This window comes from Myxococcales bacterium (genome assembly GCA_016706225.1).
GTDB lineage: Bacteria > Myxococcota_A > Polyangia > Polyangiales > Polyangiaceae > JADJKB01.
The window spans coordinates 114,786-229,480 of sequence record JADJKB010000024.1 but is presented as its reverse complement, the minus strand read 5'-3'; the positions used below and the strand labels follow the sequence as shown (position 1 = coordinate 229,480).

General features: G+C 66.6%; 99 protein-coding genes and 1 pseudogene (1 of these 100 only partly in view). 38 read left to right on the top strand and 62 right to left on the bottom strand.

Annotated elements, in window-relative coordinates:
* Positions 1–208, bottom strand: the start of a protein-coding gene (locus tag IPI67_36855; GenBank protein MBK7585745.1) for a 5-formyltetrahydrofolate cyclo-ligase. 431 nt of this gene lie to the left of the window's left edge; 208 of the gene's 639 nt are visible here — the first part of the coding sequence; the start codon lies at positions 206–208; its stop codon lies off the left edge, out of view.
* A 74-nt stretch (positions 209–282) separates the two neighbouring features.
* Between IPI67_36855 and IPI67_36850 the strand changes: the two genes are divergently transcribed.
* Complete coding sequence (locus tag IPI67_36850) at positions 283–978, top strand: glycosyltransferase family 2 protein (protein ID MBK7585744.1); 696 nt, start codon at positions 283–285, stop codon at positions 976–978.
* The gene (locus IPI67_36845; GenBank protein ID MBK7585743.1) at positions 975–2,360 is read left to right on the top strand and encodes a hypothetical protein; all 1,386 of its coding nucleotides are present in this window, start codon (positions 975–977) and stop codon (positions 2,358–2,360) included. The genes IPI67_36850 and IPI67_36845 overlap by 4 nt, the downstream gene beginning before the upstream one ends.
* 20 nt (positions 2,361–2,380) lie before the next feature.
* Here IPI67_36845 and IPI67_36840 read toward each other — a convergent pair whose 3' ends face one another.
* The gene (locus IPI67_36840; protein MBK7585742.1) at positions 2,381–4,222 is read right to left on the bottom strand and encodes an acyl-CoA dehydrogenase; all 1,842 of its coding nucleotides are present in this window, start codon (positions 4,220–4,222) and stop codon (positions 2,381–2,383) included.
* Between the two features lie 116 nt (positions 4,223–4,338).
* Positions 4,339–5,661 carry a DUF4349 domain-containing protein gene (locus IPI67_36835; GenBank protein ID MBK7585741.1) on the bottom strand — a complete coding sequence of 441 codons (1,323 nt, stop codon included), beginning with the start codon at positions 5,659–5,661 and terminating at the stop codon, positions 4,339–4,341.
* A 44-nt stretch (positions 5,662–5,705) separates the two neighbouring features.
* Here IPI67_36835 and IPI67_36830 point away from each other — a divergent pair, with 44 nt between their 5' ends.
* The 3 genes from IPI67_36830 (at position 5,706) to IPI67_36820 (ending at position 8,686) form a co-directional block, all read left to right on the top strand.
* Complete coding sequence (locus tag IPI67_36830; protein ID MBK7585740.1) at positions 5,706–6,704, top strand: AraC family transcriptional regulator; 999 nt, start codon at positions 5,706–5,708, stop codon at positions 6,702–6,704.
* Positions 6,705–6,758: 54 nt separating this feature from the next.
* Entirely contained in the window at positions 6,759–7,592 is an 834-nt protein-coding gene (locus IPI67_36825) for an SDR family NAD(P)-dependent oxidoreductase (GenBank protein MBK7585739.1), read from the top strand.
* A 65-nt stretch (positions 7,593–7,657) separates the two neighbouring features.
* Positions 7,658–8,686: a hypothetical protein gene (locus tag IPI67_36820; protein MBK7585738.1), complete on the top strand. Its 1,029-nt coding sequence runs from the start codon at positions 7,658–7,660 to the stop codon at positions 8,684–8,686.
* A gap of 7 nt (positions 8,687–8,693) precedes the next feature.
* On the opposite strand, the gene IPI67_36815 is transcribed toward IPI67_36820, so the two are convergent.
* From IPI67_36815 to IPI67_36795, 5 genes and pseudogenes are all read right to left on the bottom strand, one after another.
* The gene (locus IPI67_36815; protein ID MBK7585737.1) at positions 8,694–10,043 is read right to left on the bottom strand and encodes an alkaline phosphatase family protein; all 1,350 of its coding nucleotides are present in this window, start codon (positions 10,041–10,043) and stop codon (positions 8,694–8,696) included.
* Between the two features lie 100 nt (positions 10,044–10,143).
* A complete protein-coding gene (locus tag IPI67_36810; GenBank protein MBK7585736.1) occupies positions 10,144–10,896 on the bottom strand; it encodes a hypothetical protein in 753 nt (250 codons plus the stop codon).
* Positions 10,897–11,017: 121 nt separating this feature from the next.
* Positions 11,018–12,157, bottom strand: a complete 1,140-nt coding sequence (locus IPI67_36805; protein ID MBK7585735.1) for a PrsW family intramembrane metalloprotease — start codon at positions 12,155–12,157, stop codon at positions 11,018–11,020.
* A gap of 36 nt (positions 12,158–12,193) precedes the next feature.
* Entirely contained in the window at positions 12,194–13,045 is an 852-nt protein-coding gene (locus IPI67_36800; GenBank protein MBK7585734.1) for a hypothetical protein, read from the bottom strand.
* Positions 13,046–13,070: 25 nt separating this feature from the next.
* A pseudogene (locus tag IPI67_36795) lies at positions 13,071–13,945 on the bottom strand (flap endonuclease).
* A 140-nt stretch (positions 13,946–14,085) separates the two neighbouring features.
* On the opposite strand from IPI67_36795, the gene IPI67_36790 reads away from it, so the two are divergent.
* Complete coding sequence (locus IPI67_36790; GenBank protein ID MBK7585733.1) at positions 14,086–14,754, top strand: hypothetical protein; 669 nt, start codon at positions 14,086–14,088, stop codon at positions 14,752–14,754.
* Positions 14,755–14,820: 66 nt separating this feature from the next.
* Positions 14,821–15,393, top strand: coding sequence for a hypothetical protein (locus tag IPI67_36785; GenBank protein MBK7585732.1), 573 nt, complete (start codon positions 14,821–14,823; stop codon positions 15,391–15,393).
* Positions 15,394–15,436: 43 nt separating this feature from the next.
* Here the strand turns inward: IPI67_36785 and IPI67_36780 are convergent, their stop codons facing one another.
* Positions 15,437–15,982 (bottom strand): YceI family protein, encoded by a 546-nt coding sequence (locus IPI67_36780; GenBank protein MBK7585731.1) that lies wholly within the window; start codon positions 15,980–15,982, stop codon positions 15,437–15,439.
* Between the two features lie 171 nt (positions 15,983–16,153).
* Positions 16,154–16,786: a class I SAM-dependent methyltransferase gene (locus IPI67_36775; GenBank protein ID MBK7585730.1), complete on the bottom strand. Its 633-nt coding sequence runs from the start codon at positions 16,784–16,786 to the stop codon at positions 16,154–16,156.
* A gap of 49 nt (positions 16,787–16,835) precedes the next feature.
* Between IPI67_36775 and IPI67_36770 the strand changes: the two genes are divergently transcribed.
* The gene (locus IPI67_36770) at positions 16,836–17,906 is read left to right on the top strand and encodes a phosphotransferase (GenBank protein MBK7585729.1); all 1,071 of its coding nucleotides are present in this window, start codon (positions 16,836–16,838) and stop codon (positions 17,904–17,906) included.
* Between the two features lie 3 nt (positions 17,907–17,909).
* On the opposite strand, the gene IPI67_36765 is transcribed toward IPI67_36770, so the two are convergent.
* Positions 17,910–19,079 carry a hypothetical protein gene (locus IPI67_36765; protein ID MBK7585728.1) on the bottom strand — a complete coding sequence of 390 codons (1,170 nt, stop codon included), beginning with the start codon at positions 19,077–19,079 and terminating at the stop codon, positions 17,910–17,912.
* Positions 19,080–19,179: 100 nt separating this feature from the next.
* The gene (locus tag IPI67_36760) at positions 19,180–21,204 is read right to left on the bottom strand and encodes a hypothetical protein (protein ID MBK7585727.1); all 2,025 of its coding nucleotides are present in this window, start codon (positions 21,202–21,204) and stop codon (positions 19,180–19,182) included.
* Positions 21,205–21,442: 238 nt separating this feature from the next.
* Between IPI67_36760 and IPI67_36755 the strand changes: the two genes are divergently transcribed.
* From IPI67_36755 to IPI67_36745, 3 genes are all read left to right on the top strand, one after another.
* Positions 21,443–23,491, top strand: coding sequence for an elongation factor G (locus IPI67_36755; protein MBK7585726.1), 2,049 nt, complete (start codon positions 21,443–21,445; stop codon positions 23,489–23,491).
* 35 nt (positions 23,492–23,526) lie between these two features.
* A complete protein-coding gene (locus IPI67_36750) occupies positions 23,527–23,778 on the top strand; it encodes a DUF465 domain-containing protein (GenBank protein ID MBK7585725.1) in 252 nt (83 codons plus the stop codon).
* A 151-nt stretch (positions 23,779–23,929) separates the two neighbouring features.
* The gene (locus IPI67_36745) at positions 23,930–24,913 is read left to right on the top strand and encodes a hypothetical protein (protein MBK7585724.1); all 984 of its coding nucleotides are present in this window, start codon (positions 23,930–23,932) and stop codon (positions 24,911–24,913) included.
* A 3-nt stretch (positions 24,914–24,916) separates the two neighbouring features.
* Here IPI67_36745 and IPI67_36740 read toward each other — a convergent pair whose 3' ends face one another.
* Together IPI67_36740 and IPI67_36735 are read right to left on the bottom strand one after the other, a co-directional pair.
* Positions 24,917–27,394, bottom strand: a complete 2,478-nt coding sequence (locus IPI67_36740) for an oligopeptide transporter, OPT family (GenBank protein ID MBK7585723.1) — start codon at positions 27,392–27,394, stop codon at positions 24,917–24,919.
* 52 nt (positions 27,395–27,446) lie between these two features.
* Positions 27,447–27,893, bottom strand: a complete 447-nt coding sequence (locus IPI67_36735) for a septal ring lytic transglycosylase RlpA family protein (protein MBK7585722.1) — start codon at positions 27,891–27,893, stop codon at positions 27,447–27,449.
* Positions 27,894–28,397: 504 nt separating this feature from the next.
* Between IPI67_36735 and IPI67_36730 the strand changes: the two genes are divergently transcribed.
* Positions 28,398–28,706, top strand: a complete 309-nt coding sequence (locus IPI67_36730) for a hypothetical protein (GenBank protein ID MBK7585721.1) — start codon at positions 28,398–28,400, stop codon at positions 28,704–28,706.
* Between the two features lie 68 nt (positions 28,707–28,774).
* On the opposite strand, the gene IPI67_36725 is transcribed toward IPI67_36730, so the two are convergent.
* The 3 genes from IPI67_36725 to IPI67_36715 are packed head-to-tail and all read right to left on the bottom strand — an operon-like array spanning position 28,775 to position 32,958.
* Positions 28,775–29,818 carry a DUF1287 domain-containing protein gene (locus IPI67_36725; protein ID MBK7585720.1) on the bottom strand — a complete coding sequence of 348 codons (1,044 nt, stop codon included), beginning with the start codon at positions 29,816–29,818 and terminating at the stop codon, positions 28,775–28,777.
* Positions 29,815–31,989 (bottom strand): serine/threonine protein kinase, encoded by a 2,175-nt coding sequence (locus tag IPI67_36720; GenBank protein ID MBK7585719.1) that lies wholly within the window; start codon positions 31,987–31,989, stop codon positions 29,815–29,817. Before IPI67_36720 ends, IPI67_36725 begins: the two co-directional genes overlap by 4 nt.
* Positions 31,990–32,037: 48 nt before the next feature.
* The gene (locus IPI67_36715; GenBank protein ID MBK7585718.1) at positions 32,038–32,958 is read right to left on the bottom strand and encodes a DNA-3-methyladenine glycosylase 2 family protein; all 921 of its coding nucleotides are present in this window, start codon (positions 32,956–32,958) and stop codon (positions 32,038–32,040) included.
* A 232-nt stretch (positions 32,959–33,190) separates the two neighbouring features.
* Here IPI67_36715 and IPI67_36710 point away from each other — a divergent pair, with 232 nt between their 5' ends.
* Positions 33,191–33,709 (top strand): FKBP-type peptidyl-prolyl cis-trans isomerase, encoded by a 519-nt coding sequence (locus tag IPI67_36710; protein ID MBK7585717.1) that lies wholly within the window; start codon positions 33,191–33,193, stop codon positions 33,707–33,709.
* Positions 33,710–33,743: 34 nt separating this feature from the next.
* On the opposite strand, the gene ftcD is transcribed toward IPI67_36710, so the two are convergent.
* The 3 genes from ftcD to IPI67_36695 form a co-directional block, all read right to left on the bottom strand.
* A complete protein-coding gene (ftcD, locus tag IPI67_36705; GenBank protein ID MBK7585716.1) occupies positions 33,744–35,429 on the bottom strand; it encodes a glutamate formimidoyltransferase in 1,686 nt (561 codons plus the stop codon).
* Between the two features lie 63 nt (positions 35,430–35,492).
* Positions 35,493–37,061: a mechanosensitive ion channel gene (locus tag IPI67_36700; protein ID MBK7585715.1), complete on the bottom strand. Its 1,569-nt coding sequence runs from the start codon at positions 37,059–37,061 to the stop codon at positions 35,493–35,495.
* A 41-nt stretch (positions 37,062–37,102) separates the two neighbouring features.
* Positions 37,103–37,477 (bottom strand): hypothetical protein, encoded by a 375-nt coding sequence (locus IPI67_36695; protein ID MBK7585714.1) that lies wholly within the window; start codon positions 37,475–37,477, stop codon positions 37,103–37,105.
* Between the two features lie 300 nt (positions 37,478–37,777).
* On the opposite strand from IPI67_36695, the gene IPI67_36690 reads away from it, so the two are divergent.
* Positions 37,778–38,095 (top strand): hypothetical protein, encoded by a 318-nt coding sequence (locus IPI67_36690; protein ID MBK7585713.1) that lies wholly within the window; start codon positions 37,778–37,780, stop codon positions 38,093–38,095.
* A 5-nt stretch (positions 38,096–38,100) separates the two neighbouring features.
* Here IPI67_36690 and IPI67_36685 read toward each other — a convergent pair whose 3' ends face one another.
* The 3 genes from IPI67_36685 to IPI67_36675 form a co-directional block, all read right to left on the bottom strand.
* Positions 38,101–40,026 carry a sulfatase-like hydrolase/transferase gene (locus IPI67_36685; GenBank protein MBK7585712.1) on the bottom strand — a complete coding sequence of 642 codons (1,926 nt, stop codon included), beginning with the start codon at positions 40,024–40,026 and terminating at the stop codon, positions 38,101–38,103.
* A 79-nt stretch (positions 40,027–40,105) separates the two neighbouring features.
* Positions 40,106–41,707: a CehA/McbA family metallohydrolase gene (locus IPI67_36680; protein ID MBK7585711.1), complete on the bottom strand. Its 1,602-nt coding sequence runs from the start codon at positions 41,705–41,707 to the stop codon at positions 40,106–40,108.
* A gap of 27 nt (positions 41,708–41,734) precedes the next feature.
* Positions 41,735–42,595 (bottom strand): hypothetical protein, encoded by an 861-nt coding sequence (locus tag IPI67_36675; protein MBK7585710.1) that lies wholly within the window; start codon positions 42,593–42,595, stop codon positions 41,735–41,737.
* A 125-nt stretch (positions 42,596–42,720) separates the two neighbouring features.
* Here IPI67_36675 and IPI67_36670 point away from each other — a divergent pair, with 125 nt between their 5' ends.
* Both IPI67_36670 and IPI67_36665 read left to right on the top strand, forming a co-directional pair.
* Entirely contained in the window at positions 42,721–42,927 is a 207-nt protein-coding gene (locus IPI67_36670; protein ID MBK7585709.1) for a hypothetical protein, read from the top strand.
* A 50-nt stretch (positions 42,928–42,977) separates the two neighbouring features.
* Entirely contained in the window at positions 42,978–44,798 is a 1,821-nt protein-coding gene (locus IPI67_36665; GenBank protein ID MBK7585708.1) for an alkaline phosphatase D family protein, read from the top strand.
* 103 nt (positions 44,799–44,901) lie between these two features.
* On the opposite strand, the gene IPI67_36660 is transcribed toward IPI67_36665, so the two are convergent.
* The gene (locus IPI67_36660) at positions 44,902–45,189 is read right to left on the bottom strand and encodes a hypothetical protein (GenBank protein ID MBK7585707.1); all 288 of its coding nucleotides are present in this window, start codon (positions 45,187–45,189) and stop codon (positions 44,902–44,904) included.
* 749 nt (positions 45,190–45,938) lie between these two features.
* Positions 45,939–46,838, bottom strand: a complete 900-nt coding sequence (locus tag IPI67_36655; GenBank protein ID MBK7585706.1) for a hypothetical protein — start codon at positions 46,836–46,838, stop codon at positions 45,939–45,941.
* Positions 46,839–47,377: 539 nt separating this feature from the next.
* Here IPI67_36655 and IPI67_36650 point away from each other — a divergent pair.
* From IPI67_36650 to IPI67_36635, 4 genes are all read left to right on the top strand, one after another.
* Entirely contained in the window at positions 47,378–48,364 is a 987-nt protein-coding gene (locus IPI67_36650; GenBank protein MBK7585705.1) for a hypothetical protein, read from the top strand.
* Between the two features lie 91 nt (positions 48,365–48,455).
* The gene (locus IPI67_36645) at positions 48,456–50,510 is read left to right on the top strand and encodes a beta-galactosidase (protein MBK7585704.1); all 2,055 of its coding nucleotides are present in this window, start codon (positions 48,456–48,458) and stop codon (positions 50,508–50,510) included.
* 57 nt (positions 50,511–50,567) lie between these two features.
* Entirely contained in the window at positions 50,568–51,176 is a 609-nt protein-coding gene (locus IPI67_36640; protein MBK7585703.1) for a threonylcarbamoyl-AMP synthase, read from the top strand.
* A gap of 390 nt (positions 51,177–51,566) precedes the next feature.
* Positions 51,567–51,872, top strand: a complete 306-nt coding sequence (locus IPI67_36635; GenBank protein MBK7585702.1) for a ferredoxin family protein — start codon at positions 51,567–51,569, stop codon at positions 51,870–51,872.
* A gap of 12 nt (positions 51,873–51,884) precedes the next feature.
* Here the strand turns inward: IPI67_36635 and IPI67_36630 are convergent, their stop codons facing one another.
* Positions 51,885–52,991: a hypothetical protein gene (locus IPI67_36630; protein ID MBK7585701.1), complete on the bottom strand. Its 1,107-nt coding sequence runs from the start codon at positions 52,989–52,991 to the stop codon at positions 51,885–51,887.
* A 91-nt stretch (positions 52,992–53,082) separates the two neighbouring features.
* Between IPI67_36630 and IPI67_36625 the strand changes: the two genes are divergently transcribed.
* On the top strand, positions 53,083–55,980 hold the full coding sequence (locus tag IPI67_36625; protein ID MBK7585700.1) for a hypothetical protein: 2,898 nt from the start codon (positions 53,083–53,085) through the stop codon (positions 55,978–55,980).
* Between the two features lie 8 nt (positions 55,981–55,988).
* On the opposite strand, the gene IPI67_36620 is transcribed toward IPI67_36625, so the two are convergent.
* Together IPI67_36620 and IPI67_36615 are read right to left on the bottom strand one after the other, a co-directional pair.
* A complete protein-coding gene (locus IPI67_36620) occupies positions 55,989–58,385 on the bottom strand; it encodes a transglycosylase domain-containing protein (protein MBK7585699.1) in 2,397 nt (798 codons plus the stop codon).
* A gap of 76 nt (positions 58,386–58,461) precedes the next feature.
* Positions 58,462–59,547: a serine/threonine protein kinase gene (locus tag IPI67_36615; GenBank protein MBK7585698.1), complete on the bottom strand. Its 1,086-nt coding sequence runs from the start codon at positions 59,545–59,547 to the stop codon at positions 58,462–58,464.
* 68 nt (positions 59,548–59,615) lie between these two features.
* Here IPI67_36615 and pgeF point away from each other — a divergent pair, with 68 nt between their 5' ends.
* From pgeF to IPI67_36600, 3 genes are read left to right on the top strand one after another with little or no spacing between them, the layout of a single operon-like run.
* The gene (gene pgeF / locus IPI67_36610; protein ID MBK7585697.1) at positions 59,616–60,395 is read left to right on the top strand and encodes a peptidoglycan editing factor PgeF; all 780 of its coding nucleotides are present in this window, start codon (positions 59,616–59,618) and stop codon (positions 60,393–60,395) included.
* A 54-nt stretch (positions 60,396–60,449) separates the two neighbouring features.
* Positions 60,450–62,327, top strand: a complete 1,878-nt coding sequence (locus IPI67_36605) for a DUF4339 domain-containing protein (protein MBK7585696.1) — start codon at positions 60,450–60,452, stop codon at positions 62,325–62,327.
* On the top strand, positions 62,324–62,812 hold the full coding sequence (locus IPI67_36600) for a GNAT family N-acetyltransferase (GenBank protein ID MBK7585695.1): 489 nt from the start codon (positions 62,324–62,326) through the stop codon (positions 62,810–62,812). Before IPI67_36605 ends, IPI67_36600 begins: the two co-directional genes overlap by 4 nt.
* A gap of 2 nt (positions 62,813–62,814) precedes the next feature.
* On the opposite strand, the gene IPI67_36595 is transcribed toward IPI67_36600, so the two are convergent.
* Positions 62,815–63,507 (bottom strand): SGNH/GDSL hydrolase family protein, encoded by a 693-nt coding sequence (locus IPI67_36595; GenBank protein ID MBK7585694.1) that lies wholly within the window; start codon positions 63,505–63,507, stop codon positions 62,815–62,817.
* Between the two features lie 114 nt (positions 63,508–63,621).
* On the opposite strand from IPI67_36595, the gene IPI67_36590 reads away from it, so the two are divergent.
* Positions 63,622–64,854, top strand: coding sequence for an acetyl-CoA C-acetyltransferase (locus tag IPI67_36590; GenBank protein ID MBK7585693.1), 1,233 nt, complete (start codon positions 63,622–63,624; stop codon positions 64,852–64,854).
* A gap of 320 nt (positions 64,855–65,174) precedes the next feature.
* On the opposite strand, the gene IPI67_36585 is transcribed toward IPI67_36590, so the two are convergent.
* The 3 genes from IPI67_36585 to IPI67_36575 all read right to left on the bottom strand — a co-directional run bounded on the left by IPI67_36585 (position 65,175) and on the right by IPI67_36575 (position 71,685).
* Positions 65,175–68,243, bottom strand: a complete 3,069-nt coding sequence (locus IPI67_36585) for a PD40 domain-containing protein (protein MBK7585692.1) — start codon at positions 68,241–68,243, stop codon at positions 65,175–65,177.
* Positions 68,244–68,371: 128 nt separating this feature from the next.
* On the bottom strand, positions 68,372–69,301 hold the full coding sequence (locus IPI67_36580) for a HEAT repeat domain-containing protein (protein MBK7585691.1): 930 nt from the start codon (positions 69,299–69,301) through the stop codon (positions 68,372–68,374).
* 23 nt (positions 69,302–69,324) lie between these two features.
* Entirely contained in the window at positions 69,325–71,685 is a 2,361-nt protein-coding gene (locus tag IPI67_36575) for a hypothetical protein (GenBank protein MBK7585690.1), read from the bottom strand.
* Between the two features lie 226 nt (positions 71,686–71,911).
* Between IPI67_36575 and IPI67_36570 the strand changes: the two genes are divergently transcribed.
* The gene (locus tag IPI67_36570) at positions 71,912–72,577 is read left to right on the top strand and encodes a bifunctional phosphoribosyl-AMP cyclohydrolase/phosphoribosyl-ATP diphosphatase HisIE (GenBank protein ID MBK7585689.1); all 666 of its coding nucleotides are present in this window, start codon (positions 71,912–71,914) and stop codon (positions 72,575–72,577) included.
* A gap of 90 nt (positions 72,578–72,667) precedes the next feature.
* Entirely contained in the window at positions 72,668–74,755 is a 2,088-nt protein-coding gene (locus IPI67_36565; GenBank protein MBK7585688.1) for a response regulator, read from the top strand.
* Between the two features lie 76 nt (positions 74,756–74,831).
* On the opposite strand, the gene IPI67_36560 is transcribed toward IPI67_36565, so the two are convergent.
* Positions 74,832–75,692 carry a hypothetical protein gene (locus IPI67_36560; GenBank protein ID MBK7585687.1) on the bottom strand — a complete coding sequence of 287 codons (861 nt, stop codon included), beginning with the start codon at positions 75,690–75,692 and terminating at the stop codon, positions 74,832–74,834.
* A 346-nt stretch (positions 75,693–76,038) separates the two neighbouring features.
* Here IPI67_36560 and IPI67_36555 point away from each other — a divergent pair, with 346 nt between their 5' ends.
* Positions 76,039–77,238, top strand: coding sequence for an MFS transporter (locus IPI67_36555; GenBank protein MBK7585686.1), 1,200 nt, complete (start codon positions 76,039–76,041; stop codon positions 77,236–77,238).
* A 38-nt stretch (positions 77,239–77,276) separates the two neighbouring features.
* Here the strand turns inward: IPI67_36555 and IPI67_36550 are convergent, their stop codons facing one another.
* From IPI67_36550 to IPI67_36535, 4 genes are read right to left on the bottom strand one after another with little or no spacing between them, the layout of a single operon-like run.
* Entirely contained in the window at positions 77,277–78,002 is a 726-nt protein-coding gene (locus tag IPI67_36550; protein ID MBK7585685.1) for an arginyltransferase, read from the bottom strand.
* The gene (locus IPI67_36545; protein MBK7585684.1) at positions 77,999–79,330 is read right to left on the bottom strand and encodes an amidohydrolase family protein; all 1,332 of its coding nucleotides are present in this window, start codon (positions 79,328–79,330) and stop codon (positions 77,999–78,001) included. The genes IPI67_36550 and IPI67_36545 overlap by 4 nt, the downstream gene beginning before the upstream one ends.
* On the bottom strand, positions 79,327–79,719 hold the full coding sequence (locus IPI67_36540) for a cytidine deaminase (protein ID MBK7585683.1): 393 nt from the start codon (positions 79,717–79,719) through the stop codon (positions 79,327–79,329). Before IPI67_36540 ends, IPI67_36545 begins: the two co-directional genes overlap by 4 nt.
* Positions 79,716–80,567 carry a purine-nucleoside phosphorylase gene (locus tag IPI67_36535; GenBank protein MBK7585682.1) on the bottom strand — a complete coding sequence of 284 codons (852 nt, stop codon included), beginning with the start codon at positions 80,565–80,567 and terminating at the stop codon, positions 79,716–79,718. The genes IPI67_36540 and IPI67_36535 overlap by 4 nt, the downstream gene beginning before the upstream one ends.
* Positions 80,568–80,667: 100 nt before the next feature.
* On the opposite strand from IPI67_36535, the gene IPI67_36530 reads away from it, so the two are divergent.
* The 3 genes from IPI67_36530 to IPI67_36520 all read left to right on the top strand — a co-directional run bounded on the left by IPI67_36530 (position 80,668) and on the right by IPI67_36520 (position 82,892).
* The gene (locus tag IPI67_36530; protein MBK7585681.1) at positions 80,668–81,030 is read left to right on the top strand and encodes a hypothetical protein; all 363 of its coding nucleotides are present in this window, start codon (positions 80,668–80,670) and stop codon (positions 81,028–81,030) included.
* A gap of 84 nt (positions 81,031–81,114) precedes the next feature.
* Positions 81,115–81,837 (top strand): sigma-70 family RNA polymerase sigma factor, encoded by a 723-nt coding sequence (locus tag IPI67_36525; protein MBK7585680.1) that lies wholly within the window; start codon positions 81,115–81,117, stop codon positions 81,835–81,837.
* Positions 81,834–82,892, top strand: a complete 1,059-nt coding sequence (locus IPI67_36520) for a FecR domain-containing protein (GenBank protein ID MBK7585679.1) — start codon at positions 81,834–81,836, stop codon at positions 82,890–82,892. Before IPI67_36525 ends, IPI67_36520 begins: the two co-directional genes overlap by 4 nt.
* A gap of 9 nt (positions 82,893–82,901) precedes the next feature.
* Here IPI67_36520 and IPI67_36515 read toward each other — a convergent pair whose 3' ends face one another.
* Positions 82,902–83,300: a hypothetical protein gene (locus IPI67_36515; GenBank protein MBK7585678.1), complete on the bottom strand. Its 399-nt coding sequence runs from the start codon at positions 83,298–83,300 to the stop codon at positions 82,902–82,904.
* A gap of 147 nt (positions 83,301–83,447) precedes the next feature.
* Here IPI67_36515 and IPI67_36510 point away from each other — a divergent pair, with 147 nt between their 5' ends.
* Entirely contained in the window at positions 83,448–84,095 is a 648-nt protein-coding gene (locus IPI67_36510) for a hypothetical protein (protein MBK7585677.1), read from the top strand.
* Positions 84,096–84,104: 9 nt separating this feature from the next.
* Here the strand turns inward: IPI67_36510 and IPI67_36505 are convergent, their stop codons facing one another.
* Both IPI67_36505 and infA read right to left on the bottom strand, forming a co-directional pair.
* Complete coding sequence (locus IPI67_36505) at positions 84,105–85,088, bottom strand: SUMF1/EgtB/PvdO family nonheme iron enzyme (GenBank protein ID MBK7585676.1); 984 nt, start codon at positions 85,086–85,088, stop codon at positions 84,105–84,107.
* Between the two features lie 10 nt (positions 85,089–85,098).
* On the bottom strand, positions 85,099–85,320 hold the full coding sequence (gene infA, locus IPI67_36500) for a translation initiation factor IF-1 (GenBank protein ID MBK7585675.1): 222 nt from the start codon (positions 85,318–85,320) through the stop codon (positions 85,099–85,101).
* 206 nt (positions 85,321–85,526) lie between these two features.
* Between infA and IPI67_36495 the strand changes: the two genes are divergently transcribed.
* Both IPI67_36495 and IPI67_36490 read left to right on the top strand, forming a co-directional pair.
* Positions 85,527–86,207, top strand: coding sequence for an HAD family phosphatase (locus tag IPI67_36495; protein MBK7585674.1), 681 nt, complete (start codon positions 85,527–85,529; stop codon positions 86,205–86,207).
* 139 nt (positions 86,208–86,346) lie between these two features.
* Positions 86,347–87,387 (top strand): hypothetical protein, encoded by a 1,041-nt coding sequence (locus IPI67_36490; protein MBK7585673.1) that lies wholly within the window; start codon positions 86,347–86,349, stop codon positions 87,385–87,387.
* A gap of 9 nt (positions 87,388–87,396) precedes the next feature.
* Here the strand turns inward: IPI67_36490 and IPI67_36485 are convergent, their stop codons facing one another.
* The 6 genes from IPI67_36485 to IPI67_36460 form a co-directional block, all read right to left on the bottom strand.
* Positions 87,397–88,104: a hypothetical protein gene (locus IPI67_36485; protein ID MBK7585672.1), complete on the bottom strand. Its 708-nt coding sequence runs from the start codon at positions 88,102–88,104 to the stop codon at positions 87,397–87,399.
* Positions 88,105–88,265: 161 nt separating this feature from the next.
* Positions 88,266–90,545, bottom strand: coding sequence for a transglycosylase SLT domain-containing protein (locus tag IPI67_36480; GenBank protein MBK7585671.1), 2,280 nt, complete (start codon positions 90,543–90,545; stop codon positions 88,266–88,268).
* A gap of 159 nt (positions 90,546–90,704) precedes the next feature.
* Complete coding sequence (locus tag IPI67_36475) at positions 90,705–91,244, bottom strand: outer membrane beta-barrel protein (GenBank protein ID MBK7585670.1); 540 nt, start codon at positions 91,242–91,244, stop codon at positions 90,705–90,707.
* 31 nt (positions 91,245–91,275) lie between these two features.
* Positions 91,276–93,495 carry a primosomal protein N' gene (gene priA / locus IPI67_36470; GenBank protein MBK7585669.1) on the bottom strand — a complete coding sequence of 740 codons (2,220 nt, stop codon included), beginning with the start codon at positions 93,493–93,495 and terminating at the stop codon, positions 91,276–91,278.
* Positions 93,496–93,505: 10 nt separating this feature from the next.
* On the bottom strand, positions 93,506–94,780 hold the full coding sequence (locus tag IPI67_36465; protein ID MBK7585668.1) for a serine/threonine protein kinase: 1,275 nt from the start codon (positions 94,778–94,780) through the stop codon (positions 93,506–93,508).
* 68 nt (positions 94,781–94,848) lie between these two features.
* Positions 94,849–95,457, bottom strand: coding sequence for a TetR/AcrR family transcriptional regulator (locus IPI67_36460; protein ID MBK7585667.1), 609 nt, complete (start codon positions 95,455–95,457; stop codon positions 94,849–94,851).
* A gap of 102 nt (positions 95,458–95,559) precedes the next feature.
* Between IPI67_36460 and IPI67_36455 the strand changes: the two genes are divergently transcribed.
* Positions 95,560–96,306: a VOC family protein gene (locus IPI67_36455; GenBank protein MBK7585666.1), complete on the top strand. Its 747-nt coding sequence runs from the start codon at positions 95,560–95,562 to the stop codon at positions 96,304–96,306.
* Positions 96,307–96,376: 70 nt separating this feature from the next.
* On the opposite strand, the gene IPI67_36450 is transcribed toward IPI67_36455, so the two are convergent.
* The 10 genes from IPI67_36450 to IPI67_36405 form a co-directional block, all read right to left on the bottom strand.
* Positions 96,377–97,618, bottom strand: coding sequence for a hypothetical protein (locus tag IPI67_36450; GenBank protein MBK7585665.1), 1,242 nt, complete (start codon positions 97,616–97,618; stop codon positions 96,377–96,379).
* Positions 97,619–97,751: 133 nt separating this feature from the next.
* A complete protein-coding gene (locus IPI67_36445) occupies positions 97,752–98,558 on the bottom strand; it encodes a radical SAM protein (protein MBK7585664.1) in 807 nt (268 codons plus the stop codon).
* On the bottom strand, positions 98,551–100,011 hold the full coding sequence (locus IPI67_36440) for a radical SAM protein (protein MBK7585663.1): 1,461 nt from the start codon (positions 100,009–100,011) through the stop codon (positions 98,551–98,553). Before IPI67_36440 ends, IPI67_36445 begins: the two co-directional genes overlap by 8 nt.
* The gene (locus IPI67_36435; protein MBK7585662.1) at positions 100,008–101,633 is read right to left on the bottom strand and encodes an FAD-dependent oxidoreductase; all 1,626 of its coding nucleotides are present in this window, start codon (positions 101,631–101,633) and stop codon (positions 100,008–100,010) included. Before IPI67_36435 ends, IPI67_36440 begins: the two co-directional genes overlap by 4 nt.
* A 250-nt stretch (positions 101,634–101,883) precedes the next feature.
* Positions 101,884–103,125, bottom strand: coding sequence for an aspartate kinase (locus tag IPI67_36430; GenBank protein MBK7585661.1), 1,242 nt, complete (start codon positions 103,123–103,125; stop codon positions 101,884–101,886).
* Between the two features lie 57 nt (positions 103,126–103,182).
* A complete protein-coding gene (locus IPI67_36425) occupies positions 103,183–103,803 on the bottom strand; it encodes a nucleotidyltransferase family protein (GenBank protein MBK7585660.1) in 621 nt (206 codons plus the stop codon).
* Between the two features lie 26 nt (positions 103,804–103,829).
* Positions 103,830–104,237 (bottom strand): PilZ domain-containing protein, encoded by a 408-nt coding sequence (locus tag IPI67_36420; protein ID MBK7585659.1) that lies wholly within the window; start codon positions 104,235–104,237, stop codon positions 103,830–103,832.
* A gap of 58 nt (positions 104,238–104,295) precedes the next feature.
* The gene (locus tag IPI67_36415; protein MBK7585658.1) at positions 104,296–105,012 is read right to left on the bottom strand and encodes a hypothetical protein; all 717 of its coding nucleotides are present in this window, start codon (positions 105,010–105,012) and stop codon (positions 104,296–104,298) included.
* A gap of 49 nt (positions 105,013–105,061) precedes the next feature.
* Complete coding sequence (locus tag IPI67_36410; GenBank protein MBK7585657.1) at positions 105,062–105,820, bottom strand: DUF922 domain-containing Zn-dependent protease; 759 nt, start codon at positions 105,818–105,820, stop codon at positions 105,062–105,064.
* Complete coding sequence (locus tag IPI67_36405) at positions 105,817–106,254, bottom strand: hypothetical protein (GenBank protein MBK7585656.1); 438 nt, start codon at positions 106,252–106,254, stop codon at positions 105,817–105,819. Before IPI67_36405 ends, IPI67_36410 begins: the two co-directional genes overlap by 4 nt.
* Positions 106,255–106,374: 120 nt before the next feature.
* On the opposite strand from IPI67_36405, the gene IPI67_36400 reads away from it, so the two are divergent.
* Entirely contained in the window at positions 106,375–106,878 is a 504-nt protein-coding gene (locus IPI67_36400) for a hypothetical protein (protein MBK7585655.1), read from the top strand.
* 55 nt (positions 106,879–106,933) lie between these two features.
* Positions 106,934–107,482, top strand: coding sequence for a hypothetical protein (locus tag IPI67_36395; protein ID MBK7585654.1), 549 nt, complete (start codon positions 106,934–106,936; stop codon positions 107,480–107,482).
* Between the two features lie 68 nt (positions 107,483–107,550).
* Here the strand turns inward: IPI67_36395 and IPI67_36390 are convergent, their stop codons facing one another.
* The 6 genes from IPI67_36390 to IPI67_36365 form a co-directional block, all read right to left on the bottom strand.
* Positions 107,551–108,618, bottom strand: coding sequence for a hypothetical protein (locus IPI67_36390; GenBank protein ID MBK7585653.1), 1,068 nt, complete (start codon positions 108,616–108,618; stop codon positions 107,551–107,553).
* Positions 108,619–108,710: 92 nt separating this feature from the next.
* A complete protein-coding gene (locus tag IPI67_36385; protein MBK7585652.1) occupies positions 108,711–109,109 on the bottom strand; it encodes a hypothetical protein in 399 nt (132 codons plus the stop codon).
* Entirely contained in the window at positions 109,109–110,125 is a 1,017-nt protein-coding gene (locus IPI67_36380) for an FAD binding domain-containing protein (protein MBK7585651.1), read from the bottom strand. Before IPI67_36380 ends, IPI67_36385 begins: the two co-directional genes overlap by 1 nt.
* Before the next feature lie 4 nt (positions 110,126–110,129).
* Positions 110,130–112,490, bottom strand: a complete 2,361-nt coding sequence (locus IPI67_36375) for a molybdopterin-dependent oxidoreductase (protein MBK7585650.1) — start codon at positions 112,488–112,490, stop codon at positions 110,130–110,132.
* An 82-nt stretch (positions 112,491–112,572) separates the two neighbouring features.
* On the bottom strand, positions 112,573–113,283 hold the full coding sequence (locus IPI67_36370; GenBank protein MBK7585649.1) for a class I SAM-dependent methyltransferase: 711 nt from the start codon (positions 113,281–113,283) through the stop codon (positions 112,573–112,575).
* 25 nt (positions 113,284–113,308) lie between these two features.
* Complete coding sequence (locus tag IPI67_36365) at positions 113,309–113,938, bottom strand: class I SAM-dependent methyltransferase (protein MBK7585648.1); 630 nt, start codon at positions 113,936–113,938, stop codon at positions 113,309–113,311.
* A 422-nt stretch (positions 113,939–114,360) separates the two neighbouring features.
* On the opposite strand from IPI67_36365, the gene IPI67_36360 reads away from it, so the two are divergent.
* Positions 114,361–114,666: a hypothetical protein gene (locus tag IPI67_36360; protein ID MBK7585647.1), complete on the top strand. Its 306-nt coding sequence runs from the start codon at positions 114,361–114,363 to the stop codon at positions 114,664–114,666.
* The last annotated feature ends 29 nt before the right edge of the window (positions 114,667–114,695 follow it).

Genomic DNA, 114,695 nt, shown 5'->3' with positions numbered 1-114,695 from the left:
CGTGTTTCTCCGGCATGGGCCAGAAACTGGCAACGCTCTTGGCCGCGCGGATTTCCGGCAGGTCGACCAGGTGAGCAACGATTCGAGCGCTGCGCCCGGCGATGGCGGCTTCCGGCAGCGCCTTCCTCAAGCCCAGCATGCGCGTGCGGATCTGGCCTTTGGCCTGCGCGATCAGCGCTTCGACCTCGATCTTTGCGAGCTCGGCCACACGGCCCTCATATCACGGATCACGAGTCATCCCGCTTCTTGGTCCGACACGACTCGTGGCAGATTCCCGGCGAGATGCGCGTCGTCGCCGTCGTCCCAGCTTATTTCGCGCGTCGCACGGTGGGCGACGTGGTCAGCGAGCTCGTGCGTGAATGGCCGGAGACCGCAGGTCCTCCGCAGGTGATCGTCGTCGACGACGGCTCGCGCGACGGCACCGCTGACGCGGCACGGAGCGCCGGAGCGTACGTGGTTCGCCACCCGCGAAATCGAGGCAAGGGCGCCGCGCTGCGCACCGGCTTCGAGCGCGCCCTGGGTCTGGGCGCGGAATTGGCGGTCAGCGTCGATGCTGACGGGCAACACCCCGCCGCCGAGGCCGTTCGACTGGCCACACATCGGGCACCGAGCGACGCCTTGGTGCTGGGAGTGCGAGACTTGATCGCCGCCGGAGCACCCGTGGCCAACCAGCGCTCGAACGCAATTTCCAACTTCTTCTTGTCGCGATTCACCGGGCTCGCGCTGGCAGATACTCAATGCGGCCTGAGGCGTTATCCTCTCGCCCGCACTCTCGCGCTCGGCTCGCGCTCCGACGGTTACGCCTTCGAGGCCGAGGTGGTCTTGCGCGCCGCCCGGGCCGGCTGGCTCATCGTGCAAGAACCCGTGCGGGTGTTGTACCCGGCCGATCGCAGCACGCATTTCCATTCGGTGCGTGATCCTGCCCGCATCGTCCTCCGGGTCGTCGCCACGTTGCTCACACGCAGCGAGGGAACGTGACGCGCGCCCGACGTGCGCTCCGCGTCGCCGGGTATGGACTCCTGGGCTGCGTGCTGGGGCTCACGCTCGCGCATTTCGCCATTCAACGCGCCGCCCGCCTGGAACCACCGGCGGTGGTGATCGACGAGCAACCGATCCGTGAGCTGGCTCCGGGAGTCACGGCCCTCGGCAACTCGAGCGTACGCCGCGAGGGCAAACTCTGGATCGTGCACTTGGCCGGCTCTCCGGAACAGATCGGCTTTTCCCAGGCACGATTGCTACGGGACAGCATGCGGGCCAACGAGGGGGTGTTGCTCGACGAGTTTCGCCGCACCGTGCGCCCGGCGCCGGCGCGCTGGTTGCTGCTCGATCTCGCACAGCTGCGCTACCGCCACGTGGATCAGGGTTTTGCACCAGAGCGACGGCGGGAGCTCGCGGCAGGCGCCCTAGGATTTGCGCCGGACCCGTTCAGCGATCTCTTCCCGACCTATCAACGTTTCGTCTACCTCAACGCGCTCTACGACATGGCGCTGTCGTTCGAGCATTCTCCTCTCATCGGCTGCACCACGTTCACGTTCACGGGCGCAGCGGCCAGCGAGGGTCACGCCCTGCTCGGACGCGCCTTCGACTTCGACGTCAACGACGTGTTCGACGACGACAAGGCGGTGTTCTTCGTGCGGGAGAACGGCGCGCTGCCGTTTGCGTCGGTAGCCTGGCCCGGACTGCCGGGGGTCGTCAGCGGAATGAACAGCGAGGGGCTAGCACTGGTGGTGCATGGCGGACGTGCGGGTGAGCCGCAGGCCATTGGTGAGCCGGTGGTTCATGCGTTGCGCCGCGTGCTCTCCAGCGCGCGAACGGTGGACGAAGCCCGCGCAGCCTTCGCCGCGCGAGAACCCATGGTGAGCCACCTCGTGATCGCGACGGATGCGAGCGGGCGTGCCGTGGTCATCGAGCGGGTGCCCGGCATGCCGCCGCATCTGCGTGACCTGCCGGCGCGCGCAGCAGTGACCAACCACTTCGAGGGACCCGCGGCGAACGACCCGAAGAACCAGACCGTGCGGTCGGCGACCTCGACCCTCGTGCGCGCCGCGCGGGGCGCGGAGCTGGTCGCCGAGCTGGATCACCCGGCGACGGCGGAGGACACGGTGCGACTGCTGCGCGACAAACGTGCGGTCGGGGGTCAGCCGCTGCCGGCGGGGGATCGCCGAGCCATCGACGCGCACATCGCCACCCACGGGGTGGTCTTCGACTCAGGACGCCGTCGGCTGTGGGTGAGTGAGGCCCCGCATCTCTCCGGGCGCTTCGTCGCCTTTGATCTTGGCGACGAGTTTGCCGAGCCGCCTCGCCCCCCGGTTGGTGCCCGCCCATCGATCCCCGCGGAAGCCGGGGGCCAAGAGCGCTGAAAAGAGCCCTGCAGCTTGTTTCAGACCGTGGCGAACGCGGCGTCCGGGATGTCGAGCGCGCTCGTATCACCGGACGCGAGCATCTTCGCCGAGGCGATGATGCCGGGCAGAATCTGGTGGGCGAAGAAGATCGCCGCGTGCTTCTTGCCCTCGTAGAAGGCGTGGTCGGGGTCCGACTCGGCGAGCGCCTTCTGAGCGTCCACCGCCACCACCGCTCCGTCGAGCAAGAGCCAACCGATCGTCAGCTCGCTCATCATGGCCAGGAAGCGATTCGCGACCAGCGGCACGCGCTCGGCCGCGCCGCCCTGGAACCAGGCAAGGAGCTGCATGACGGAGCCGGCAACGGCTTCTTGAGCGAGCGCCAGGTGCGCGACGCTGGGGCCGAGAACCGGGTGTTCACGATTCTTCTCCACGAAGGCCGAGACGTCGCCCAAGAAACGTTGGGTGTTCTGGCCGCCCGCCTGGCCCAGCTTGCGCGCGACCAAGTCGAGCGCCTGAATGCCGTTCGTCCCTTCGTAGATGCTGAAGATCTTCGCGTCGCGACAGTGCTGCTCGACCGGATAGTCTTCAGTGTAGCCGACCCCACCCATGACCTGAATCGCCATCTCTGCCACGCGGAACGCGATGTCGGACGAGTAGGCCTTGACCAGCGGCGTGAGCAGCTCGGTCTGCCCCTGGTGGTAGAGCGCCGCTTCGTCGTCCTTGCCGGCCAACACCGCAGCCTGGTCGAGGTGTGCGGTCGCCTTCACGATCAGCGCCCGCACACCCTCCACGTGGGCCTTCATCCAGAGCAACATGCGTCGCACGTTCGAGTGCTCGATGATGGCCACGCGCGGTGCGTCGGGGTCCTTCCAGTTCTTGGCGCTCGCGCCTTGTTTGCGCTCTTTGGCGTAGTCCAGAGCGGACAAATACGCCGCCGACGCGATGCCGAGGCCCTGCAGACCGACACCGATGCGAGCATAGTTCATCATCTTGAACATCTGGCGGATGCCCTGTTGCTCCACCGTGCCGCAGAGCTCCCCGATGCACTGGCCATCATCACCGAACTGCAAGAGCGCGGTCGATGAGCCCTTGATGCCCATCTTGTGCTCGATCGAGAGGCACTTGACGTCGTTCGAATCACCCGAAGCCCCATCGGCTTCGACGCGACGTTTGGGAACGATGAACAGAGAGAGGCCCTTCGTGCCTTTGGCCGCACCCTCGGTGCGCGCAAGCACCATGTGGACGATGTTCTCCGTCAGATCTTGATCACCACCGCTGATGAAGATCTTCGACCCGTTGAGGCTGTAGGTGCCATCGGCGTTCTTCTTGGCGAAGGTGGCCGCCGCGCCGACGTCCGAGCCGGCCTGCGGCTCCGTGAGACACATCGTGCCGGCCCACTCGCCGCTGAACATCTTCTGGCAGTAACGTTCACGCTGCTCCGGCGTCCCGAACGCTTCGATGAGATCCGCCGCGCCGATGGTCAGGCCTGGGTACATCTCGAAGGCGGTGTTCGAGCCGCTGGTGAGCTCGGTCGTGAGCGCGGCCAGCACTCGCGGCGCCCCTTGACCGCCAAATTCGGGAGGGACCGCCAGGCTCTTGAAGCCGCTCTCGTAGGTCTTCTGCCAGGCCTGCTTGAAACCCGTGGGTGTCACCACCTGGCCGTCTTCGATGCGACAACCCTCCTGGTCGCCCACGGCGTTCAGCGGCCCGGTCACCTCGGTGACGAAGCGGTAGACCTCCGAGAGCGTCAGCCGAACCTCTTCTTCACCCCAGTCTTGGTAGGGTTCGCGACCGAGCAGCTCGCCGAGACGAAACTGTTCGAACATCACGAAGTTCAGCTCGCGGAGGTCAGCCTTGTATCGGTTCTGGGGAAGGGACATTGCTCATCACTCCTCCCCCCAAAACACGTAGACACAGGGAAAATGGCCTCGGCGGGGCTTGCCGCACCGCGTTGATGTTCACTTTGACGCAAAGTGTCGAGACCCGCAAGGGGGGCTCAGTATCCGCCGGAAAAGTCCGACTGGATGCCAGCCCAGCCCAAGCGCAGCTCGAACATCTGCGTGCCCATCAGCTCGCGGTAACCAGCGCCGACCACCCAGCCGTTGCGACGCGACGAGTAGGTGCCGCCCGAGTCGCGTGCGGCCAGAACCAACGCCAGGCCCGCGCTCAGCTCGTCGCCGAAGAGCGTGTTTGGAGAACCGGCTTGGCGTGCGTCGGAAGCGACGACCCAGGCGTTGTGGGCCCACACGCTGACCGACATCCACTCCGCCATGTCCCACCCGACATACAGCTCGACCGGGAAGAGCAGACCGAACGGAACGACCGTGGTGATGCCGTCGATGCCGGGACCCGAGCTGACACCGATGACCAACCTCTGCCCGATGGGCACACCCGCCCCGATCAGCGATTGAACGTTGTAGACGAATCCTTGGCTGGCACCGAGACCGAGATCCAGGCCGCCGAAGATCCCGACCGGATTCGCCTCTCCGAGCACACGCATGTCGAAGGCCAGCGCCGTGGCGAAGTGTGTGCCGCCGAGGGGCTCTGCGTCGTGCACGTAGTCGGTCTTCAGGTTCAGCTGAAAGTCGTTCATCGCCCGCAGCTCGAGCGAGCGATCGGAGCGCTCGGCCGGCGGATTTGCCAGCCGCGCCGCGCCGAGCTCGTCGAGCCAGCCGAAGGGCAGGGTCGCCGGCTCGATGGTCTCTACGCCCTCAGTGCGCAGTGAGATCTCGACCTTGACGATCTCGGACCTGCTCTCGATGTCGTGCACGCGGCGCTGGGCCTGCACGATGGCGTTCGCCGTCCGCGCGTTCACCCCCTCCAGCGTGAGCTTCTCGTTGACGCTCCTCGCGATGGCGCCGAGTCGTGCCCTTCGCTCGCGAGCGACCAGCAGCGAACGGACGAGCGACTGCGCGTCGGAAAGGCGACCCGACTCGTCGGACGTGGTGACGGTTTCCCGCGAGAGCTTCCCCAGCCGGCGCAACGCTGCAATGAACGCGGCGTAACGCGCAGTCGGCACCTCCACGCTCGCGTACTGTTCGCTCGAGTTTGCGATTTGCCCGCCGAGCGATTTCGCAAGCTCTCCGATGCGCAGTTGGGCGTGGAGTCCGCGCTCGACGTGGAGCTGGACACGGCTGGTGCGCCACAAGCTCGGCTGCACGGCCAGCGTGGGGATCGCGGCCTGCTGGTCGGCACGGGCGGGCTCCGGACTACCGCCAAAGACCGCCAGGGCCAGGAGCAGGGACGCGCGGATCCTCGGTGCGACGGGCAACGTGCTGATTCCGGTGAGCAGTCTTTCAGAGCCGTAGCGGGAGCGCAATCACGACACCGCTAGGGTCGAGGTTGCTATCATTGGACTCACCGATGAGCGGCACCTTGTCGACCGTGGTGGTGCGTGCGCTGCTCGACGCGCTCGAGCAAGCGGGGGCTGATCGCGCCGCTTTGCTGGAGAGCGCCGGACTCAGCGCCGAAGTGCTCGCAGACGCGGAGGCTCGCGTCGATGCCGCGCTCGCCTTTCGGCTCATGGACCGCGCGCCGGAGCTCACCCACAACGAGTTGTTCTGCCTCGAAGCTGCGGCCGCCATTCCGCTCGGCGCCCTCGAAGTCCTCGACTTCACCATCCGTTCGTCCGCCACGCTGCGCGAGGCCATCGAGCGCACCATCCGTTATTATCCGCTGGTCGACGACCGCACCTCCCTGATGCTCGAGCGCCATGCTGAGGCGGCGGTCTTGATTGGAAAGAACTGCAGCCTGCCCGCGGCACCCCGCCCGGCGACCGAGCTCTTGTTCGGGCTGGTGCTGGCGCGGGGCAAGCAGCTGACCGGAGTGAGCTGCCCGCTCCGCCACGTCCGCTTCCTTCAGGGGCCTCCGCTCGACGTGTCCGGGCACGAGCGCTTCTTCGGCGTCGAGGTGTCGTTCTCGCAAGCTCGAGACGAGCTGGAGTTCGACGCGGCCTGGCTCGATGCAGCTTGCCTCGCCGCCGACCCGGCGCTGTCGCGGTTCTTCGAGCGTTACGCCAGCGACTTCCTGGAGCGCCTGCGTGGGCCCGCGACGTTCGTCGACGAAGTGCGGGGCACCATCGCCCGCGAGCTCTCCGGCATGGAACCGACTCTCGACTCGACGGCGGCATCCCTGGGCATGAGTGACCGCACGCTGCAGCGGCGTTTGTCCGAAGCGAGCACGTCGTACAAGGAGCTGCTCGACGACGTGCGGCGGAGCGCGGCGCTGTCACTCCTGAAGAACCCCGGGGTCTCGATCGGCGAGGTCGGTTATCTGCTCGGTTTCGCTGACACCAGCACTTTTTACCGGGCTTTCAAGCGCTGGACCGGCAGCACGCCCGCCGAGCACCGACGCTCGAACTGAGCAGAGCGGCGTCTCTCGCTAGCCGCCTGCCCCGAGCTGCCGTAGCTCGGTCGCATGAAACGTATCGAGGGACGGATCGCACTCGTGACCGGCGCTGCCGGTGGCATCGGCCGTGCGACGGCAGTCCGCCTGGCAGAAAAAGGTGCACACGTCGCGCTCGCCGACGTGAACGAGAGTGGGCTCGACGAGACTCGCTCGCGGGTCGAGCGCCTCGGCGTGCGGGCGACGACGCACCTCGTGGACGTCGCCGATCGCGCTGCCATGGAAGATCTGGTTCGGCAGATCGAGAGCGCACACGGCGGCTTGCACGTGCTGGTGAACAACGCAGGGGTCGCCGTATCCGCCACCTTCGAAGATCACACACTCGAGGACTTCCAGTGGTTGATCGGGATCAACTTCTGGGGCGTGGTCCACGGTTGCAAGCTCTTCATGCCGCTCTTGCGCCAAGCAGACGAGGCTCACATCGTCAACGTCTCCAGCGTCTTCGGCCTGATTGGCATGCCGATGAACTCGGCCTACTGCGCCAGCAAGTTCGCCGTCTACGGGCTGAGCGAGAGCCTGCGCGTCGAGCTGTCGGACACACACATCGGTGTCACTTGTGTTCAGCCCGGTGGCGTGGCCACCGACATCGTCAAGTCCGCCCGCTGGACCGACGACCCGGCCGCCGCCGCACTGAGACCCCGCACCGAGCGCGCCTTCGCACGCATGATGCCGCCCGAGCGCGCCGCCAAGGCCATCGTGCGCGGGATCGAAAGGAACTCACACCGGGTGCTGATCACCCGCGAGGCCCACATGATCGACGCCGCGAAACGTGCGTTTCCTTCGTTGACGTCGGCTCTCGTGGCGCGAGGTTGGCGCAGGGCTTGGACAGGCATCGTCGGGCGTTGAAGGCTCCTGGGGCGGGCGGGCTCGCCACCGCCACGATTCAACCCGGAACGGGATAGACTGGTCCGATGTCCTACCTCGTTCGACTCGGTCCGGCCGTCGTCTTGACACACATGGTCGTCGCGTGTGGCGGTGACGACGGGAGCGCCTCCAACAAGAACCCTGGCACCGGTGGCTCCGGTGTCGACGGCGGCGGCGGGTGGCCAGGCGGAGGCAGCGGAGGTGCGGCGACCGGAGGCGCGGCGGGTTCGACCAGCGGGGGCGCGGCGGGCTCGACCAGCGGAGGCGCAGCCGGCGGCGGTGGTGCACCCGGCGGCGGCGGTGCACCCAGTGGCGGCGGTGCACCCAGCGGCGGCGGTGCACCCAGTGGCGGTGGGCCGGGGCTCGGCGTTCCACCGGGCGGCGCCGAAGATCCCAACTGCACCGGCCCCGGCGGCGAGGCGGGCACCAAGTGTGGAGGCATTGCGGACGCGCACGTCGCGAACGGCGTCAACGTCGGCTACTACCCGTACAAGATCACCACCGCGACGTCGCTCTTCACCTGCGACAACCGAGCCATCGAGACCCTGGCGCCCGGACAGGGTTTCGCGGTTCAGTCCAGCCGCAACCCATCTTGCTCCGACAACCCGCCGGTGCGGCCCGCGTTGAACGGTTACGTGTTCGGTTACGCGCGGGGCTCGGGCACGAGCGGTTGGGTTCCGACGAGCGCGCTCGAGTTCAACGGATACGCCGGGGGCAACTGCGCAGACGGACCTGCCAGCGCGGACTTCCAGGTGAAGAGCAACCCCCACGACGGCTGCAAGGCCATGACGTGCACGGGGAACGCGAGCTGTACTGCCACGAACAAGTCGACCGACGGTCAGGACGACTGCGGCGGCAAGACGATGAACGTGACCAAGACCGTGCTGCCGAACGACATGTATCTGCGGTATGCGCCGCTCTCGACCGCGATTCGTTACGTCCACAAGGGCGACAAGCTGAAGGTGCTGTACGAAAACCCGAAGGGCTGGTCCTTCGTCGAGGTATCAGCGACGACCTGCGTGACCCTCACGCCAAACGGGTCGCGGGGCTGGGTGATGACCAAAGAGCTGCAGTGACTGGGGCTCAGGGCGGAAACTCGAGCTTGCAGGCTTCGAGCTTCGCCTGATCAATCGGAGCTTCGTCGAGCTCGGGAGGCGTCAGAAACGGGGGGTTTTCGAAGTCGAACAGGTCCAGGAGGGCGGTCGCGTTGGCGTCCCGCCGCGTGAGGGCCGGCAGCTCGAAGAGCGTCTCGACGAAGCGCAGGATGCTGCTGTGGTCGTTCACCTGGTGCGAGACGTGGTGGGGCTTGGTGTAAGCAGAGACCGAGAACAGCGGGACGCGGAAGCCGAGCTGATCGAAGCCGCCCAGCTCGGCACCTTTCTTCGGAGCAATCTCGTCCGGCGCACAGGCCTTGGGCGGGGGCACGTGATCGTAGAGCCCACCGTGCTCGTCATAGGTGATGAAGATGGCGGTCTTCTTCCAGTACTGACTGCCCATCATGAGCTTCACGTTGTCGTGGATCCACCTCTGGCCCACCTGCATGTCACCCGGCGGGTGCTCGCTCGACTCGAGGGCGCCACCGGCTGAAAATAGCGGGTCGACCCAGGCCACCTGCGGGAGGGTGCCGTTCTCGACGTCCTTCGCGAACTCGGAGACGTCGACGACCTTGTCGAGGTTCTGGAGGATATCCGTGACGAACATCGCGCTGGTCGCCAGGTTGGTGCGGTACTGCTTCCAGGTGATGCCCGCGTCGTTCAACCGATCGAAGATCGTGTCGACCTCACCGCCCACCGGAACGTTATCGGTGTTGCCGAAAGAGGTGGCCGCGAAGTAATACATCCGGTTCGGCCAGGTCGGGCCCATCACCGAGCAGAAGTAGCGATCCGAGATGGCAAAGGTGCTCGCGAGCTGGTGGTAGAACGGCAGGTCGCTGGCATCGTAAAAACCCATGGCCCGGGCGCCCGTCGGGTCACTCGACTTGGCGTTGGCCTTTGCGAAGCCGTCGTTCTTGCCGTCGTTGAATGACTCGTGGCTCCCGTCCCACTCGTGGTTGGTGTCCGAGAAGCAGTACTTCTGCTGGTGCACGAACGGCACCGCGCTCCCGTCCGGCGCCGGGTTGCTGGTTCCCTCGGGCGCCACCTCCACGTCCGGCTGCCCAAACTCCGGCAGCTCCTGGAAGTAGTGATCGAACGAGCGATTTTCCTGCATGAACAGCACCACGTGCTCGAAGGGCAGACGTTTGCCGCGCATGCTGCAGCCGAGGGTCTCCCGGGGCAGCGCCCCCTTGCCGAACTCACACGACGCGCGCGCAGTCGAGCGCGCATCATTCGCGGGGTCGCAGTTCACTCGACCCGGCGGCGAGACGTCATCCGTCGAGGAGCAAGCGACTGAGAGAGCTGCCAAACCAATGAGGGTAGTGAGCCGCAAATTCATCGCAGCGCAGCATAGCAGCCATCGACGCGAGCTCCCGTGTCGGTGTCGTGACTCCTGTGAAAACTCTGCGCGGAAGGTGGCGCGCAGCGGGGAGGGTCGGTTAGAACGCCCCCGCCAACGCGAGCCCATAACCGTCTCGCCCCATCGGCGTCGGAGCGGCAACGACGGCGCGCGCCTCGCGCCGCGGCTTCGGCGTGCCGCCGGAGCTCGCGCCAACCAGCATCATCACGGCTCCGGTCGCCTGCAGGACGCCGTCCAGCACCAGCATGCCGCGCACCATCGGCTCGGCAACACACTTGCCCACGTCGCTGTCGAACTCTTTCTTCTGCTGGCTGTCGGCGCACGGATCCCGTCGTCCCGAGAGCGCCAGCCACGGACCGATAGCCGGCGCGGCCAACCACGCGCTCCCGTTGTCGAAGCCTTCCGACGCGCCGATCCCGAGCCCGGTTGCGTAGGGCAACCCGACCAGGATGGCGCCCACGACCAGGAGCGTCGACGACGCACCGGCGCTCGTTGCACCTTCACCCCCGTCCCTCATGGGCGAGCTTGGCGCAAACGCCGGCGCGAAGGTCGGTTGCGCCGCCGCGTACGGTCCAGCGGCGCTCGGGTAGTAGGCAGGTGCAGGCGGAGGCATGCGCGGAGCGAAGCCTGGCTCCGAGCTGCCATCACGCGCAGACGCCGCCGCGGAGGCGGCATCGGGTGCGGTGGTGCGCTCGACCGGCGGACGGGGTGCTGGCGCAGGGCTCGGCACGGCGGACGCCCGCGCGGGGGTGTCGGGGAACGCGGCGGACGACTGGCCAAAGGCCGGAACGGTCAGGGTCAACAGACCCGCCACGAGGAGAGGAGTGCGCATGAGGCAAGACAAACGCACGTTCCATGCCGCCAGGAGTGAGTCGAAAGGTTTTTGATCTCGTACACCTGCCAGTTGTGCCACTCGCCCGGTGTGCCAGCACCCACGACGGCGGCGACGCAGTTCAACGCACGAGCCCGAACCACGCCCCACCGCAGGCCAGCGCAAAAGCCAGGGGCGCCACTGCCAGACCGAAGACCGCCGTGACGGGAGCTGCAAGGGACACCAGGAGCACTGCCGTGATGATGGCGACTCCGGCTCCCATCGCAGGCTCGAGCACGCTGTGGGCCGAGCTCGCGCGCGCAACTAGGTAACCCGCCAGCGGGAAACCCGCCAACGTCGCGGCGCCGAGCAGCACCAGCGGACCGCTCGAGCGCACGTCGGCCTCGTCGGCGAGCGCGAAGTCGACACCGACCACATGCCCGACGTAGACGGCGCCTGCGAGGGCGACGAGCACGACACCGAGAGTGACCAGCGCGCCGATCGCGATCCAGTGCAGCATCAGCGGGCGATCACGTCGGGTCAACGCGCGGCTCATCGACCCCAAAGAGGGTGGCTCGGGGATGCTCGAGAGCAGCGCGGAGCCACGTGAATCCGGGGACGGCGCCACGTCTCGAATCGCGAGCCCAGCCACGAGCACCATGCAGAGAAACATCGGAATCGCGAGCACGAGCAGACCCGGACCGCGTCCGAAAACGATGTGATCGTACAGACCGTGGAGCAGCACGGCGGCGAACCACGCCACGACGAAGCGACGACCGCGCGTGAGGCGTTGATTACCGAGGGAGTAACCCCAGAGGCCGGCCAGGAACGGGTGCGCCGCCATGCCAACGAGCAAACGCACCGCCAGCACACTCGTGGGCGCTTCGACCCAGCCGATGCCGATGGTCTCCCCGGTAGCGAAGCCGGCACCGGCGCAGGCCGCGTAAGTGAGGCCGAGGCGCGGTGAGGACAGCGCGCGCATGCCAAAGAGCGGCCAGACCACCAGCACCTTGAGGCCCTCTTCGAGTGGGGCGGCGAGCAGGAAGGTCGCCAGGAGCGCGCCCACCGTGCCCACCTTCGTGGCGTCGAAGGACAGCTCGGAGAAAGCGAGGATCAGTCGCTCGACCCAGCCGGCGGTCAGCCCCGCGGCGACGCCACCGACGACCATCATGAGCGTGCGGCGGCGCGGAACGTGGGCGAGTCGGTTTACGCGGCGCCACAACAGCAGCGCGAACGCCAAGGGGACGGCGCCGACCAGAACGACGAGCAAGATGCGAGGCACGCGGGCTCGCGGAGGATATCAGGCCGGACGCTCGGGTCAGAAATGAAGTCCAGCGACCGCGGTCAGCGAGACGCCGGCGCCGATGCTCGAGCCGTCTGCCTCGTACGCCTTGGCGGCCGCTTCCTGACCCGTGCCGGTGGCCTGGAGCTTCGAGGGATCGACGCCGGGTCGCGTGAGAACCAACATCTCACCGGTCAAGTTCGCGCCGATCGAAAACGCGTTGGAGAGGTAGATGTCGAGCCCGAACCCGCCGCGGATGTTGTAACCCTTGATGTCGACGTCGGCGGAACTCAGGCTGCCGCCGAGGTTTCCGCTGTCGAACGCGCCCATCGAGGCGTAGCCGCCGCCGAAGGTGAAGTACGGCTCGACCGAACCGAGGGGGATGTGGATGCCGAGCTCGGCGTTCAGGGTCCAGATGTCCCACTCCGTGAACTGACCCAGGCGGAAGCGGGCACCAAGAGTGATGAACACCAGTCGCAATCCCAAGCCCGCGCCGTACATCAACCCAGTCTGTTTCGTCTTCACCGTGCCGGCATCGACGAGGTTGTTGGCTTTGAAGGTCTGGAGGCCCAGGTACTCGCCGCCGACCTCGGCGTTCAAATAAAAGAACTCGAGGCCTCGTCCCGAGTCTTCCTTGTCAGCTTTGTCGAGCTCGCGTTCCGTCTGCACGTTGGGCGCGTTGGGGTCCGTGGGATTCGAGCTCGGCGGGGCGAGACCGCCCGCGCTCATGCCGCTGTTCGGTTGTTGCGGCTGCTGCGGCTGCTGGGGATTGCTCCACGAATTGGCGGGCGGTTGCTGGGCCGGCGGTCCCCAGTTCTGCGCGGACGCGACCGCGGGGATGGCAAACACGACCAGAGCAGCGGCAGCGGCGGCGGCAGACGACTTCATCGCCGAAGAGCCTAGCCGTAACCCCTCAATCGCGCCAGCGCACCACGCGCGAGGGCAGTGACCGCTCGCCGACCTGTTCGCAGAATTTGGTGAACAGGTCGCGGGGCACGCCCTGCCATTCGAGGTCGTCGACACTCTCGCTGAGCGGGACGTCGAGACGGAGGGTCGCCAGCTTCTTGTACAGACGGGCGTCGTCGAGGTGATTCGAGAGCTCTCGACCGAGGGCGGCGGCTCCTCGCACCGCGACGTCCCACAGCGCGACGTCCGCGGGGATCGCGTCGAGCGTACCGTAGCGGGCGAGCACGACGGAAGCCGAGCGCGCGCCCCAGCGTGGCACTCCCGGAATGCCATCAGCCGCGTCGCCGACCAGCGCCAAGTAGTCGGGGATCGAGCCGGGCGGCACGCCAAAACGCTCGCGCACACCGGCGTCGTCCATCGACCGCCGACGTGCGCGGTCGAGACACACGACCCTCTGGCCGCGGACGCACTGCGCCAGATCTTTGTCGGGTGAGCAGATGACGATCTGCTCTACTCCAGGCGCGTTGGCGTGAAGCTGTGCCGCCGTGGCCAGCGCATCGTCTGCCTCGAACTCGACCATGGGCCAGACGACCAGCCCCAGAGCTCTCGCGGCATTCTCCACCAACTCGAACTGGGCAAACAGCTCCGCATCGATCCCTCTCCCGTCTTATAGCCGGCAAAGAGATCGTTGCGAAACGACTCGACGACGTGGTCGAAGGCACACGCCACGTGGGTGACCTCGGAGTCGCGCAAGAAAGCGTGAATGCTACTGAGGAAGCCCCGCGTGGCGCCTACCTCACGCCCACCCGGGTCGCGCGCGCTGGGAGTCCCGAACCAGGCGCGGAAGAGCTCGTAGGTGCCATCGATCAGGTGGATCTTCACGGTCGCCGAATTCTAGCCCACGACGCGCGAAGAGCGGGCTCCGCTCCCACAAAGACCACTGCGGCTCGGGTGATCAGGGTTGCGCTCGCGGCGCTGGCGGTGGAACAATCGAGAGACCTTCCTCCGAAGAGGCCATCACGATGAATTACGCGCCGCGTTCGATATTGAGCTTGGGGTTGCTCGGAGCCTTGATCGTGACGAGCTGCACGCTTCTCACCGACGTCGATCGCGACAAGATCAAGGAGGGCAGCGCTGGCGCTGCCGGCAGCGCGAGCGGTGGCACATCAGCGACCGGTGGCGCAGGTGGCAGCGGCGGCTCCATCGGTGGTGCGGGTGGCAGCGGCGGCTCCACCGGTGGTGCTGCGGGCAGCGGCGGTGCAGCAGGCAGCGGCGGCGCGGCCGGCAGCGGCGGTGCAGCAGGCAGCGGCGGCGCGGCCGGTAGCGATGGCGGCGGCGGCGCGGCCGGCAGCGATGGCGGTGGCACCGGCGGCAGCGATGGCGGTGGCACTGGCGGCACGGGGGGCTCGACCGGTGGCACCGGCGGGTCAACTGGCGGAACCGGCGGGTCAACCGGCGGTACGGGCGGCTCGACCGGTGGCACCGGCGGTGCAACCGGCGGAACCGGTGGCTCGACTGGCGGGACTGGCGGAGCAACGGGCGGGACCGGCGGCGCAGACGCCGCCGCAGACGCCCCCGATGATTCCAGCCTGGACGGCGGCGGCGGCGACGCCGCGGACGATTCGTCGGCGGATGCCAGCAGCGATGCCTCCACGGACGCCGATCCGGACGCGGGCGACGGCGGCGACTGAGCCGGCCCAACCCCGACAACTCGGCGGTCCTCCAAGCTGCGGGCGGGGTGTGGTAGAACCCGGCCCATGGCTGGTTTGGGTCGTTATGTGGTCTCCGGGGGCGTGGCCTTGGCGCTGATTGGTTGCGCTCTCATCACCGATGTCGATCGCAGCAAGATCGAAGGTTCGACGGGAGGTGCCGCGGGCGGCGGAGGCGCGAGCACTGGCGGAGCTGGCGGCTCGGCCGGCGGTAGCGCAGGCAGCGGCGGCGCGACCGGCGGAACCGGCGGCGCGACCGGCGGAACCGGCGGTGTTGCAGGCAGCGATGGCGGCGGCGCGACCGGTGGTGTCGCGGGCAGCGATGGCGGCGGGGCGACCGGCGGCACAGGGGGCGCGACCGGTGGCACGGGTGGCTCTACCGGCGGCACGGGTGGTGCGACCGGCGGCACGGGCGGCGCGACCGGCGGCACAGGTGGTGCGACCGGCGGCACAGGCGGCGCGACCGGCGGCACAGGCGGCGCGACCGGCGGCACGGGCGGCGCGACCGGCGGCACGGGCGGCGCGACCGGCGGCACGGGTGGCGCGACCGGCGGCACGGGTGGCGCGACCGGCGGCACGGGCGGTGCAGCGGGCAGCGTCAGCGACTCCGGCACCGACTGAGGCGCACCCGCCAGAGCCCCTCGCGCTTCGGCGAGGGCAACGTTCACTTGTCGCGAAGCTTGAACTTGAGCTTGAGCTTTACCTTCGGCTCCACGCACACGCCGAGGTAGCACGGCACCTCGATGTCGTGATCTCGGATGTCGACCGTGGCCAGCGCTTGCACGTGATAGTCGCTACCGGTGCGAAGCGCCTTGTAGTGAAACTTGAGTGGCTTCTTCACACCGTGCAGCGTGAAGCTCCCGGTTGCCGAGGACTTCGCAGTCTGATCGTTCTCCGGAAGCTTGAGCTTGCTGCGCTCGATCTCGAGCGTCGCCTTCGGGAACTGGGAGCCCTCGAGGTACTTCTTCAGATGTTTGTCACGCAGGCCAATGCCGGTCTTCAGGTCGTCGACCGGGACCGTGATGGTCAGCTTTCCGTCCTGTTCCTTGGCCTTCAGATCCGACGCTTCACCGTTGATTTTCAGGCCCGCGGGGCCGTTGGCCAGAAAGCGCACCTCGGTGTCGCCGGCGTCCTCGAAGGCGGCAGACGCGGCCACCGAGACGGTGAGCGCCGCCGAGGCGGCCAGGAAAGTTCGCAGGATCTTCTTCATCGAGGCTGAGCTCCGGCACGGATGGACGCCCCGCCCGCTCTGCCCATTCAACCTGCAGCACGTGGGGCGGCTCGTCGGAGTTACTCAGGTGGTACCCAACTTCTGCCTCACTCCTCCCCGAGGCGGCGAAAAAAGACACCAACTCAGGGGCCCGAGTGACGGCGTGTGGGTTCATGCTGATCGCACATAACGCACTGCGCGACGTGGCACCCGCGTGAGCGGTAGCTCGTACGCCCGGTCGCGATCGATGCGCCAACCCTGCACGCTCGGCGGCTCGGAGCGAGCCAGGAGCAACCACGCCGCAGCGGTCGCAATACGGGTTGCTTCCTCCAGCCACTCGGCCGGCTCGAGCGTCGCTCGTGAGATGGCAACGTCGAAGCTCGCAGCGCTGAGTGCATCCGAGCGCGCGCGCTCGACGCGGACGCGCTCGAGCCCAAGCGCGCCGACTGCCGTTCGCAGGAAGGCCACGCGTTTGGCCTTCGGTTCGACCAGAGTGAACGAGGCGGAAGCAGAGAGCACCGCGAGTGGGATGCCCGGAGCGCCGGCGCCGCTGCCCACATCGACCCAGCGTTGATCGGGCTCCGGGTGTTCGGCCGCTACGACCGCCGCGTCTGCCACGAACAGATCGACCAGCGCGTCAGGCTCGCGCGCGGCGGTCAAATCGACTTTGTCGTTCCACTCGACGACTCGATCGAGGAGCGCGGCGAGCGCACGGACGCTCTCGGGCGCACGCTCTTGCCCGAGGCCCGCGAGACATCGCTCGATTTTTGGGTCCCAGCCCGAGCCGAGTCGCGTGAGCGCCATCGCGCTAGCGTGTACCGCACGCGCGACTTTTGCTACACCAGTGCCGCCCATGCCCACGCTGCCCCCGACGGCCACCCGCGACCCGGCTCCTTCACTCGAGGTCCTCGAGCATCTTGCCAGGGAACACTTCGGGCAGTCCGAACCCACCCGCATCAACCCGATGGAAGGCGGCGCTTCGACGCGGCGTTTTTTTCGTGTCGACGTCGGGTCAGGACCGAGCGCTGTGGCCATGTACGTGCCGGACGCGCGCCGCTCCGACGAGGTTGCGAAGGACGACGTCGGCGAGCGTCGTTGGCCGTTCTTGGAGATCAGAGATCTGCTGGCAGACCGAGGCGTCCGCGTCCCGGCGGTGCTGGGTGAAGCTTGCGACGCGGGTTTCATCCTGGTCGAGGACCTCGGCGACGACACCTTGGCGCGTTACCTGGAACGGAACCCCGAGGCCCGCACGGGCCTGTATCAATCGGCGGTGCTCGATCTGGCCAGGGCACAGCAACGCTTGAGCCCTCTGCCCGAAGGCTCGGTGGTGGCGTCCCGAGCGTTCGACGAGGACCTCCTCACCTGGGAGGTCGACCACTTTCGGGAGTGGGCGCTGGAAGCGCGAGGCATCTCCCTCTCCGACGAGGACCGCGCCGTGTTCTCCGAGGCAGCGCAGTTCCTGGCCAAGACCATCGCCGGCTGGTCGCGGGGTTTTGTGCACCGGGACTATCAGAGTCGCAACCTCATGGTTCGCGAGGTCGACGACCGGCCGCCTCAGCTCTACTGGATCGACTTCCAGGACGCGCTGCTCGGGCCTCGGGTGTACGACCTGGTGGCGTTGCTGAACGACAGCTACCAGACCTTCGATCGCGCCTTCGTCGACGCGCGCCTCGATGAGTACGCGGCTCATCTCGCCCTCGACGCGGCGGGGAGAGCCGCCGTGGGTCGTGAGTTCGACACGGTCACGGTTCAGCGCAAGCTGAAGGATGCGGGGCGCTTCGTCTTCATCGATCGTGTGCGCGGCAACCCCAGCTTCCTCGGCTTCGTCGATCCAACCATCGAAAAAGTGTTCGGCTCGCTCGATCGACTCACCGGAGTCCCCGAGCTCGAGCGTCTGAGCTCGCTCTTGCACCGGCTCTTGTGACGTTCATCGCGTGCCCGGGGGCGGCGGAGAGTCGGGCCACACGCCCAGCCACTCGTTCGACAAGTCCGAGTCGCAGAATTCGATCCAGCTCCGTCGACTGACACCGGCTCGCTGTGCAACGTCACACACGGCATGCAACGCCGGAGTGCCGGGCGCGAGAGCGAGATCGATGTACACGTAGCGCAGGCCCAGCCCGTTGCCGACCACCGCGCCGAGCTTTTGCGTCGAGAGCTGCTGTGCCAATTCGTCTTCGAGCCGGACCCGTTCGTTCACGCGTTGCTCGAACGGCGTTCCGTGGGTGTCGATCTTCAGGTAGGCAATCGAGAGGCCACCCCGCACGAAACGCAGCGAGGAAAACGGCGCACCCTCCAGGAAACAGCGGGCCATCTCGGGCAGAGCGCTGCCGGCGAGGGCAATGTCATCCTGTGCCCGGTAGTCGGCGGCTGCCTCCGGCTCGGCCTCGAACAGCACCCATCCGTCACGGGACGCGCAGAGTTTGGTCAGATCCGGCAGCTCGCCACTGAGGCCCTCGACCGCTGCCGCGACTGCCAGCGGAAGCTCGGCCAGGGAGAAGGACGGTCCGCCGTCACGCTGCAACACCTTGAGCAGCCCGCCGCGCGGCAAGGGTTCGACGTCGACCCGCCCGATCCAGTCGTCGAGCACCCGCTCCCCCAACAAGAGCTCGAGCGCGCGCTCCGCGGCAAACGACGCCGCATCGTCCTTCGTGCCACCGAAACCCGCGCCGTAGACCACGACCTCGAGCAGATGCCCACGGGAAAACCCTGCGCGGGCCTGTGCGTTGTCGAGCTCGTAGCCGTGTCTTCGGACCACCTCCCGCATCTGCCCGAAGCTCTCCGCCGGCCGATGGCTGGCAAATCGGATCCCCTCACCTTCGTTGGCACGCGCCACGACTGCGGCAGCCAGCGGTCGCAAGCCGCGCTCGCCGCGCGGGGTCATGACCAGCAGCGGGCCTTGCGGACGATCGGTGAGGGTCACGGCGTGCAAGTCTGGGTGCAAGCTCGCGGCGAGCTCGGCGACAGCGCGTCCACCCGCGCTGCTGTCGCCGCCCGCACAGGCAGCTCGCATTTCGGCGATGACCGAGTCCGCGCGCGCAAAGAACGCCTCGCGTTCCGCGCGCTCACGCGCGTCGGCACCCGAGTGGAGGAAGCGCATCCCTTCGGCCATGTCCGTGCCGCCGCCCTGCGTCAAGACCGGTCGAGAGCACGGGGGAGTGCGCGGAGTTCGCGCGCGATGTCTCGGACTTAGCCAGGCCTCAAAGATCTACGGAGTACACGAAGCTGTTCTTGGGAAAGCGCAGCACGCGCTCGGCGATGGCGGACTGCGGGACCGACGCGCCGTCGACGTGGCGCTTGGCCAGGGCCTCCGCGCCCGCCTTGTCGTTCCGAGCCTTGATCTGAGCCACTTGTCGCATCAGCTTCTCACACGCCGCCGGGAACTTGTCGAAGTGCAGCTTGAATGCCCCGCCGTCCTTGCCGTTGGCAGCGGTCGCCGACGAGTCCCACTCCACCGCGCCGTCTTCGATCAGCGCACCAAGCTGGATCGCAGCCAGCTGACTGTAAGGTTTCCTGGTGCCGTCCTCGTTGCGCATGCCCTGAGCGACGTGGCCGAACGCCCACACGACGCTGTCCAGGTAGGACTGCCGTCGCAGCTCCTCGGTGATGACACCCTTCTTGACCAGGAGATCGAGGAAATACAGCGCGCCGGTCTGAGCCTTCAGCTCCTCGAGCATCGACGCGAGCCCACCACCAAAGGCCGCGCTATCGGTCTTCTTCTGGAACTTGTACTCGTGCGACGGGCCCAGATTGTGGGTTGCCTCATGCAAGATGGTCCCCAAGAGACCCGGCGTCGCGTCGTCTCGCAGCAGCGCCGCAGCGTCTTTGTCGATCAGCGACTCGGCCTGTGCACGTCGCTGCCGGAGCGAGTCGGCGTCGGTGTAGAGGTTGCTCATCGCCACGGTGCGCCCGCGGCTCTCGTTCGCGACCTTGCCCCAGTTCGGCAGTGACTGCCCGATGGTCGCCCCGAACGCCTGACGGCTGTCGCCCGCGTTGAAGATGATGTCGATGAAGTCCGGCAACTTGAAGCTGACTTTTCGCTCGCGATACGGCCAGGTCACCAGCTTGGCGAGGGCCGCCTCCATCTCTTGCTGGTGCGGGATCAACTTGGTCTGCCACGCGAGCGAGTCCTTGTTGATGCGGGCGAAGCTGACGTGAAACCCGGCCTTCTGGCTGCAGGGCTCCCAGTAGACCTCGTCGGGGCCAATGCGCAGATAGAACTTCGAGCTCTGGGCGCTCATCCTCGACCAGGCCTCGTCGGCGGCCTCCCAGTCGTTGGTGCGAAACGCCTGGGCTGCAGCCCGGAGATAGTCTGCGAAGGCGCGCTCATCCGGTCCGAGGGCTGCTGCTGCTGCGTCCAGGTGGCCGGCGGCCATCTGCATACCTTGCGCATACGCGTCGGAGTACTTGACCGGCGCGAGCTGACCCGCTTGTTCCCGCACGACCACGAACGGAGAGAGCAGGGTCTTGGCGTCCTTGCGCTTCTCGAGCGCTTCGCAGAACTTCGGGTCGTCCTGCAAGCTGGCAGGATAGACGTCGACCTTACGCTTCGGCGCGCCGGGGATGGCGGAGCAAGCGGGGTTCTTCTCGGTCTTCGGCGCCTCGCAGCGAGGCCCCCAGTTGCGCCGAAAGAGGCTCTTGCTCGCTGCTTGATCGGCCGGAACCTTGTCGCGGAGGGTGTTCATGCCGACCTGCTGCGCGAACAGCCGCTCCACCTCCAACGAGGCAGCGAGGATCGACTTGACCGCTGCGCGATCACCCGGAGTAAAACCTCGCAGATCGGTGTAGACCAGGGTCGGGCGTCCCTGGTCCAGCTCCTCGAGCACGAGCGCCCGGCGCGCCGCCTCTTCGGGGCCCACGTCGGAGGGTGGCGCGTGCAGTGACGCAAGCATGCCAGAGTACGCAAGATCGAGCTCCGAGCTCAGCTTCCCGCCTCGCACCCACTCCGATGAGCTCGGGTAGAACAGGAGAGAACGCACCTCGTCCGGGTCGACGCTGCGGTTGCCGTTGGTGTCGGCGGCCCAGTAGACCGGGAGGTTCATGCGCACCGCGAGCTGGTTGAAGGTGCCTCGCTCGAGCGCATCGAAAGTGTGCAGCGCGGGCGGCGCGGGTGGTGTCGCGGCCACCGGCAGCGGAAGCGGCGCGGGCGGCGGCGGGGTGTCCCGCGGGGCGCAGGCGACGCCGGAGAAAATCAGCAAAAATGCGGGAAGAAGCGACCTCGACATGACGCGCGCCTATACGATCATTCCGAGCTGCCTGATAGCCAGCGCGCCTCGAAGCCGCACGTCCTGCGACCTCACTGCGGGCCGCGGGCCGAAGCGCGCAAACCCTTCGCGAATTTCCCGCTGCGACCCACTCCTGACCCCGCAAGAACGCGGGAATTTCGCCTGTCCCCGGTCGGAACGAAGTTGTGCACGAGATGTGCTTTCAGGGGTCGTCTCGCCCAAGAGGAGCCACGACCCGATGAAACCATCTTCCCCTCACGCCCTCCGGAACATCGCCCTCTTGGGACAGGCCGGCTGCGGCAAGACCACCCTGCTCGAGCGCCTGTTGCTCGAGGCCAAGGTCATCAAATCGATGGGCACGATCGCCCGCGGTGACACCGTCAGTGACTTCGACCCGCTGGAGAAGTCGCTGGGCCATTCACTGAACGTGAGCATCGCTCACCTCGAGTGGGCCGACCACTTCGTGAACCTGCTCGACACCCCCGGCACCCCGGACTTCTTGGGCCGAGCGTTCGAAGCCCTCGAAGCCGTGGAGACCGCGGCGATCGTGATCAATGCGGAAGCGGGGGTTGGTGCGGTCACGCGCAGGGCGATGCGGGCATCCGAGGGGCTGTGCCGGATGTTGATCGTCAACAAGATGGACGCGGCCGGAAACTTCGAAGCGCTAATGGGGGAGCTCGTCGAAACGTTCGGCAAGGTGTGCCTGCCACTGAACCTCCCGTCCGCAGACGGCCACAGTGTCATTGACTGCTTTTTCGCGCCGGACACCGACAAGAAGACGGCCTTCTCCAGCGTGGCAGTGGCGCACGAGGCCATCGTCGATCAGGTCGTTGCGCTCGACGACGCGCTGATGGAGCTGTACCTCGGCCAGGGCGAGGAGCTCGCGCCCGAGCAGCTGCACGACGCCTTCGAAGCCGCGCTGCGACAAGGAGCGCTGATCCCGGTCTGTTTCGTGTCGGCCGAGAGCGGCGCCGGTACCCGCGAGCTGCTCGACGTGCTCGCGCGTCTGATGCCGGACCCGACCGAGGGCAACCCGCCGAAGTTCATGAAGGGCGAGGGCGCGAGCGCGACTCGCGTGGAAGTGGTGGCCGACCCGGAGCGACACGTGGTGGCTCACGTGTTCGAGATCATCAACGACCCGTTCCGCGGCAAGCTCTCGATTTTCCGCGTCTACCAGGGGACGGTGGAGCAAAATAGCCAGCTCTACATCGGCGATTCGCGCAAACCATTCAAGGTGTCTCACCTCTTGCGCCTGCAGGGCAAAGAGCAGCTCGAGATCGAGCGCGCCATCCCGGGTGACATCTGTGCCGTCGCGCGTGTCGACACCATCCACCGGGACGCCGTGCTTCACGACTCCCACGACGAGGACGAGTTCCACCTGGTACCTCCACCGTTCCCACAACCGGTGTTCGGGCTCGCGCTGTTGCCAGAGCGGCACGGCGACGAGCAGAAGCTCTCGGACGCGCTGCATCGTTTGCTCGACGAGGACCCGTCACTTTCGGTCGAGCACAACGCCGAGTCCAATGAGACCATCATCCGAGGCCTCGGGGAGCTGCATCTGCGCACCGTCGTGGAACAGCTTCGCACTCGTTACAACGTGCAAGTCAGCACACGCCTGCCCGCAATTCCGTACCGTGAGACCATTGCCGGGCGGTCCGAGTCGCGCTACCGCCACAGAAAACAGACGGGCGGCGCCGGGCAATTCGGCGAGGTCGCGATCCGGGTCGAACCCCTGGAGCGCGGCGCGGGCTTCGAGTTCGTCGACGAGATCAAGGGCGGAGTGATCCCGGGCCAGTTCATCCCCGCGGTGGAGAAGGGCGTGCGCCAGGCCATGGCCGAGGGCGCGGTGGCCGGGTTCCCCATTTCCGACGTGCGCGTCGCGCTGTTCGACGGCAAGACCCACGCGGTGGACTCGAAGGAGGTCGCGTTCATCACTGCGGGGCGCTACGCGATGCTGGAGTGTGTCATGCAGGCAGCGCCCGTGGTGCTCGAGCCGCTGCTCGAGGTCCAGGTCCGCGCGCAGGCCGCGCTGGTCGGGGACCTGAGCGGCGATTTTTCGCACCGCCGCGGCCGCATCACCGGCAACCAGTCGCTGCCGCTCGGTCGCGTGGAGTTGACCGCCATCGTGCCCATGGCCGAAATGGCCGACTTCGAGGGTCGCCTCAAGTCCATGACGGGGGGTGATGGCAGCTACGCGGTTGCACTCAGCCACTACGAACAGGTGCCCGACACGATTCAACAACGACTCGCCGACGAGTACAAGAAGCGCCGCGCCGAGGGCCACTGACGTTCACCCACGGCGCCCCCCAAGAGGAGAGAAACATGTACGTAGAACCGCACGACCTGGCACACGAGTTTCCCGATCACGTACAACTGATCACCGAGCTCCGCGAGCGTGACGCGAAGTTTCGACAGCTGTTCGAAGAATACTCGCGCTGCAATTCGGAGGTCGTGAAGGCTGAGGAAGCCGACGTCCCGATGTCGGACTTCGCGTTCGAGGAGTTGAAGAAGAAGCGTTTGTCGATCAAGGACGAGATCTACGCGCTCCTCCGGGCTCACGCCGGCAAGCTCTGAAGCCCGCACCCTGGCGGGGGGTGCCGGCGACGGCGCCGGCCGGCGGGCGGCGGGAGAGCCCAGAATTCCTGCTGGCCCCCAGCAACCCAGAATTGAGCGCTTTCGTTTCGACCGATTCGTGTAATGTCGCGCCCCTTCAGGGAGGCGCGCGATGCATCCGGCACAGCTTGGTGGCAACATTGGTCCGTTCAACGATCCGACCTCGGGGCAGTCCGTCGGAGGGACCGCTCAAGGAACGTTCAGCTTCGCCGCCCCCGGTGACCCGAACGCCTACCTGCCGCAGGTCCAGGCGGCGCTGCTCGCGGCCATCACCTCGGTGATCGGGCAGAAACTCGCGTCGAACCAGGTCGCGATCCCGACCATCGCGGGCAGCCTTCCGTACTTCGTCAACGACATCATCGCCGCGGCCTCGGCGCAGCTACCCGGCGTGCAGATCGCTGATCTGCAGCTCAGCGTGAACGTCCAGAACCCGTATGCCGCCGGGCCGGGCATGGGCGCACCAATGCCTCCGGATCCGATGACGGCGATGCAGAACGCCTTCGCCCAGCGCGCCCAAGAGAAGCTGGATCCACGCAACTACGAGTACGCGGCCAAGATCAACGTCGGCGGGTTCAAGATCAAGGCCAGCACCGACGGTGGCATCGACACCGACGGCCTGAAGAATCAGGTCAAGGACAAGGTCAAGACCGAGATCATCTGGTACGGCATCGGTTGCGTCATCGTTGGCATCGTCATCGTCGGTCTGCTCGGGCTCGCCTTCTACATCTTCCGTACGGCCACCGGGGGCAATGCACCCACCGGTGCCGGCAAGGCCGCAACCTGGGATGGCAAGAGCAAGTTCTCGTGTTCGGGCAACGACAACGTCAAGCTCGAGGGCGTGACCGCGACGATTGCCAGCGGCGAAGCCATCAGCGCCATCGGCAACTGCAAGCTCGAGCTGTCGAACGTGAACATCACCGCGCCGGACGGCATTTCGGCGATGTCCAACGCAAAGATCACGATGAAGGGCGGCAGCGTCACCGCCAAGAACACGGCCGCTCAGGCCATGGGCAGCGCGCAGATCACCTTCCAGGGCACCAAGGTCACGGGCAAGAAGTCGGCCCTCGGCGCGAACGCCAAGATCATCGGGCCCTGAACTTCAGACGCGCTCGGCCGCGGGCTTCGATGTTCTCACGGCGATGAAGTAGAGAAGCGCCGCCACTCCCAAGAACGGGATCATGCTCAGCACGTCCGCGTAGGGGCCTTCGAACAGCGGGTTGTTGTGCTTCGCCCACTCGTCGATGCGCGTCTGTACGTCGCCCATGACACCGGCAACGAACGCGATCACGATGCCCGCGATCGCACCACCGGCGATGTAACCGCTGGACAGGAGCACGCCAGGACTCTTGTCCGTCTCGGCCGTCAGCTGCTCCTCCGTCAGGTTCTTTCCGGCAAAACGCTTCTGGATCTGGCGATCTGCCAGGTAGCGCACCAGCCCTCCCGCGAGGATTGGTGTCGACGAGGAGATGGGCAGGTACACGCCCACCGCGAATGCCAGTGACGGAATGCCGGAGAGCTCCAGCGCCAGCGAGATCATGACGCCGATGAGCACCAGGCCCCAGGGCAGCTCGCGGTTCAGGATCCCTTTGATGATGTACGACATCAGCGTCGCCTTGGGCGCGTCGAACTTGGTCACCTTGCTGCCGTCGGGCCGCACGTTGTGAGTGCCGTTGATGCCCGGATCGACCAGGTAGACCGCGCGACCCGCGTCGTTCACGAGGTACTTCCCCGAAGGACCGCCCTCCGCGCTCGTCTTCTGCCAGATGCGATAGTTTGCGGAGTCCGATTTGGCCTGCGGCCCGCTGAGCTGCTCGCGACGATCTAGAGCGCTGGGATCGGTGCTGAGCCCGGCCGGAAAGGTCTCCTCGACCTTGTACGTCACTTGCTTCGACGCCGCGTCGACCACGTAGCTGCCCGCGGCGAGCCCCGGCACACGCGGCCCTACCGCGGCGCCGCCCTCCTCCTGCTGCTGCAATTTGCGGAAGCTCTTGCCCGTCTCCGGCGCCTCTCCGCCCCACACCGGCAGTGCCGCGAGCACCTCGTCCGCAACGACGACGGGTGTGACCTTCTCGAAGGTCGCCTGAGGCACATAGACGGTGGCGGCGTCGTTCAACCGCAGCAAGATCGGCCCGAGCGCCAGCGCCGAGGCCAACGCGCCGACGAGGATGGCGTACTGCTGATACTTCGGCGTCGAACCCACCAGAAATCCGGTCTTGAGATCTTGCGACGTCGTGCCGCCGTTGGACGCAGCAATACAGACGATGGCGCCGACGCTGAGGGCGGTCACGTAGTAGGGAGGCGCAGTCCAACCGAGCAGCAGGAACACACCGCACGTGAGCAGCAGTGTTGCCACCGTCATGCCGGAGATGGGGTTGGAAGAAGAGCCGATCTCACCCGTCAGCCGCGAGCTGACCGTCACGAACAGAAAGCCCAGCACGACGATCAACACCGCACCGAGCACGTTCATCTGGAGCGACGGCGCCAGGGTGATGGCGGTGACCAGCACAACGACGCCGATCAGCACGGTCTTCATCGGAAGATCCTGATCGGTCCGCAGTCGCTCACCGACGGCCTGCTTCGAGCCGCGCAGGTCACTCAGTCCACCCTTGATGCCCTGCCAGATCGTCGGAATCGAGCGCAGCAGGCTGACGATTCCGCCCGCGGCCACGGCGCCCGCGCCGATGTAGAGCACGTAGGCGCCGCGGATCTGGTGCGGGCTCATGTCTCGGATCGGGATCGTTCCGGGCGGCAGCGCAGACGTCATGCCCTCACCGAAGAACTTGATCGCCGGGATCAGCACCAGGTAAGCGAGCACGCCGCCAGCGCACATGATGGCCGAGATGCGCGGGCCAATGATGTAGCCGACACCCAAGAGCTCCGGGGAGATCTCCGCCGACACACTGCCGGCCTTGAGCGTCGAGGTGAAGACCTTCTCCGGCACGTCTTTCCACGCACGGAACGCCACCATCGCGGCCTTGTAAGCGAGCCCGATGCCGAACCCGGCGAAGATGGTCTTGCCGCCGCCCGTCTCCACCGGATCTGCGGGCGCGCCTTCGGAGTGCGCCGCCGCACGGGACTCGTCGCTCGCGCCTGCCTTGAGCACCTCGGCGCAGGCCGTGCCCTCCGGGTACTTGAGGGAGCCGTGCTGCTCCACGATCAGCGCGCGCCGCAGTGGGATCATCATCAAGATCCCGAGCAAGCCGCCCAGCACCGCGACCAGCGTGACCCGCGTCACCTCGAGATCGAACCCGAGGATCATGATTGCCGGCATGGTCACACCGACGCCGAACGCGATGGACTCGCCGGCCGAGCCCGCGGTCTGCACCACGTTGTTCTCGAGGATGGTGGCGTTCCGCACCCCGAACTTCGAGAGCAGGCGGAACAAGGTGATCGAGATCACGGCGACCGGGATCGAAGCGCTTACGGTGAGCCCGACCTTCAACACCAGGTAGAGGGAGGAAGCGCCGAACACCATGCCGAGCAGCGTGCCGACGATGAGCGGCAGCGGGGTCAGCTCCGGGAGCTTGGCCTTCGCCGGAATGTACGGTTCGTGCGGCTCGTGTCCACCCTCGCTCATGGCGCCGAAACTTAGCGGGGCCCGGCCGGCGTGGCTACGGTGGAGACGAGTTTCAGGGAGACGCGAGCACTTCGACCCGCACCGCCACGACCCCGGCCCGCAACATGTCGAGCTCCCGAGCCGCGGCCTTCGACACGTCGATGATCCGCTTTTCGTTGCCGAAGGGCCCACGGTCGGTGATGCGCACGACCACACTCCGCCCGGTATCGAGCCGGGTCACGCGGACCATGGTGCCGAAGGCCAGCTTGCGGTGCGCTGCGGTGAGGGCATTGGGATCGTAGCGCTCGCCGCTCGCGGTCTTACGCCCGGCGAGTGCGTCCGAATAATAGGTGGCCTGCCCATCGAAGGCTGCGACGGGCGGCGGCAGGCCGGGATCGCCCGGCTGCGGGGCCTGCGCGTTCGGCTCTGCGCGCCGCTCGGGCACCGGCGCGTTGACGGGCCGCGGCTCGTGCGCACAGGCGAGGAGCGAGAGCGTGGAGAGAAGCAGGATGCGTCGCATGCGTCCTCGCGTCCTACGGCAGGAGTCTCGGTGCACCAAGTCGAACCGTGAGTTTTAGCCAAGCTCCACGCTCGCGCGGGGCGCAAGAGCCGCGAAGCCACCTCCCAACAGGAGCTCCTTTGAACACCGACGTGCTATCCGTTGCTCACACCGCATGAGCTCTGCTGTCTCCAGACGTTGGACCTGGCTGTCAGTCATGTGTACGGCATGCGCTGCAACCGCTCGGGCTCCCGAGCCCGCTGCCAGAGCAGAGTCACCCGAGCCGTCGATCGGGATTTCCCCGCCGCCCGCATCGGAGCTCCGCGTGGCGCCGGTCGCCGGGGATGTGGGTGCCGCCGAGGGTGGAGGCGACGCTGATGCGGGCGGAGATGCGCCGCCCGCCTGGGCGGCCAAGCCTCCTTTAGCCTGGCTCCAAGATCCCTTCGGCGATCTTCCGCCGGCCGCGAAGCAGAAGAAGACCGTCGAGGTCATCTTCGAGGTCGCCAAAGTGTATCGTCCGACGGCGTGTTCGTCACCACCGTCTGCCCGGGAGCCGTGGCCACACCCATGCTCGACGTGCAGCTGCCCCGCAGCGAAGCCGCGCTCACCTTCAGCGGCGCTCGGGCACTGACCGCGGAAGAGGTGTCCACCGTGATCTTGGAGCGGGCGCTCACCGGCCGACCGCTCGAGCTTTTGATCCCAGCACCGGGGTCCGGGCAGCGCATGTTCTCGAAGCTGGTTGGGGCCTTCCCCACCCTCGGCTCGAAGATGCTGCCCTGGATGACTCGCCTCGGCCGGCGGCATCAGCGGCGAATGCAGCGCACCGGCAGTTGATTCGCGTCGCACGCCCCGGCAGCGCGACCCGCATGCGTCTGCAACGCGAGCGCGCAGCGGCGACCGCGTCAACTCGGCGCGCGGCTTGGGAACCGGAAGCGGTGGGTCACCGGCACTGACTCGAGCAAGTCCATCGCTTGCGTCTTGTAGCCGAACGTCCAGAGATTGATCACCAGCGGGTACCCGCTCGAGCCGCTCTCTTGACTCACGATGCCAACGTGGTCGGGACCAGGCCGGCTGGGAAACGTATCGAGGAAGACGACATCCCCAGGCCGGATCGGGTCGTTTACGTCGGCGAGCTCTCGCGAGTGCGGGACCCAATGCCGCTTGAAGTAGGTGATCGCGTTCTTCACTCGCCGGTGATCGATGCTCGGATCGGGGTGCTTCACTCCGTAGAGCTCCGGCACTGCGCGCTCGTCGGAGATCACGCCGGCCTGTAGATCGACGCCGGCGTTGCGCACCGCCCGCACGATCACGTCCACACAGGCCCCGCGGGAGCGAGGCGGATCGCCGTTCGGGTACTTCAACGAGAAATAGCCGTCGTCGTACTCCGCGCCATCCAGCACGGTCTTGTGGGCGCCTATCAGCACGTCGAGCGGGTCAGGGATGCCGTCGCCGTCGAAATCCCCCGGCGGCGCCGCCTCCGAGGAACCCAACCGGCGCAGGCCGAGCTCGGCGCCCACGAGCTCGGCGCGATCACCGGCTCGCATTGCGAGAGAGAACTTTCCAACCGTCAGCTCGGCCTCACCGCCCAGCGGGTAGACCTTGTACGGCCACGCATCGACGTAGACCACGAGCAGCTGGTGGCGTTCGTCGACAATGGCGCTGAGCACCTTGCCGGCTGGCGGGGCGGGCAACTGCACCCGAGCGTCCAGGTCGGGAAACACACCGCGATCCTCGACGCCCAGCGCGGGCTCGGGAGCTGCGGAGCGTATTGCCGCCGTTCTAGCGCTGGGAGCGTTCGCCGCCTTGGAGCCCGTCTGACTCATCCGGGCGGGCGCCGCGGGACGCGAGAACGCCGGTGCCTTGCCGGCGGGCGGTTCACCACCCCGCGCACAGCCAACGCAGACCGAAACCGCGAAGAGCATCAGCCCCCGCGTTCGACCGTTCACGGCTTGGCCCAGGGACGACTGGTGCGGATGTCGTCGACGCTCTGCAGTCTGCCGCTGCCTGCCACGACGTAGTTCGTCGTGACCACGCTGACCTCACCTCCGCGGTGCCGGAGCACCTCACACTCGGCGGACCACGACGAGCTCTCTGGAGGGCGAGGTTTGCGCTTGGTCTTGCTCGGCTTCCTCAACGGGCGAATGACGGCCTTCATGCTGACGCTGCAGGTGTCGATGATTGTCCACTGATCGGGGTACTGCTGGTACGACTCATCCAGCATCTTGCCAATTTCCGTGAGCGTCCGCGGCTCGCCATCGATCGTGGCGCCATCGGTGACCAACCCCAGGAACACCGCGCTGCGACGCGCGTTCAATGCAGCCTCGATCTTCTCGAGCTGCCTCGAGGTCGCCACGACGAAGTTCTTGTTGGGGTTGCTGCTCTCGATCGCGACCGAGCGTTCGCAGCACATTCCGTGGCGATCCGGCGCGCTGCTGGTTCCGCCAGCGACCGCGCGAATCGTACACGCACCGCCCCCTCGAACCACGAAGCCGTGAGACTGGGCGGTCAGCGTCCACGAGGGCTCCCGCGCGAGCTCGGGGTTTTCGGCGCAGACGCGCGCCCACTGCTGCTCCGTGCAGAGCGCGAGGCCAGCGTCCGCGCATTTCGTCTGCGCTTCGAGCACGCCGAGGCCGACATCGTCGGGCAACGACTGGGCGCGGAACTCCTCCACCCAGATGTTACCGCCCGGCACCATTCCCGCGGGCACGACCTTGGCGAGCGGCGCAGGCCGCGGCGCCTGCACCGTTGCCGAGGCGGAGGCCGAAGAAGCTGCGGGCAGTGCCGAGGGAGCCGCGCTGGCAGACTCGGGCGGCGCGCTCACCGCGGCCGTCCGCGCTGGCAGCGGAGCGACTTGGCGAGCGGAGAACAGGTAGGCAGCGCCGCCGATCAGCCCGCCCATGCCAAGGCTGACCGCGGCGACCGCGCCGACCAGCTTGCCACGCCCGCGCGGAGCTCCCTCGAGTGGCAGGCTCGCGCTGCCGATCGGCAGCTGTCTGCTCGACGACAACTGAGTCGACGCCTCGGGAGGCTTTGCACCGTCGAGAGGCGGATCGACGGTCGTGGGGGTCTCCAATCGTGGTGCCTGCGAGACGAGTGCGTCGACCTCGGCAGCCGACGGCGTCTGGGTGGAATAGGCTTCCAGTGGCAACACCGCGTGGACCGACGACATGGGCGCGCGAGGAGCCCACTCTGCGGCCTCGCTCAAAGCGTCCCAGAACTCCCCCATCGTGTGGTACCGCTGACGCGGGTCGACCGAGAGCGCGACCTTGATCACCTCCTCGACGGCGTCGCTGACCTCGACACCGCGCGCCCGGAGCGTCGGTCGGTGCTCACTGTCGGCGGCAGATACGAACAACTCCGCCGCGTCGTCCCCGTCGAGGGCACGCCTGCCTGCGACCAGCTCGATCAGCACCAGCGCGAGCGCGAACACGTCGGTCCAAGGTCCGGTCGCGCCGAAGCGGCGGGCAAACTGCTCCGGCGCACCGTAGTGGGCCGTGAAAGCCTGGAGCGTGCGCCCGGTGACCTCGAACGCGCGACTGACGCTGGCGGTGTCCGTGATCACCTTGGCGATGCCGAAATCGAGCACCTTGATCGTCTGCCGCCCGCCGATCTCGGCCAGGAACAGGTTTGCCGGTTTCACATCCCGGTGGGCAACGCCCTGCTCGTGAGCCAGAGCAAGCGCCCGCGCGACTGGATCGAGCAGCGCGAGGGCTTCGTTCAGCGGCCGCCCGTTCAGGCCAAGCCGATGCCGCTCGTCCATGTCCGTCTCGAGGGTGTGGCCATCGAGCCACTCGAGCACCAGATACGGAGTCCACGTGCCGTTCGGTGACGTGGCGGCGCCAACGTCGAGTGCCTGCACGATGCCGGCGGTCATGCGCGAGAGGCGATGTTGCAGCTTCCCCTCGTGGAGAAAGCTCTCGAAGAACCGGTCCTTGTCTTCGCCCTGAAAGTCCTCGGGGACCCGCAGGCATTTGAACGCAACCTTCTCGCCGAAGCCGAGGTGGTTCGCGCGGTAGACCACGCCAAAACCGCCCTCGCCAACACACTCCTCGATCACGTACTTCGCGTCGGCGGTCGCACCCACCCACCCGAACGGATCACCTGGGGTGCCGGCCATGAGGCCGACAGCATAGCGCCGAAACTCCCCCGGGCCCCGAGGAAATACTCAAATCATCCCCCGCGTTTTTGCCCGTGATGAAAAAGGGCGAAGTGCCATGCGCGGTCCGCGCCGCGGCACACTCGCCCCGCCCAGCATGAAGAGCAAGCAGACGCGCCCGCGGTGACCCGCAAACGGCGCCAACAGCTCGAGCATGCGTGCGTCGTCCGCCTGCGTTTCGCCCAGCAAGTTGTAGGCGACCAGGCGCGGCAAGTTGTAGTCGCCAACCGAGACGGCATCGGCGTCGCCGAGGGCGACCCGCGCGACTTCTGCGCTGGTCCATGCGCCGATCCCACGAATGGCCTGCAGGCGTTGGTGTGCGAGCGCGAGGGGCATGTCCGGTAGCTCGGCCAGGCGGCGCTGCCGTTTGGCTGCGTTCACGAGTGTGTCGGCGCGCTTGCCTTCGATGCCGATGCTGCGGAACTGAAACGACGGCAAGCGGGCAACAACGGCTGGATCCGGAGGCAACGCCAGCGGGCGCGGACCGGGCGCCGGCTCAGCGAGCAACGAGAGCAATGCGGCGTATCCCAACCATGCCTCGCGTCCCGCGACCTTCTGCTCGAGCACCGGCAACACGAGACACTGAAACACGTGGCGCGCTCGCGGGATGCGCAAACCCGGCAGGCGTCGAGATAGCTCCCGCACGACTCCGCTCGGAGCAAACCCCTCCAGCGTGTCGCGCGCGCCGACCAAATCAGGAGCGCCCTCGAGCGCGACGTCCGCGCCGGGGCCCCAAGCCTCGGCCAAGACGGCGTTGCCATCGAGCGACAGGCGCAGAGTCGCCGGCCCCTCGGCGGTGCGCAGTGTCCGCCACCAGACGTTCCGGGCCTCGCGCTGCGTGCAAGGGTCCTTCCGACTGCGCACGAACGCGCCGAACGTCAGGTCGAGGTCCACCGGCAGCGGGGATCGGAAGCGGTGAGAGCCGGGCACGCCGCACCAGCATAGCGCGCGGCTAGATCACCGGCCGGTTCGCGGCTGCACGAGCGAGCTCGCAGGGACCGTGCGGCGCTGGCGTGGGCGCTGAATGCGGGCGTGCCGTGCTACGCTTCGCGTGCGCCATGGAGCTGACGGAGACGGAGTGGGCCGGATCTTGGAGCTCGCCCGGCGGTGCGTACCGCGACTGACTCGGCCACCTTGTTACGGACGTAAGGAGCTCCTGCGTATGCACAAAGCTGCGGTTTGCATGGCGCTGTTTGCGACCCTCTTCGGTTGTGGCCCGAAGCGAGAGGCCGAGGCACAGCCGCCCACCTCCGGCGCAACCCCTTCGACGGTGATCGCCGTACCCTCGCCCGAACCCGAGGCACAAACCGCCGAGGCCACCGCCCCAGCTCGCGGACCGTCGCCGGGGACGACGCGCTCTGGGCTGCGCATCGAGGACCTGCGAGTCGGCGACGGCGCCGAAGCAACGACGCCCTCACGGGTGAGCCTGCACTACGTGGGCACACTCGAGGATGGTTCCGTCTTCGACTCGAGCCGCGCACGAGGCACCCCCTTCGAGGTCGAGCTCGGCAGAGGCTACATGATCCGTGGCTTCGAAGAGGGGGTGCCCGGCATGCGCGTCGGCGGCGTGCGACGCCTCAAGATTCCGCCCGAGCTCGGCTACGGAGAGCGCGGAGTCGGCGCAAAGATCCCGCCCGGCGCAACGCTGATTTTCGAGATCGAGCTGCTCGAGGTCAAGTGAGCGCCCTGCCCCGCTGGCGCGCAGCCGACGCTGCTCAGATCTTCGAGCTCACGACCGCCAAGATCTCTTGCTCTTTGGCGATGGCCTGGCGCTCCAGCTCGGCGGCCGTTGCCTGGAGCCGCTGCACGAACGCTTTGTCCTTCAGCGCGGCGCAGTTGATGCGCACGTTGAGGTGCGCGCCGAGCACCGCCGAGCGGGCGCACAGCGCTCCCACACCGGCGTCCGACACCGAGCTCGGATTCCCTTGCTCGGCCATGGCAAAAATCACGTCCATCGACGCGAGCGCACGCTTCATCACCTCGAGCGGGACCTCCGCCGCGTAACGCGTGGCGGCCTGAATCGCCTGCGTGCGCTCCGCCTTCTCGGCGTCGGTGCCCTTCGGCAGACCAAAGGCCGCCATCACCAGGTTGAACGAGCGTGTGTCTTCGTCGACCAGACGTAGGAGTTCGACGTGGTGCGCCTTGCCTTGCTCCGCCCAGTCGGAGAACTCCTTCCAGCGAGCGTCCCAGCCGCGCTTGTGGGACGAGAGATTGGCCACCATCGTCGCCAGCGCAGCGCCGAGCGCACCCAGGGCCGCGGCCACCGAGCCACCGCCGGGAGCGGCGGACTCGGATGCGGTCTCCTCGACGAACCCCGTGAGCGTGAGGTCCACCAGCTTCTTCTCCGCCTTCGCCGACTTCGCCCGGATGGCATACTCGACGATCTTCTCTTCGGGTTTGAACGGGTAGAGATCATTCAGCCCCAGGGACTTCACCGCGATCTTGATCAGCTCGCTGTCCGCGACACCGGTCGAGCGCTGTTGTTTTTCCAGAAAGTAGCGCCCAGCGTCCAGCATCGCGCCGAGCGGGATCAACCCCACCAGCTCCGAGCCGGTGACCCGCACGCCGCGGTCCTGCGCCGCGCGAGAGCACTCGTCGAACGCCACGTGCACTGGTGTGACGCTGATGTCCGTCAGGTTCACCGAGACCTGTGCGATTCCGTACTCCGCGATGTACCAGCCGATGCCCTTCACACACTTCAGGCTGCCTGGCACCCAGACCGCGTTGCCCTCGGCGTCTTTCACCACCTCGGAGTTCGCATCGAGCTTCTGTCGCCCCTTCTCCCGAACGTCGAAGGCAATTGCGTTGGCTCGACGAGTCGAGGTCGTGTTCAGGTTCACGTTGTAGGCGATCAAGAACTCCCGCGCGCCAACCGCCGTTGCGCCGCTCTTGGGGTTGAAGGTCGCGGGACCGAAGTCGGGCTTCCCCTCGGGTTGTTTCAACCGATCTTTGAGGCCCTCGTACTCACCCTCGCGCACACTGGCCAGGTTCTTCCGCTCTGGCCGCAGCGCCGCGTGTTCGTAACAGAAGACCGAGATGCCCAGCTCGTCGCCGATGCGCCGTGCGAGCCGGCGGGCGAGCTCGACCGTCTCTTGCATGCTGATGTTGGCAACTGGCACCAGCGGGCAGACGTCCGTCGCGCCAAAGCGCGGGTGTTCCCCCTGGTGCTGGCTCATGTCGATGAGCTCTGCGGCCTTCTTCACGGCGCGTACCGCCGCCTCGAGCACGGGTTCGGGCGCGCCCACGAACGTCACGACCGTGCGGTTGGTGGCCTTGCCTGGGTCGACGTCGAGCAAGAGCACGCCCTCGACCCCGGCGATCTCGCGGGTGATCTGCTCTATCACCGCCGGGTCCCGGCCCTCACTGAAGTTGGGAACACACTCGATCAGAGCATCGCTCATCGCGACGCCGCTCATACACCAGCAGTCGTGGCGGGGGTAGAGCAGCGCCACCGCGCCCGGAGCTCACGCTTTGTTCGGAGGCGGCGGTGACGACTCGGCGTCGATGCGGAAGAAGCGCCGGATCTTGTCGACCAGGGCGGTCTTTTCGGCGGCCGCGCGGCGGGCGGCTGCGTCGGCGCTCAGGTTCTCGCGCACACGAACCAGCTCGGTCTGTCGATCAGCCAGCACCCCCGCGACCTCGTCGGCGATCTCTGGCCGGCGATTCAAGAGCTCCTGGAACGCACCCTTGTCCAGCCGCCAACACTGGACGGGGCTAGTGGCGAGAACGGTCGCCGATCGCGGTTCACCGGTGAGCAGTGAGCGCTCGCCGAAGAAGTCGCCAGTCGCCAGGCGTGCGACCTCTTTCTCGCCCTCGCCCTCGATGCGCACTCGTACGCTGCAGTTGCCGCTGGCGATGATGTAGAGCCAGTGGGCCTCCGCACCCTGACGGGTCATGGTTTCACCAGCAGCAAAAGGGGCGTAGCGCAGCGCACCAGCGATGGCCTTCCGCTCCTCGGCCGAGAGCGGGGAGAACATGGCGATCTGCCCCAGCATGGCCACGCGACGCTCTTGCTCGGCCAGCGATTTTTCCTCACGCCGCTCGGAGGTCTCCTCCGTGAGGAAGATGGCGTGGGCGGGGATCGAGAGCGGCAAATCCGCGCGCTTGAGCGCGAAGTACAAGCGTACTCGTACTGCGCTGTCGGTCGGGTCGTCCGCCGCCAGATCCGTCAGCCAGTACCGGACCGCGTAACGCCCATAACTCTCGTGGAAGTCCATCAAGACGCAGTTGGGCGCCGGCTCTCTGGCAACGTTGTCGATCTGAGTCGACCGCAGTGCGTCGGTCACGGTCGAGATCACGTCCGAGGGTGGAAACCGGAAATCGACGTTGAACCAGATCCAGCGCCGCCACTGGACCGGCTGCGCCGTCCGGCGTCCGAGCACGATCACCTGACCTTTGACGAGCTGCGAATTGGGGAAAATGACGGTCTCCCAGTTGCGCGTCTCGATGGCGGTGTAGCGCCAGCGGATTTCCACCACCCGGCCCACGACGTCGCCGACCTTGACCCAGTCACCGAGGTGAACGCTGTCGTCCGTCTGCAGTGCCAAACCGCTCAAGATGTTGCCCAGCGTGTCTTGGAGCGACAGACCGATGACCGCGGTCAGGACGGCGCTGGTCGCGATCAGACCCGAAAGGTTGATCCCCGAGCGAGACGCGACCGTGAAGACGCCGACGATGGCCGCGGCGCCGACCAGGATGTCTTGCAAAATGCGCGGGACGACCAGCTTGACCCGCGGCAGAACGGTGCCGAACAGAACCACACCCGCGGAGGTCACACCGGCCAGCGTGCCGAAGATGAGCAGCGGCAGCCGGCTCTCGACGTAGCCGGGGGAGCCGATGCCACGGCCACGAAAGAACCCAGCCACCGGCAGGAGCAGCAGATGCAGTGCAAACAGGATCACCGGCGCCAGACGCGGGCGTGCGCCATCCTGTTGCGCTTTCTTGCCGAGCATCGCCCCAGCGACCACCAACACGAACAGCCAGAGTGTTCCCGCACTCGCTGCTTCCGCGAGGGTTGCGTTGATGAAGCTCATGCCGGGGGCCGAGCATAGCTCAGAAGACCGGGTGTGGAGCCTCAATACCAGGCGGTGTCGAGCCAGACCTCGGCCCGAGGATCCAGGATGCCCTTGCCGTTTCGCTCGTCGAGCCAACCGAGGATCACGTTGGACCCCACCTCGACCCCGTTCAGCTCACTGGTGCCGGCGATGAACCGTGCGTGTTTGATCACTGTCGGAGCAGCCGTCGTGAGGTCGTAGTTGACCGGCGCCACGTAGAGCTCGATCTTCCCGGTCTGCAGGCTCACGGAGTACGAGCGGTGGTCCAACCAGGCGAGCACACCGAAGCCTCCGGGAGTCGTTACGAAGAACGGCTCGCCACGATCATTCGGCGCGTCGACCATCTTCACACCGACGCCGCGTGAAGAGCGGAGGAACAGAGCGAGAGAGTTCACTGGCAGGCCGACGGGCAGAAAATTCCAATGTTCTCCCCCCTTCCGCCTTCCTGTAGCTCCTCTGACCACGCGCTGAGTCGTGGCCGCATGTGGGCCCTTTCAGCTCATTTACCCCTGACTTTCGGATCCGACCCAAAACCCGATTGCGGCTCGGGAATAAACGGCGACCTGCGCTCCGTTCGGCGAATGCACGGCAAACGTACGGGGACCCCCCAGTCCCAAGGATGGGCCCGGCCGTTGCATCTGACTGCTCGTGTAAGCGGTCCTCGATGAGGCCGTTACTGAAACCGGAGACGCCCCATGATCCGCCAGAGTGACGAAACGGAACGCCCCAGCGAGTGGCTACGCCACTTCGCCGAGGACGCTTCCGCGTATCGCTCGCTGCTGGATGATAGCGAGTGCCTCGCGGTCGCCGCCTACCGACTGGCTCGCGCACGTTGTCGAGTACGCCCCATGAGCGCGCACGTGCCGACACTCGCCGAGCTCCGCAGCTCGGCCGATGAAGTGGCGGAGCGCACGGGCATGGATCGCACCGACCACCTGGGTGTGCTCGTGGCCGACTGTGCCCTCGCCGGCCTGCCGCTGATCCTCCCCGCGTCGTTCAACTCGGCGGCTTGAGCGGCTCAGGGCGTTGGGGGCGCTCGCCCGCCGGCGCGCCCCCAGTCCGGTCGATCGCGCAAGCGGCGCATGTCCTTCGGGAGCATGCCGAAGGTGCGATCGGCGTCCGCGACGAGATCCACGCACTTGTCCGCTCCCAGGTCCACCTTCTCGCCCGGGTCCATCAGCACGTTGAAACACTTGTAGGCGGGGTCCTCGAGCTGCGCGACCAGCTTCACCGGTCCGTACATCATTCCCCAATTGGGTCGGTGGTATTCCCAGACCCAACTCACGTTGGTGAGCGGCAGTGGGCGCCACTTGATGGGCCGTGCCGCCGGCGTTCCCAGCATTCGCGGGCGAAATTCAGCAAAGCCCGGGGCGTCCCAGATCCCCAGCAGATCCAGCAGGGTTGCCGCTTGATCGTACTGCGAGATCAGGGCGTCTCCGTTGCGCTGGTAGCCAGCGATCTCGTCAGCGGAGAGCACGCCATCGGGTGCATCGATCCACTGCGGGATGCGGATCTCTTCCTCATACACCGTCGATGAATGGTCGTTCTCGTTCTTGTGCTCGCCGTACGCCTCGCCGTGATCCGAGGTGTAAAAGAGCACGGTGCGCTTGCCGACGTCGGTCGCACGCAGTTGCTCGATGAAGTGCGCGGCCGCGAGATCCGACAGGTAGACCGAGTTCTTGTAGTGGTTGCGGCGGTGTATGCCACCCGGACCCGTGTCGGAGAGATTGGTGGGCTGAAACGGCGCGCGGGCTTGGTCGACCACCCGCGGTCGGTGGATGTTCGAAAAGTGCACGACCGCGAAGAACGGCTCCGCGAGCTTGGGCAAATCGGCGAGCGCACGCTCGACGAGTTTGTCGTCGTCGGCGCCGGTCAAGATGTCGGCCTGCGGATCGATGTTCGTCCCGACGGCCCGTGCTGTCAGCGGCACGTCTTGCACCATCAGCCGGGCGTTGCCGAACATCAGATTCTGGCTGGTCCAGTAGGCGGTGTCGTAACCCGCCGCCCGGGCGTACTCCCAGATCAGCGGAGCCGAATACATGCGCTCGTAGGTCTCGGTGGGATCGATGCCCGACCAAAGCACAGCCACTGCCACCGCCGTCGACGAGGTGGCCGCGCGGACCTGGAAGAACGGTAGGCGCGTGGGGGTGAGCCGATTCGTGGCGCGAGTCGCCAGCCGACAATCCGACTCGTAGCCGATACAGGTCACGTCTGCTCGCTGTGCCTCTTGCAGCAGCAGGAGGACGTTGCGTTTGCTCGGCGGCCGCGCTTCGAAGGCTGGAACCGGCTCGGGCCGGCGCCGCTGCAATCGGACGATCTGGGGGCGAACCCCGGGTCTGAGCCGGATCAAGCGGTCGTTGCCGAGCACGGCGAGCGCGTGAAAGTACATGACCTCGGGCGCGGCAGCCTGGCGTGGGACCGGTGGGCTGACCGGCGCGGCGAACGCCGCTACCACCGCGGCGGCGGCAAGCAGCGGAGCAAGCTGCCTCAGGCGCCGGCGCGGGCGGAGCGTTCTGCGCGCAGCCCACACGAGCGCAAGCGCGAGCCCGATGCCGAAGGCGAGCCGCGGCAAGACGAGATCGACAGGGAGCACCCCCAAGATCGCCCTCGGGAAGTCGTCACCGAAGACCAGCGGGTCGATGTTGATGTACACGGAGTACAAACCGAAGAACGCCTGCTGGACTGCGAACGAGAAGGCGAACAGCACCACGAACACCACCGCGCCGGCGTGACGCATCGGCCCGCGCCTGCCCGCCGCCACGTAGAGCAGGAGCGCCCAAAGGGCGAACGAACCCAGGACCGTGGCGAGGTACGCAAACCTCTCGCCGCCTGCGAACGAGCTCAGAAGTCGTCCGCGGCGAAACCAATCGGCAGCCGTCGCGCAGAGTCCCGGGAGCAGCAGCACGAACGCGGCGAGCAATCGGCGGGTTCGCAGGCCGTGCACGCGCGGCGCCGATCGGGTGTTGTCTTGGGCTACCTGACCCATACGGCGCGCCCGACTGTGTCCGACGCGGAAGCGCAGCCTATCGCCTGCGACGCCTCGACGCGAGCGTTCCGAAGCCCAACGCAAACAAGCCGAGCCAACCGAACAGCGGACCGCGCGCGACACCGCACCCACACCCTCCGTCGTCGGAGCCGTCCGCCGCACTGCCACCGCCGCCTGCCGTTCCGCCAGCGCCGCCCAAGCCCGCATCGCCAGCCGCTGCGGTCTCCAGCCAGAGGTGACTCGTCACGGTACGGCGTTCACTGCCCTGCAGCACCTCCACCCGGTAGCGGTCTTGCCCCGTCACCGGCGCCACCACGGGCAACTTCATCACGAACGGATCCGAGTCCACGTCCACCTCCGGCTCCGCCGCTCCGTTCTTCACGAAGCGGACGGTGTACCCCACGCCTCCTGTGATCGTGGCTGACAGCTCGGCCTTGTCGGCAGACACAGTGTCCCCGGTGGGTGCAGCGCTCGACACCAGCTCGACCATTGGATCGTCCGGTCCCTTGAGCTTGACCACGGTCCGGCCATTCTTGATGGCATCGATGATCGCCTGAACGCTGAGGGCCTTCGCGTAGACCATCGTCGTCGGGCTCCCGATGGGGCTCTGGGTCGGCGACTCCGCCACACCGGCCTTGTGATCGTCGCTGCCACCGATCGGCGCCAAGTGACGCCCCTTGGCACATAGCGCATCCCAAAATCCAACCGCGGTCCCGGTCAGCAGCCCAAATTTCCCGGTGCCGATCTCGACTGCGTCGATGGCCTCGACCGGCAGGTCGTGGGTCCAAGCACAGCCGATGCACGCCTCGCCCAGATCGAGGGTCGGGTGATTGATGGAAAATAGCGCGCCTTGATCGCGGAAGGCCTTGGCGGCAGCCCCGATGGAATTGCCAGGGAGCTCCGTCTTGTCGTCGACGACGCTGGTCGACCCGATGGCGTTGGCGTGCCCCCAGTAGGTCGTGAACTCGACGCCGGGCATGAACAAGAAGTCCGAATGTTTCTTCTGAGCCTCCGCGTAGAAGTCGAGCTGTGAGTTGGTGTTGTGGTCGCTCACCAAAACGAAGTCGAGCCCACGACTCTTGGCGAAGGTCGCAATGACGTCCAGGGGCGGCTGAGCATCGCCACTCTCGATGGAGTGCACGTGGAAATCGCCGGCGTACCAGCGGGTGTCGGTGACGAGGGGGGCTGGCGCCGCGTAAGGAGCGCGCGCGGTCTGCGCGGCGAGCGTCGGGACGTCACGCAGCGTGACCTTCACGCTGAAGGTCGCCGGCGTGACTTTGATCTTCGCCTTGCCGACCACCACCCGCCATTTGCCGGGTTTGATCGCGCCGGGCACGTACGAGCGCGAAGCCGCGAGCTCTCCGACCACGGCGTTCTCTTCGTTGCCGCCTCCCCAACCGCGAAACGCGCCGGTCTCGTCGACCAGCCCCCAGTCCAGGATGTTCTCCGCGGACAGATCGTCGTGCTCGACTTCGAGCTCCTTGGTGCCCGCTGGCACGTCGAAGTCGAGGAAGAAGTGCCGCAGGCTGTCGTCAGGAACGGTCCCGGAGAGGTCGACGACGGTGTCGGCGGCCCGCGCGGTCGCGGACAGACAGAGCAGAGCCGCGACAAAACCCGAGCTCAGAAGCGAGGCGCGCATGGGTCCGAGTCTAGCTCGATTGCCGGCTCAAGGACACGCGGACGGGCAGCCGTTGCAGGGTTTGACGGCGCAGTCCAGAACCGGGCCATTGAAGTTGTTACACGCAACGGAGCAGGCCTGAGCTCCGCAGAAGAGCTTCGTGTTCTCTCCGCACGCGTGGTCGTGGTCCTCACAACTCAGCGAGCAGGGCGCCTTCCCACACTTGATCGTAGCGTTCTTGCACGCGTGGTCGCCTTTGCACTGAATGCTGCACGAAGTGGCGTCACCGCAGTCGATGATGGCGCCATCACAGGCGCCGTTCCCTATGCACTCGACCTTGCAGGCCTGCCCTGGCGAGCACTTGATGTCCTTCATGCCCTTGCAGGCGTCCGGCTTGTTGCAGGTCGTGATGCACTCCGTGCCGGTGCATTTCACGCTGCACCCCGAGCTACTGCCGCAGTTTGGGCCACACGATGCCGTCGCACCGGGTCCGCACGCTGTCGGGATCGGCGTTGGTGCGCAGGTCGCGCCGCCGGTGCCGGTCGCTCCGCCAGTCGCGCCACCGGTGCCAGTCGCGCCGCCGCTGCCGGTCGTGCCTCCCGTCGGTTGACCCCCAACCCCGCCGCCTCCGGTCCCGGATGCGCCGCCGCTCGGAGCGCCACCACTCGCCGTGCCGCCGGTCGCAGCGGCGCCCGCGGCACCACCAGACGCGCCATCCGTGCTCGCATCCGGAGCTCCCGCACTCCCCCCACCGGAGGTTGGAAACCCACCCGACGACACGATGCCCCCGCTCGCGGCGTCACCACCGACGCCGCCCGCGCCTCCAGACGCCGTCCCTTCGCCGGATTCCTCTACCCCGCACGCCACCGCGACGGTGACGAAACCGAGCAGGATCGAAAAGCGCAACACGACTGGTAAGCTTAGCACGAACGGCAGCCAATTCACGCACCGCGCCCGGCCGGCAGCACTCCAATGGCGCCCGCGATATCCCGCTGAATCCTTTGTGATGCTCGCACGTCGATCTCACCAGCAACGTGAAACGGCCCAAGCTCTTTGTCGGGATCTGGAACGATCTCAACGCCTACTTTCCCCACCTGGACGGGGCGAGTGTGATGACGTTCGAGGCCAAGGACATCAAGGCGATCCGGTTCCGAGGCACCGCCGCCAACGCGCTGGCCTGGACGCTGTTCCTCTCCCGCCACACCGAGCTGGAGAGCACGATCGAGCGCGCCCACAACTGACTTCCTAACCACCGTTGCGAGCGTCGGGGCGAGGAGCTAGCTTCCGCGCCATGGCTTCACGCATCGCACGCCGGGATTTCCTCACTGGGCTCGTCGTCACGGTTGCCGTCACACCGCTCGGCTGCTCGTCGGACGACGGCGGCGGCGCCGATCCCGTCAAGTACAGCTCCGATCCCGCCGATCAGGCTGCGGTGTATCCGCAAGGGATCGCGTCCGGCGATCCCAAACCCGACAGTGTCATTCTCTGGACGCGTGCGCTCCCCAAGTCCGGCGCCGGCAGTGTGCAGGTCATCTACGAGATCGCCAGCGACGAGGCGTTCACCGACATCATCGCCAAGGGCAGCGTCAGCGCGGACGAAGCCATGGACTGGACGGTGCGCATCAAACCCACGGGGCTCTCCGCGTTCACCAGCTACTACTACCGCTTCAAGGCCGAGAAGGTGATCTCGATCACCGGCCGCACCAAGACGGCGCCGGCAGCGGACGCGGACGTCCCGGTGCGCTTTGCCTTTGCCTCGTGCCAGGACTTCGTCGGCCGCTACTACCACTCGTGGACGGCGTTTCTGGACCAGGAGGACCCCGTCGATTTCATCGTCTGGCTCGGCGACTACATCTACGAGACCAATGGCGATCCGGATTTTCAGACCAGCACACCGGACCGTCAGGTCGAGATCCCGGATGGGCTCGAGATCGTGACCGGGGTGAAGGCCGCCACGACCCTCGCAGACTACCGCGCGCTCTACAAACAGTACCGCAGCGACGCCAACCTGCAGCGGGCCCACGCTGCGTTCCCGTTCATCACCATCTGGGACGATCACGAGTTCGCCAACGACGCCTGGCAAGACCACGCGACGGACTTCAACGAGAAGAAGGGCGAGGAGAAGAGCACGGAACGGCGCGAAAACTCCAACCAAGCCTGGTTCGAATATCAGCCCGCCGACGTGACCTTCGATGCGAACAAGGCCTTCCCCGACGACCTCGTGATTTACCGCACGCTCCGCTACGGCAAGCACGTCGAGCTGTTCTTGACCGACCAGCGCAGCTACCGCGACGACCACTGCATTCCGGAGGGCGCCGGCACCACCGACAAACCGGCAGGAGCTCCCGCCGGTGTGCCGACCTATTCCGAGGCGGGAAAGCTCGACAAGAACGCCGCCCTCGGCTCGCGCAACTTCTGCAAGAAGTCAGGCTTCGATGCCATCGAAGCCTTCGTGAAACCCACCATGCTCGGCGCGAAGCAGAAGCAGTGGCTGATCGACGGCATGAAGGGCTCGAACGCAACCTGGAAGATCTGGGGCAACGAGACTCAGCTCTTGCAGATGGCGGTCGACCTGACGCTGCCCGGCGTGCCGATCTTGTTCCAGGGGGTTTGGTACCTGACCGTCGATCAGTGGGACGGTTTTCGGACCGAGCGCGCCGAGGTGCTGCAAGCTCTATCCGGTGTCGAAAACCTCGTGGTGATCACCGGCGACATCCACGCTTTCTATGCGGGCGAGCTGCACGTCGACTTCGATGCCCCCGCTGCCAAGCCGATTGGGGTCGAGTACGTGTGCGCCGGGATCAGCTCGTCGCCGTTCCAGGAGATCGTTGCCAATCAGGTGCTCTCGTTGGACCCGGATGGAAACTTCGGGTTGAAACCCCTGGCCACCGACGTGTCGAAGTTCAACAGCCTGCTCCAGAGCACGAGCCCCCACTACAAACACGCCGATAGTTTCGCGCACGGCATCGCGATCGTGGACGTCGCGACGGACAAGGACATTCAAGTCACGTTCCTGCGCGTCGCCGACGTCAAGACGAAGACCTTCGACGGCACGGTGACCCGCACGCGTTTCAAGACGGCGGCGGGCTCGAACACGGTCGAGAAGCTCTGAACGGGGGCGCGCGCGACGCACGCGAGGCGGCCCCGCCACCGGCTAGAAAGTCAGAAGAACGAGCCAAGCGAGCGGAGCATGATCGGGGTCGAGCGTTTGCTCATCATGGGCCAGCGTTGACTACCGAAGTGTAGCGGATCGCCGAAGGGCCGTCCCCACTCTTCTTCCGGCTCATCGTCAACGAAACGCGGTGACCTTCGTTCCATTGCCAGGTGGCCTCCACGCTGGCCGAACCGTCGTCCATGCACTGAACGAAGCGTTCGCTCTGACATTCGGCGCTCACGGTCTGTTTTTCGACGGTCGGAGGGCCATGTTGTTTGACCAGTGTTTGTTTCATTTCCACGAAGCGATCGTTCCAGCTCTTCCAGGGGTCCGGCCAGGCCGATGGCACGGGGTTTTTTCCCGGGGGGGGGGGGCCCCGCCTGGCCCGCCACCCCCCGGGGTCGGGGGTTTTGCTGCGGGGGTAGGTAGTGCCCTCCCTCCAGGTCTGCGGTGGTGCGTCCTGCCAAAGCCCCCCCCTGGGGGTCGCTTCTTCGGGCGCCCTTCTCCTCTTCCCCGCCGGTGCCGCAAACGCCCCCGGCCCCCCCCCGGGCGGGGGGGCGCCGCCCCCGAGGGCGCCGCAGGTCAATCACCGGCCGTGTGCCGACGCGCCCTGGAAGCCCGCACTTAAACGAAGTCCGCACGCCCTCGAACTCCGGCACGGGACAGCGCCGGCCGCGACAACCGTTCACCACGACGGAGCGGAGCGCCGGCTTTTCCTTCGCCCAGCAACCCTCGGCGCTGGTGTCGAACACCCAGGTCTGCAACTTGTTGCCCGGTTTCGAGGTGCGAAAGTTCTGGCTGGTGATCTGGCGTCCGTCGTCGAGCACGACGCGCGCGCGAAATAGGTAGCTGTTCCGGTTCGCAGAGCGGTCTCTGTACCCAGACTCCGGCGCCGTGAACCACAACTTTGCGGTGACGGAACACTCCGAGCTCTCGAGCGACACCTTGTCGAACTCGTGGCCGTGCACGGTGGTGTGGATCATCGAGTGCTGGGTCCAAGACACCGACCCAAGCACGACCGGAATTGCAAGCCAGCTCCACACGCTGAGACACGCTATCGAGCGGGCGAGCGTGTGTCCAGCGTCCAGGGCTCGCGCTTCACTTGGCGACGCACTGCCCGCTGACACAAGCGGCTGTCTTGAAGCCGCACGGATCGGCAAAGCACTTCACGCCGGGGCCGTCGCAGGCCGGGACGGACTCGTTTTCCGAGAGCGCACGGCAGTCACAACCGTGGCAGTAGTCGGCCTCGAGTCGGCAGTCGGCGTCCGTCTGACACTCGGGTGCGGGAGCCTTGGGCAGGCAGCACATGACACCGACCGGTCCGCCGCACGAGTACTCGGTGGCCGACCCAATCTCCCCGTCTGCACAGTTCCCCGGATAGAGCCCGACACACGAGCCGCCGGCCGCCTCGCAGGCATTCTTCGGAACGCTGCACTCGGAGTACGAACAGCTGTTGCTCTCACACTGCCAGTGACCGGGGCACTTCGGCTGGGGCAGGTTCTGCGCGCCGCAGTCCGCCGGCTCGCCACACCACGCTGTTTGGGCTTTGACCATCTCGAACCACGGCGAGGTGCCCGCGACCCGCAGGCTGAGCTTCCCGCTCGAGGTCAGCTTGTACTCGTAGCGAACCGTGGTCGCTCCGTCGTCGAGCTTGATGTAGCGCTTGCTGGACGTGGTCGACTTGGTGAACTTGAACGTGCCGTCCGTGCCGATCGGGTCACAGGGGTAGGTCACACACATGACCTGCTGCTCGCTGTGAAAGAGTTTGTCGGTCGTGAGCACGAGCAGCGTCAGATCCTTCGAGCCCATCGTGGAGGGCTTCGAGAGCTGGTAGGTGCCCACCGGTTTCGAGACGCCGTCGGCTTTGCCGTCGAGGTCGGCGATGTCGCTGCCCTCACCTCCGGTCGGCGAAGGGTCACCGCTGTCGGCGCTGGAACAGCCCAGGAAAGGGAGCGAGATCAGCGCTGCAAACCCGAGGGAAATGACGCGAGCTTTCATGGGACCTCCGGAAACGGTGATGTAGGCAACTGTGGTTGCCTGACGCACCCCTAACTACCTATCCCCACCCCGCTGGTCAACGGAAAAAATGGGCGCACCGGGGGTCCATCGCTTTCTGTGGGGTCCCGCGCGTCCATCCAGCCCAGCTGCGATGCTCGCAACTCAATCACACGCGCTCGGCGGGAGGCGTTCGCGGGAGCGTGTAACCGCGCGCACGTTTTCGCGGCCAGGCACGCGGCCTGTAGCAGAAATTCCGCGCGTTCACGCGTGGTCCTTGGTTTGCTTGAGCGGAGGCCATGCACCCGCATCGGCCCGCGTCATTCATATCTCTCGTGCTCTCCTGCTTCACGGCCGTTTGTGTCACCGGTGGGTGCGCCTCGACTGCCGCTGAGCGTCCCGGAGCTTCGACAGCTGCGACCGCAGCGCTGACTCGAGCCGATCTCGACGCGGCATCCGCCGACGGAGAGCGCACGCTCGGTACCGAAACAACAAACTCGCGAGCAGCGCTCGTGCGCGCCATCACTCGCTACGAACGCGCGATGAAGCAGCTCAACCTGGACCTGCGCACCGCGGCCATCGGCGGGGCCATGGCCGGTGGCTTGAATCAGCGGTATCTCGACAGCGCCCTCGCTCACGCAGACCGCGCACTGACTCAGGTCGACCACGACCTCGATGTTGCGAGCCGCGACCCGAACATCTCACTCGATTTGTGTGTGGCGTGCTGGGAAAAGGACTGGAACGGCAACGGGCGCGTCGACGCGCGAGATCGGTTGCTGTTCCAGATCGAGCAGGATGCGGAAGGTCACCCAATTCCCGAGGGCGATCCTCGGCGGAAGCCGACCTTCCGGTTCGACGTTGGCGACGTGTCCTGGGCCCGCGCATTCGTGGCTTTCCAGCGCGCCGCCATCAACCTCGTGCGCGCCTACGATTTCAGCGACGTCAACCGGCTGCTCGACGAGCGAGACCGCCGACCCGAGCTACTACGCCTGCGCCTTTCCCATCCGGAGCGCGTCAAACTCGCGCGCTCTCTGATCCTCGACGGGCTCCACCACTCCGACACCAGCCGCAGGGCCTACCTGAAGGAGACCGACGACGAGCGCGAATGGTTGCCGAATCCCCGGCAGAAGAGCCACGCGCTCCCGCTGCCGGTCGACAACGACCTGTACGACACCTGGGCGGAGGTGGTGAGCGATCTGGAGAGGCTGGTGCGCGGTGAGGAGGGGCTCAGCGTCGCCGAGCTCGCCCAGCTCGGTGACCACCGCTGGAAGGCACCGCCCAGCGGCTACATCGATGTCGGCCGTCTCCTGTCCGAGCCGCGCGACCTACTCATCGACCTCGATGGCCTGGAAAGAATGGAGGCGAAGCGCTCCGCCGAGACGCAGCTGTCGAATTTGCTCGGGCCCAGCTACGTGAAACGGATGAGACCGTCCCCGCTGCTCCGCCGGCTCGGCCGCATGAAGGGAGAGGTGGACCGCGGCGAGGAGTCGCTGGAGCGAAAGCTGCGCTACCTGTTCTGGATCAACTGACGCGGGGCGCTCGGCCCGGGTCCCCTGAACAGGGCGGGCCGCAGGCTTTCGTGGCAAGCCCAGGAGGATTCCACTACCGTTCTCTTCCGCCATGCAGAGCCCACGCCCGCGATCGCGCCCGCGCGCCGAAGGTCGTGTGGAGCTGGCGCCTGAAGGCCTGCGCATCGGGGGTGAGGTCGTCCCACTCCACGCGGCGGCTGTTCACTACTGGCGCCTCGATCCCCGAGACTGGCGCGCCGCTCTGGAAGCCACCAAGAGCCTCGGCTTCCGGCTGATCGATGTGTACGTGCCGTGGGGCGTGCACGAGATCGGACCGGGCACCTTCGACTTCGGCAGGCTGGCGGACGAGCGCGACGTCGCCGCGTTCGTCGAGCTGATCGGCGAGCTCGAGCTCTACTGCATCTTGCGCCCCGGCCCGCACATCAACGCCGAGCTGACGGGGTTTGGACTTCCGGAGCGCGTGATCTGGGACGCGGAGTGCCAGGCGCGCTCACCCCACGGCAACCCCGTCGTGCTACCGGTACCGCCGCTGGCGTTTCCGGTCCCGAGCTACGCGAGTGAGACCTTTCACTCGGAAGTGGCGCGCTGGTTTCATGCCGTCGGGGAAGAGCTCGCGCGGTTCGTCTACCCGCACGGATCCATCGTGCTCACGCAGGTCGATAACGAAGGTGCGCTCTACTTTCGCGACGGCGTCTACGATCAGGACTGGCACCCGGACTCTCTGCGCAAGTATCGGCGATTCTTGCAAGCTCGCTACGAGAAGGTCGCTGCCCTGCGCCAGGCTCATCGGGACGAACACGCGACCTTCACCCGCATCGAGCCGCCGAAGCGCTTCGATGCAAAACACGCGGACGAGCTCGCCCCGCACCTCGACTGGGCCGAGTGGCAGGAGCAAATGCTGGCCGACTCGTTTGCGCTCATGAAGGACCATCTGCTGGCGGCGGGGCTCGGTGGGGTGCCCACCTCACACAACCTTCCGCTCAGCGAGGGTGCCACGCCCCTGGACCCCGAGCGCATTGGCAAGGTCGTCGACCTGCTGGGGCTCGACTACTACCACGCGGCTTCCGCGCCCCAGCGCAGCGAGATTGCGCGGCGCACCACTGATCTCGCCGAGCGCTGCCGCGCCCGCGGACACTCAGCCTTTGCCTGTGAGCTGGGCGCGGGCTTCCCGCCATTCTTCCCGCCGCTGACCGAGCGCGACAATGCCTTCTCAGTGCTGACCGCCCTGGCCTACGGCCTGCGCGGCTTCAACGCCTACATGGTCGTGGACCGCGACCGCTGGGTCGGTGCGCCCATCGATAGCCGGGGCAAGCTCCGGCCATCGGCGGAGCTGTGGCGGAAGTTGCTCGCGGCGCTCGACCGCACGCGCTTCTTCGAGCTGTCCCGTCACGCGGCGGTGCACATCGTCGTACCGCGAAGTTTCCGCCGTCTGTCTCGAGTGTGCCACGCGTTCGGTCCGCTCAGCGCCGCGCTGTTCCAGGTGCTCGGCGGAGGCACACAGGAGGCCTGCTTCGAGGACGAGCTCGGGCTCGGTTCGCCAGTCGTGATCGACACCGAGCGCTTCGCGCGCCAGCTCGAACACACGCTCGAGCTCGCGCGCATTCCGTACGCCATCGTGGGCGGTGACCTGCTCGAGCACGCGCTAACCCACGCGCGTTGGAGCGTCGTTGTCTCGACGGGCGCCCTCGACGTGGATCTCTGCCAGGCCATCGAGCAGGCGTGGCAGCGGGGCGCACCGCTCTCGCTCGGGCCCTACCTCCCTACCCGCGACGCCAGCTTTCAAATGCTACGGACCCCCGTCGGGTTGCCCGCTGGCGTGACCCGTGTTCCGTCGCTGCTCGGGCTCGGCGCCGAGGCCCTGGCGGAGACCGTCGCCGATGCCAAGACAAAGCTCGAGCTCCCCGCGCTCACCGCATCCCCGGCCGAGCTCTTGACCACGGTTCATGTCGATCGACAGGGCGTGGCGCGAGTGCTGTTCGTGATCAACCCAACGGAGTGGGCGGTCGAAGCCAAGCTCGGCGCATGCGGCGCAAAAATCGCGGCCGATGCCCTCGATGGGGAGCGCTTCAATGAAAGTGGCGGTGAATTTGCGCTGACGGTGAGCGGGCGCTCGGTGCGCATGCTGGAGCTTTCTCACAGCGATTGAGCGATTCCGTGTCCGGGACTTGGTTCTGTCGGGCAACGCGTGTAAGAGCCCGCGCCCATGATCGTCGAGATCAACGCCGAGCACCCCGAACCGCGAAAGATCCGCCGCGCGGTCGATGCGCTCGAGGCCGGTGAGATCATCGCGTATCCGACCGACACGGTCTACGGACTCGGCTGCGATCTCTTCAACAAGAAGGCCGTCGAGAAGTTGTATCAACTCAAAGGGCTCGCTCGCGATCAGAAGCTCGCCTTCGTGTGCTCGGACATCAGCGACGCCGCGAAGTATGCAGTGCTTCACGATGAGGTGTTTCGCGCCATCAAGCGGCATTTGCCCGGGCCCTACGTGTTCATTCTCGAAGCCACGCGTGAAGTCCCCAAGATCGTGCATTTGCCGCGCAAGACCGTAGGTGTGCGCATCCCGAATCACGCGGTTCCGTTGGCGATCGTGCGAGAGCTCGGGCGGCCCATCATCTCGAGCACCGCCGCGCGACACGGCGCCGAGGGCAGCCCGGATCCTCACGAGATCGACGACGAGTTCCCAGGCCTGGCCCTCGTCTTGGACGCTGGCCCGGGCGGACTCCAACCGACGAGTGTCATCGATCTCACGGGCCCCACGCCGGTGGTCGTCCGCGAGGGCGCCGGCGACGTGTCCGCGTTCCGTGACTGATCACCAACCTCGACTTGCGGCCTTTCGCACCGCGAAATAACCGGGGCGAAGGGGCTTCTTCGGGGTCAACCGCGAAGCGCAACCGGCCAGAAATTCGCGACTCGTCCCATGCACGAGGAGGCATCCGCCGGCCTCGCCGGTAGTTCAAGTGGGTTTTCACCGCCCATGACGATCGCGATCTGATCATCGCAAGACTGCCCAAGTCGACTGCTAGCGCGTTGCGGCGGACGCCCGGCTTTGGCGAGCGCTGGCCGGCACCGCGGCTGGGGCGCGGATTCTGCGGTGGTGCCCAAGAAAAACTGGCCTCTTCCGGCGGTTCGTGGCTTAAATTCGGCCCGAATTCGTCGCGGGCGTAGAAGCGGTCGCGCATAAGCCAGGAGCACACGATTCATGACGTTCGTCGTCACCGATAACTGCAAAGGGTGTCGTTTCACGGACTGCGTTGCGGTCTGTCCGGTGGACTGCTTCCACGGAGACGACGAGATGCTCTACATCGACCCGGACGAGTGCATCGACTGCGGCGCCTGTGTGCCCGAGTGCCCGGTCGAGGCGATCTACGACGAGACGCAGCTGCCCGACGATCAGAAGGGCTGGCAGCAGATCAACGCGGACATCGCCAAGGGTCTCCCGGTGGTGAACGAGAAGGGCGACGCGCTTGCCGGCGCCGAGGACCGCAAGAAGCAACTCGGTTTCTGAGCGCCCGCGGCGTCACTGTTTGCCGAGCGTGAGCGTCACGTCGGCGACGGATTGAACCGCGAGGCGTTGATCGCCACCGCCTGCAGGAATCAGCGCGGCGGCGAAAGTCTGCTTGGTGGTCCCGCTGTTTGCGAGCGGCTGACCTTTGACCAACGTGAGCTTGGCTTCGGTCGTCGACTGAAACTGGTCGAGCTCCGCGCCCGGCGGCAGGCCCGCGACCTGGAGCTTCGTCGAAGCGGAGTAGCGTTTGGTGCTGACGTTCAGCGTCAGTTGATCGCCGTCCACCTTCTCGAGCTTCACCAGCTGATACGAGACGACGTCCGCTCCACCTGCTGCGCCGCGCGTGGTGACCAGCCAGTATCCGCCCGCCCCGACTGGCTCTTTCGGAAAACCAACGGCGCTCGACTCGAGGGCTTCGGACACGGCGCGGAGCACCATCTCGAGATCGGCCGGGGCGCCCTTGACGAGCTCCGTCTTGAAGTCGACCCCGACCCCCACACTCAACACTCGGAAATCGATCCTGCTGCCCTTCATCTTCGAGAGCTGCACCAAGAGCTCCTTGCCCTGGGGACCGACGTCGCTGGTCAGCTTGATGTCCGAGACCTTCGCGCTGAACGGCGCGCCATCGACTGCGGCCGGTTCGGCGGCGGGCGCCGGTGCCGCAAGACCCGCCGCGGGTGCTTTGGGCTTCTGAGCTTCGATGTTGAGTGAGATCGCCAGGCCCGGCAGCTGGGCACGCCCCAAGCGCAACGTCACCTCGAACGTTCCGCTCTGTCTCCATCCCGGGGTCACGCTGCCGCCGAGCACCTGACGCGGCTCCGCGCCTGCTTCGCCCAGCGCAACCTTCGGCGCGTCACCCAGCTTCTGCTGTAGATCCGCCTTGCCTGGCTCGAAGATCCCGTTCGGCGGCGGGCCATCCCCCGCCGATGCGTCGGCTTGGGGCGCCTTCGACCCCGCGGCCGCAACGGCTTCGGCCAGGTTGGGGTCCACCGCAGGGTTCTGCCCCGCACCGGCGTCCGGCGCGGCGGACTTGGTTTCCTTTGGTTTGTCTTCGCAGCCGAAGGCCAAGGCCAGGAGAGCTACCGAAGACAGCACGAGCGCGCGGCTCTTCTGCGTCATGGCGATGCCACGGGTTTACTCGATAGGCGGAGGTTGTCCAGACCCGATCAACCCCGCGGGGCGTCGGGCCAGAACCCCGGTATGATGGCTCATGCGTGCCTGGGCTCCGATCCCCGTCGCTCTGCTCCTCGCGGTCGCTTGCCACTCTTACCGCTCGGATCCCCGAGGGTTACCCAAGCTCCCGCCGGGACTGGGGCAAACTTCCCCACCGCGTGCGCCAGTTCCGGAGTGGATCCCTGCAGCACGGCCCAGCACGCACCTGAAGGGGACCCCCGACGATCCCGACGGGGGGGTTCTCCTCTCGGGACAGCGAGTGAGCGATGGCGCCATCGCGGCGAAGCAGGTCACCATGCCCCCGCTCACCGGCGGCGCGAGGATCCCACGTCGTCTTGGCGGAGGTTTCGTGTTCTGGAACGCCAAGGCGCTCTACCACGCCCGTTCCTTCCTGGCAGATCTCGAACCCGTCACTGCGGTCGAAGTCGCCATCGATGGGATCTCGTTCGGCGCGGGCTTCGCTCTCGTTCACCAGGCGGACGGCGCGCGTTTCGCCCTGGAGTGGCCGGCAAAAAAACGCATCGCGCTCCCGGTCGCCGGATTGATCGACGAGGTCGCGTCGGCCGACGGTCGCGCGGTGATGCTGGTCGAACCCGATCTGGTGCTCACGCTCGGCGCAGGTCAGAAGACCTGGCGTGACATGAGCAGCACGGCGCGCGCCGTCGTCAGCTTGCACGAGTCTGGGGCCGAGCTCTGGCTCAAGCTCGCAAACTCCGCCGCGCTCAGAGTCGAGGCCGATGGCGCGCTGTCCGCACACCGCGCGCTGCCCGACGCACTGACTGCCAGCCCCGACAAGGTGCAGGATCCGCGCTGGCCAAACTCGGTGCGCGAGTTGCCGCTCGAACGTGCGATCCGGCGCGGCGTACCGGTCGATGAGCACAGCGCCGTCGTCGAAGTTGCCGGCGCATTCGCCCGCATCGATCTGGTCGGCGGCGCGATCCTGGGTGTGACGCCGGCAGCGCTCGCAACGAACCGAGACTGCGACCTCTTGCCGGTGGAAGAAGACGTCCTGGCTCTATGCCGCACGAACCAGGGCGCGGCGGTCGTGATCGCCGGGGTGAAGAGCCCCACTCCGAAGGTGGAACGGACGTTCGGCACACGCGGCAGCTTCTTCGCGGGAAGCCTCGGGACCCTGGCTTTCGGCGGTCCTTGCACCGAGCGCCCGGTCGTCGGCCCCGTCGTTTGTGTGCGCCAACGCGACAAGTCGTGGCGCGAGCTGGGTGAAGCACCTCCGCTTGCGGGGGCTGCGCCGGACGCAGGCGTGGCGCCGTCCCCGACCGTGGTCTCACGCTGGATCCCGATCCGGGACGGCGGCGCCGTCGGGGTGGTTGCCGGCGCGAAGGCGGGCCTGTACGACGCAGCCTCGCGAACGTTCGTGCCGTTCGCGCTCGACCAAGCGTCGCGTCAGAGTGCTCTTTTTTCGACACGCGGAGAGTTTCTGTCGGACGACTTCGCCGTCGGGGAGGATGGCCGGATCGTCGGCTACTCCACCAATTCTTCCCTGGTGGTCCACGCCGACGGCAGAGTCGATGAATCGCCACACGCTTTCACCACAAAGGCGAGCTCCGGCGCCCTCGCCCTCGGCCAGGACACGGTGGGCCGATTGTGGCAGTCGAACGATTTCGGGCAACACTGGGTCGAGGTGTCCCGCCCCCCAGGGTCACAGCTGCAATCGGCACGACCGACACGCTGCTCGCGCGTCGGCTGTGAGCTCCCCGGTTGGTATCGCCTAGGGTATCGCTCGAGCTCACCCGCGCCCACCGCGCTCGACATCGCACCGAACCCACCGCTCGTGGCTCGTGCGAAAACACCACGCCTGTCGTGTCAGCGCTCGTCGCCACCCCGCACGCGCTGGGTGACGCGGGCGCTGAACGCCGACGGTGTTTCGACCGAAGAACTCGACTTCGGCGCACGCAAGGTCAGTGCCCGTGAAGACACACTCCTCGCGGCCCCCCTCGAGCTCGAAGCCGCGGAGGGTGGACTGTTGCTCGGGGCCACGCTGCTCGAGCGGGATCTCGAGAGCCGGGAACCGGCACAGTTAGCGGCGCTCCTGCAAAAGGGCCGCGTGCTTCGTTTCGTGGACCTGCTCAACGACCCCAAGATCGCCGAGACGCGCTTCAAATGGCAGGACATCGTGACGCGCTCCGCGCTCACGGCTGAAGGTCCGCCGGAGGTGAACGCCGAGATTCGGGCATCCGTTCCCGTGCTGATGGAGAAGGCGCTGACGGGAGCGGGCCTGCTGGTCCCCCAGCCAAACGGCGTCATTCTCTGGGCTCGCGCGGGCCAACCCGCCCGCGTTCTGTCGCTCGGCCGCGAGAACGCAAGCTTCGCCCCGCAGAGTGCGCTACTCCGGGCCAAGGACGAGCTGGTCGTGCTGGCGGAGGACGATGGCTGCGCGGCCCGCGTTGTCTCGATCACAGCTGCCGGGGCCCGCACACTGTTCGATCTGCCCGCGCGCGCCACTCGGCGCTCGTGCCCCGCAAACCGCGACGCGCTTGCCGTCGCGGAAGATGGCAGCCTCGCCGTTCTGCGAATGCCGTCTGCAGAGCCGCCCTCGGCTGACGATCCAGCCCTGCTGCTCTCACCTGGAAAACATCCGGCAGCGCTGGGCGCATGGTCCACCTTGACCCCCTGCGCACCGGACGCGAAGGGTGCGCGCGCTCTGGTCGTAGTCGCACGCTCCTGGGTGAAGCTCGACGCGCCCGGCTTCGAGCCCGCAGAGAACGAGCTCACGCTCGGAGTCCTACGCTTCGACTCGGCACGGATCTGCGCAGAGACTCTGGCCGTGGCGGCGCCGTCCATCAACATCGCGGACCGAGACTTCGCGACGGTGGTCGTTGCTCGGTTCGGTGCCACCCCCCGGGCGGACCGCCGCGGTTATGCTCTCGGCGCCGAGCACGCAGAAGACCTGAGCTGCCAACTCAGCGCGCCTTGAGCACTCGCTCAGAACGGCGGCAGCTCCGGAGTGGGTCCGGAATCGCCTTGGCCGGCCGGCTCCTTGGGTGTGGGTTCCTTGGGCTCTGGGGGCTCGCCGGGTGCTTGGCCCGCCTGCACTGCCTCCGGGTCCAGGGCAGCGCCTCCGTCATCGTCGGCGACCGCCGAGGCCTCGGGCGCCGCGTCCACACCGGCGTCGAGCTCCGCCACTTCCGAAGGCGCAGTCCCGTCCAGAAAGACTTCGTCCTTCGCGTCCTCCTGTTCGGGGCGCGCCAGGAGGCCCGTCGCGGGATCGACGCGCACCGTGATGATGCCGGTCGGGCGCGGGAATTCGGTCGCCGGCTTCTTGTCGTGCGCGACCTTCATGAAGTCGATGAAGGCCGGCAGCGCGGTCATTGCACCCGACTCACCCCAGCCGAGCGGAATTGCGTCGTCGAAGCCGACCCAGGTCGCACACACGATGTCGGTTGAATATCCGATGAACCAGGCGTCTTTCGCCTCGTTGGTCGTGCCCGTCTTGCCGGCCACGGGTCGCCCCAGCGAGAGAGCGCGCTTGGCCGTGCCGTCCTTGACCACACTGGTGAGCAAACTCGTGACCAAGTACGCCTCATCCTCGTTCATGACGCGGCGTGAGGGCGGAGCAGACGGTAGAGGGATCTTCTTCCCGTCCGGGCCGACGATCTTCGTGACCAGGACCGGAGCCGCGAATTGTCCCCCACTCGCAAACGTAGCGTAGGCGTTTGCGGCCTCCAAAGGTGTGATCTCGTAGGCGCCCAGCGCGAGACTCGGCGTCGGCTCGAGCCGCGATTCGATGCCGGCCGCTCGAGCCCACTCCACCACGTTTGCCGCCCCGACCTCCGACAAGAGGCGTTCGGCGGCGGCGTTGTCGCTCTGCGCGATCGCCGCACGCACACTCTCACTCCGCTCCCCGAGCTTGCCGTCCTTCGACGCCGGTAGCGCGAGCATCGTCGCAACGGTGAAGCGCCGAGAGTGCAGCGCGTATCCATAGACGAACGGTTTGAACGCCGACCCCGGTTGTCGGCGCGCCCGCGTCGCCCGATCGAGTCCACCCGAAATCGCCTCATAGCTACCGATTAGCGCCAGCACCTGGCGAGTCCTCGGCTCGATCGCGACGAGACTGCTCTCGGGTCCGAGCTCGAGCCGGGCCGGCACAGGCTCGGTACCTTCCGGCAGTGCGCCGACGCTGGCTCGCAAGAGCGCGCCTTCGCGGGTGAACTCACTGGGTGGCAGATGTTTCGGATTGAACCGCTCTTCGTGAGTGAGCTGGACCCTGCCAACCACACTGCCGAGCTGAACATCGACGGTGCCCGCCTTGTCATCGAGTCGCGTCACGCGCCCCACGTAGGCGTGAAACGGCCTCGGGCTGCCCTCGAAAGGAGCCCCGAACAGCCGGCGTTTCGTGGCGGTATGCGGCGGCTCGAGCTTCTGGCGTTCGGCGTGACGCTGCAGGTTCTTGCGCACGGCCTGCCGCGCTGCTGCCTGCAGTGTTGGGTCGATGGTCGTGCTCACCGTGTAGCCGCCCCGCCGCGCGCGCTCACCCACCAGGTTCTCGAGCAGCTTCGACACATGCGCGACGACCTCGGGCGCCAGCTCCGACTCACCCTCGGACGCAGGCGCCAACCGAATCGGCGCGGCGGAGGCCTCGGCATGCAGCTCGGCGGTCACAAAACCCTTGGCAAGCATCTGCCCGAGCACGTAGCGGCGCCGCTCCTCGGTGAGAGTCGGATTCTTGCGGGGTGAATAACGTTCCGGAGAGGCGACCAGCCCGGCGAGCAGCGCTGCTTCGGGCAAGTCGAGCTGCGCTGCCTTCTTCCCAAAGTAGAAACGCGCAGCCTCCTCGATGCCGTAGCGGCCATGCCCGAGGTAGATGTGGTTCAAGTAGAGAGCGAAGATCTCGTCCTTGGTCAGCTGCTGCTCCAACCGGCGGGACAGGATCGTCTCGCGGATCTTGCGCCGGTACGTACGCTCGGGTTCTAGCAACAGATTCTTCACGACTTGCTGCGTGATCGTGCTGCCGCCCTGAACCGTGCGGCCCGCCCGCAAGTTTGCCGCGAGCGCGCGCAACATGCCGAAGTAGTCCAGCCCCTTGTGTTCGTAGAAGCTGGCGTCCTCAGCAGCCAAGAATGCAAGCTTCGCCACGTCGGAGACGTCGGCGAGAGCCACCACGGTGCGGCGTTCGGTGAACACACTCGCCAGCGTCGACCCGTCGCGGGCAAGCACGCGGGTGACCTGCGGAGGGGAGTAACTCGACCTCAGCTGCTCGACGCTCGGCAGATCCGCCTCGTGATAGCGGATCACGCCGTACACACTGCCCGCGCCGACCACGGCCAGCACGACGGCGCAGAGCGCCAGTCGTTTCAGCCACTTCGTGATGCGCCGGAGCATGTTCTCCGTCCCTCATGCCAAGGCGCGGCCCATTGCGACAAGAAAACGCCGAGAGACCGCGCGCTCTTCCTTGGGGTCATTTCACGAGGAATTTCATCGCTACGACGGCAATGACAACCCCCAGGACCAGACACGCGGCGGCGACGCCGATCAGCATGCCGGCCCCCGGCCCTGCCTGGGCGGGCGCCCGCAGCGTCTGGGAGTTTGGGTTCGCGGACTGGGCCGGCGCGGAAGGCAGAGGAGCAGCCGCGGCGCTCGAGACCGGGAGCAGGCGCTCGGAGCTCGGATCCGCGTAGGGGGCAAGCGCGGCGGCGAACTCCGACGCGGTCTGGAAGCGATCCTCGGGCTTTTTCGCCAGCGCCCTGGCGATCACGTCTTCTAGCCCCTTGGGGAAGCTGCGGCCGGGAACCCGCTCGTTCAGCGGGATGGGCGGCTCCATGACGTGCTTCTGGATGTACTCCATCGGCGTCTTGGCGTTGAACGGCAGCTTGCCCGTCAGGACTTCGTACAGAATTGCCGCCAGTGAGTAGAGGTCACTGCGCGCGTCCAGGGTCTTGCCTTGCGCCTGCTCGGGCGACATGAATTCAGGAGTGCCGAAGACCATTCCCTCTTGGGTCAAGATGATCGATCCGGGGCGCATCTGACGCTCGGTGACCTTCGCCAACCCGAAGTCGAGTACCTTGGGGAAATCTTTCACCCCGCCCTGCGCGCACAGGAAGATATTTTCCGGCTTGAGGTCACGATGAACGATACCCATCTCGTGGGCCTCATGCAGCGCGCCGCACACCGAGATCAACACTGGGATGGCGCGCTCCACCCCCATCGGCCCCTCCTTGCGCACCGTCTGATTGAGGTTCCGCCCCTCGAGCATCTCCATGACGATGTAGAGCGAGTCGTCTTCTTCGAGCTCGCCGTACATGAACACCTTCACGGTGTTGGGGTGACTGAGCTGGCTCATCGCCCGGGCTTCGCGCCGGAAACGCGAAGTCAGATCCTTGCGGTTCGCCAGTTTCGGATGGAGGATCTTGATCGCCACCATCCGGTTCATTGCCGGCTGCTCGGCCTTGTAGACGGACCCCATCCCGCCGGTGCCGATCTTTTGGAGGACCCGGAATTGCCCGCCGAGAATTTCTCGACCGATGAAGGGATCGCTGGGCCGCATCCAGCGTCGCTTCTAGCAAAACTAACCGCGCGCTACGAGGCTTGCCGCTGCGCCAGGGCGTTTCACTGATGGAAGCCGAATTCCTTACGAGCTCGCTGCTGAGCAATGCCGGGTTTACCCACGCTTTCTTCACGAGAAATGGTGGAGTCTCGCCGCCGCCGTACGCTTCGCTCAGTTTTTCCGTCAGCGCGGGCGACAGTCCGGACAATGTTCGCGAGAACCTGGTGCGCGCCGCGCGGATCCTGTCCGTGGAGCCAGAGAAGCTCTTCTACCTGTCACAGGTTCACGGCAGAGTACTGCGCGAGGTCGATGGGCATTCGGACTGCCGAGGCATGCTCGATACGGAGGGGGACGCGCTCGGCTCGAGCGACCCCAGCGTGGCTTGCGGCGTGCGCTCCGCGGACTGCGTTCCGGTATTGATGGCCGATCGACGCTCGGGCCGCGTGGCGGCGGTCCACGCTGGCTGGCGCGGTGTGGTGGCCGGGGCCGTGGAATCTGGGGTGGATTGGCTGAAGGCGGGGGCATCAGGGCAAGCCGATCTCGTTGCCGCGATCGGGCCTCACATTTCCGTGGCCAGCTTCGAAGTGTCCGTAGAAGTCGCCGCGGAACTGGCCGGCGTTTCGCCCGACCCGGGGGTCGTGCATTCTGAATTTGGGGCGAAACCCCACGTGGATCTGCGCGCCTTGGTTCGGGCCAAACTGTTGAGCGCCGGGGTTTCGCCGGGGTCTGTGGACGACGTGGCAGGCTGCACCGTGCTCGATGCGGCCAGGTTCTTCTCCTTTCGACGCGATGGCGCCCGGAGCGGACGGCACCTCTCGGCGATCGTGGCGCGAAGGCTGCTCGGCTGAGCAGTAGCCTGCGACTTTTTCCCCCAAGGCCTCCTGGGTATACGCTTCGCCTCCATGGCTTTCGAGGTCCACTGCAGCAAATGCAGCGCCCGCTTCACCCTCCCGAAGGATTTGTACGAGCGGAAGGTGAAGGGGAAGGTCGTAACGGTACGCTGCAAAAAGTGCCGCGCCGACATCTCCGTCGATGGCACCCGTGTCGACTCGAAGACGAGCGCAGCGCTCGACCTGACGCCCACCGTCCCGCTGACCGAGCCGAGCGTGTTGCCACCCGTCGAAGGGTTGTGGGTCGTCAGCTTCGCCGATGACGACGACCGCGAGCTCACCGTCGGACAATTGAAGAAGGCATTCGAGGGTGGCGAGATCAACACGGAGACGCTGGTGTGGAATACCAGCTTGGACGAGTGGCGAAGCATCGCCGAGGTTCCAGAGCTCGTCGAGCTGCTCGGCGCTTCTGGGCTGGGTGCGGGCGGATTCTTGGGCACGGGCGTCGCGGTGGTCCCCGGTGCCAACGAGGTGATCGGCGACGACGAGATCGGCCCCTTCCGCAGCGTCGGGCAGGGCACGATGTCGGAGCACGGTGAGCACGAGGCTGCGGCCGAGCCAGATGCGGCAAAAGCGACGCCCGCTGACGAGAAGGCCAGCGAAGCACCCACCGCCGAGCCGCCGAAGGTGATCGAAGGCACGCCGACCGTTCCACTCACCACACCCAAGCCGAGTGCGCCAGCCGCCGACAAAGATGAAGGCCCATCATCCCGACCCGACAGCAGCTCGAAAGCCCCGGCCAAGCCCGCGCGGAAGTTGCCGTCCGCGCCACCGAAAGTCCGTCCCGCGTGGCTGAGTGAGCCCCCGAAGAAACCAGCCACCGAGGATCCCGATCTGCCGGAGGGCGAAGAGGCGGCCCCTTCGAGCGGAACGCCCGATCTTCGCAGCCTGATGACAGGCTCGATCGTGCCACCGGAGGATGCGCAGCGGGACCAAGACGAGAAGGCTTCCGAGGATATTTTCGCGATCGGCGGCGGCGGTATTGCCGCTGCATTGCCGACCATCGACCTGACGAATATCGACCCTTCCCCGCCATCCAGCGCGAGATCAGCGAAGCGAAAGCGCGACGACGACGAGCCAGCATCGAGCCAACGGGGGGGCGCGAAGTCGAAGCGACCTCCCGGCACGAAGACCAAGACCAAGCGCCCACCTGCCCCGAGCGATCGCAACGCAAAACCGAGGGCAACCCCACCGGCTGCCGAAGAAGAGAAGAGCGGGAGCCCGCTCGTTTGGATCGGCATCGCCGGCCTAGCCGCCGTGGCGGTGTATTGGTTCTTCCTGCGGAGCCCCGAGCGGCCCCCCGAGCCCACTCCCACGCCGACCCCCGAGTCGCCCGCCATGACCGCGCCGCCAACGCCATCGCTCACCGCGGAGCCGACACCGACGACACCCGACGCAGCAGGGCCGGCCGAAGACGCTACGGCACCAACGACCGAAGAGCCCGTTGCGAAGGAAGAGAAACCCGTCGCCAAGGAAGAAAAGCCAACCGGCAAGGAAGAACCTCCCACCGGCAAAGAAGAGAAGCCAACCGGCAAAGAGGAGAAGCCAACCGGCAAAGAGGAGAAGCCAACCGGCAAGGAGGAGAAGCCCGCACCGACGGGTGGAGACGTCTCCATGGCGGCTCCCTTCGATGCCAACGCCGCTCGGGCGTCGCTCACGTCTGCGGCGGGCGCGGCGTCTGGCTGCCGCAAAGAAGGGGATCCGTCCGGCACGGCAACCGTCGTCGTGACGTTCGCACCATCCGGCCGCGTCACCACCGCAAACATCAGCGGGCCTCCGTACGCTGGTACGAAGACGGGAGGCTGCATCGCATCGGCAATGCGCAGCGCCAAGGTCCCTGCCTTCTCCGGTGACCATGTAACGGTCAGCAAGACCGTCGTCATCCAGTGACCACGAGCACGCTCGAGATCCGAGCGGCCCGGCCCGAGGACGCCGCCACGGTGCTGGGTTTCATCCGCGAATTGGCCGAATACGAGCGCGAGCCTGCGGCAGTCGAGACCACAGCCGCCACCCTCGAGGAGCAGCTGGCCCGGGCAAATCCGCCCTTCGAATGTCTGCTCGCGGAGCTGAACGGGAAAGCCTGCGGGTTCGCGCTGTTCTTCAGCAACTACTCGACCTGGCGCGGGCAGAGCGGCATCTACTTGGAGGACCTGTTCGTCCCCGAATCCCGGCGGGGCGAAGGGATTGGCAAAGCGCTGCTCACGGCTGTCGCACGCATCGCAGTGCAGCGCGGCTGCCCCCGCATGGAGTGGGCGGTACTCGACTGGAACCAACCCGCGATTGACTTCTATCGATCACTCGGCGCCGTACCCATGGCCGAGTGGACCACCTTTCGCCTGACCGGCGCTGCCCTGCAGCGCGTGGGCAGCTCCTGACTTCAGCGGCAGTCGGAGAACACGTGTTTCGCGAGGGCCTGGGCCACGACCTCATGGCCCTGCGTTCCCCAGTGAATGTGGTCGTTGGCAAAACGCCGATACTTGGGACACAACAACTGCGAATCACCGCAGCTCAGACTGGGGTGGATGTCAACGACCTGGTCTACCTCACCCGTCGTCCCTTGCTCCCGGATCCACGTGTTCAGCGCCTCGGTCGCCTGCACGCGTTTGTCGTCGACTCCGCGCAGGCGCCCCCAAGGCGCAATCGTCAGCGCGACCACCGATAGCCCGCGTTTGCGGCCGGTTCGGTACATGTACGACAGATTGCCGCGGATGCGTCCGATGCGCGCCTCGCTCAATGAGGCCGCAGCGAGATCGTTCACACCACCCAGAATGATGACGTGGGTGTAGTGCGGGCGCTTGATCCATGGCGTGCTCTCGCCGAACAAATCCTCGGTGAAGCGCCAGCGCATGTGATCGGTACGCTGCCCGCCGACACCGTAGGCGTCGAAGCGACTCTCGGGGCAGCGCTCCGCAAGCGCCTTCATGTACTTGCCACCCCCGGCGCGGGTGTCGGTCAGGGAGTCCCCGATCGCGGCGACCACGTAGCGGCGACCCGGGGGCGCGTCCGACTGCCGCGGCGCACCCAGTACCAGCACGACGATGGCCAGGAGGGTGGCAGCAAATATGTGCACTACATGGAAAAGCATAGCTTCGCTCGACCCTTCCGCCCAATTTGCGGCCTCGGAGGCGACGGGCACGTCGGCCCGCCTGTGTTACGGTTCCCGCCCATTCCGGAGGAGATCTGCATGTCCGTTGCCTACATCATCGACGCAGTCCGAACCCCCCGCGGCCGCGGCAAAGCCGGCAAAGGCGCGCTCAGTAGCATTCACCCCCAGGAGCTCGTCGCTCAGACGTTGAACCAACTGCCGAAGCGCGTCGGGCTGCGCGCCGAAGACGTCGAGGACGTCGTGATCGGCTGTGTGTCGCAGGTGAAGGAGCAGGGGGCGTGCATCGCCCGTAACTCGATCTTGGCCGCCGACTGGCCCGAGACAGTGACCGGCGTCACCCTGAATCGCTTCTGCGGCTCCGGTCTCCAGGCCGTGAACTTTGCGGCCATGGGCGTGATGGCCGGACAGCAAGATCTGGTCGTCGGCGGTGGCGTCGAGAGCATGTCGCGCGTACCCATGGGCTCCGACGAGGCCATGATCGACGGCCTCAATCTGAAGCTCCGCAAGCGTCTGTTTCAGGTGCCACAGGGCATCAGTGCCGACCTGATTGCCACGCTGGACGGCGTCACCCGCGAGGACCTCGATCGCTTTGCGGTGCAGAGCCAGGCAAACGCAGCCCGGGCGATTGCAGAAAAACGCTTTGCAAAGAGCCTGTTTTCGGTGGTCGACGACGACGGCAAGATCGTCCTCGAACGTGACGAACACCCGCGGCCCGGCGCCACGATCGAGAGTCTGGCGGGACTCGAGCCGTCGTTCGTGATGATGGGTGCGGCCCCTTTCGGCCCGAACGGTGAGACCCTCGACCAGCTGGCGCTGTCGCGTTACCCCGCCGTCAAGGAGATCAAGCACCTGCATCACGCCGGAAACTCCAGCGGCATCGTCGACGGCGCTGCGCTCGTGCTCCTCGCCTCGGAAGGCTACGTGAAGAAAAGTGGGCTCAAGCCGAGAGCCAAGATCCGGTCAGTCGCCACCTACGGTGCAGAGCCCGTCATCATGTTGACCGCGCCGACACCTGCCTCGGAGGCGGCGTTGAAGAAGGCCGGCATGAACGCCAAGGACATCGATCTGTGGGAGATCAACGAGGCCTTCGCGGTGGTCCCGCTCAACACCATTCGCCGCCTCGAGATCGATCCGGCGCGAGTGAACGTCAACGGCGGTGCCATTGCACTCGGTCACCCTCTCGGCGCCACGGGCGCCGCGCTGCTCGGTACCGCCCTCGACGAGCTCGAGCGCTCCGGCAAGGCCACGGCGCTCATCACACTCTGCATCGGCGGTGGCATGGGCATCGCCACCATCATCGAGCGGGTCTGACCCAAACAGCAAAACTCTGCAGCAGGGCCGGCGACCACTCTGCTTGGCTCGCCGGCCTTGGGATACTTTTGCTGAAATCCCGGGGTTTTTGGCGCGCCTGAGGGCCGCAGCCTTCTCGACGCAGCCACGTCCCCGGGCGGGGGGTGGCGCCCGCGAGATCACGCGTTACGTTCTCTCCATCGGCGCCCGCTGGGGCTGAGAGTAACGCACCCATCCCCGCCCAACCCGCTCGTCGGGCAGTCGAACACGGCGAGAGTCGTGTTTTCGCCCGACGCCCTCAGCGCGGCGCCGATACTCTTTCTCGAGTTCTTTGGACTCGGTCAGTCGAACGGCGGGCCCTTGATGTCGCCGCCACCGCTGGTCAGGTCCTTCGCAGCCTTGCTGCGTGCGTCGACCTGCGATGCCTGAGTGAGGATGTCCGGATTGACCGCGATCCGATTTTCGTAACCCGTCACCGAGCCGTGACAGCCGGCACACATGCCGTTGAAGAGATCCCGCCTGAACGACTGGCGCACCCACTCACCCGGGTAGAACTGCATCTCTTCCCGCTGGAAGTGTTTCTTCGCTTCGCCTTCACCGGCCAGCTTCGCGAAGGTCGCCAAGGTGACAGGCATACCACCGGGGATCTGCACCTTGAGTGAGCCGTCTTGCTCCAGGTCGGCCGCACCCAGCTTGCGCCGACGAATGTACAGGTCGCCGAACTGGTCACTCGTCACGAACGCGCCGCCCTGCGCGTAGCTGGTCACCCCCGGCTCGGGGGGCAGGTTCTCCCAGACCTCGAGCGGTTCGTTGTCGGCAATCTGGCGCCCCGACCGCGTATTCTGGAAGAACAGCGACGCGAGGAGCGGCAGGTCGACGAAGGTGATCTGTGAACGATCCTTGTGTTCGGCGTCCGAATACACCGTGGTCGCACCGTTCGCCTCGTCGATGCGGGACTTGAACACACCGCGGTCGTCCCGCGCATACACGGCAACCGGCCAGATCAGGTCGGCGGCGCCATCTGCGAGCAGCGGGGTCCGCTGACCGGTGACGGGCTCCACCATGACAATCTCGTATTTGCCGTCGAATGCCGTGACGTCGACGACGTTCGGCGCGTAGCTCACGAGCATGCTTCCGTTCGGCAGCGGGGCCGGGCTGCGATAGGCGCCCTTCGTCGCACCTTTGCCCGTCGCCGCCGGATCCACGATCTTGATTGAGCGCTGGAAGAAGGCCGGGTTCTGCCAGTCCATGGCGGAGGCGTCCTGGAGATAGTCGTCGGGGTTCTTGCTGGGCTGGTCGATGCCGATGCTGCGGTTGATCACCGCCAGCGTGCCACCGCCGTGCACAGCCCCCTTGGCGCTGAAGATCGCCGCCAGGTTTTTGTCGGCGAGCTCGACGACGTCGGTGAACTGATTGTAGTCGATGGTGCTGCGCTGGCCGAACAGCGGGTGATAGTCGCCGCCATCGAGATTCTGTCGCCGCCCCGCGAGCTGATAGAAACCAGGAGCGCGCTTCTCGGTCGTGAAGATCAATCGACCGTCCCCCATGAAGTTGGGCAAGATCTCTTGATTCAAGAGGAAGGTCAGCTGCCGCACCTTCCCGCTCTCCACGACATAGAGATTGGCATTCAAGCGTGAGGGATCGGCCGGCGTGCGGGTCGGCCCCTGGTAGCCGAAGACTCCGACGTTCTTCGTGTTGCCCCGGGTCGAGGTGAAGACCAGGCGACCATCCGGCGCAAACGCCGGGTCGAAGTTGTGTACGAGCTCCCCGTTGTCCGGGACGGGTTTGCCGTCGTCGTCCACGGCGGCGGCGTTGATGGTCGGCTCGGGCGCACAGCTCGCGCCATCGATGACGTAGACCCGGAACGGCTCGGTCGCCGAGCTGCGGGCGGAGAACGCGATCTTCTTGCCATCCCAGCTGACTGCCGGGCGGCGCACGTCCGCGTTGGCCGGGCTAATACCACAACCGCCGAGGATGCTGTTGCCCGAGCCAGCGGTCACGACACCCGCAGCGTCCATGGACGCCGTGGCCTGCATGAGATCCGCACCCGGCGCGAACTTCTCCCAGTCTTGGGGCGTGTCCGGCTTCGGCGCCGGCGGCCGCTTCACGTACACGATGCCGGAGAGCGGCATCGCGCCCGCCATGCGAATCGAGCGCTCTTTCTCGATCCAGGCCACGATGACACAGTACGCGGTCTGATCGTCGATCGGCCCCGTCTCGGCTGCCTTCAAGTCACACTGCGTGGGATCTCCCGCGCCCGCCAAGAGTGGACCACCGCGGTGCAAGATGCCGCCGGAGGAAGGCGCCAGGTTCTTGCGCAGGATCCGGCCCACGTTGGGGTTGGGTGAGTCGAGCGCGACCTGCTCCAGACTCAGCTGGTAGTTGCGCCGTGTCGCCGGCAAGCCGAAGTGCCCGCCGCTTCCTCCGCGCAGCCGATAGTCGTGGAACATGGACGCCGAGTGGCAGCCGAGCATCATGCAGCCGCGGCGGACGAGCATGGGCTGCACACGCTTCGCAAAAAACAGGAAGCCGGGCTCCGTCGGGACGTTGCTCGGCCCTCCCTTGGCGGTCGCCCAGTTCAGGATCGCTTTGTAGCCGTTGTCGGTAGGATGCTGAAAGATCGCGCCCCCTTCATGATAGGTGCCGCCCTGCGATGTGGACAACACACGCCGCAGGATCTCGCTCTGTGCCGCCTCCACGGAGACGTAGTTGCTCGCCGCAAAGTAGTTCCAACGCACTTGCTCTTTACTCGTTCCGCAGGTCAGGTAGAGCGAGTTTGCCGGGTTGCCGTGGCAGTTTCCCGCCGCGCAGGTCTCTCCCAGCAGCGTGTTTACCTCCGAGGAAAACTGAGGAAAGTCTTTGTCCGGAGGATCCTTGGTCGCGTCGAACAGCGGGTCGATTCCGAGGCTCTCACCGCACGCAGTCTTCACGTACTCCTTGGGTGTGGCCTTCGCGTTGTTCTCCGTGGCACCGTTGTCGATCCAGCGCTCGAGCTGTGCGTACGAAGAGCTCGTGACATCGAGCAGCGAACCGCCTGCGTGGGCGATGTCCGTCTTCAAGATCAACGCTTCGTTGTCCCAGGAAGTGAGTCGCACCGAGAACGGCGGCGACACCTTCAACAGCAACCCGGGGATGCCGTAGGGGCCGTAATCGACCAAGAGATCACGGCGCAGGTTGACCGTGTCGTAGCTGCTGACGTCGAGATTGCCGAGTGCGTTACCGCGGTCGTCCGCCGCAACGTGACAGCTCGACTTCGACGGGCTCGTTGCACACGAGGTCTGCAAGATCGGTCCTATCTTGCGCTCGAAGAAGGTGTTCGACGCCGGCCGGTCTTGCTTCCCACAGCTCGCGGTGCCGCCCAACGCAGCGGCAGCCAGACTCACACACAGTACAAAACGCGGGGCGAACATTTCAGTCTGGATTTTAGCACTACGACATGACGGAAATCATGTCGTATCGAAAAAAAGCACGCACGCGAACGCGTCTCGGCCCGACAACGCCAGCGGCGGAGTCGGGCCGAGGTATCAGGCGCTTGGGCTCAGAGCCGGCGCAGCGCGATGGCCGCAGCGTCACGCACGAACTGGTTCGGGTCCTTCTGTGCTGCTGTCACCGCGTCCTTCGCCGCAGGATCGGCGATCTTGCCGAGCGACGAGACCGCAGCTGCGCGGACCATCGGATCCGACTCGGTGGAGACCGCCGTCAGGGCAATGAGACCCGCGACCGCGTCCTTGGCTCGCAGCGTACCCAGGGCCTCCGCGGCGCGCTTGCGAACACGGGGTGATTCGTCGCTGATGCGCTTCACCACCGCCGAAACGCCCGTGAACACGTTGACTCGCGTGGAGGCGTAGAGGGCTTCCATGCGCACGTCCTCATCCTTGTCAGCGATTGCGGTGCCGAGCTCACCGTTCGGCCCCTGGCTGTTGATGCGGAACAGCGAGTGTGCGGCAGACTTGCGAACCGTCGCCGACGGGTCTGATACCGCGGCCTGCGCGATGACAGCAATCCCGGGTGCCGTGAGGAACTCACCCAGGGCCTCGACCGCGTAGGCGCGTTTCGTCTCGCTCGCGCCCATGTCGGCGGCGGTCTTGATGGTCTGTTCGTAGACCTCGCCCGGCCCGAACACACCGAAGATGCGCCGTCGCAGCCACCACGCGGCAATCTCACGATTGCGCGACTCGGAGCTGTAGATCAGCTTCGAAACGATCGGGATGCAGTCGAGGCACTCGACCTTCTCACCGTGCTCGAGCCGCGCCCAGATCTCGGTGGGAGCGAGGTTGCCGCTGCCCACTTCCCGAATTCCCTTCCCGGAGGTCGGATCTTCGAGTGAGCCCGGGTCGAGGTTCTCGTACACCTTCGAGCGGCCGGATAGCACGTTCTTCGGTGCGGAATCTGCGATGACAGCGCCGGAAACTAGCAGAGTGGCTCCAGCGAGGAGAGCGCCTAGGGTGGTGCGAATTGTGGTCTTCATGACTTTCTCCGATGCTCCTCAGCTCACTTGTATCCGCCGCCGCCCGAGAGCGGGTCGCTGCCAAACGGTTTGAATCCGGTGTTCTGCCGCGCGTAGTACTGACCGCCCATGTCGATGGTGCGGATCAGCTTGGCGCGCTCGTCGCGGGTGAGCGACCCGCCCTTGTCCTCGGGGTGCAACGTACGGGTGCCACCCTTGACGTTCGGGTCGGAGAAGGCCTCGCCCAGCTTCCAAGCCGTCTTGTTGGCGTCGAGGGCCGACGTCATGTTGATCTTCTCGATCAGCATGCTGCCACGCGCGTCGCTCGGGACTGCCCACTTCGGTGGAACGGTGCCGACAATTTGCATGTCGCCCATGTCCATCTCCATGGCCGCCGGGTAGAAGAGCGACACGTAGCTTGCCGGGTACGTATCAACCTTGTTGTCGTACATGACCGTGATCGGCGTCGTGCCCAGATCGAGCCGCGGGATCTGGTACTGGGTGGTCGCGCCCGTCAGCGCGTTGTTCATCGTGATCGTGTAGTACTCGGTCGTTCCGGCGTTGTGACACGACACACACTTGGCATCGAGGATGGCCTGGATCTCGTTGCCCTCGAAGCCGGCGTCCGCCTTGTACCAGGGGTACTCGGTCCGCTCGCTGACCGGCTTGTTGAAGTTCATCGGGTGGCCCGGACTCGCCGGATCGCCCTTGCCCGAGGCGATCGTGAGCGCCTGCTGGCTCGGCAGCACCGGGCTCTTGCGACTCTCGTGGCAACCGCCGCACACACGATCTTCGCCGGGCATGCCCTGGATCCACAGAGTCTGGTTGCGAATCGCGAGCTCGAACTCGTCGATCGCCTGGAGATGCACCGGCACGTAGGGCGGAATCGCAGCGAGCCAGGAGCCGTCGTCGTAGACGTCGGCTTCGCCGATGACCGCCGCGCCTTCCGCCATCGTCAGGCCGAACATGGTCACGCCCGTCGCGGCCTCGCTCGAGAAGCCCTCGATGATGCGGACCTTCTTGGCTTGCTTGAGCGCCTCGTCGAGGGGGGTACCCTCGGCGAACTGCGCGCCCGAGACCTTGTTGCCGTGGAGGCTGGTGAGCGAGGTCTGCCGGATGTCGATCGAGCCGAAGACGGACGGAATCGTGGAGTCCGGAGTGTCCTGAATGGACCCGATGATCGGCGGCGTGTCGCGCTTGACCACGGCCTTCGCGTAGATCTCCCAGGTGCCCTCGTAGTTCTTCACGAGCTGGTTGGTGCGAGTCCCCGGATCGTAGATGTACACACCGAAGTCCGGCGGCGTCTGGGAGAGTTCGTTGATGTCGTTGACGAAGCCCTTGGCCCAACCGGTCAGGATGCGCCCGTCCGGCAAGACCGTCGGTGCACGATAACGACCGACCGGCGACGGGCCGTTGCCACGCGGCACCGCCTCGGTGAGCACTTCGTAGTCCGGCTCTTCTTCGTAGAAGGCCGCCTGGTTGTCGGGGTTACGCACGTCGATCTTGACCAAAGCTCCCGACTGAATCGTACGGTTGCGCGAGGTGGCGACGGCGACGAACACGTTCGGATCGTTGGTCTCGACCGCCTGCACCAGCGCGTTCGACGGTTTGCCGTGCTGACCGCTGATTGCCACCATCTGGGTGCAATCCGGGTTGGCAGCGAACATCTTGGCGTCGTTCACGTTCTCGAGGTGCTCCCAGCGCGAGAACCCGACGCGACCGTCCTTCATGGCAAAAGGAGTGACCGTATTCGAGAGGTTCTGCGAGCAGAGCTTGCGATCCGCGTCGCCACCAGAGACCGTGACGAACGCCAGCTGCGAGACCTGACGGCTGTGGTTGTACTCGTCCGCCCGAGTACCCATGTCGGTGTAACCCTGGTTCGTGACGAAGGCGATCTTGTCGCCCGGGAGCCAGACCGGCTGCACGTCGTCTGAATCACCAAACGTGAGCTGGTGAATCTCGAACTTTCCATCCGAGTTGCGCTCGAGGGCGGCCCAGTAGATGTGGTACGAGTCATCACCGTTCTGCTTCATCGAGAACACGATCTTCGTGGCCTCGAAGTTCAGATCCAGGCCGGAGACGTCGGCCGTCTTGAAGTCTTCGATGATGTTCTCGACCTCGCTGGACGCCAGGTTGAGGATCTCAAGACGGCCGCCGGGAACGAAGCGCGCGTAGTCGAGCACTTGGCCCATTCCACCCGCGACGTTCACCGACCAGGTGCCGTCATCGTTCTGGTAGGTCGTCTGCCGGACGGCGTAGACGAGCTGTTGAACGTTCTTGATTGAAGGTCCGCCGGGGTCATCCCCCTTGTCGCTGGCACAGCTCGGGGCGGTGAGGCCCAGGCCAACCAGGAATGGGAGGGTCAGGGCGCGTAGGACGCGACGACGGGTACGGGTAATTGCCATGGGTTTCCTCCGAAGGGGCTGAGCCCCGGCGAATGTAAAAGCAGGTTCCGGGCCACCTACAAACACCGACGAAAGCGCCACATTCTCTGGCTCACTGCGGGGTCTCGCCCCCAGCTGGCGTGGGGCATGGGGGCCGCGGCCCCCTCGCCCGATCCCCCGCCCACCGCCCACGGACGCAAGGCGTGTGGGCCCATCGCCCGACCCCAATCGCGAATAGACTCGGCGCGTGGACCTGAAATGGGATGAACGCGGGCTGGTCGTGGCCGTCGCGCAAGATCGTTTGACGGGCGAGGTTCGCATGGTTGCCTGGATGAATCAGGCGGCGCTGACGCAGACCCTCGAGAGCGGGTGGGCCACCTTTTATAGTCGCTCGCGCCAGGAGCTCTGGCAGAAGGGCGCGACGAGCGGAAATCGGCTGCGAGTCCACGGGGTCAGCATCGACTGCGACGGTGACACGCTGCTGGTGTCGGTGGATCCCGAGGGTCCGAGCTGCCACACGGGCCGACCCAGCTGTTTTTTCCAGTCGGTTGCCGGACAAACGCAGGATCCCGCGCCCTACCTGCTGGAGCTCGAGCGGGTCATCGCCGAACGGGCGAGCAGTGTTGATGCGCGCAGCTACACACGCTCGCTCGTGGAGAGCGGAGTCGAGAAAATCACGGCGAAGATCCGGGAAGAGGCCGACGAGTTCGCCTGCGCGCTCCAAGGGGAGTCGAACGACAGGGTTTCGAGCGAGGCCGCGGACGTCTTGTTTCACCTGCTCGTAGGGTTGCGGGCTCGGGGCGTGGCACTTCACGAAGTGATCGCCGAGCTCGCCCGCCGAGCCGGGACCAGTGGTCTCGACGAAAAGGCCGCTCGCGCCAACACCGGGGGCGGTGGCCCACAGCCTGTTTGACCCTGCTGCAAGTGCCCGATATTGTGGGCGCCTTGCGTTGCCTGTCCGGCACCGTGAAGGTGTCGCACCACCCCCCGCGGAAAGTACGAGATGAAGGTTCTGGTCTTCGAAGCGGACGCCGAATTCGCGGCGCTGATCAAGGATGGGCTCAGCGTTCTCGGCTGCGAAACGACGGTGGTGGACGAGGCCAACGTCGGCCTGCAGACCGCGGCAGCGGACAAACCCGACTTGATCTTGTTGTCGATCGAGCTGCCGCGCATGAACGGCTTCTCGGTGTGCAACAAGCTCAAGCGCGACCCTGCTCTGAAGGACGTGCCGCTGATCATCATGAGCAGCGACTCGACCGAAGAGACCTTCGAGCAACATCGCCGGCTGAGAACCTGCGCTGAAGACTACCTGCACAAGCCGATTTCCTTCGCCGACCTGGCAGCCCGTGCCCGCGCGTTCGTGAGCCTGCCAGAAGGGGCTGGGTTCACTGATCCCCCACCCAGCGACGACATCGTCATCGACGACGAGATCGTGCTCGACGACGCGCAGCCGCTAGCGAGCGAAGAGCAAACGGTCACGCATGAGCCCAAAGCAGATGGAGATCTCTCCCATTTTGCGGAGCAAGCCTTCAACGCGATCCAGCAGCCCGAGCCTGAGCCTGAGCCTGAGCCTGAGCCTGAGCCTGAGCCCGAAGCCGCCCGCCCGCCACCGCGCGGTGCGTCGATTCCCCCGAGAGCTTCGTCCGCCGACGTCGCTCTGCAGGCCGAGGTCGACAAACTCCGCGCGCGTACGGCCGAGCTCGAAGCGGAGCTGAGGGGCGCCAAGGACAAGGCGGGCGAGCTGGAGGACGTCGCGAGCCGCGAGGCGAGCAAAGACGCCGAGGTCCAGAAGCTCAAGCGTGAGCTCGATGAGACCAAGGCCAAGCTCTCTTCCGCCGGCAAGGGCGGAGGCAGCTCTGCGCGCGAGTTCCTCGATTTGCGCGAGCAGCTGAACAAGAAGGACAAGGAGCTGCTCGACCTGCGAGAGGCAGCAACGAGCAAGGACAAGGAGCTGCTCGGGCTGCGGGACAGCGCCCTGAAGGGTGACCGCGACAAGGCCGACCTGAACGATCGGATCACAGAGCTGGAAGGACAGCTCGCCGACTCGCAGAAGAACCTCGATGCCACCCGAGCCGACAAGGAGCAGGCCAGCAAGCGAGCGGACGACTTCAAGCGCAAGAGCGAGAAGTTGCAAGGAGAGCTCGAGGCAAGGGGCCTCGAGGTGGAAGAGGCCAAAGAGGCCCTGGCGCGCGACTCGGCGACCCGGGACGCGAAGGAAGCATCCACCCGCGCCGAGCACCAAGAGGCGCTCGAGAACGCCGAAGCCAAACGGCAGAAGGACGTTGCCGCGGCCGAAGAGCAAGGTCGCCAAGATCTGGCTGCGGCGGTCGAGACCGCCGAGGCCAAGGCGGCGGAGGCAGAGGCGCAAGCCCTCGAGGCAGCGGCTGAGGCGGCCACGCGTGCTCAGGCCGAAGCCATCGCCGGCCGCGAGGCGGAGCTCAAGAAGGAATACGACTCCAAGATGGCCGCCCTGCATCGCGCCAACGAAGACGCGATGAACAAGCTCAAGGCCGAGCACGCACAGTCGATGGAGGACGCGGCAGCCGCGGCAGCCGCGCGGCTGGCCGAACGCGAGGCAGAGCTGGCGGCGGAACGCGAGGCGGCAGAAGCCCGCCTGACCGAGGCCCACGACACAACTCGGGCCGAGCTTCGCGCGAACGAACAACAGCTCGCCGACACGAAGAGCGCCAAGGAGGAGAGCGAAGCCACGCGCGACGCGCAGATCGCGTCGTTGAAAGGCGACCTCCAACAGCGAACCGAAGAGCGCGACGCTGCGAACACGACGATTGCCGAGAGGGATGAGAAGATCGCCTCCCTCGAAGGCTCACTGGAGCGCGAAAAGAGCGAACACACCGCGGCGCGCGACATCATCGGGCAGCGCGACGGAAGGATCTCGGAGCTCGACGGTTCCCTGGCCACGACTCGCAGTGACCTGGAAAAGACTGCGAGCAAGCTGGCCGAAGAGACTGCCCGACTGGAAAAGGCCCGCGCCAAGTGGAACGACGACAAGGGCGCGCTCGAGCGAGCCAAGGACGCCTTGGCCGCCGCACTCTCGCAGATTGAGGACGCCGAGAACCGATCGTTCGACTGAGCGGCGAAATCCGCCGACCCCGTCGGCCAGCGTTCGTCGGCTCAGCTAGCCTTCATGAGCGCTGGCGTCCGGGAGCTCACTTGCTCACGGCCACACAAGCACCCGTCTTCGGGTGTTTGGTGTAGCCGTCGGTGCAGACCCTGCACTTGCCGGAGCTGTCGTGCGTCGAACCCTTGGGGCAAGGATCGAAACACTTGTCGATGACCAGCACCTTGCCCGCAGGGCAGGTCGGCGGCGCGACACAAGCGCCCGTCTTCGGATGTTTGGCGTAGCCGTCGGTGCAGACCGTGCACTTGCCGGAGCTGTCGTGCGTCGAACCCTTGGGGCAAGGATCGAAACACTTGTCGATCACCAGCACCTTACCCGCAGGGCAGGTCGGCGGCGCGACACAAGCGCCCGTCTTCGGGTGTTTGGTGTAGCCGTCGGTGCAGACCCTGCACTTGCCGGAGCTGTCGTGCGTCGAACCCTTGGGGCAGGCATCGAAGCATTTGTTGACGACCAGTACCTTGCCCGGAGGGCAGGTCGGTGGCGCGACACAAGCACCCGACTTCGGATCCTTGTAGTAGCCGTCGGTGCAGACCGTGCACTTGCCGGAGCTGTCGTGCGTCGAACCCTTGGGGCAGGCATCGAAGCACTTGTTGACGACCAGTACCTTGCCCGGAGGGCAGGTCGGCGGCGCGACACAAGCACCCGACTTCGGATCCTTGTAGTAGCCGTCGGTGCAGACCGTGCACTTGCCGGTGCTGTCGTGCGTCGAACCCTTGGGGCAGGCGTCGAAGCACTTGTTGACGACCAGTACCTTGCCCGGAGGGCAGGTCGGCGGCGCGACACACTGGCCCTTTGAATTGGGCACTAGCCCGTCGGGACAGCTGGGCCCCGCGTGAGCCACGAGAGCATAGAGGGAGAGCAACAACGCAAGGGTGAACAGGCGGGGCATGAGTCGGGTCAAGGGATCGCTCCTGGTTGCTCGTATCAGACGACGTTCCGAAGCGTTGCATGCACGAGTCGTGGGTCGCCCGATCCCGGAAAGGGGTTCTAGCGCAAAGCCGGGGGCTCGGGGCGGATGAACGTCAAGCGTTTCTGCATTCCGCCGGAGCACCTCGAGCGCGTCGTCGCCATCTTGACCAAGATGCTCTGGGCGTCAACGTGTGGGGGCCAGGTCCACGTCGCCGTCGCCGTCAATGTCGAAGTCCACGTCAAGGTCATGGTCACTCACCGCCAACGTCGGGGCCGCGCCCGTCCGCTTGCGGCAGTGATACCCCGGGCGCTAGCGTGCGGGGCCTGTGCCGCGCTATCGCTGGGTGGTCTGGGCTCTCTCTTGGCTCGCGTACGCTTCGTACTACGCCGGGCGCAAGGGCCTGAGCGTCGCGAAGAAGTCCCTGCACGACCAGCTCGGCGTCTCCGAGAGCGCCCTCGGTGCCATCGACACCTCGTTCCTCGCCGCCTACTCGGTGGGGCAGTTCCTGAGCGGATTCTTCGGCGACCACCTGGGAGCTCGTCGCCTGGTTGGGTTCGGCATGCTCGCCTCCGCCGTCGCGTGCGCGGCCTTCGGCGCCTCGAGCTCGGCACTGGTGTTCGGTGTGTGTTTCGCCGTGAACGGGCTCGCGCAATCGACCGGCTGGCCCGGCACCACGCGGGCGATGGCCGAGTGGACCACGAAGGCGAACCGCGGCACCGTCATGGCGTTCTGGGCGACCTGCTATCAGGTTGGCGGCATCGCGGCGACTGCCCTCGCTGCGTTTCTGCTCGGCCGCTACGGCTGGCGCGGCGCATTTTATGGTCCCGCGCTATGGCTAGTCTTGGTCGCACTCGCCGTTCTCGTGTGGCTCGCACCCGGTCCTGCATCGACCGGTACTGCAACCGAGCTCGCGACCGCGCGTCGTGTCGCTCAGCGCGCCGTGCTGAAGAACCCCGTGCTCTGGTGTTACGGCGCCAGCTACTGCGCAATCAAGTTCATTCGATATGCGCTGTTGTTCTGGCTGCCCTACTTTCTGGCCAGCCGCCGCGGTTACGGCGAAGAACGCGCGGGGTACGTGTCGATCGCCTTCGAGGTCGGCGGCGTGGTGGGAGTGATCGCACTCGGCATTGCGTCGGATCGCTTGCGCCACTACTCGCGCTCCCTGCTCTCGGCGGTGGGGCTCGTCGGTCTGACCTTGGCGCTGCTGCTCTATTCACGGCTCGGAGCGAGCTCGACTCTGGTCACGGTGCTCGGGCTCGCCCTGGTGGGCGCCACCCTTTTTGGCCCGGACGCGCTGCTCTCTGGGGCCGCATCGCAGGACGCGGGCGGCCCGCATGCTGCCGCCACCGCGACGGGCTTCGTGAACGGAATGGGCTCCATCGGCTCCGTGCTCGAAGGCATCGTCGTGCCCCTGATCAGCAAGCGCTACGGCTGGGACGCCGTCTTCCAGCTCTTCATCGGGGTCGCGCTGCTCGGCGCACTGGCGCTGGTCCCGACCCTGAAGCGAGCGGCCGTTTCATCCTGAAACCAACCGGTGACCGGCCGCCGGGGACTCGCGGGCCGTCACTCGAAGCGGCACCAGGCACCATCAATCAAGCGCTCATGCGGGAGGAACCGCGCCTTGTAGCGCATGCGGTCGCACTCCCCGATGTACAGCCCGAGATACAGGTAATCGAGCCCCCAGCTCAGGCACAGCTCGACTTGTTTCAAGATCGAGAACGTCCCGACGCCTAGTTTCTCGTGGGCTGGATCGTAATAACAATACACCGCCGACAACGCCTTTTCGGAGCGGTCCGTCACCGCGACACCTATCAATTCCTCACCCAAGAAGTAACGCAGCTCGAACGACTCGCAGCAGGTCGCGACCAGAAAATCAGTGTAGTCCGAGGCCTCGATGGGGCTCGGCTCGTCTGCCAGATCGCGGCCGTGTTTGTGCAGGTTGTACAGCTCGACTCGACGGGCGTCCGCGGTCGGCGGCCCCATCTCGACTCGCAAACTCTGCTCTGCGCGGCGGACGTTGCGGCGCAGCGAGCGACGCGGGGACATTTCGCGAACCGGGATCCGGATCGGTTCACATGCGGCGCACTCGGGGCAGGTCGGGCGATAGAGCACGAAGCCTTGGCGCCGATCGCCGGCGAGCAGTCTTGCGTCGAGCTCCACACGAGTCAGCTCACGAACCGGTAGACGGAGCGGCAAGCGGGCGACTCGCCCCGGCAGGTAGGGGCAGCGACTCGGTTTGTCGAGGACCAGGAGCTCCGGCGGCTCGCCCGGCAGGAGCGGGATACTCATGCCAGCTTCGCACGCCGCGCCAGCCGCGGTGCTTGTTCACGCGCCACGCGCACGACCCGCTCGGAGTCGAGTGTCGTCAGCTCACCACGCCGTACGATCTCCCGACCCGCCACGAAGACGTGCTCGACGTCTCTCGCCTGGGTCGCGTAGACCAAGGTGCTGACCGGATCCGGCGCTGGTGCCGCGTGCGGCGTGAGCGGCGTCACGACGACCAGATCCGCCGCCTTGCCGACCTCCAGCGAGCCAATCTCGTCTGCGAGCCCCAGCACTCTTGCGCCGCCGATGGTTGCGAGGCGCAGCACCTCCCGAGCCGGAAGCACACCGGGCCCGGACTTCGCACTCGCGCAGAGCGCGGCGTGGCGCATCTCGAGCCACGGGTCCAGGTTGTTGTTGCAGGGCGCGCCGTCGGGGCCCAACCCGACGGTCAGCCCCTCCGCGCGCATGCGCGCCACGTTGGCGATGCCACTGCCCAGCTTCAAGTTGGCGCTCGGGCAATGCACGACACTCGTGCCGTCGCGGGCGAGAACGCGCATCTGTCCCGGAGTCAGCTGCACACCGTGGGCGATGGAAGCCTGCGGCCCCGAGAACCCCCAGCGCCGGAGGATCACGACGTCGTCCGCACCGAGGGCCCCCCTCACGGCCGCGCGTTCACCCGGATGCTCAGCCGCGTGCGTGTGCATCACCGCACCGGACGCCCGCGCTCGCTCTCCCGCACCGCGGATCAGCCGCTCGCTGCAGGACAGGATGAAGCGTGGGATCCACGCGGGGTGAATCCGATTGGACGGGTGCCCACGCCAGCGACGCTCGAGCCGCTCTGCGTCGGCAAGCGAGGCCGTGGTGCTCTCTTTCAGGCGCCGCGGGACCCGCCGCCCACTGTCCATCAGCGTCTTGCCGCCGACGACACGCAGCCCCGAGCGCACACACGCCTCGAACACCGCGTCGTGGTGGTGCACCGTGCCAAGATCGAGGATCGCGGTCGTCCCCGCGAGGGCCATTTCCGCGAGGCCAAGCTCCGCGCTGGCGGTGATGCTCGCAACATCGTGTGCGGCCTCGAGGGGCCAGATGCGTCTTTCGAGCCACTCGAGCAGCGGCAGATCGTCCGCCATGCCTCGCATGAGGACCTGACACAGATGCACGTGGGCCATCACGAGTCCCGGCAAGACGATGCGATCCCGCACATCGATGACTCGGGCGCCGCGGGGGGCTGCCACACGGCCGAGCGCGCTGATGCGACCATCACGAATCAGCAGATCGCCGCGCAGCACCCGATCGGAAGCGTCGCAAGTGACCAGGGTCGCGCCGCGCAGGAGCGTGACATCGGGGCTCATCGCCGGAACACGAATGCCTCGGGCAAGAGGTCTCGCAGCGTGGTCTCCCTGCGGTCGGTCGGCGTGGTGGAGAGGATCACGGAGTCACGGCCGAACTCCTGGATCACCTGTCGGCAGATGCCGCATGGCAACGCCGGAGTCTCCGCCTCGGTGTGCACCGCAACGGCGACGATCTCTCGCTCGCCGGCGGCGATCGCCGATGCAATTGCGTTGCGTTCAGCACAAACGGTGGCGCCGAAGCTCGCATTTTCGACGTTACAACCCACGTACTGCTTGCCACTTCCGGCCTGAACCGCGGCGCCCACCCGAAAACCCGAATACGGCGCGTGAGCGTGCTCGCGCACGGCCCGCGCGAGGGCATCGAGCTTCGATAGGTCCACCGCCGTCATGCGCGTTCGCCGCCGACGATCCGAGCCGTCTCTTCGACCCAGCTAGCGAGAAGCTGCGTGAATCGTTGTCGGGTCTTGTTTGCAGTCTCCTCCACCTCCGAGTGGTCCAGCAGCGTGTCGGAGAGACCAGCGCCCAGGTTCGTGATGCAGCTCATTGCCCCGACTCGAACGCCGCGGTGTCTGAGCACCAGCACCTCGGGTACGGTGCTCATGCCCACGGCGTCGGCTCCGAACGTGCGCAGCATGCGGATCTCGGCCGGCGTCTCGTAGCTCGGCCCTAGCAGCCCGGCATACACTCCTTCTTGCAGCTTGCCGCCCTGCGCGCTGGCGATCCGTCGCGCGGCATCACACAACTCCACGTCGTACGCGCGGGTCATGTCCGGGAAGCGCGGGCCCGCGCTGTCGTCATTTTCACCGACGAGCGGGTTGCGCCCCATGAGGTTCAAGTGGTCCACGATCAACATCAGGTCGCCCGGCGAAAAGCCGTCACGGATCCCGCCAGCGGCGTTGGTCAACAGCACCGCACGGCAGCCCAGGCGCGCCAGAAGCCGCACCCCGAAGGTGACACGCTCGAGCGCATGGCCTTCGTAGGCATGCACTCGGCCCTGCAAGCAGGCCACGCGAGCCGCCCCGACACGCCCGAGCACCAGGTTTCCCGCATGTCCCACCACCGACGAGCGCGGCATGTGGGGGATCTCGGCGTAGGGCAGCTTGACGAGGCCAGTGAGGGAGTCGGCGAAGGCACCGAGGCCAGAGCCCAGCACGACTCCCACGGTGGGCGCCGGCGGGCCGAGCGAGGTCACCTTCGCCACGGCCTCGGCGAACTCTGTCTCGAGCGCGGTGGACATGGTGCCGAGAAGACTCCCTGAAGCGGGCGAGAGGACAAAGCGGATTCTCGCGACCGCCTCCCGGAACCACATGCTATGGTCCGCGCCCCTCGCCGCCGGGATGGCGGCCCTCCTGACGAGCGGCCCGAGCGCCGCACCCCTCGCCATGGCCAGCAAATTCCAGCAATTTCTCAGTGACAACAAGCTCGATCCCCGGCGTGTGATGATTGCCTCGCAGCACGTCGAGAACCTCCGCCCGGAGGATCGCCGCACGCGGCTGGCCAAGCGCCGTGGCGTCAAGCCGGAAGGGGAGGAGAAACTCCCGAAGCCGCGCTCCGGCCGCCCCGTCACCCCACGCCTGATGAGCATGGCCCTCGAGGGCAAACCCGTCACCGGACCCGCAAAGACCCGATTGCTCCGGGCCGTCAACCGGCTGCTCGAGCAAAAGAAGAAAGATCCCGCGGATCTACGCAAGCTTTTCTAGGCCGTGCGCCGGCTGCGCCGGCTATTCAGGGGGCGGGTAGCGGGCGATGAAAATAACGCGGGCTGGGCGCATCCAATCCCACACATGCCCGCAGCAGCACTCTCGGCGGCCCAGTCGTGGCCTGGTGTCGTCGTTCCACCCGCCCTTCTCATTCCCATGGCCCTCGAGCGCCCCACGCCTGCGCCGGAGCGGGTGAGCCGCCGCAGCATGGAAGCGGACGAGTCCGAGCGCCTGGTGGAGCGCTGCCAGGCCGGAGACCGCACGGCTTTTCGCGAGCTCTTCCTGCGGCATCGGGGCGACGTGGCCCGCCTGGTTCAGCGCATGATGGGGCGCGTCGCGGACGTCGATGACGTGGTGCAGGAAGTCTTCTTCCAGGTGCACAAGAGCGTGAAGGACTTCCGCGGTCAGGCGCGATTCTCCACCTGGCTGTATCGGGTGACCGTGAACGTCGTGTTGATGCAGCGGCGCTCCGCAAAGAGCCGGCCGGTGTTGGTAGAGACTCCGGAGGGCCTGACCCCGATCGATGCGGGGCTCTCACCGGACGAGGACGCGGCCCGTCACGCCCGAGTGCGAGCGTTCGCTCGACTCCTCGAGCAGATCTCGGAGAAGAAGCGCACCGTGTTCGTGCTGCACGAGCTCGAGGGATTGTCGGCAGCCGAAATCTCGGACATTGTTGAAGCTCCGGTGTTGACCGTACGCACTCGACTCTTCTACGCGCGCAAGGAGCTGACCGAGCTGCTGCGCTCGGAGCCGAGTCTCGCGGCGCTTGCAGTCCAATTCGGTGCGCAGTCGGAGGACGACCAATGAGCGATCATGATGGTGAGTCCAAGGCCCTCGAGCACGTGACCCGGGAGCTGCGCAATGTGGAGGCGCCGGAGCCCGATTGGGAGCGCATGGAGCAGCGCTTGCTCGCCCGCATCGACGCCGACGAGACTCGGACGCGCCGCGCCGGTGGTTACCGCATCGCGGCCGTACTGGCCGCCGCCGCGGCGATCCTGTTGCTGGTCGGTGGAGTGTTTCGCGGACAGCGCCAGGACGTGGCCGAGAACCCGCCGGCAGCGGCGGCCCCCGCCACCCGGGTGTTCGGACCGAGCGCCGGTCAGCTAAGTGGCGCCGAGCTCTCCGTGGGTGACGAGGTGATCGCCGGCGCGCACGCGCTGATCGTCGATCACCCTGGGCGTGCGCGTTGGACGCTGGACCCGAGCAGCCACGCCACGGTCGCCGGTGTCGGCGACGTGATCACGCTGCGGCTCACCTCCGGGGCGCTCAATGCGCGAGTGGTGAAGAGCGACAAACCCGAGACCTTCGTGATCGAGGTGGATGAAGCACGAGTCGCGGTGCATGGGACCGAGTTCCGGGTCGTGCGTGCGGCCGAGGGCATCTCCGTCGACGTCACCGAGGGCGTCGTGGCGGTGGGCGGTCGCGGGCTCGCGGCGGGCTTCTTCCTGCGGGCCGGGGACACGGGTCAGTTCTCCAGCGATGGCCGCAGCGGTCACGTCAAACAAGCCGCCGTCGCCGAGGCACCCGCCACTGAGCCACCGAGCAAACCCAGCGTTTCGGCCATGCGTCCTGCACTGCCCGTCGCCCCGAGTGCGACGGAGCTAGGCAAGGCGCTCGATCAGATCGCGAGCGCCGCGGCGAGTTGTTTTGCCAGTGGCGCTGCCCAGGGCGAGGTGCGCGTGCAGCTTCGCACGGACGTGGCGATCAGCCTGGGCGCCGACGGTAAGCTGCAGACCGTCCGCTTCGACCCGCCGCTGTCACCGACCGCTACCGAATGTGTGCTGCGCCAGACCGCGAAGGTCCGAGTGCCCGAGAGCAGCAAGGGCGGGGCTGCGCAGCGAGCGCTCTTGCTCGGTACCTGAGCTTCGCGCTCACTCGCGGCGAAGCACGATGGCGCGCTCGTCGCCGAGAATCCAGCGAATGCTGTGCTCCGAGTCGAGCTTCAGCCGAAGCTTGTCGACGGCTCCGTCTTTGCGCGTCACCGCGAGCTCGACATCGTTCTCTCTGACCGACGCGACTTTGTAGCTGCCGCTCCGAGGATCCTCGGCGGGGATGGCCACGGTGAACGTGGTGCCCGAGAACTCGAAGCTCGCGCCCTTCGCCCAGCCCGTCGCGATGGCCATGTGTTGGTCATCGAAGTTCTCGACGCTGTCCCCGACCCAGCGCCCTTCGAGCTTGTTTTGTACAGAGTGACCACAACCCACGAGTCCCGCGCAGAGCCCCACCCAACCCAGCAGAACAAGAAGGCTGCGTTTTGGCAGCGATGACATGGGAAAATGGTACGCGCCCGCACCTACATCTGCCTACATTTCGACCAACCTTTCGAACTCTCGGGCAATACAGGGCGGTTATTGCCCTGCCCTGACCCCGTTTGAGCACTTGGGGCCGCCGCTGCGTTGCCGAATAATCCGGGCGTCATGCCCCCGCCCCTGCTCTCACTCGCTCAACTCCGCTCGCTGGCTGAAGCCACCTGGGAAGAGCTCACCCGCTGGTTCTCCGCGAAACCCGGGATCTTCAGCCTCCCGCACCCGGAGCAGCAGCTCTTGTTCGAATACGGGGACCGGCTGCGCGGGCACATCCGGGGGCAGGCGCAGAGTCAGACCTGGGATCGGCTGTACTTCGACGCAACGACTGCGACGCAAGATCGAGCGCCCGTCCCCCTCGACGACAGCCGGGCGCCCATCCACATCGATACCCGCCAGCTGTTTGGCATCCCCAACCCCGCGCCCCGCGACGAGACGGCGCCGGACCTCGCCGTCGCGATCCAGGTGCTGCGAGCTCCACCCGTTTCGGTGGAGCTCGACGATGACGGGCGCCCGCGACGGCAGACGTTCATGCCGACCAGTGTGCGCCTCCAAGGCTGGCTGCTCGAGGAGCACGTTCGCAATCTCGAGCAAGCGTCGCAGAACGCCTGCGAGGGCTACCTGTTCGTCGTCTACAGCAACGAGGCGCGCCGTCGTTCGGCTGTGGACCTGCGGGAGGTCGCGTCCTGGGCGTCGTGGCACCGCCCAACCGAGACCTTGTGGTGGGCCACCCGACACTTTCGTGCGAGAGCTCGCGGCTGAACCGCGCGCTCACTTGCAGCAGCGCACGCCGAGGCTGTAGTCGTAATACGACGGTGGGTGCGCGGATACACTCGCGTCGCAGCCCTCGCGCGTACTACGGGAGAAGAACCCTCCGCAGAAGCGCCCCTTCGGCTCGTCGATCCACTCGTCGAGGTTGCCGACCATGTCGTAGATGGCGTCGCTGCCCCACTCACTCTTGCACTCGGGCGTTTCGCCAGTCTTTCTGAGCAAGGGTTTGCCGTTCGAGCGCACCCTCAACAGGCGCGGATCCAGGTGATTGATGCTGGCGTTGCCGTGCAGAACTTGAGCCGGATGTGCCTCGCGAAACACGTTGCACCTCCCTTGCTCGTAGCGATCTCCGTAGGGAAACTTTCGATTCTTCTCGCCGCGGCAGGCCGTGACCCACTCCTCCTGAGTGCACAGGCGTTTGCCCGCGCCGGCGCAGGCCACGGCCGCTCGGTCCCCGCTGACGTAACCATTGGGGATGACCCCTGCTTTGACCACGGCTCGGGGTTCGAACTCTTCTTTCAGCTGCCAAGCTGGGGGAACGGGAACGGCCATGTCCCGCGACGCAGTGACCTCCGACTCGAGCCTGGCCCGCTGCCACCTCCCATACTCGCGAGCGGCCTGCATACGAGCGGGGTGGTAGTAGGGCGAGATCTCCCGGGCTTGTTTGACATCGACGAGCGATGCTTCGTAGCGGTCGACACAGAAGCGTCCTTGCACATCGACCATGTCCTCGGGACAGCGCTTCGAACCCATGCCCCAAGGTCCCGGCAAGATGTCCTGGCCCGGTGCGCGGGGCGGGGCAACGTCCCCACCGTCGGGCAAATACAACAGCTCGGGGGCGGGCTCGCGGCTGGTGCTGGGCGAGCTCACCGTGGGCGAAGCGTCGGAGGCCTCGCCGCGTTTGTGGCTCGAGTCACACGCCGCGCTGACGCCAGCAACGACGACCCAGAACCCACACCGGATGGCGAATCTGGCGGCCCGCATGCCGCGCGCCTCACTTGCCGCGATAAACGATCAGACCGTGGCTGAGATCGTAAGGGGAAACGGCGACTCGTACGCGATCACCAGGAAGCACCCGGATGTGGTGCCGGCGCATGCGCCCCGACAGCTGGGCCCGAACGATGGCCCCGCCTTGGTCCACCTTGATGGTGTACTGACCGCCGCCGAGAGCGTCCTGAATGACGCCCTCCATCTCCAAAAGATCGCCTTTGCTCATGATTACCGAAGACACCAAAAGGTGAGAAAGCGCGGCGAACCTGACACAAGGCTTCAGCCGATGCAAGCGGCGTTCCCGGCTCTTCTGTCACGAGCGAAGTAAGGCCTGAAAACACGCGCGCGCGGGCCCTGACACTCACCGAAGAGGCTCCCGACTTTTCACATTTGTCGGGGTCACACGAGGAAAATTCGAGCTAGTTTTCCTCGGTGTTCGCCGCAACCCTCTTCGACTTCAACGGCGTGCTCGTCGACGACGAAGCGGTGCACCTCGCGGCCTTCCAGGAAGTGCTCGCGCCCCTCGGACTCGACGTCTCGGAGACCGAATATTGGGAGCGGTACATCGGCTTCGACGACGTCGGCGCCTTCGGAGCCATGCTGTCGGATCATGGGCGTGAGGCGTCGCCAGAACGAGTGCGCGAGCTCGTCGAGCGCAAACGACCCGTGTACCTCGCGAAAGCGCAGGCCGGGCTCACTCTCTTCCCGGGTGCGGCGGACTGCGTCCGCTCGCGAGCGAAGCGGGGTCCGGTGGCGGTCGTGAGCGGCGCACTGCGCGACGAAATCGAGCTCGGGCTTGCGCTCTTGGGGGTGACTGGCCTCATCGGCTTCGTGATTTCCGCCGAAGACACCCAGCGCTGCAAGCCGGACCCGGAGGGATACCAGCAGGCCTTCGCTCGACTCCCGGGTCTCCGCCGGGAAGAAGTGCTTGTCATCGAAGACTCGGTCGCAGGGATCCGAGCGGCAAAAGCGGCGGGAATGGTTTGCATCGCCGTGGCGCACAGCCACCCCGAGACCGCGCTTGCCGAGTCGGGTGCCGACCTCGTGCTGCCGGACCTTCGAGCCGTCACCGAAGAGGCGTTGAGCGACCTCGCGGGCAAGCTGCATGTCTAGAGCCACGCAGTTGCTCGCCGGTGCATGCCTGGTCTTGGGCCTGGGCTCACAGGATGCTCACGCGCTGACACCATCAGCGGTCAGCCGATTGCGGTTGTCCCCCCGTGCGACCGGGTGGCAAGAGAGCGGTTTCGGCGCGGTGCGCGGAGTCACGATCGGCCCCATCGAGAGCGCACTCCACCCGGGGAAGGGTTACGGCAGCGAAGCCTGCGCGCGGAGTCTGCTCGAGGCGAAGCGCATGGGTGCGACCTGGGTGAGCTTCACTCCGTTTGGACGGGTGTGGGATCTCCGGCCGAGCGGCGTGTCTCCCACCTTCGAGCTCGACTACGCCGAGAATCGCGTAGCAGTCGCCAGAGCGATCGAACAGGCGCACGCAATCGGACTCGAGGTCCTCCTCGTTCCGCACCTCTGGGTCGAGACAGGCGGATGGCGAGCCCTGATCGATCCCGGCGGTGACCCAGAGTGGGCCGCGTGGGCGGCCAGCTACCGGGAGTTCTTGCTTGGCTGGGCGAAGCTTGCCGCGGAGAACGGCGTCGAGATGCTCTCGCTGGGCGTCGAGCTTCGAAGCTGGCTGACCACCGCGCGCGCGAGCAGTTTTTCGAGCATCATTCGCGACGTGCGCGGCGTGTACCCGGGGCTCTTGACCTACGCGGCGAACTGGGACGACGTCGATCGAACGGTGATCCTGGGGGAGCTCGACGTGATCGGCGTCAACGCCTTCTTTCCGCTAGCCCAGAAGGACGGTGCCAGCCGGGCGGAGCTCATGCAGGGGGGACGGGACGTCGCGAAGCGTGTGTCGGCCCTGAGCCAGAGCTGGAACAAGCCGCTTCTGTTCACCGAGTTCGGGTACACCACGCGCCCCAATCCGGCCATCAAACCCTGGGAGTGGCCGGACGGCATGACCAACGTCGTCGTCGACGAGCTGGCGCAGGCCGAGGCCTACTACGCGCTCCTGTCCGCCTTCGTCGACGTGCCGGAGTTCGCGGGTTTCTTCGTTTGGCGCCTGTACGCCGACCCGGACGACATGTCGCAGGAGGCGGAGTGGGGATTTTCTCCCCGCGGCAAGGTCGCGGAGTTGGTGCTGCGGGATGCGTTTACGACGCACTGGGCCGCGGACGGCCAGCGAGGGCTGGCAACATCCGCGGTCCGTTTTGGCGCATTCGACATCGGGCGCTACTGAGCTCGAGCTTCAGGGCGCGGAGGTGAACTTCGCCGTGCGGGTCTGGACTGCCTCGATCGCGCTCTCGTTGTCGAGATTCGCGTCGGTGGTGCCCTTGCGCTTGCGCTTGAGCACGATGTCGAGATCACACGCCTCGGGCTTGTCGCCTCCGGTCGAGTCGAGCGTGCCCTTGGTGATGGTGTACGACCCGGAGTCACCCGGGATGTCGATGCTCTTCGAGAAGATGCACGAACCCTTGATGTCCACTGTCATGTTATCGGCGGTGCCGGACGAGTCCCAGCTGAGCGTGAGGTCGTCGTTCGCGCGAGACGGGCTGTTCGTGGGTAGTGCACCAATGGTGAACGGTGCGGGCAGGCCCACCATGTTGTTGGGGGCCGGGTCGTCCTTGTCCCGCTCGAGCGCGATGGTAAACGGGGTCTCCGCCGCGTTGGTCGGGAAGGTCACGCGGTAGTCACCCTCCGCCTCGGCGTGCATGTCCTTCTTGTCACCACCGGCGTCACACGTGAGCTTGTCGCCGTTTTCGAGGATCACGTAAGTGTTGCTCTCGTCTCCGCCGACTCGCAGGAGCGCCTGGACTTCTGTCGAAGAGTTGCCGGCTTCGACCGTGATGGTCGCGGCAATGCCCTGGGTCCGGATGTTGGAGGACGAGGTGGTTTCCTTTTTCGAACAGCCGGTCGCGGCGACCAACAAAGTGACGAGAATGAGCCCGGTTTTCATCAATGCCTCCCGATGAGCCACCCGTTATAGCAACATCCGGGCCCCCAAGAATTCGTCGGGAAAAAGTCGGGGGTGGCTGGCCCGCGACCGGGACAACGAGGTCGCGGTCATGTCGCCAGAACACCACACCCCCGGAATGTCTGGGATGTTCTGGCGTCCGCTCAATAGGCTTCGCGACTAGCCCGAAGCCCCTTGTGGATTTCGAGCGAGAGGGCAGGCACGGCGGCTTCGCCTCCGGAGAGATAGGCGTAGCGGGCCAGGTTCCCGACCACACGCCCCACGTAGCCCCGAGTCTCATCGTAAGGGATCCGGCCGACGAAGACGTCGAGCGGCAGCTTCTCACCGGTCTCGAGCCAGCGACTGACGGCGCTCGGGCCCGCGTTGTATGCGGCCGCCGCCAGGGCGACGTTGCCCCCGAAGGTGCCGAGGACCTTGGAGAGGTAGAAGCTACCGAGGCGGATGTTGTAGTCCGGACTCGCGAGCAGCAGCGGTTCGAAGGCGAGCTCCAGCTCCTTCGCGACGTTCTTGGCCGTCGGAGGGATCAACTGGAGCAGTCCGACTGCTTTGGCGGGTGACACGACGGTCGGCGAGAACGCGCTCTCCTGTCGCATCACGGCGTACAGCAGATCGCTCGGCAGGCCCCACTGTTTCTCCGCACTGCGCACCAGGTCTTCGTAAGGGCGTGGATAGATGCAGTCCCAGAGCCAGCGGGTGTCCGGCGCCGGCGCGCGATTGAGATCCGTCGGGCGTGCGGCGCGCTGTCCCACCCGGTAACGACGTGCGGCGGGCCCGAGCTCGCCGTACATGCGGCACAACGCTTCGTCGCCGCGGGGCGCATGCTGGCGACGAATCGCCTCCTCTTGCCCTCGCAGCTCGTCCTCTGCCTCCAACTCGAAGCCGAGTGCCTCGAGCAGCCGGACCTTTGGCGGCAGAGGCACCGACAGCTCCTCACGCACCGGACCGAGCTTGGGCGGCTCGATGGGCGACGGAGCCGGCTGCCCGAGCTGCGCGAGACGGGCGGCGGCAGCAAGAGCCGCGAACGAGAGCGGGCGCTCGTCCACCACACGTTTGAACAACTTGATGGCTTCGGCCTTTTTGCCGCTGCCAGCCAGCGCCACGGCCGCGAGCTCCTGTGCCCCGGCGCGATCGTGATCGTTGGTCTCGACCTCCGCCAGTCGGCCCAGCGCCTTGGCGGCCTTCTCATTTTGATTCGAGGCCAGCCAGGCAACCGCTTGCTCGTACTGGACTTGTTCCGCAAACCGACCCGCCTTCGCGTGGCGCTTCGTGTAGGCGGCGTAGGCCGTCGCCGCCTCCTTCCAGCGACCGCTCACATACAGCAGCCGGGCGGCCAAAAATCGCGCTTGTTCGGCAAATGCGCTGGACTTGAACTTCCGAGCCACCTCGCCATACAGGGCAATCGCCTGTTCGTCTTTGTGTGCGCGGGACAGCGCGCGCGCTGCGTAGAACAGGTCGTGGGCCGCGTTCTCTCCGCCGGCCTTCGATGCCTCGCGCAAGAGCTCCGACGCCTTCGCAAAGTCCCGCGCTTGATACAGCGCCCAGGCGCGGGCGTGTAGCTCCTCGGCCTTGCTGACAGCCGGGCCATCCGTGGTGGCCAGCGCCGCGATCTCGCGCTCCACCAGCTCGACCTTCCCCGCATTGGCCATCGACAGCGCACGGTCGTAGCGCTCACGCTTTCCGAGCGCGCGTTTGGGTGCGAGCTTCGCCAAGCGTGCGTCCACGTCGCCGGCAAAGTCCGCGGTGGGGGCGAACGTCGCGAGCCACCTGAGCTCAGTGGTGGCAAGCTCGGTAGCCCCTTGTTTTTCTGCGATCAGCGCCCGCGTGTGCCGAGCCTCGATCTCATCGTTCGACGGAGTGTTCTTCTTGCGTTTGCTGCGCGCGCTCGCCAGCCCCACCGCACGGTCCACCGTGCGCCGCGCTTCAGCCAACTTCCCCGCGCGCTCCCACGCGAGCGCCGCGCGGGTCAGCGCAGCGGCGGTGTTCTTTGCCTCGAAGAAGCGCGCGGCAGGCTCGAACGGGCCCACGTTCGCTTGGGCCTCCGCGCGCAGCTCCGCAATTTCCATCGCCAGCACCGGCAGCGCCTTCTCGAGCCCGGTCAGCCGCTCGAGCGCGGTCTTGTCGTCGCCGAGCTGCCTTGCGACCCGAGCACGGGCGAAACGCACCTCGGGGCGCTCTTGTTTGGGCCCGAGGGCCTCGATGAGCCGGGCCGCATCGGCCCAACGCTGCAAGCGAATGGCCGCGGTCCACTCCGCCGGCGGAACGTCGGGGACGCCGACCGCCGCAGTGGAAGCGCTGGCTGATGGGGGCGCACTCTGCAGCACGGGGGGCGCCGCCTCGCTCGGCGTCGGCGGCGACACCGAGCCTCGCGTGCAAGCCGCGAAAGCCAGCGCGAGGCATGCGAGGGTCCCCAAACGTTTCGTCACGGTGCGGTTCCGGTAGCTCCTAGCTCACTCTTTTCGCCCTTCGGCTCCGGCGCTGTCCCCGATCGATTCGAGGCCCGTTGGAACACCCGGACGGACGCGCCTGGAACCTAGCACGCCGGGCTGGCACGGCCGAAAATCCGAGCCCTCCGACCGGCCTCGTCACCAGCCGATGCGATACTCGGCGCGCAAGAGCGCGCTGAAATACGGCGCGTCCCCCACGCCGCTGAGCGGATCGCTCTGAAACCCATGGTAGCGGATCTGCGCACCGACACCGAACGTCCGCGAGAAGGTGTAGTCGAGACCGAGCGGAATCGACACACCGAGCTCTCGCTGCTTCAGGTGAGACGGCCATCGTCCACCGGAGAACGCGTAGTAACCCCCGAGGATTCCCACGTAGGGGACCCACTCGAGCACGTCGAGTTTGTAGACGACGCCGGCGCCCGCTGAATAGAGCGTCGTCACCTCCCCATCCACGAACTCGTGGCGGGCCGCTCCGAGCTCGATCCGGAAGTCGAACATGTCCGAGACGTCGTACGCGGCGTGAACACCGAGCATGGGGGCGAGCCCCGACTCCGAACCCACGAACTCGGCGGCGCCAAGCCCGGCGCCCACGTGCCACTGCTCTTCATAGGCGCGCGCAACCCCTGGGCACAGAGTCAGCAAGGTGACCCAGAGGAGAGCTCGGCGGCGTGACGCCATGGGGCCACCCATAGCGGATCTCGGCCCTCGGTCACAGCATGTTGATGGGGTCGACGTCGATGACGACCCGAATCGCGCGGTCGCTGGGTGCTCGCGCAATCGCTAGCAGCACGGGCCGCAAGTCCGCACGCTCCTCGGCGCGCAGCATGAAGCGAAAACGAAATCGATTGCGCAGGCGCGGCAGCGGCGCCGGCGCCGGGCCGAGCACTTCCACCTTCGGGCCCGCCGCACGCTTTGCCAGCACCGCAAGCTCACGGGCCCGCTCCCGCGCCCGCTGTTCATCCACTGCCTCGATGCGGATCAAGGCAATGCGCTTGAAGGGAGGGTAACCGAGCTCCCGGCGGTCATCGAGCTCGCGCGCCACGAACCCCGCTACATCGTGCCGAGACGCCAGCATCACCGCGGGGTGTTCGGGTTGCCAGGTCTGGATCAGGACGGTGCCAGGAACGTCCCCTCGCCCGGCGCGACCCGCGACCTGAACGAGCAGATGAAATGCGCGCTCGGCTGCGCGGAAGTCGGGCATGGCGAGCGCGGCGTCCGCGTTGAGCACGCCGACCAGCGTCACGTCCGGAAGATCGTGACCCTTGGTGACCATCTGGGTACCAACGAGCACGTCGATCTCACGTTTGCGCATGCGGTCGAGGATGCGCTCCCCCTTCACACCGGCTCCCACGTCGCGGTCCAGCCGCGCGATGCGTGCGTTCGGGAAGGCCTCGGAGAGCGCCGACTCGATGCGCTCCGTTCCGGCCCCTTCCTCACTGAGCCGCCCGCTGCCGCAGCTCGCGCACTTGTCGGGGATGGGCGCCTCGTGGTCGCAATAATGGCAGGTCAGCCGCGCGCGCCGGCTCCGGTGGAGCGTGAGGGCCACCGAGCAACTCGGGCACTCCGTCACCTTGCCACATGCCTCGCACAAGAGGCTCGGGGCAAAGCCTCGGCGATTGAGGAACAAGATGGCCTGCCCCGAAGCGGCCAGCGTGCGCTCGAGCGCGCGGTGCAACGGCAAACTCAAGAGGCGATGTCCCGACGGCCCCGCACCCACCCTCCGCAGATCGATCAGCTCGACCTTGGGGAGCACGGCGTTCGCGCGGGCTCGCTCCGGCAAACTCAGGCGTTGGATGCGCTCGGTCCGCACGGCGAGCTCACTCGCGAGCGAAGGAGTCGCGGAGCCGAGCACACACACGGCCTGGGCGCGGTGCGCACGCAAGAGCGCCATGTCGCGCGCGTTGTAACGGACACCTTCTTCTTGTTTGAACGATCCGTCGTGCTCTTCGTCGACGCAGATCAGCGTGAGGGTCTGCACCGGAGCGAACAGAGCGGAGCGCGCGCCGACCACGATCTTCACGTCGCCGCTGCGGAGCGCTTTCCACATGGCATGTCGCTCGCCGTCGCCCAGTCCGCTGTGCATCACGGCGATGCGCTCGCCGAGGCGTGCGCGAAAACGCCCTACCAGCTGAGGAGTGAGGGCGATCTCGGGCACCAGCACGATGGCGCCCCCACCCGCCGCCAGCGTCCGTTCCACCGCGCGCAGGTAGACCTCGGTCTTTCCCGACCCCGTCACGCCGTGCAAGAGGAACGCTCCACGCTCGCGTCGGTCGAGTTGGCTCGCAATGATCGACACGGCGTTGGCCTGCGGCGCCGTCAGGTTCGGGGGAACGTCGCGCTGGACCTCCAGGGCGAAGAACGGATCGCGGCTCCGCTGAGCCTCCTCGATCGAGACGAGACCCGCTTCCACCAGGCGTTTCACCGCTGCGCGAGCGTTCCCCCAGCGCGCCACCAGCCCCGAGATTTCCGCCGGTCCAGACGCCGACAGGTGCTCGTGAATGGCGCGAGCCTGCCCGCGGAGGCCCGGGGGCAGAGGGCCGGGAACGGCCCTGGCAAGCTGCACCACGCGTCCGACGGAGGCAACCTGGTCTTCACCCAGCGCGCGGGCGGACGTGCGCTCCACAGCCGGCAACGCCAGACGCATGACCTCACCGATGGGCGCCAGGTAATAACGCGCGAGTTCGAGCAAGAAGTCGAGCAGCTCTTCTGGCAACACCGGTTCGGCATCGACCAACGCACGGATGGGACGCAGCTTGTCGACGGGGATCTCCGGCTCGCGGTCGGCTACTTCAATCACGACGCCGAGCACCTTGCGCCGACCGAAGTCGCACAACACCCGCGCGCCGCGCTCCAGCTTCAGCCCAGGTGGAACCAAATAGGTGAAGGCCTGGCCCAGCGGCACGGGCACGGCGACCTTCGCGAGCAGCACGCCCGAGGATCTAGCGCATCACCGCGGCGATCGCGATCACGGCCAACACGACGCCGATCATCATCCACAACAGGAAGCTCGGTCCGCGCTGGGGCGGGCGATCGAGGTCCGGTCCGCGTGCAGAATGCACGACCCCGACCAACGACGCGGGAGGGACGTTCTCGGCGCGCACCGGCGCTGGTTCGCTGTCGGGTTCCGCCGGCCCGGGGGCCGCAGCGCTTGGCTCTGCAGGCGCGGCCATGCCGGCGAGTGAATCGAGCTCGACGTTCGATGGATCGGATTTCTCGGCGTGCACCTTCGCCGCGCGCTCCCGGGCGCGACGCCGCTCGATGATCTCCGCACCAAAGTGCTCCATCAACCACTCCCCCACGCGCAACGGGCTCGCCAGGAGTCCCGCTCCCCCCGCGTAGTCCTCGAGCTCGCGCAGGAACTCCCTCGCGGTGGGGAATCGCTCTTTGGGCGATCGGGCCAGGGCACGCATCACGATCTGGTGCAGCCGCGCTTCTTCCGGCAAACCGCGGGCGGGCAACTCCGGTACCTCGGCGGCGCGAGCCTGCGCGAGCGACGGCGGGCGCCCGGACTCCCCGCGGTAGAGTCGGCGCCCGGCCAGGAGCTCCCAGAGGATCACGCCGGCGGCAAATACATCCGAGCGCGCGTCGACACTCTCACCCGCTGCCGCCTCGGGGCTCATGTAGCCGGCCTTGCCCTGAATGGCCTCGGCAGGGAGCTCGGCACCCACTCCCATCGCGCGCGCGATGCCGAAGTCGCACAGTTTCACCTCACCATCGAAGCTGACGAGCACGTTGGACGGCGAGACGTCTCGGTGCACGATGCCCTGGGGTTTGCCGTGTTCGTCCTTCTTGCGATGCGCGTAGTCGAGGGCTCGCAGGGTTTCGATCACGATCAGGAGCGAGAACTCGATTGGCAGCGGAGTCTTGCTGCGTGAGCAGCGCCGGAGCAGATCCGAGAGGTCGAACCCCTCGACGTACTCCATGGCGATGTAGAGCACCTCGTCCTCGCGGCCGAGGTCGATGACTTGAACCACGTTCCCGTGTGAGAGCCCGGCCGCGAGCTTCGCCTCTTCGATCAACAGCCGCGAGAACTCCTGGCTGCTAGCCAGGAGGGGCAAGATCTGCTTGACCACGACCAGACGTTTTGCGCCGAGCTCCGTGCTGAAGCGCCCGAGGTAGATGCGCGCCATCCCGCCCTCGCCGACCTTGTCGAACAGCATGTACCGCCCGAACCGTCGCGGCAGGGATTCGGGCGGGGCGGGCGGCTCGGTCAAGGTGCTCGATCGTAGACGCCCGCTCCTTGGCGACGCCAACAATTGTCATGCGGCGCGACAAAGCCGCGTCATCTTCGGGCGCCGGACCCTTGGCGACCGCGCGTTCGGTCCGGTGCCGCCGACTCGGCGCGAACCGCCGCCAGGATTTCTTCGGACAGCTTCGGATCGAGGGTCGCGCGGGACAAGAGTATGCCGCCGGCCCAGGAAGACAGCAGAGTGATGGCTCGCCGCCGCGCCTGGGTTCCTCCCCCCAAACGCTCGGTCATGCCGTCAATGACAGCCGCGATGCGGCGCCCAAACACGCGTCGCGCGGGGGCCGGTGCGCGCGCGACCTCCGCGCCCAACGACGGCACGGCACAGCCCTGTGCCGCCTCGCTACGGTGCGCGGGCGAGAGGTAACGACGCGCCGCCGCTCGCACCCAGTCCTCGCCGCGCAGCTGCTCGTGGCCGCGCGCGAACAGATTGTCACTCGACTCGTCGAAGGCGGTCTCGAGCGCCTCGAGCAGGAGTGCGCTCTTGTCGCGGAAGTGAGCGTAGAAGCCGCCGCGTGTCAGCCCTGCAGCGGACATCAAGCGGTCGACGCCTGTTGCGCGGAAACCCTCCGCGCGGAACAGCTTCGAGGCCACGGAGACAATCCGGGCGTGGGTCTTCGGTTTGTGCGTCGGGGCGTAAACCATGCGGATTGCCTGAGTTTAGCCGGACTGGTTCCTCCCGGCGCAAAATATGTTACCCGACATACCCCGCTGGCGAATTCCGCTGCGGTCAGGAGGAGGAGAGCAATGACGCATCACAACATCGGCCGCGTCGTCTGGCGCGAGATCATGACGGACGACACCCAGAAGACCAAGGGCTTTTATGGCGAGCTCTTCGGTTGGAAGTTCGAAGACATGGACATGGGGGGCTCGACGTACACCATCATCAAGCTGGGTGACATTGGTATCGGTGGGTTGATGAAAAAGCCGATGCCCCAAGCGCCAACGGCCTGGCTGAGCTACGTCTCGGTCACGGACGCTGACACGATCGCCAAGAGCGCGGCGACAGAGGGAGGCAACGTCGTGATGCCGCCAATGAGCATCCCCGACGTGGGACGCATCGTGGTGTTCACGGACTTCGCAGGCGCCGCGATTGCTGCGCTTCAGGCCGACAGCGCTGGGGATCCCTTGCCGGAACGGCCTGGGGTCGGCGCGTTCTGCTGGGAGACCCTCGCGACCAGCGATCCCGAGCGAGCCAAGGCGTTCTACGCCAAGGTTTTCGGCTGGCAGACCCACGCGGGACCAACGGCTGAGATGCTGGTGCTCGGCACCGAGAAGAGCCAGGTCGCCGACGTGCAAAAAGCCGAGAACATGCCGCCGAACTGGCTCACCTACGTGCACGTCGAAAAACTCGCGGCGGCCAACGAACGGGTGACCAAACTCGGAGGCAAGGTGTTGATGCCGCTGATCGAGGTGCCCCAGGTCGGGAAGATCTCCGCCGTTCAGGACCCGAGCGGCGCCGTGCTCGGCCTGTTCGAGCCCAACATGAACTGACCACGGCCGTTCTCTGAACGGAAAACGGCGCCGGGCCAAGGCTCGGCGCCGTTCCTTCTTCAGCCCTCGCTCACTGACAGGCGAGGCTCTTGGTGCCGGTCTTCGGGTTGCACGAGAAATCGTCGCAGTCCGCGAAGCCGTTGTTGTCGTTGTCCTTGCCATCGCTGCAGTCGGCGAAGGTCTTCTCGGTCTTGCAGACCGTGACGAAGGCGTTGTCACTGCAAGAGAAGTCATCGCAGTCGATGTGCCCGTTTGCGTCGTTGTCCTTGCCGTCCGCACACGTGACGTCGTTGGCCTCCGAGTTGCAGACGGTGACCACCGGGTTTTTCGAGCAGCTGAAGTCCTTGCAGTCGATGAACGTGTTGGTGTCGTTGTCCTTGCCATCCTTGCACTCGGCGTCGGCGAGTGCCGCCCACTGTGCCGCAGTCGGCAGGGGGCTCGCGGGCTGACCCGGCGTAGTCTTGCTGCACACGACGATGCCCTCCGCCTGGCACGATTTCTCGGCGCAGTCGGTCTTTCCGTCCTTGTCGTTGTCGAGGCCGTCCGAACAGGTCTTGTTGTCCCCCTCGACCGGCAGGTCCTTGCAGTCCAGCGCCTCGATGCTGTCCTTGCAGCCGAAATCGCCGCAGTCGGTGAAGTTGTTGGTGTCGTTGTCCTTGCCGTCGGAGCACGCGGTCTTGACCAGCGCAGCCCAGGTGTTCTTGGCGGGCAGCGGGCTCACCGGTGTCGCGCCGTTACACACCACGATGGCCTCCGTCTGACAGTCCGTGTCGGCACAGTCGATCTTGCCGTCCCCGTCGTTGTCCTTGCCGTCCGAACACGCGGCGTTCGTCTTTTCACCCTTGCACACCAAGAGCAGGCCGCAGTCGAAGTCGGCGCAGTCGATCTTGTTGTCCCCATCGTTGTCGATGCCGTCGGAGCAGAGTGGGTTCGAGTTTTCGACGGGCTTGGCCGGACAGACAGCGGGTTTGCCTTCACAGTCGAAGTCGTCGCAATCAGTGAAGCCGTCACCGTCGTTGTCACAGTTGTCGGAACACGCCGCGTCCGTGTCCTCTTTGGCCAACGCCGGGCAGTTGCCACCCCCGGTCCCGCCGCCATTACCAACGCCGCCGGTATTACCGCCGCCGCTATTGCCAACGCCGCCCGTGTTCTGGCCACCGGCGGCCGTTCCACCTTGACCCGTGCCGCCCGCACCCCCGCCCCCGACACCGGCACTACCTCCACCACCATCCGAGCCATCGGTGCGGCACGCGCCGACCCCTGCAATTGCACCCAGACCAAGACCGATCAGCGCTACGTACAACGGCTTCATTTGAGATGCTCCTCGGGAAAGCAAGGTGCGGCGGGCGTCTTGCCAACCGCGCAACGGCGTAGCACGCCGCTCGGCAATTATCCTGCGACGAATCGCGGACGAAGGCCAGACCTGAGCGTTTCCCGCGCCCTACTCAACCGATTTCCTCGCCTGACACCAGGCTGACCGAGGCACGGGAGGAAGCGACCGGGCGCGCTTGCGTCCGCAGCTGAACGGTCTCGGTCAATCGATACTCGTCGCCCAGCGTGCCGTCGGCGAAGAGGTTCAGGCTGCGCGAGGTGGCATCCCCGAAGTCCCAGTAGGTGACCTCCATGCCCTGGTAGTCGAACACGGGGTTCTCGCGATAGTGCCGGAGCGGCCGCAGCCCGCCGAGAATGTCCCACGCGCGCTTGTCCCCGAACAGCCGACGCACGACGAAGCGGCGCACGCCCAGACCCGCGCACTCTCGGATGAAAGTGTCGATGTCGTCTGCGTTGTGCTCGTTGACGACGGCCGACACCTTCAGCGGGATCCGGGCGCACCGGATGATCTCACGCAGATCCGGCACCTCGCGCGAGCCCATCATCTTTTCGTAGATGTCGGGGCGTAGCGTCGGCAGCGAGATGCAAGCGCGGTCGTAGCGGTTGAAGACCTGCAAACGGCTCAGCACGCGCACGCCGTTGGTGTGTACCGAGAAGCGCGCTCCCGGGTGGAGTCGCTCGCGCAAGAGCGCCAGCAACTCAGCCTCGAAGCGGTAGAGTTGGGGGTCGCTCGTCGTGCCCGTGAACACGATCTCGGGCACGACGTGCTGGTTGACTGCCCGCACGAAGGCATCGAGCCCTCGAGGCGGAAAAACGGTCAAGTTGGGCTCGTTCACCGACGCAGGCAGCTGGTTGCCAATGCAGAACGGGCACGCGCGGTTGCAAGGACCGGCGAAGAGCACGTTGGCAAAATCAAACACCGGCTGCCTCCGGACCTGCGACGCGCAAGGCCAGGTTGCGCTGCCTCACGAAGTCACCCGCTGCGCTGGGATCGCGCTCGACCAGGTAACGCTGAATGCTCGGGGCGAAAAATAGTGCAATCACCCCGTTCACGCTGTGCGCGCCGAGCGGTGTGAGTGCCAGCGATCGGGCGGTCTGCGTCATCAACCCTCGCCCCTTCGCGAAGGCGACCTCGGAGGGGAACGCCTGCTCGAGCTCGAGGCCGAATTTGGCGCTGAACGCCGCGAGATCGATCTCACCGAAGTAGAAGCTGACCGCACACATCTTGCCCATGGCGTGCGCGAGCGGCAGGTCGTAGAGGTCCTGAAGTGGCAGTCGACCGCGGGCGACGCTGCGCAAGTAGGGCGTGAGGTTCTTGCCGACGGCGCCGTCGTTGTACGAGAGCGTGGTGTGGGAATAACTCTGGGCGCCGAGCCCGAGCCCGAGGTACGGCATCCCCGCGCGAACTCGCTGGGCCAGGTAGCTGGACGTCCCGACGTCGCCCGGGATGCGGCTGAGGGTCGTCTTGCCGGGGTTGGCGGCGAACCCGGCGTCGCCGAGCACCCGCTTGGCGAGCTCGGCCAGGGGCCGCACGTGCTCGAGCGTGACCGCCCCCGCCTGGTGCGAGATGCGCGTGAGTTTGTAGCGCATGCGGTAGAGCGTGATGGCGTCCGGTCCAAGCCGAATGGCATGCTCGAGCGTCGCTCGCCAACCGTCGAGCGTCTGGTTCGCAAACCCGTACATGAGATCGACGTTGAAGCGTCGGAACCCCGCGCCGAGGATGTTCTCTGCGGCTCGTCGCTGTTCCGCCACCCCGTTGTCGGCACGCCCGAGGTCGGCCAGCAGTTTGGTCTCCGAGACCTGAACGCCCATGCTGATGCGATCGATGCCGAGGCGAGGCAGCCCGGCGATCTTGTCCGGCTCACGCGCGGCGATGCGCGGCGTGGTCTCGATGGAAACGTCACCGGAGCGGAAGTGCACCTTGCGGCGGACCGCCTCGAGCACCCGCGCGATTTGCTCGAGCGGCAAGAACGTCGGGGTCCCGCCGCCGAGATCGAGGCCGTGAAATCGCCTCGAGCCGAGCTCGATTTCCGCGTCCCACAGCTCGAGCTCACCCAGCAGAGCATCGACGTACTCTCGGGCGAGCTCCGACTCCTCGCGCCGCACGACGGTGTACTCGCAGAAGGCGCAGCGAGTCTCGCAGAACGGAATGTGGACGTAGAGGCCGAGATCTCGGATATCGGCGAAAGCGTGCCGTATCACGGCGCGCTGGTCGGCCTCTCGGATTCGATACGGCGCAAAGGTACGATCGTGCGCGATGGGGTAAGCAGTGTTCGAGATGTGGTGATTGAGGAGCCCAGCGTCGAACACCTGCTCCGGCGGCAGTCGCTCACGGTCGGCCGGGGCCGGCGGTACCCACCCCTTTGGGCTCACTGCGCGCCCTGCTCGAGCTCGAGCTCGAGCGAACGTAGACCTCCGGAGAGATAACCTGCCTGGGCCCTCCCACGCTGCACGGCGATCCGCGCGGCGAGATACCCGCCGCGGCCTGACTCATCCACGAAGACCAAGCGGCCAGTGCCGGGTAACTCGCCGAAGCGCGCGCGGAGGGCCGACAGCGGCAAGCGAATGGCGCCAGCGAGGGCCGACCCGTTCGCGCGCACATCGACCAACACCAGCTCCCCGCGCGCTCGGTTCAGCTCAGCCGGACTGACCGCCTGCGCCAGCCCTCGCTTCGTCGCCGCGGCGACCGACGCCACGACGTTGACCGGATCGCGCGCCGCGGAGAACGCGGGTGCGTAGGCGAGATCCAGGCTCGCGAGCTCGTCCACGGTGAGCCCGCCCGAGAGCGCCGTGGCGAGCACGTCGACGCGCTTGTCGACACCCTGCTGGCCTGCCAGATCGGCACCCAGGAGCCGGCCGGTCTTGCTGTCGTGCAAGAGCTCGATGCTGATGGGTGACGACGCGGGGAACCACGGATCGTGGCTGGGCGCGTGCACCCGGGTGAGCGCCACTCCCTTCTTGGCGCCCTCGAGCGAGAGGCCCGTGCGAGCGCACACCAGCTCGCCCACGCGCAGGATGGCCGTCCCGAGCACGGGTGGCATCTTGTGTTTTGCACCCGCCGCGTTTGCACCGGCGATCTGCGCGGTCTTGTCGGCAATGGACGCCTGCGCGACCAGAGCCCGCTTTCCGGTGACGGCGTGCTCCACGCTCGCGCAGACGCCGCACGCGTAGACGCCAGCCAGACTGGAACGCATGCGTTCATCGACGGCGACACTCCCGTCCCGAAGGAGTTTCGCGCCCGCGTGTCTGAGCAGCTCGGTACGCGGGACGATGCCGGCCGTCGCGACCACGAGCTCGACCGGAATTCGCTCGCCGGACGCCAGCACGAGCGCGGTGACCTGCGTACCGCTCCGCTGAACATCGGCCAGGGTTGCGCCAGTGAGCACCCTCGCGCCGAGCTTTCCCAATTCCGCGCTCGCCATGCCGGAGACCGTCGGCGAGAAGCTCGACAAGAGCCGCGGTCCCTGCTCGACCAGGACGACCTCGCATTTTCGCCGGAGCAGGCCATCGGCAGCCTCGACCCCGAAGAACCCTCCTCCCAGAATGGCGATCCGCCGCTTGCCGGCATCGATGCCGCTCACGATGCCTTCGAGATCTTTCAGAGTCCTGAACCGGAAGACGTTGCTCGCCCCATCGAGGAGCGCAGGGACGACGGAGTCGGCGCCGAGCGCGTAGATCAACGCGTCGTATTCCAGCGTCTCACCGCCAGCCTCGACACGCCGTTGCTTTGCGTCGATGCGGCTCACCTCGACGCCCGTTCGCACGTCGATGTCGTAGAAGCTGCGGAACAGCTCCGCCGTCTCGCGGTTCAACTCCGCAAGGGACGGGACCTCTCCCGAGAGGTGATGAGCAAGACCGGCCGCGGCGTAGCTGACCTCTGTCGCACGCTCGATGAGCACGATGCGCGCACCGTCATCCGTCTCACGAGCGCGCGCGGCAGCTGTCGGCCCCGACTGCGCTCCCCCCACAACCACGATCGTCCGCTGCTTTTTCATGGGCAAAGCTCTCCTGCACTCCCTCGTCGGACGGCAAAGCCCAACTCTGACTGGCATAGTCGTTGCGCGGGGCAGGGCGCAAGGCCGAGCGCTGGCCGCGCGATTCGCGGCTGGCATCCAACCGGCCGGACCGGTCAGCGGTGCAACCGGACCCCGGCTCGCGCCCCCCTGAGAGCAGCGCAGGCACAAAACGAGTCGAGGTCACGGTCCGGGCTTGCCCGATTCACTAGCCGACGTGCGGCTTCCGCGCTCAGAGATCGCTGATGGTGCCTGGGCTCTGATCCAGGCCGAAGCCGTCGTGCAGCGCCCGCACGGCGAGCTCCGTGTACTTGGAGTGGATCAGACAGCTGACCTTGATCTCGCTGGTGCTGATCGCCTGAATGTTGATGCCGTCGGCGGCGAGCAGCCGGAACATCTTCGAGGCGACACCGGCATGAGAACGCATGCCGAGGCCCACGATGCTGACCTTGACGATGTCCGGGTCGTACTCGACGGCGGCGCCGCCGATCAGCCGCGCCTTTTCCTCGATCAGATCCTTGCACCGGGCAAGATCCGTCTTGGCCACGGTGAACGTCACGTCCGTGGTGGTCCCGCTCTCACGCGACGGACTCTGGATGATCATGTCGACGGACACGTTGCGCTCGGCGAGGGAGCCGAAGATGGCAGCCACGATACCCGGACGGTCCGGCACGTTGATGAGCTGCACCTTGGCTTCGCCTTTGTCGTAGGCGACGCCTGCGACGACGACGGACTCCAGACCTTCTTCGTTGGTGACCATGGTTCCCAGGTTGTCGTTGAAGGAGGACCGAACGTGGATCGGCACTCCGTATTTCATCGCCAGCTCGACCGAGCGAATTTGCAGGACCTTGGCGCCGAGCGAGGCAAGCTCCAGCATCTCTTCGTAGCTGATGCGATCGATCTTGCGCGCAGACGGGCAGATGTTGGGGTCGGTGGTGTAGACGCCGTCGACATCCGTGTAGATCTCACACACGTCGGCCTTGATGGCCGCCGCCACGGCAACCCCTGAGGTATCGGAGCCCCCGCGGCCCAGCGTGGTGATGTTGCCGTCCGGGTCGACGCCCTGGAAGCCGGCGACGACCGCGATCTCTCCGCGGTCGAGGGTGGAGCGAACCTTGCTGCCCTCGATGGTGTGGATGCGTGCCTTGGTGAACGCAGCGTCGGTCTGGATGTTGACCTGGTGACCGAGCAGGCTGCGCGCCTTGCCGCCGAGCGCCTGGATGTTCATGGCCACGAGCGCCGCGCTCACCTGCTCGCCCGTGGCGGCGAGCACGTCCAGCTCGCGCATTTCTGGGGTGGGGCTCACCTGGTGCGCCAGGCCGAGCAGTCGGTTCGTCTCGCCGGACATTGCACTCACGATCAGCACGACGTCGTTGCCGGCGCGCTGACACTCGAGCGCGCGGTGCGCCACGCGCTGCATCCGTTCGAGGCTACCTACCGAGGTGCCACCGTATTTTTGGACGATCAGGGCCACGCGGACGGCTGGCGATTAGCGAAGGGCTGGCGCTCTGTCAACGACGGCCGTCGAAGCTCACGTCTTCCCGCCGACCCCCGCGGTGAGCGCGCTCAGATCCGTGGGGGTGTCGATGTCGTCCAAGACACCGTCGTCCTCCACCGCGAGGTCGAAAATCCCGCCGCCGGCCGCGAGCACGTCACGGATCGATGCCGTCGAGGCGGCAGCCAAGAGCCCCGCGACGGCGCTCCGCGACAAGAGCACCGGATGTCCTCCGCGGCCGGAGACCAGCGGTCGGAGCGCGCCGTGTCCGGCACGCGCTCGCTCGGCGATCAAATGCCCGATGGTCTCGACCCGCACGCGCGGGTGATCGAGGAGCGAGAACAGCACCGCGTCGGCCGCGGGAGCCACGCGCGCTACCTCGCGCAGCCCCGCCTGCAGCGAGCTCAGCATGCCGCGTTCCGGGCTCGGGTTTCGGGCAATGCTGCAACCCGCGACCGCCGCAGCTACCTGTGCCTCGTGTGGGGGTCCAACCACGACGATGACGGGCTCACAGCCAGCGGCCCGCAGCGCGTCTACGCTTCGAGCCGCAAAGCTCGCGCCACCGAGCTCGGCGAGCGCTTTGGGTCCACCGAAGCGCGCGGACTCGCCCGCGGCGAGCACGACGCCGGCGATCACGGGGCGGTCACTCGGTTGCACTGTGCCCCGAGCATAGAGCGAACGCTTCAGCTGGCCAGGCGCGCGATCTCGCTCATGCGTGCGTAGCCCGAGCGGTACGCCGGGGGGATCGGCGGCAAGCGCCGCATGAAGGCCGACAAAAGCAGCCGGGAGAAGTCCGAGATCTGGGTCAGCTCGAGGCCGAGCCCGCGGCGGGTTTCGCCCGGGCGTCGACCGTGGACGACTCGTGCCACGGTTGCTTCGGCGTCGATGTAGTCGCGGATCCCTGGCAACTGAAACGACACGATGACGGGCTCGCCGGTCAGCACGACGTCGGCAGGCCCGACCAGGAAGCCGTCCGGCGACACGTTCTCGATGACGTCTGCAACCAGGCTGAAATCGCGGAGGCGAACCACCTGACACGGGATGCGGGCAGTTCGCCGAACGATCCGAGGAGAAAAACTGAGGGGGAGCATGGGTGAGAGATCGTAGCCGTCGGCGCACGCCGATGGCCAAGTCTCTGACGCACGCGACTCACGGAAAGAGCGGGCAGCTGCCGTTCACCGGTTTCATGCACTGGTTCTTGCAACCAGCCTGACCGCACGGATAACAGCACTTGAGCCCCTGGAGGCACTGCACGTCGGTGGTGCACGTGCTGCCAACGCCGGCGTCGCCGCTGGCGCCCGCGTCCATGCAGCTCTTGTCACCGGTCACGTCGACGCCCGCGACTGCAGCATCGCAGCTGTTGCAGTAGAACTGGCCATCACAACCGCACACACCGGGGCAGCTGTCGGGACACAGGGTCGGGCGCTTTTCGCAAGTGCCGGTCTGGTCGGCGTACCCGCAGGAGTCCGGCACGAAGTTGCAGTACTCGGACTTCGCGCACTGCTTACCTTGTTTGCCACCGCACACGGTGCCGGTGCCGCCATCGGTCGCGCCGCCGGTGCCGCTGGTTCCGCCTGCGCTGGTTCCGCCTGCGCCAGCCGCGCCGCCGGTGTTGGTTCCTCCGCTCCCGGCGCCGCCGCCCACGCTCGTGCCGCCGCTCCCCGCGCCGCCCCCGATGTTCGTTCCGCCGGCCCCGGCGCCGCCGCCCGTGCTCGCGCCGCCCGTGCTCGCGCCGCCCGTGCTCGCGCCGCCCGTGCTCGCGCCGCCCGTGCTCGCGCCACCCGTGCTCGCGGTGTCGTCGCTACTCGAACCACTACAAGCCCCGAGCGCCAGCCCAAGGCCAACCAAAGCCATTGCGATCCGCATGCCGACGAAGTTAGCGCAACTCGCCCGCGAACGCCCGCCCAGCGTCTGGTCAGGGGAAACGCGCGCCCTGCGTCGCGCCGTGCCGGGTGTCCCGATCGTAGGTCTTGTCCTTCTGTTTGTAGACGTCGAGGACTCGGTTCGCTTCTTCGTTGGCCTCGCGGTTCATCGTGTCGCAGTCCCGGGCAGAGCCGAGGCCCTTCAGCTTGACGAGCACCGCACGGGCCGCCATCAGACCGTGCTCTTTGTGGCCGTTCTCGTGGCGTTCGAGCGCCTGAAGGTACCTGTCCCAGCGCGTGGTCACGTCTGCCGGCGCATCGTCGGGAGGTCTCCAGTCCGGGAGTGTCATCGTCACGCTGACGGAGACCTTCACCGGTCCCGTGCCACAGCTCGTCGGCATGCGGTCGTAGGGGTAGGTCCAGCGCACATACCAGCGCGTGTACGCGTCGTGTCGGCTGCCGTCGATGGTCGGACCTCGCCGATTGAGCTCTTGCCGGAGCTCCGCTGCGCTGCTGCCGAAGACGGAATACTTTTCGAGCTTGGTGTCCACCACAACTTCGGCCGGTAGGTCACCGGCATCTGGCTCCTCGACTCCGCTCGGCTCGTCGGCGGTGCTCGGGTCTGTCGCGGTCTCTTCCGGCGGGTCGGGGGAGAGCGCCGTTGCGACGGGTACGGGTGTCGGAGTCGAGGTCCCGCTCCGCAGGAAGAACACGGCTCCAACAATGGCGCCGATGAAGAGCAGCGTGAAGCAGCCGATGCCGCCGAGCACCAGCGCGATGATCCACGGTGTCTTGCTCCCGCGCTCGCTCACTCGTCCCCCAAGAATACCTCGCCGCACTCGAGCTCCATACGCAGGTACCCATCCTCTTCTGGGACCCACTCGAGGATGCTCAGGCTCAGTCGACCACTGAGCTCCTGTGCCCGCGACAGCGCCGCCGGCGCGTCCTTACCGTAGCTCCAGCGCACCTGATAGTGCACGCCCGGTTTGTCCTTCGCTTCGCTGGCCCGGGCGTCTCCGAGCTCCTTCGTGAACATGATGAGCCGCCCGCCGCACCAGGTGGGATCTTGTGGCTCGCCCTCGGTCATGGGTTCCCGTGCGGGCGGCTGCCCGACCGGATCGGCGCTCGATGCCTGCGGGGCTCCTTCGACCCGAGTCTCGACCACCGGCGTCTCGGGGGCGGGCGCCGCGTGGCAAGCGAGCGCCAGAAGGCCGGCGAATACCGCCGCTTCGTGGGCACCGCTCATGCCCGCAGGCTTACCACGACGGCCGCTCTGGCCGCTCCTGCCGGGACGGGCGCACGCGAATTTCGCCGGCGCGAAAGAAGATCGGAAACCCACTCCGACTTCCCGCCGAGAGAGGCCGCCATGACACACCGAAGCCACCCCCTGTTCGCAGCCATCTCTCTCGTGATCTGTCTGGGCACCGCGGGATGCGGCGCGGGGAGCGATGGTGTTGGTGGGGGCGGCAACGCCGGAGCGGCCGGCGGCAACGGTGCCGACGGAACGAGCTGTCCGACGAAAACCGGCCCCGCCGCAGCCGACGATTACTCGAGCATGCTGCTGGGAAAATTCTCCGGCAACCGCGACTCCTTCATCTACGCCTGGGAGTTGCGCGCGGACCACACTGCGCTGGTCGGCGATCACACGTCGGATGACCCAGCTCCAACGACGGACCTTTGCAGCTGGTCAGTCTCCGGTGCCGACGAGATGCCGGACTACGACAGCCGATGGCTCATCAGGTTCTCGCCCAGCGACGACACCATGAAACCCGAGACCCACCAGATCGTCGTGGTCGCGACGGACGGCTTCACGCTCTACCGAAAGATCGAAGGGCACGACGTGTTCACCGAGATGCAGCGGGTCAAGTGAGGGAGCGCGAAGGGAACCCGCAACTCGCTCCAAGGTTCACCCGAGAGAGCTCCCCATGAAACAACGAAGCCTGAAGTCATTCGCTGCTCTCTCCGTTCTGATCTGTCTCGGCACCGCAGGGTGCAGCGCTGGAAGCGACAGCGCTGACGCCAGCGGTGGCGCGGCAGGCAGCGTCGGCAGCGCCGGCAGCGCCGGAAGCGGCGGCGCCGCGGGTGGCACCACGAACACGGACAGCTCCCCGGACGCCGGTTGGCCCACGCAGCCTGCCCCTGCGGCGGATGAGCTCGCGAGCCTGCTCGTGGGGCAGTTCGCCGGACAGCTCGAGACCTCTACCTACGAGTGGGAGCTCCGCGCTGACCACACGGCCACGCTGAAGACCTTCGAAGCGGAGCAGCTGGCGTCGAGCCACGACTGCGAGTGGTCCGTCTCCGGCGCGGACAAGCTGCCGGATTTCGACGGGCGCTGGCTCGTGACGGTCTCCGCCAGCGACAACTCGATGACCCCGGAGACGCACGAGATCGTACACGTCGAAGCGAGCCAATTCGTCATCTTCCGGAACGTCGAGGGGACCAACACCTACCGAGAGATGCTGCGCACGAAGTGAGCGGCGCCGCTGGCGCGGAGCTGCTCGATCGATGCGCTCCGCGCGGCGCTGCTCTCGAGCTCGAGCCGCTAACGCGCCAGGCGGTTGATCGTGCTCTGCTGCTGGTCGGACCAGTAGACGAAATTCGCGTCCAACGCGATGCCGCCGGGTTTGCCGGCGATCGGCACTGATTTGCCGGTACCCGCACCGAACTCGATGCCCTTGAGCGCGGCGCTGTCGAGCGCGTAGAGACCCTTCGTGTCCACGCGAAAGTCGCTGGCGTTCGTGGTAACGAGCACGTCGGCGGCAGCGGTGACGACGCTCGCAAATTTCGCTGCACCGGCTGGGGTCAGCGCGTAGAGATCGCTGCCGGCGAAACCCACGCGGGTGTAACCGGCTGCCGCGGATACCTGGCCGCACCCCGGGCCCACCGAGCAATGGTCGACCCCGCCCATCGCGGTGAAGACCTCGGCGTCGGAAGCGGCCAAGCCGGTGAAACTCACGGTCTGCCCAATCGTATCGACGGTCTTCCAGGTTCCGCTCGCCTTTTCCATCCGTCGGACCGTCAGATCTCCGTTGCACGCAAAGAAGAGATACAGGGCGTTGTGCGCCAACGGAGCCGTCGACGAGACCTCGGTGCAGCCGACGGCGTCGACCAGCACTGTCGACTCTTTGGTCTTCTTGTCGAACCGGGTCACGGCGATGTTCACGTTCGTGGTCGCCACGTAGACAAACTCGTCGTCCACCAAGATGTCACCGACGCTCGGCGCGGCGCCGATGTCCGCCCATTTTCCGATCGGCGCGGCGGAGCCATCCTTGGGAGCGCGATGTAGCTCCCATCCCCCGCTGGCGGCCATTGCAAAGAACACGTCCTTGTCGTCCACCGCCAAGCTCGTGATCTGGGGAATGGCGCAGTCGTAGAGCAGGCCGCCAGTCCCTTTCACACAGGCGCCTCCCCCGGACGCGCCACCCGTGTTGCTGCCCCCTGCACTGCTGCCGCCCGTACTACCGCCACCCGTGCTGCTGCCGCCGGTACCGACCCCCGCGCCGCCCCCCAAGCCCCCGGTCGTGCTCCCGCCCGCTCCATCGTTGGTCGAGGTCGACGAACAGGCGAGCGGAAGACACAAAGCGAACGGCGCGAGCCAGCGGTGGACCATCACTTGGAATCCTAGGCCGGCGCCGGAAGGGAGGGAACATGCACGTTCGAGAGGCGTCGACCGCGAGGCGGCTCCGCGAGCCGGGGCGATGGTCAGCGGGAATTCTTGCTCTCCCGACACGCCACGTTTTCCCGGACCTGCACCAGCTCATTCCCCGCGAAGGCCGCGCGCACCGCGTGGATCAGCGACCGAGCCTTCTCGGGCGACACTTCCGCCAGGGAGTAGCAGTAGTCGTCCTCCCCTTCCTTGCCCCAATCGGCAACCTTCACTGCCAAAAACACGGCGTTCTGAGTCTCGAAATCACTCACGACCCGTTCGAGCTGACCTGGTGCGTCCGGGTCCGTCCCCTGCCCGATGCTGCTCAAGGTGACGACCAGCGGGTAGCGCGCGAGCTCGGGCGCGCTCGGGCGCGAGGTCGACCCCCCGCTTGCCGCGCAGGCGAACGGCAGCACGCACGCGCCAACCCCGAGCAGCAGCGACCCGACACGCATCACGTCAGCGGCCGCTCGCCCAGCCCGACGGCCGCCATCAATGTGCGCCGCACGTAGACCGGGACCATCTCCTGGCGATAGTCGGAATCACCGGGGATGTTGGGCATGGGGTGGCACTGTTTGAACGCGCGAGCGGCGACGGCGCGCGCCGCGTCTTCGAAGCTCGCTTCGCCCGGACGCGTGCCGCGCATGGTGTCCGCGACGTCCTTGACGTGCAGTGGGCGGGCCTGAAGCGCCACCAGCGCGACGTCCGCATCCACCACGGCACCACCATCGAGATCGACACGCACCGCGATGCCGAGCTGTGGAAAGTCGAACGAACCCCGCTCGCGCATCTTTCCGTACGCACCGCGGTGACCCGGGTGCTGCGGCGGAACCCGCACGTTCACCAGGAGCTCGTCGAGATCCGTCTTTTTGTTGAAGATACCGTCCGTCTTCCATAGCTCGTCGATCTTCGCGCGCCGCGCGCCGCGGGTGCTTCGGAAGTCGAGCTCCCCGCCGAGGGACATCAGGGCGGGCGCCGTGTCGTTGCTGGCCGCAGCGACGCACTTCTTGCCACCGGCGACGACGTGACAGACCGTGCCGTCCTTCTTCAAGCAGAACCCGAGGGCCTGCCGCCAGAAGTGGGTCTGGTTGATGTAGCGACAGCGGGTGTCCAGCATCACGTTGCCGCCAAGCGTGCCCATGCGGCGGATCTGCGGGCTCGCGACGATGCCGGCAGCCTGAGCCAAGGCCGGTGCACGGGCGACAACCGCCGGGTGCTGGGCCAGAGTGTCGAGCGGCGTCATGGCGCCGATCACCAGCGTGCCGTCGGCCTCGACCACGATGCCAGCCAGCTCGGCCACGTTCGCGAGTGACACCAACAGCTCCGGCTCCGCGAGTCGGTGTTTCAGGTTGGGTAACAAGTCGGTGCCGCCGGCGATGGGCAGCGCGCGACCGTTGTGCTCGGAGAGAAGCGCGAGCGCCCCTTCCAGGGTGGTCGGGCTCTCGACGGAAAACTGCGGCAGCCTCAGCATGTGCCTACTCCGCCGCCTGAACCTGGCGCGCGCGCCGTTGTTCGACTTGCTCACGCTGTTCGCGGAGCGCCGCGAGGACCTTGGCCGGTGTGAACGGCAGGTCGTGCAAACGAACGCCGATGGCGTCGTAGATGGCGTTACCAATGGCCGGGATCGCCGAGTGCAGCGGGCCCTCGCCCGCCTCCTTCGCGCCGTACGGCCCCTCGGGATCGATGCTCTCGACGATCAGCGACTGGATCTCCGGCGTGTCGAGGGTGGTCGGGATCGGGTAGTCGAGGAGCGACGGCCCGGTGTGCAGCCCGCGCGCGTCCACCGCGTGGTTCTCCATCACGGCCTCGGCCGCGCCCATGTAGACCGACCCATCCATCTGCCCCGCCACGAGCGTGGGGTTCAGCGCGCGACCGCAGTCGTGGGCGACCCAGATCTTGTCCAGATTGATGCGCCCCGTCTCGACGTCGACGCTGACCTCAGCGATGTGCGCGGTGAACGAGTACGCCGGCGAGGCGCCGATCGTGCCGCCTCGGTACTTCCCGCCGAGCTCGGGGGTGTTGTACGCGCCGGTCGAGCCGAGGGTGTCGAGCTTGGCCTCGGCCAGCTGAAACGCCTCGCGCACGCTCATCTTGTGCTCGACGTCGGCCAGGTCCACGACTTCGCCCAGAGCCATGTAGATGCGGTCGGACGCGACCTCCCACTTCTGGGCCACGACCTCGACGATCTGCGAACGGAGTTTGCGACAGGCGTCGATGGTGGCGTTGCCGACCATGAAGGTCACGCGGCTGGAATACGCCCCGAGATCGACTGGGCAGAGATCCGTGTCCGCGGCGACGACCCGCACGTGTTCTGCCGGCACGCCGAGCTCTTCGGCGACGATGTAGCGCACCACCGAGTTACTTCCCTGCCCGATGTCGTTGCCGCCGGTGAACACCGTGACGATGCCGGAGCGATCGACCTTGAGCTGAATGCCCGCTTGCGGCATCTCGTTGGGATAGACGGCGTAGTTGGTGCCGGAGATGTACATGCTGCCGGCAACACCGAGCCCTCGCCCGTAGGGCAGCTTGGCTCGGCGGTTCTTCCAGTCACTGGCGCCCTCGACGGCGAGCAGGCATTCGGCAAAACCATTGGAGGTGATGCGCTGCCCGTTGACGGTCTCGGTGTACGCGCCCTGGAAGTTCTTGCGCCGGATCTCGATGGGATCCATCTCGAGTTTCTCCGCGACCTCGTCCAGCAACACCTCGAACGCGAACCGCGGCTGCACCGAGCCGTGCCCGCGCTTGGGCCCGCACGGCGGTTTGTTGGTGAACACCCGCGTCGAGTCGAAGCGGTAGGTCGGGAAATCGTAGGGCCCCGTCAAGAGCTGACCCGAGTAGTAGGTCGTGACCAGACCGAAGGAGCTGTAGGCGCCCCCGTCGATCAGGATCTTCGCGTCGACGCCCGTCAGCCGGCCGTCCTGCGTGGCGCCGGTCTTGTACCGGAGCTTCATCGGGTGACGCCCGCGGTGGGTGTAGAAGACCTCTTCTCGGGTGTAGAGCATCTTCACCGGGCGCCCGGTGACGAGCGCCAGCTTCGCCACGCAGAACTCCAGGCTGAAGGGATCACTCTTGCCGCCAAACGCTCCACCGAGACAGGGCTGGATCACCCGAATTTGCTGCTCCGGCAGCTCGAGCACCTTGGCCAGCGCGCGGTGAACGTAGTGGGTGATCTGGGTCGCGCTCCACACCGTCAGCAGGCCGTCCGGTGACACGCGTGCCACGGCGCAGTGCGGTTCGATGGGCGCGTGGGTCGTGCCGTGAAAGCCGAACTCACCCTCGACGATCACATCCGCCGAGTTGATGGCACCGTCCACGTCTCCAAAGTCGAGCAGAACGTGTTTGCTGACGTTGCTCTTCTTGTCCTCGTGGATCTTCGGCTCGGCGTTCGCGAGGGCATCTTCCGGATCGAGGAAGACGTGGAGCGGCTCGTACTCGACGTCGATCAACTCGAGCGCCTGCACGGCGGTGTCCTCATCGATGGCAGCGACCGCAGCCACGGGATCACCAACGAAGCGCACCTTGTCCAAAGCCAGAGCGTTCTCGTCCTGAGTCCACGGAATGACGCCGTACCGCTCCGGCATGTCGCGACCGGTGATGACCGCGTGTACGCCCGGCAGCGCGAGGGCGCGGGTCACGTCGATGCTCTTGATGCGCGCGTGGGCGAGCGGGCTGCGCAGCGTCTTGGCGTGCAACATGCCGGGCAGCTGGATGTCGTCGGTGTAGATGGCCTCACCGGTCGCCTTCGACAGACCGTCGACCTTTCGATGCGACTTGCCGACGACGGTGAAGCCCTTGTCCCACGGCGGCTTGGGACCGTGAATGTCGCGCGCACCCATGCCCGTTTCCTAACGCGGGGGTCCGAACGTGACAACTGGGAGCAAGGGGCGCTCCGGGTGTTTCCGTGCTTTCGACGGCCGCTCATCCCCGGGAGACGAACACCGCCGTGCACTCCGGCAGCCGCGCCCAAGCGTTTTCGCGGATGCGTTTGGCCATGGCGTCTCCGAAAAACCCTCCAGCGATGCGCGCGGTGGTGTCCACGTCCGGAAAGACGTAGTCGGTGCGGATGACACTCCGCTCGAAGCCGTGTCGTCGCTCCAGAAACTCGAAGTACTCGTCGAGCGGCTCGTTCTTGCGAGGTGTCTCGTGCCCGGTACCGAGGCTCTCGACCAGCACGCGATGTCCGCCCGGACGGAGCACGCGGCGCATCTCGGCGAGGGCTTCATCAACGTCGGTGCGCCAGGTCTCGGGCATCCACGAGCGAAAATGCCCGAACACCCAGGCCGCGATGGCGACGTCGGCGGACGCGTCCGCGAGCGGCAGCTCCCGGACGTCCGACAGGTGGGCGGTGAAGTTCTGGATGCCGTTCTCGGCGAGCCGGCGCTCGGCCAGAGCGAGCATCGGCGCCGCACGCTCGACCAGGTGTACGTGTGCGACGCTACCGCTGAGCAAGCGCGCGATGCGTCCCGTACCTGCACCCACGTCGACCAGCACTGCCCCGCTCAGCGGCACACGGCGCGCTAGCTCTCGCGGTAGCTCTCCGTCGGCGTCCTCCGCGCAGATGAGCTCGTCGTACTCGTCGGCCCGCTGCTGGTAGATGCGCGCCTGCTCTTCGCTCTCGGGTCTGACCATGCTCCCTGCTTTTTGTGTCTCTGGTTCACTGCTTGCGCCACACACTCGCGAGCCACGGCTGCCGATCTCGCGGGAGACCGCTGGGCCGGTAGTAGTGCTCGAGCGCCTCGAACCCGGCCCGCGTCGCATGGCCTCGCCAGCTCTCCCAGCAGAGGAACGATCCGTAGCGGTTGCCGTGCCACTCCTCGCGGTCGGGGCCGTGCGGATTGGAGCAGAAGAGGACGCCGCCAGGTTTCAGTGTCTCGCGGAGCTCCGAGAGCACCCGCGGCAGCTCCTGGCTCGGCACGTGGAAGAGCACGGCGTTGGCAAACACACCGTCGAACCGCGCGCGCGGCAGGTCGAGCCGCAAGAGATCCTGGTGCAGCACCTCGGCGCCAGTCCGCTCCCGGGCCATGCGCGCGAAGCTCGCCGAGCCGTCCAGCCCCACGGCCAGGTGACCCAAGCGGCCAAAAGTCGCCAAGTCCCGACCCGGCCCGCACCCCAAATCCAAGATCGAGAAAGGCGGAGTGCCCTCGATGTGCCGGAGCAACGCATCGACGTTCTGGCTCACGTCGTGGTCTTTGGTACCTTCGCGGAACGATTCTGCAGACAGCTCGTAGTGCGCGATGGTGCCTGTGCTGACTCGCTCGAGCTCTTCAGGCGTGAGATCGCGCAGCGCCACCCTCGGACTCTAGCTGGGAGGCCAACCCCCAGGAAACACGAGTCACTCGCATGCCAAGCATTGGCCGAAGACGCAGATGGCTAGAGCGCCGAACAGGTTGAACGTCGTTTGTTTTCCGGGACTTGCAAGGTGTTCGGCGCTCGCGCGCGGAGCGCGCACGGCCGAAGGCCGGGGGTTTGTGGCGCAGCCCCAACGTAAAGGTCCTAGAACACGAGCAGCGCAAGCCGATCGGTGTTCTAGGGGCGCATGGCTATGACCCACACGTCGGTGAGATACTGCTGGAATGGCGAAGGTGGACTACGAGCGGGTCGCGACGCGCGCGGAGTTAGAGCGGAGGTCGGCCAGTTCTTTGGGCGGGTTCAAGCACGCCGACCACGGCGCTCGACCGCTGATGGTAAGTTGGATATGTTCAGCGCATGGGGATGCTTGGAACGCGCTGGGAAGCCGAGCATGAAGGGCACGAGCTCGTTGTTTCACGCAACGAGCTCACCAAGGGCTTCAAGCTCGAATGGGATGGAACGGAGATCGCACGCCGTTCCTGGTCGTGGATAGGTCTCGGTGAGCTCCACGCGACGGCGGACGCTACCCGCGGCAGCTACCGCGAGGCACACCGCCAGGTGGAGGTCCAAGTCGCCATCACTTGGGGTGGAGTGAACGCACTCGACGGCGAGTGCACGATCACGGTGGACGGCCACGAGATCCCGGTCAGACACGTGAAGTAGAGCCATCGACTCAGCTCCTAGCTGGAAAG

Coding starts and splice junctions, on each gene's coding strand:
- IPI67_36850 (MBK7585744.1), top strand. CDS start 283: ATGCGCGTCGTCGCCGTCGTCCCAGCTTATTTCGCGCGTCGCACGGTG.
- IPI67_36840 (MBK7585742.1), bottom strand. CDS start 4,222: ATGTCCCTTCCCCAGAACCGATACAAGGCTGACCTCCGCGAGCTGAAC.
- IPI67_36830 (MBK7585740.1), top strand. CDS start 5,706: ATGAGCGGCACCTTGTCGACCGTGGTGGTGCGTGCGCTGCTCGACGCG.
- IPI67_36825 (MBK7585739.1), top strand. CDS start 6,759: ATGAAACGTATCGAGGGACGGATCGCACTCGTGACCGGCGCTGCCGGT.
- IPI67_36820 (MBK7585738.1), top strand. CDS start 7,658: ATGTCCTACCTCGTTCGACTCGGTCCGGCCGTCGTCTTGACACACATG.
- IPI67_36815 (MBK7585737.1), bottom strand. CDS start 10,043: ATGAATTTGCGGCTCACTACCCTCATTGGTTTGGCAGCTCTCTCAGTC.
- IPI67_36810 (MBK7585736.1), bottom strand. CDS start 10,896: ATGCGCACTCCTCTCCTCGTGGCGGGTCTGTTGACCCTGACCGTTCCG.
- IPI67_36800 (MBK7585734.1), bottom strand. CDS start 13,045: ATGAAGTCGTCTGCCGCCGCCGCTGCCGCTGCTCTGGTCGTGTTTGCC.
- IPI67_36790 (MBK7585733.1), top strand. CDS start 14,086: ATGAATTACGCGCCGCGTTCGATATTGAGCTTGGGGTTGCTCGGAGCC.
- IPI67_36785 (MBK7585732.1), top strand. CDS start 14,821: ATGGCTGGTTTGGGTCGTTATGTGGTCTCCGGGGGCGTGGCCTTGGCG.
- IPI67_36780 (MBK7585731.1), bottom strand. CDS start 15,982: ATGAAGAAGATCCTGCGAACTTTCCTGGCCGCCTCGGCGGCGCTCACC.
- IPI67_36775 (MBK7585730.1), bottom strand. CDS start 16,786: ATGGCGCTCACGCGACTCGGCTCGGGCTGGGACCCAAAAATCGAGCGA.
- IPI67_36770 (MBK7585729.1), top strand. CDS start 16,836: ATGCCCACGCTGCCCCCGACGGCCACCCGCGACCCGGCTCCTTCACTC.
- IPI67_36765 (MBK7585728.1), bottom strand. CDS start 19,079: ATGCGCTTCCTCCACTCGGGTGCCGACGCGCGTGAGCGCGCGGAACGC.
- IPI67_36760 (MBK7585727.1), bottom strand. CDS start 21,204: ATGTCGAGGTCGCTTCTTCCCGCATTTTTGCTGATTTTCTCCGGCGTC.
- IPI67_36755 (MBK7585726.1), top strand. CDS start 21,443: ATGAAACCATCTTCCCCTCACGCCCTCCGGAACATCGCCCTCTTGGGA.
- IPI67_36750 (MBK7585725.1), top strand. CDS start 23,527: ATGTACGTAGAACCGCACGACCTGGCACACGAGTTTCCCGATCACGTA.
- IPI67_36745 (MBK7585724.1), top strand. CDS start 23,930: ATGCATCCGGCACAGCTTGGTGGCAACATTGGTCCGTTCAACGATCCG.
- IPI67_36740 (MBK7585723.1), bottom strand. CDS start 27,394: ATGAGCGAGGGTGGACACGAGCCGCACGAACCGTACATTCCGGCGAAG.
- IPI67_36735 (MBK7585722.1), bottom strand. CDS start 27,893: ATGCGACGCATCCTGCTTCTCTCCACGCTCTCGCTCCTCGCCTGTGCG.
- IPI67_36720 (MBK7585719.1), bottom strand. CDS start 31,989: ATGGCCGGCACCCCAGGTGATCCGTTCGGGTGGGTGGGTGCGACCGCC.
- IPI67_36710 (MBK7585717.1), top strand. CDS start 33,191: ATGCACAAAGCTGCGGTTTGCATGGCGCTGTTTGCGACCCTCTTCGGT.
- ftcD (MBK7585716.1), bottom strand. CDS start 35,429: ATGAGCGATGCTCTGATCGAGTGTGTTCCCAACTTCAGTGAGGGCCGG.
- IPI67_36700 (MBK7585715.1), bottom strand. CDS start 37,061: ATGAGCTTCATCAACGCAACCCTCGCGGAAGCAGCGAGTGCGGGAACA.
- IPI67_36690 (MBK7585713.1), top strand. CDS start 37,778: ATGATCCGCCAGAGTGACGAAACGGAACGCCCCAGCGAGTGGCTACGC.
- IPI67_36680 (MBK7585711.1), bottom strand. CDS start 41,707: ATGCGCGCCTCGCTTCTGAGCTCGGGTTTTGTCGCGGCTCTGCTCTGT.
- IPI67_36665 (MBK7585708.1), top strand. CDS start 42,978: ATGGCTTCACGCATCGCACGCCGGGATTTCCTCACTGGGCTCGTCGTC.
- IPI67_36655 (MBK7585706.1), bottom strand. CDS start 46,838: ATGAAAGCTCGCGTCATTTCCCTCGGGTTTGCAGCGCTGATCTCGCTC.
- IPI67_36650 (MBK7585705.1), top strand. CDS start 47,378: ATGAAGCAGCTCAACCTGGACCTGCGCACCGCGGCCATCGGCGGGGCC.
- IPI67_36645 (MBK7585704.1), top strand. CDS start 48,456: ATGCAGAGCCCACGCCCGCGATCGCGCCCGCGCGCCGAAGGTCGTGTG.
- IPI67_36640 (MBK7585703.1), top strand. CDS start 50,568: ATGATCGTCGAGATCAACGCCGAGCACCCCGAACCGCGAAAGATCCGC.
- IPI67_36635 (MBK7585702.1), top strand. CDS start 51,567: ATGACGTTCGTCGTCACCGATAACTGCAAAGGGTGTCGTTTCACGGAC.
- IPI67_36630 (MBK7585701.1), bottom strand. CDS start 52,991: ATGACGCAGAAGAGCCGCGCGCTCGTGCTGTCTTCGGTAGCTCTCCTG.
- IPI67_36625 (MBK7585700.1), top strand. CDS start 53,083: ATGCGTGCCTGGGCTCCGATCCCCGTCGCTCTGCTCCTCGCGGTCGCT.
- IPI67_36620 (MBK7585699.1), bottom strand. CDS start 58,385: ATGCTCCGGCGCATCACGAAGTGGCTGAAACGACTGGCGCTCTGCGCC.
- IPI67_36615 (MBK7585698.1), bottom strand. CDS start 59,547: ATGCGGCCCAGCGATCCCTTCATCGGTCGAGAAATTCTCGGCGGGCAA.
- pgeF (MBK7585697.1), top strand. CDS start 59,616: ATGGAAGCCGAATTCCTTACGAGCTCGCTGCTGAGCAATGCCGGGTTT.
- IPI67_36605 (MBK7585696.1), top strand. CDS start 60,450: ATGGCTTTCGAGGTCCACTGCAGCAAATGCAGCGCCCGCTTCACCCTC.
- IPI67_36590 (MBK7585693.1), top strand. CDS start 63,622: ATGTCCGTTGCCTACATCATCGACGCAGTCCGAACCCCCCGCGGCCGC.
- IPI67_36585 (MBK7585692.1), bottom strand. CDS start 68,243: ATGTTCGCCCCGCGTTTTGTACTGTGTGTGAGTCTGGCTGCCGCTGCG.
- IPI67_36580 (MBK7585691.1), bottom strand. CDS start 69,301: ATGAAGACCACAATTCGCACCACCCTAGGCGCTCTCCTCGCTGGAGCC.
- IPI67_36575 (MBK7585690.1), bottom strand. CDS start 71,685: ATGGCAATTACCCGTACCCGTCGTCGCGTCCTACGCGCCCTGACCCTC.
- IPI67_36565 (MBK7585688.1), top strand. CDS start 72,668: ATGAAGGTTCTGGTCTTCGAAGCGGACGCCGAATTCGCGGCGCTGATC.
- IPI67_36560 (MBK7585687.1), bottom strand. CDS start 75,692: ATGCCCCGCCTGTTCACCCTTGCGTTGTTGCTCTCCCTCTATGCTCTC.
- IPI67_36550 (MBK7585685.1), bottom strand. CDS start 78,002: ATGAGTATCCCGCTCCTGCCGGGCGAGCCGCCGGAGCTCCTGGTCCTC.
- IPI67_36545 (MBK7585684.1), bottom strand. CDS start 79,330: ATGAGCCCCGATGTCACGCTCCTGCGCGGCGCGACCCTGGTCACTTGC.
- IPI67_36540 (MBK7585683.1), bottom strand. CDS start 79,719: ATGACGGCGGTGGACCTATCGAAGCTCGATGCCCTCGCGCGGGCCGTG.
- IPI67_36535 (MBK7585682.1), bottom strand. CDS start 80,567: ATGTCCACCGCGCTCGAGACAGAGTTCGCCGAGGCCGTGGCGAAGGTG.
- IPI67_36530 (MBK7585681.1), top strand. CDS start 80,668: ATGGCGGCCCTCCTGACGAGCGGCCCGAGCGCCGCACCCCTCGCCATG.
- IPI67_36525 (MBK7585680.1), top strand. CDS start 81,115: ATGCCCGCAGCAGCACTCTCGGCGGCCCAGTCGTGGCCTGGTGTCGTC.
- IPI67_36520 (MBK7585679.1), top strand. CDS start 81,834: ATGAGCGATCATGATGGTGAGTCCAAGGCCCTCGAGCACGTGACCCGG.
- IPI67_36515 (MBK7585678.1), bottom strand. CDS start 83,300: ATGTCATCGCTGCCAAAACGCAGCCTTCTTGTTCTGCTGGGTTGGGTG.
- IPI67_36510 (MBK7585677.1), top strand. CDS start 83,448: ATGCCCCCGCCCCTGCTCTCACTCGCTCAACTCCGCTCGCTGGCTGAA.
- IPI67_36505 (MBK7585676.1), bottom strand. CDS start 85,088: ATGCGGGCCGCCAGATTCGCCATCCGGTGTGGGTTCTGGGTCGTCGTT.
- infA (MBK7585675.1), bottom strand. CDS start 85,320: ATGAGCAAAGGCGATCTTTTGGAGATGGAGGGCGTCATTCAGGACGCT.
- IPI67_36485 (MBK7585672.1), bottom strand. CDS start 88,104: ATGAAAACCGGGCTCATTCTCGTCACTTTGTTGGTCGCCGCGACCGGC.
- IPI67_36475 (MBK7585670.1), bottom strand. CDS start 91,244: ATGGCGTCACGCCGCCGAGCTCTCCTCTGGGTCACCTTGCTGACTCTG.
- IPI67_36460 (MBK7585667.1), bottom strand. CDS start 95,457: ATGGTTTACGCCCCGACGCACAAACCGAAGACCCACGCCCGGATTGTC.
- IPI67_36455 (MBK7585666.1), top strand. CDS start 95,560: ATGACGCATCACAACATCGGCCGCGTCGTCTGGCGCGAGATCATGACG.
- IPI67_36450 (MBK7585665.1), bottom strand. CDS start 97,618: ATGAAGCCGTTGTACGTAGCGCTGATCGGTCTTGGTCTGGGTGCAATT.
- IPI67_36435 (MBK7585662.1), bottom strand. CDS start 101,633: ATGAAAAAGCAGCGGACGATCGTGGTTGTGGGGGGAGCGCAGTCGGGG.
- IPI67_36420 (MBK7585659.1), bottom strand. CDS start 104,237: ATGCTCCCCCTCAGTTTTTCTCCTCGGATCGTTCGGCGAACTGCCCGC.
- IPI67_36415 (MBK7585658.1), bottom strand. CDS start 105,012: ATGCGGATCGCAATGGCTTTGGTTGGCCTTGGGCTGGCGCTCGGGGCT.
- IPI67_36405 (MBK7585656.1), bottom strand. CDS start 106,254: ATGAGCGGTGCCCACGAAGCGGCGGTATTCGCCGGCCTTCTGGCGCTC.
- IPI67_36400 (MBK7585655.1), top strand. CDS start 106,375: ATGACACACCGAAGCCACCCCCTGTTCGCAGCCATCTCTCTCGTGATC.
- IPI67_36395 (MBK7585654.1), top strand. CDS start 106,934: ATGAAACAACGAAGCCTGAAGTCATTCGCTGCTCTCTCCGTTCTGATC.
- IPI67_36390 (MBK7585653.1), bottom strand. CDS start 108,618: ATGGTCCACCGCTGGCTCGCGCCGTTCGCTTTGTGTCTTCCGCTCGCC.
- IPI67_36385 (MBK7585652.1), bottom strand. CDS start 109,109: ATGCGTGTCGGGTCGCTGCTGCTCGGGGTTGGCGCGTGCGTGCTGCCG.
- IPI67_36380 (MBK7585651.1), bottom strand. CDS start 110,125: ATGCTGAGGCTGCCGCAGTTTTCCGTCGAGAGCCCGACCACCCTGGAA.
- IPI67_36375 (MBK7585650.1), bottom strand. CDS start 112,490: ATGGGTGCGCGCGACATTCACGGTCCCAAGCCGCCGTGGGACAAGGGC.
- IPI67_36370 (MBK7585649.1), bottom strand. CDS start 113,283: ATGGTCAGACCCGAGAGCGAAGAGCAGGCGCGCATCTACCAGCAGCGG.
- IPI67_36360 (MBK7585647.1), top strand. CDS start 114,361: ATGGGGATGCTTGGAACGCGCTGGGAAGCCGAGCATGAAGGGCACGAG.